Genomic DNA, 113,094 nt, shown 5'->3' with positions numbered 1-113,094 from the left:
TGGCGCGCCGATCTGGTCGCACTGGCTCATCAGGCCCGCGCGATGATGCACCGCCACACCTGGGTGCCCCGGCTGATGTCACCCGTGTACGGCTTCAGCCCGAACGCGCTGCGGTATCTGGAATTCACGCTCAGCCTTCTGGACGGCGTCGACGCGCGGTTCGGCGAGAAGATGGAACTCATCGCCATGGTCAACGGTGTGGTCACCACCTATGTGGCCAACGAGATCGCCACGGCGGAGCGCAGCCGGTCGCTGCCCTGGTCCGAGGAGCAGGAGCACGCCGCGCGCACGAACTATCTGATCAGCCAGATAGCCACCGGGAAGTATCCGCGGATGGCGGCGGGTTTCGCCGAGGACTCCGGGCCGATCGATCTGGAGGGGGTCTTCGACCGGGCGCTGTACCGGGTGCTGGACTCCTTCGACCGGTAACGCGCGGGCCTCGGGTGCCCCGTCACAACAGCGCGAACTGCCCGTCCGGACCCTCCTCCTGATGGTCGAGAACCGAGGCCGGCCGCCGGGCCGCGGCCGGGATGGGCAGGACACGCGCCGCGCGGAGGTCGTCGGCCGTGATCCGCGGGCCGTCCGCCACGACCTCCTGCCGGGGTCGGAGCTCGGCCAGCAGGGCGAGCACGGTGATCAGTTCCAGCAGCTCCGAGGTCCACTCCTGGGGCCAGGCGCGTGGCCGCACCGCTTCCAGGCCGTCCACGTCCTGTGCCCCGGACGCCGCCGTACGGCGGCGGAACCAGAGCTCCAGCATTCGGACGCCGCCCACCCGGAACTCCCAAGCCCCGGCCGGCACGGGCGAGATGCGGCCCGTGCCGAGCAGGAGCGCCTCGTCGGCCGGGTCGTACTCCAGCGTGGCCGGCACGGGCGGAACCGAGGCCCGCACATAGGGGCGTCGCCCGCCGGGCAGCCGCGGGCGCTCCCCGCCCCGGGCGCCGCGCAACTGCACCCGCAGCAACTCCTGCCCCAGCTCCACGCCCGCCGACCAGCGCGCCGTGTCGGCCGGCAGCGGGACCACGCACCCGGCGGCGGAGTGACGGGCCGCCGCGAGTGTCCACGCCAGCACGGTCCGGTCCGTGACCGCATCCCCGTGGCGGGCCCGGAGCAGTGCGAGGAGACCCGGGGCCAGGTTGGGTTCGAGACCTCCGGGGCGCCGGTACAGCGGCCGGATCCGGCCCGGTCGGCCGGCGGGGGAGTGGCCGTCGGGCAGGAGCGCCGTCACGGACAGGGCGGGGCCGGTGTCCTGGGGCACGTACCCGTGCTCGACGGCGAAGAGCTGGTGCCCGTCGGCGACCCGCCACAGCTCGGGGCGGGCCACGTCGATCAGCCGGTGGTCGGGGAGCAGCCACTGTTCGTCGAACGGGCCGTGCAGGATCCGTACCGGCTCGGGGCACGGTCCGGTCTCGCGGGCGAACCGTCCGGTGCCGGTGGCCTGTCCCGGAAGCGCCGCCACCGGCGTCTGCGGAGTACGGAGACGGGTGTGCCGGAACAGCCGTTCGCGCTCGGCGGCCTCCGCCCGGACCAGCCGCTCCCAACGGGCCTTGAGCGAACCGGCGTCCGGGGCGGTCACCCAGGGGCGCCCGGTCCGCAGAGGTCGTACGGACCATGGCATGAGGTCGTCGAGCAGCGGGCTGTCGTCGTCCCCGCCGGCTCCGGTCGCTGCCCGTGCTGCCACCGTGTCGTCCTCCCCGTCGCCACCGCCTCCGGCATCGTAACGGCGCCGGAGGGCGGGCCGTCAGCGCGCTTCCACGGTCACCGAGAAGGAGAACCGGTCGCCCCGGTAGCGGATCTGTGCCACATCCACCACCCGGCCGCTCTCGTCGTACGTCACCCCCGTGTAGAACAGGATCGGGCTCAGCAGCGGGACCTGGAGGAGTTCGGCGGTCGCCGGGTCCGCGAGGCGCGCCTCGACCGTGTCGGTGATGCGCGCGATCCGGACGCCCACCCGGTCGCGCAGCACCTTGGTCATCGGCCAGCGTTCGAGATCGGCGACATCGAGCCGGGCCGCCACCTCGGGACGCACCGCGTTCTCCGCCCAGTTGGTGGGCTCGTCGCTCTCGCCGTCGCGGCGCAGCCTGCGGTAGCTGACCACCTCGGCGCAGTCGGGGAAGTACTCGGTGAGATCGCCCGGCACGGCGACCGGACCGTGGCCGAGGACCGCGGCCCGCTCGCCCGACTGCTGGGCCACGATCGCGTCGATCGAGCCCAGCAACCGGACCGGTGACACCCGGCGGGCGCGCGGCTCGATGAAGGTGCCGCGGCGCCGGTGCCTGCTGATCAGCCCTTCCGTCTCCAGCTCCTTGAGCGCCTGGCGCATCGTCAGAACGCTGACGCCGTAGTGCGCGGCGAGCTGCTCCTCGGTCGGCAGCCGTGCCGAGGCGTCCTTGGCGCGGCCCAGTATCGAGGCGCGCAACGACTGCGAGACCTGGTACCACAAGGGCAGTTTGCGGTTCAGGACCAGAGAATCGGGGGCGAAGGCGTTTCCCTGGGACAGCTTGGGCATCTGAGGCACCTGGGTCACCTGGTCTCTCCGTACTGCGACACAGCGGACGCGACGACGCGGGGCCGATACGTGGCGTCGTTGCCTACGGCCTGAAGTTGCGGCTCAGACCCTGCCACACGTCGTCGTAGCCGCGTTGCAGATGGTCGGCGGCGGCCGCCTGCCCGGTCGCCGTCACGGGCCAGCGGGTCTCGAACATGAAGGCCAGGCCGTCGTCGATCTTCTGCGGCTTCAGCTCCGCCTCGCTCGCCCGGTCGAAGGTCTCCCGGTCGGGGCCGTGCGCCGACATCATGTTGTGGAGCGAGCCGCCGCCCGGTACGAAGCCGCCCTTGCCCGCCGTCTTCGCGTCGTACGCGCCCTCGATCAGGCCCATGTACTCGCTCATCACGTTGCGGTGGAAGTACGGCGGCCGGAAGGTGTCCTCGCCGACCAGCCAGCGCGGTGCGAAGACGACGAAGTCGACCCCGGCCAGCCCGGGGGTGTCGGACGGCGAGGTCAGCACCGTGAAGATCGACGGGTCCGGGTGGTCGTAGCTGATCGAGCCGATGACATTGAAGCGGTGCAGGTCGTAGACGTACGGGGTGTGGTTGCCGTGCCAGGCGACCACGTCCAGCGGCGAGTGGTCATAGGTCGCTGACCAGAGGTTCCCGCAGAACTTGTTGACCACCTCCGCCGGGCGTTCGTCGTCCTCGTAGGCGGCGACGGGGGCGAGGAAGTCCCGGGCGTTCGCCAGGCCGTTGGCGCCGATCGGACCGAGGTCGGGGAGGGTGAAAGGCTGACCGTAGTTCTCGCAGACGTAGCCGCGGGCGGTGGCGTCCAGCAGCTCCACCCGGAAACGGACGCCGCGCGGGATCAGCGCGACGTGCCCCGGTTCGGCGCGCAGCAGGCCCAGTTCGGTACGGAGCAGCAGGCCGCCCCGCTCCGGGACGATCAGCAGCTCGCCGTCCGCATCGCTGAACACCCGGTCGGTCATGGATGCGTCGGCGTGGTAGAGGTGCACGGCCATGCCGGTGCGCTGCGTCGCGTCGCCGTTGCCGCCGAGGGTCCACAGGCCGGCCACGAAGTCCGTCCCGGCCGCGGGCTCGGGGAGCGGGTCCCAGCGCAGCCGGTTGGGATCGGGCACGGATTCGGTGAACGGGGCGGTCCGGATCGCCCCGTTGCCGATACGGATGAACGGGGGATGAGCGGCCGACGGGCGGATCCGGTAGAGCCAGGAACGGCGGTTGTGTGCCCGCGGTTCGGTGAAGGCCGAGCCGCTCAGCTGCTCCGCGTAGAGCCCGAGGGGCGCGCGCTGAGGCGAGTTACGGCCGTGCGGCAGCGCCCCCGGCACCGCCTCCGAGCTGTGCTCATTGCCGAAACCGGCGGAGTACTCAAGCCCTTCCGCCGTCTTCCTCGCCTGCTCGATGCCGCTCATGTGCGCTCCCGGTGCCGAAGGAATCCTATGGACAACCGTAGGAATCGGATCGGGGCACGTCAACGGCATTCGTGGTGCATAGGGGGTTTCAAAAGCTGAACAATGCTCTACTCTCCCGGACATGTCGTGGACACGAAGACTTCTGGTGGTCCTGGCGGCGCTCGCCGTCGCCCTCCTCGCGGCTCCGGCCGCCCAGGCGCACGAGGAACGTCCGGTCACCCTGCCCGACGGAACCGGCAGCGTCCCCGTGTACCGCACCGGCGAACCGGATCTGCTGGTCTGCAAGAGCGACCGGGCGGACTTCGAGCGCCGCATATCCGGCTTCCCGGAGGGGCTGCGAGTCCGGAACCTGAAGCTGTTCGACCGGTGCCTGAAGTCCGGCTACCGCCATCTGCAGCAGGCCGTCGACGCGGTCGGCAGGCCCGGCATGAACATCGCCATCCTGCCCGGCCTGTACGAGGAGGAGCCCTCACTGCCCAAGCCGGCGGGGGAGTGCGCCCGGCTGAAGGCGCCCAACTCCCAGCTCGGCTACCAGATCCTGTCCTACGCGCAGCAGGCGCGGTGCCCGCACAACCAGAACCTGGTGGCGATCCTCGGGAAGAAGAACCTCCAGATCGAGGGGACGGGCGCCGAGCGCACGGATGTCGTCATCGACGCCAAGTACCAGAAGCTCAACGCGATCCGCGCGGACGGCTCCGACGGCGTCTACTTCAAGAACTTCACCGCCCAGCGCACCACGTTCAACTCCCTGTACGTCCTCGCCCAGGACGGCTTCGTCATCGACTCCGTCCTCACCCGGTGGAACGACGAGTACGGGTTTCTGACCTTCGCGAGCGACCACGGGCTGTACAAGAACTGCGAGTCGTACGGCAACGGGGACTCGGGCATCTACCCAGGCAGCGCGTCGAACATCAACGACGCGTACGGCTACGACGTGCCGCGCTACTCGATCGAGATCACCGGCTGCCACAGCCACCACAACATGGTCGGCTACTCCGGCACCGCGGGCGACTCCGTCTATGTCCACGACAACGAGTTCGACCACAACATGGGCGGCGCCTCGATGGACAGCGCCTTCCCAGGCCACCCGGGACTGCCCCAGAACCATGCCCGCTTCGAACGCAACCTGATCCACGACAACAACGCCGACTACTACCCGTACGTCGCCGACGGGACCTGCGCCAAGCCGCCCGTGGACCGCGGCTACGAGGACGGCGTCGTCTGCCCGCAGATCTCCATGCCGCCGGGCTCGGGCATCATCACCGCGGGCGGCAACTGGAACCTCTACGAGAACAACTGGATCTACGGGCAGGAGCGCGCCGCCTTCTTCCTGACCGCGGTCCCCGCCTTCATCCGCGGCGAGAACGAGCTGTCCAAGCAGACCGACACCTCCCACCACAACCGGTACGCGGGCAACCACCTCGGCACGGACAAGGCGGGCAACTCCCGGCCCAACCGCGCCGACGTGTGGTGGGACGGTCAGGGCGACGGCAACTGCTGGCAGTCGGACGCCGGCCCGTCCTCCCCGCGCGCCCTGCCCACCTGCGGCTCCGAGCACGGCGCCGTGTCCGGACGTACCGACCGGCTCGTCGGCGAACCGGTCAAACTGGCCCAACTGCTGGTCTGCGCGGACTACAACGTGCAGGCGCGACGGCTGCCGGCCGGCTGCGACTGGTACGGAGCACGGGGCATCGAGCGCATCGAGGTGCAGCTGGCGCTTGCGGTCGCCGTGGTGCTCGCGCTGGTCGGCGGGGTGCTGTGGTGGCGCAGACTTCGCGGCAGCGGGTTCGCCACCGCCGTCACGGTGCTCGGCGTGATCGGTCTCGGGCTGGACGTGGCCGGATCGACGATGGGGCTGGCCTCCTCCTACGTGCCCGCGCTGGCCCTGCTGCTGACCGGGGTGTGGTGGACCGGGATCGGGCTGGTGCTGCGGGGCGAACGGCCGTGGCTGGGCTGGACCACGGTGGTCCTGGGTGCGCTCACGCTGCTCGACGCCGTCGACAAGGCCGTGTTCATGATCCCGTGGATTCCGCTCAGCCCGGCCTGGGTGCGTGGACTGCTCGGTGTGATCTGGGTGGTGTGGGCCGTCATGGCCGCCGCCCGGCACGGCGAACGGGCAGCGTCGGGCGAACGAGGGGCGCCGGCGGAGGGCCGGGCTCCGGACGCGGTCGCCACGCCGGCCCCTGCCCAGGCCCCCGCCCCGGAAGGAGACGTATCGTGAAGCGTTCCCTCAGGCGACCGCGGCCCACCCGGCCGGGCGTCGCAGCCGTCACCGTACTCACCGCGGGCGCCCTCCTGTTCGGAGCGAGCGCCTGCGGCGGCCGGGCCACCACCCACCACAAACCCGGCACCAGCCACGAGCAGGCCGGTGGCAGCGTCGGCCGACTCCTCACCGCCGACGACGGCTCCGGCCACCGGCTGCGTCAGGTCGACGCCAAGGGCGCCCCCGAAGTGACGGTCGCGGTCCGGCCGGACTCAGAGGACGGGTGGAACGTCCATCTCTCCGTACGGAACTTCCGGTTCACCCCGGACAGCGTGGGCGGCGCCGCTCTCCTCGGGCGCGGCCACGCCCGCCTCTTCCTCGACGGCCACCCCCTCGCCCGGGTCTACGGCTCCTGGTACCACCTCTCCGACTCCCTCGTCCGCGGCGCCGGTGGCGGCACCGGCCTCACCGCCCGGCTCTACGCCGACGACCACACCGCCTGGGCCGTGAACTCCGCCCCGATCCAGGCCACCACCTCACTCTCCACCGCCTCCGCACAGCCCACCGCGCCCGCGGCGCACCCACCGGAAACGCCCCGGCCGGACACGACCCTGGAGATCGTCGTCTCCCACGGCAAGGTCAGCCCCGCGCCCGGCCGCACCGAGATCAAGAAGGGCCGGATCATCGCCCTCCGGGTCCGCAGCGACCACGCCGACACCCTCCACGTCCACGGCTACGACAAGGAGGCCCGGCTGCCCGCCGGAAAGACCGTCACCCTCACGTTCACCGCCGACCGCACCGGGCTCTTCGAAGTCGAGACGCACGAGTCCGACCTGCTCCTGACCCAACTGGTCGTCAGATGACCGTCCTGGCCCATGGCATCGGCGCTCAGCACGATCTCCCGCTGTCCCCCTTCTACGCCTTCGCCGGTGCCTTCGCCGCGCTCTTCGTCTCCTTCCTCGCGCTCGGCCTGCTCTGGTCCGCCTCCCGATTCCGCGGCGACCGGGCCGGCCGCCCGCTCCCGGCCGCCGTCCAGCGCCTCGCCGACGCCCGCCCCACCCGTATCGCCGCGCGCGTACTCGGGCTGGCCGCCGCCCTGTTCGTCACGCTCCACCTCCTCCTCGGTCCGGACGACCCGGACCGCAACCCGGCCCCCGGTGCCGTCTACGTACTCCTCTGGGTCGGGCTCGTCCCCGCCTCACTCCTCCTCGGCCCCGTCTGGCGACTGCTCAACCCGCTCCGTACCGTCCACCTCCTCGGCTGCCGCGCGCTCGGCCGCGACCCGGCCGCGGGCCGCCCCCTTCCCACGCGCCTCGGGCTCTGGCCCGCCGCGGCCGGGCTCCTCGCCTTCACCTGGCTCGAACTCGTCGCACCCGACCCCGCGTCGACCACCGCTCTCCTCCTCTTCCTCGCCCTCTACACAGCCGTCCACCTCGCAGGCGCCGCCCGCCACGGCGCCGGATGGTTCGACCGGGCGGACGCCTTCGAGGTCTACTCGGGGCTGCTCGCCCGGCTCTCCCCGCTCGGCCGCCGCCCCGCCGACCGCCGCCTCGTACTCCGCTCCCCTTTCAACGGCCTCGATGCCACCCCGCAGACCCCCGGACTCGTCGCCACCGTCTGCGTCATGCTCGGCTCCACGGCCTACGACGGCTTCTCGGACGCCCCGTCCTGGATCACCACCGTCCAGACCTCACCTCTGGGCCGTACCACCGCGGCCACGCTGGGACTCCTGGGCGCGGTCGCCCTCGTCGCCACCCTCTATGCCCTCTGCACCGGCGCGACCCGGCTGATCTCCGGTCGACTCGGCCATCCCCTCACCGCCTTCGCGCACTCGCTCGTCCCGATCGCCCTCGGCTATCTCGTCGCCCACTACTTCACGCTCTTCGTCACCGAAGGGCCACGCACCGTCATGGTGGCATCCGGCACTGACAATCCCGCCCCGCCCGAACCGCCGCTGGGCCCGGGCGGTGTCGCCACGCTCCAGGTCGCCGCGATCGTCCTCGGCCACGTGCTCGGCGTCGTCGCAGCCCACGACAGGTCCGTACGCCTCTTCCCGTCCGGCCGCGCCGTCGCCGGGCAACTCCCGCTACTGGTCCTGATGATCACGTACACCATCGGAGGGCTGTCCCTGCTCATCGCGTGAGGCCGCGCCCGGACCGGCCCGCGACCCGCACCCGCGCCGGCCCGCCACCCGCAGAGGAGACCCACGGCATCATGGAGCCCGTGCCCCATGCGAATACGAACCTCCGCCGCGCCCCCGTGCAGCAGCGCAGCGCCGAACGCCTCACGCGGATACTCGATGCCTGCGCCGAACTCCTCGACGAGGCCGGCTACGAGCAGCTCTCCACCCGGGCCGTCGCCGTCCGCGCCGAGGTCCCCATCGGCTCCGTCTACCGGTTCTTCTCCAACAAGCGCGCGCTGACCGACGCGCTCGCCCGGCGCAATCTGGACAGCTACGCCGAACGCGTCACCGCCCGCCTCTCCGTCATCCCGGCCGGCGACTGGCACAGCGCCATCGATGCCGTCCTGGACGAGTACCTGGGGATGAAGCGCTCCGTGGCCGGCTTCGCCCTCGTCGACTTCGGCGCACCGGCTCCCGACGACGACCCGGCGGACGACGCCAACCAGCGGGTCGCCGGCCGGCTCACCGAACTCCTCTCCGGGCACCTCGGCCGGGCCCCCGACGAGGATCTGCTCCGAACGGTCCTGGTCTGCGTCGAGGCCGCCGACGCCCTCCTCCAACTGGCCTTCCGTACCGACCCGTCGGGCGACGCGGCCATCGTCGCCGAGACCCGCGTCCTGCTCCGGGCCTACCTCGCGCAGGTCCTGGACTGACCGCGCCGGCCCCGCGCCGAAAGCGCCGCAGGTTGTGCCGCCGGTTCATCGGCCTCGCCGTGCTCTCCGTCACCGACATTCCCACTGTTTGACACCGGCGATCGACGGTAGCCATTGACCTCAAGTCCACTGGAGGTCGTACGTTTCCTCCCATGAGTATGGAAGCCACCGCGTGGACACAGCTCCACAACGTCATGAACGCGCAAGCGGACCGACGTCCCTTCGACCGAGCCACCCTGCGGCGCATCGCCGCGTTCGCCCGTCCGCACCGGCGCCGCGTCGCCCTGTTCCTGCTCCTGAGCGTGGCGACGGCGCTGCTCGCGGTCGCCACGCCCGTCCTCGCCGGACGCGTCGTGAACGCGATCGTGGCCGGCGAGGACGGGGGCACCGTCACCCGGCTGTCCCTGCTCATCGCCGTGATCGCCGTCGCGGAGGCCGCGCTCGGGCTGGCCGGCCGCTGGCTCTCGGCGAACCTCGGCGAAGGGCTGATCCTCGACCTGCGCACCGCCGTCTTCGACCATGTGCAGCGCATGCCGATCGCGTTCTTCACCCGCACCCGCACCGGCGCGCTCGTCAGCCGCCTCAACAACGACGTCATCGGCGCCCAGCGCGCCTTCAGCAACACACTCTCCGGCGTCGTCAGCAATGTTGTGACGCTGCTCCTCACCCTGGGCGTCATGCTCTCCATCTCCTGGCAGATCACCCTGCTCGCCCTGGTGCTGCTGCCGGTGTTCGTGCTGCCCGCGCGCCGCATGGGTACGCGGATGGCGAGGCTCCAGCGGGAAGCGGCGGCCCACAACGCCGCGATGGGCACCCGGATGACCGAGCGCTTCTCCGCACCCGGCGCCACCCTGATCAAGCTCTTCGGCCGACCCGCCGACGAGTCCGCCGAGTTCGCCGCCAGAGCAGGCCGGGTGCGCGACATCGGGGTACGCACAGCCATGGCCCAGTCCGCGTTCATCACCGCCCTGACCCTGGTGTCCGCGCTGGCGCTCGCCCTGGTCTACGGGCTCGGCGGGTTCTACGCGCTGCGCGGGCAGTTGGACGCGGGCGCGGTCGTCGCCCTCGCCCTGCTGCTGACCCGGCTGTACGCGCCGCTCACCGCCCTCGCCGGGGCGCGCGTCGAGGTGATGAGCGCCCTCGTCAGCTTCGAGCGGGTCTTCGAGGTCCTCGACCTCAAGCCGCTCATCGACCAGAAGGCGGACGCAAGGGCGGTCCCGGAGGGCCCGGTGTCCGTGGAGTTCGACCGGGTACGGTTCGGCTACCCGTCCGCCGACAAGGTCTCCCTCGCCTCGCTCGAAGACGTCGCGACCCTTGACACCCGTGGCGGCGACGAAGTGCTGCGAGGGGTCTCCTTCCGCGCCGAGCCCGGCCAGACGGTGGCACTCGTCGGCTCGTCCGGAGCGGGCAAGTCGACCATCGCGCAACTGCTGCCGCGCCTGTACGACACGGACGAGGGTTCGGTGCGCATCGGTGACATCGACGTACGCGACCTGTCCGCCGAGACCCTGCGCGACACCCTCGGCATGGTCACCCAGGACGGCCACCTCTTCCACGAGTCGGTCCGCGCCAACCTCCTGCTCGCCCGTCCCGGAGCCACCGAGGAGGACCTCTGGGACGCGCTGCGCCGCTCACGCCTGGACGGTCTGGTCGCCTCGCTGCCCGACGGACTCGACACCGTCGTCGGCGAACGCGGCTACCGGCTCTCCGGCGGCGAACGCCAGCGGCTGACCATCGCCCGGCTGCTCCTGGCCCGCCAGCGCGTCGTCATCCTCGACGAGGCCACCGCGCACCTGGACAACACCTCCGAGGCGGCCGTCCAGGAGGCGCTCACCGAGGCTCTCGCCGGACGCACCGCGGTCGTGATCGCCCACCGGCTCTCCACCGTACGGGCCGCCGACCTCATCCTGGTCGTGGAGAACGGGCAGATCGTGGAGCGCGGCACCCACGAAGGACTCCTCGCGGCCGGCGGCCGGTACGAGGAGCTGTACCGCACCCAGTTCGAGACCCCCGGCGCGGAGCCCGCGGAACTCGGCTGACAACGGCCGCCCGGGAGTCGACGGCCGGCGGGGGACCCGGAACGGGCGGCGGGGTACCCGGCGAGTCCGGTCCGGGCGCCCGGGGAACCCGGTCCCGGCGGCGGTCCCTGGCGTCCAGAAACTAACAGCGCTAATTTGGGGCGCGGACGACTACGCCGTGACCACGGCACCCCGGGAGGAACGCGATGAAGGCCCACGACGGGATGTACATCGGCGGCGAGTGGCGCGCCGCCGCGGGCGGGGACACGATCGCGGTGGTCGATCCGGCGGACGAGCAGGTCATCGCCCATGTCCCGGCCGGCACCGCCGAGGACGTCGACGCCGCCGTGTCCGCCGCGCGCGGGGCCTTCCCCGCTTGGGCCGCGACCCCGCCCGCCGAGCGCGCCGCGCGGATCGCCGCCCTGCGCGACGTCCTCGTCGCCCGCAAGGACGAGATCGCCGCGACCGTCACCGCCGAACTCGGCGCGCCGCTGCCGTTCTCGCAGGCGGTGCACGCGGCCGTACCGATCGTGGTGGCCGGTTCGTACGCCGAGCTCGCCGCGTCGTACGCGTTCGAGGAGCAGGTCGGCAACTCCACGGTCTACGCCGAACCGGTCGGCGTCGTCGGCGCGATCACCCCGTGGAACTACCCGCTGCACCAGATCGTCGCGAAGGTCGCCCCCGCGCTCGCGGCCGGCTGCACGGTCGTCCTCAAGCCTGCCGAGGACACCCCGCTGACCGCCCAGCTCTTCGCGGAGGCCGTCCACGAAGCGGGCCTCCCCGCGGGCGTGTTCAACCTGGTCACCGGCCTCGGCCCGGTCGCGGGACAGGCGCTCGCCGAACACCCGGGCGTCGACCTGGTCTCCTTCACCGGCTCCACCGCCGTCGGCAAGCGGATCGGCGCCACGGCCGGCGCCGCCGTCAAGCGCGTAGCCCTCGAACTGGGCGGCAAGTCCGCCAACGTCATCCTGCCGAGCGCGGACCTCGCCAAGGCCGTCGGCGTCGGCGTCGCGAACGTCATGGGCAACTCCGGCCAGACGTGCAGCGCCTGGACCCGGATGCTCGTGCACACCTCCCAGTACGACGAGGCGGTAGCGCTGGCCGCGGAGGCCGCCGCCAAGTACGGCGACCGCATCGGCCCCCTCGTCAACGCCACGCAGCACGCACGGGTGCTCGGCTACATCGAGAAGGGCGTGGCGGAGGGCGCGCGCCTGGTCGCCGGCGGCCCCGAAGCCCCGCGCGAGCAGGGCTACTTCGTCAGCCCGACCGTGTTCGCCGACGTCACCCCGGAGATGACCATCGCCCAGGAGGAGATCTTCGGCCCGGTCGTGTCGATCATCCGTTACGAGGACGAGGACGACGCCCTGCGCATCGCCAACGGCACCGTGTACGGCCTCGCGGGCGCGGTCTGGGCGGGCGACGACGCCGAAGCGGTGGCGTTCGCCCGCCGGATGGACACCGGGCAGGTCGACATCAACGGCGGCCGGTTCAACCCGCTCGCCCCGTTCGGCGGTTACAAGCAGTCCGGCGTCGGCCGCGAGCTCGGTGCGCACGGACTGGCCGAGTACCTCCAGACCAAGTCCCTGCAGTTCTGACCGTCCACTCCCGCACCGATCCCCGCTGCCCACTGTCAAGGAGCCTGTTCGTGGTCCGCGCGGCCGTCTTCCTACGGCCGCTCGGCTCCTTGGCGCTCCGCGTCATGTCGGCGTCCCTCCACCGGCTGTGCCGGACCCTTCCGCGTCAGGCCGGTCTGCGTGCGCGCACGGGAGACCGCCACCCCGGCCAGACAGTGCAGACCCCCGCCCACGGTGAGCGGCGCGGGCACCTCGTCCAGCAGCAGCCAGGACATCAGCACCACCAGCGCGGGCACGGCATAGGTGGTGGCGCCCATCCGTCCCGCGGTGGTCCTGGCGAGTGCGTAGGCCCAGGTGGTGAAGGCCAGCGCGGTCGGGAAGAGGCCCAGGTAGACCATGTTGAGGGTGGCGGACAGCGGCGCGTCGGCGGCGTCGGAGATCAGCGCACCGGAGAACGGCAGACAGGCCGCCGTGCCGATCAGGCAGCCGAACGTGGTGATCTGCAGTGCGGAGCCGTGTCGCAGTGCGGGCTTCTGGCAGACCACCCCGGTCGCGTACGCCACCGCGGCCAGCAGACAGAGCAGCACGCCGAGCACCGACGCACTCCCCTCTCCCGACATCGACAGACCGACCACGGCGGCCCCCGCGAACGACACGGCCATGCCCGCCAGCAGCCTGCCCGGCAATCGCTCGCCGAGCACCCGCGCAGCGAGCAGTGCCATCAGGAGGGGGCCGATGTTCACCACCATCGCGGCCGTGCCCGCGTCCACCTGCTGTTCGCCCCAGTTGAGCACCACCGTGTAGAGAGCGAACCAGAGCAGCCCCGACGCTATGATCCCGGGCCAGGCGCCCCGCGACGGCAGCCCTTCGCGCCGCAGCAGCAGGAGTGTGCCGAGCGCCACGGAGCCCGTGAGCAGTCGGCCGAGCGCGAGTGCGCCGGGTGAGTAGGCCTCGCCGGCGCTGCGGATGGAGACAAAGGCGGAGGCCCACAGCAGCACGGTGGTGCAGGCCGCGGCGAGGGCCCGCCAGTCGCGATGTGCCGAGGGTGTCGCCGCCGGGGCGGGTGTCGTCGTCATGGCCCCGACCGTAGGGCCGCGACCGTTCGGCACCTACCGAATTGTCTCCCGCTCGATACCGAGGTGCTCGTACAGCGCCTGTTCCCCCTTCGCGGTCGCCTTCACCGCACGCCCGGACCCGATCCGTACGCACCATTGCGCATCCAGCGTGTACCGGCACAGTGCGGCGCCCGCGACCCCCGCCAGGTGTGGTCTGCGCTCCGTCCAGTCCAGACAGCTCCGTACGAGCGGACGCCGCGACCTCGACTCCAGACCGATGCCCAGCCCGTCGAACCAGCCGAGGCCGTCGTCGGTGAGCGCGAAGCCGGCGTCCTGCTTCAGCAGTCCCCGTACGGTCATGGCATCGGCGATCGCGATGCCGATCCGGCCCGCGAGATGGTCGTAACAGGTGCGGCCGCGGGCCAGCGCGCTCCCGGCGCTCGCCGCGCTCAGGGTGCGCGGCCGCCCGGGCACGGCGTCGGTGACGACCTGGGCGGCCAGATCCTCCACGAGGTGCGCCGCCCGTTCGCCGGCGAGCCGCAGATAGCGGTGGCGGCCCTGCCGCTCCTCGGTCAGCAGCCCGCCCGCGACGAGCTTGCCGAGGTGTTCGCTGGCGGTGGACGGCGCCACCGAGGCGTACCGGGCCAGCTCGCCCGCGGTCCAGGCGCGGCCGTCGAGCAGGGCCAGGCAGAAGGCGGCGCGGGTCTCGTCGGCGAGGAGCGCGGCCAGGGCGGCGAGCCGGGGCGCGGCCGGGTCGGGGTGTGCCATGCGTGCCATGTGTTCCAGGATGCGTCAGGAACGCTTCGGTGCCGACCGAATCGTCCCGGCGGGCGGCAACTGCCCGCACTCCAACTGCTCGTACTGGAGCGAGAGGCCGTCGACCAGCGCCCGCAGCCCGGTCCCGAACGCCCCCTCGTCGACCTTCCGGCGGCGGTCGGCCAGCAGATGGGCCTGGCCGAGGTGCGGATAGTCCGCGGGGTCGTACGCCGTCTCGTCGTCCACGAAGCCGCGGGCGAACGAGCCGAGGGCCGAGCCGGTGATGAAGTAGCGCATCAGGGCCCCGATGTATGTCGCCTGGGCGGGCGGCCAGCCGGCCCTGACCATCGCGCCGAAGACCGCGTCGGCGACCCGCAGACCGGCCGGGCGGCGGCCCGGTCCCCGGGCGAGCACCGGGACGATGTGCGGGTGCTCGGCGAGCGCCGCACGATAGGAGACGGCCCAGTCGTGCAGGGCGGCGCGCCAGTCACGGGTGTCCGACTCGTCGAACATCGACAGATCGACCTGGGCGGACACGGCGTCCGCGACCGCGTCCAGGATCTCGTCCTTGTTGCGGAAGTGGTTGTAGAGCGAGGGTCCGCTGACCCCGAGTTCGGCGGCGAGCCGGCGGGTGGAGACGGCGTCGAGGCCCTCGGAGTCCACGAGTGCGCTCGCCGTCGCGACGATGCGGTCTCTGCTCAGGAGGGGCTTGCGCGGTCGGGCCATGCGGCACATAGTAGGGCCTGCAGGCAGAAAACTAGCAGTGCTAATCAAAGTGGAGAGCCGAAGGACGAACCTGGAGCTCGACGAGGAGCAGGAAGCCGTCCGGCAGCTCGCCGAGGACTTCGTCACCCGGGAGGTCGCCCCCCCACGTCATGGCATGGGACCGGGCCGAGAACGTCGACAAGTCGATCGTGAAGAAGCCGGCGGGCGGCGCGGGACCGGCCACCGCCGCGGCCGCGGCCGCCTTCGCTCTGGCCGGCGCATCCAGAAGCTGATCACCGGTCGCGCGCTGACGGGGGTCTCCGCCTTCTGACCGGCTCGTCGCTGCTCGAACGGGAGTCTGAGTACCGGGCTGAGTACCGGGACGGATGTGGCCCACACCACGTCGGGCGATGCTGGGCGCCATGAGTGACACAGCACCGGTCAAACAGCAGAGCACCGCGGCCTTCTACGGCCAGGCCGTCGCGTCCTTCGGGGTGGCGATGGCCGCGGTGGCTCTCGGTATCTACTTCCTGGACGCCGACGCCTGGGTCCGCGGGTTCCTCGCGATCGGCGTCCTCTATCTCGTCACCTCCTGCTTCACCCTGGCCAAGGTCATCCGCGACCGGCAGGAGGCGGGGCAGATCGTCAGCCGGGTCGACCAGGCCCGGTTGGAGAAGATCCTTGCCGAGCACGACCCCTTTCAGAAGCTCTGACGATCCCGCCCGGACGGACGCCGGGGTCTTTCGTTCGGATCGGGCCGGACCCCGCGAGCCCGGCATGATCCGAACGAGAGGCCCTAAGCGCTTGCTCAGGTTCGGGGTATGGTGTTCGTCCTGCTGACGAGAGGGGCGAGTGACGATGAGCACGGCGGAGGAGACCGACGGCGACGGTGCGCCGTGGGCCGAGGTGACGCCCGAGGCGGCCAGGCGGCTGCTCGTCGCCGCCGTCGATGCCTTCGCCGAGCGCGGGTACCACGCCACCACCACCCGCGACATCGCGGGCCGGGCGGGGATGAGCCCCGCCGCGCTCTACATCCACTACAAGACGAAGGAAGAGCTGCTCCACCGGATCAGCCGGATCGGTCACGACCGCGCCCTGTTCGTCCTGGAGGCCGCGGCCGACGGCGGCGGTACGGCCGCCGAGCGGCTGGCCGAGGCCGTGCGGTCCTTCGTCCGCTGGCACGCCGAACGGCACACCACGGCCCGCGTCGTCCAGTACGAACTCGACGCCCTCGGCGAGGAGCACCGCGCCGAGATCGTCGAGCTGCGCCGCAGGAGCGACGCGGTGGTGCGCCGGATCATCGGCGAGGGCGTGCGGGCCGGGGAGTTCGACGTACCCGACATCCCGGGAACCACGCTCGCGGTGCTCTCGCTCTGCATCGATGTGGCGCGCTGGTTCAACGCGCAGGGCAGCCGGACGCCGGACGAGGTCGGCGAGCTGTACGCCGACCTCGTGCTGCGCATGGTCGCCGCCCAGCGTGAGAGGAGCTCAGTGCCGGGGCGCCGTCAGAAGTAGTAGCGCGACACCGACTCGGCCACGCACACCGGCTTGTCGCCGCCCTCGCGCTCGACGGTGACGGCGGCGGTGACCTGCACGCCGCCCCCGGCCTCCTCGACGCTCTTCAGGACGGCCGTGGCGCGCAGCCGGGAACCCACGGGCACGGTGGACGGGAAGCGGACCTTGTTCGTCCCGTAGTTGATGCCCATCTTCATGCCCTCGACGCGCATGATCTGCGGGACGAGCGCCGGCAGCAGCGAGAGCGTGAGGTAGCCGTGCGCGATCGTCGTGCCGAACGGACCGGTCGCGGCCCGCTCCGGGTCCACATGGATCCACTGGTGGTCGCCGGTGGCCTCGGCGAAGAGATCGATCCGCTTCTGGTCGACCTCCAGCCACTCGCTGTGCCCCAGCTGCTCGCCCACCCCGTCGCGCAGCTCCTGTGCGGACGTGAAGATCCTCGGCTCTGCCATGTCCCTGGTCCCTGCCCTTCCCGCTGTCGGCCATCCGGCGTCACAATGCCTGTCTAAGGGGAGCTCACAAAATGGGAGTCCGATCAGCGAGCGTGCGTGCCAGGCGTCGCGAGCCGGGCGCCCATTTTGTGAGCTCCTCTAAGCGCTTGCTCAGCATGGTTGGCAGTGCGGTTCCTGTCAACGACGGACCGGCCCGGGGCGGCCAAGTAGGGTTGGAGGGGTGCCCCAGATCCCACAGACGCTCCAGGAACTCACGGTCGGCCAGCTCTCCGCGCGCAGCGGCGCCGCTGTCTCGGCCCTGCACTTCTACGAGGCCAAGGGCCTGATCAGCAGCCGTCGCACCAGCGGCAACCAGCGTCGCTACAGCCGGGACGCGCTGCGCAGGGTCGCGTTCGTCCGCGCGGCGCAGCGGGTCGGAATCCCGCTCGCCACCATCCGTGACGCCCTTGCCGCACTCCCGGAGGAGCGCACCCCCAACCGCGATGACTGGGCGCGGCTCTCTGCCGCATGGCGCTCCGAACTGGACGAGCGCATCGAGCAGTTGGGGCGGCTGCGGGACCATCTCACCGACTGCATCGGCTGCGGCTGCCTGTCGCTGGAGACCTGCGTGCTCTCCAACCCGAACGACGTCTCCGGTCAGCGGATCAGCGGCTCGCGGCTGATGCCGGAGCGCCCGTCGGCCGACTGCCGGTAGACGCGGGGCCCGCCGGTTGCCGTTCGGCCGCCGAGTGGGCGCGCGGGGCGCTGCCGCCCGCGAGGAGCTCCCGCCGGGCGCGAACGCCGGACACTCTCGACGGTCGCGCCCGCCAGGTTCGAGCGCGGATCGCCCCCGCCCCTCACGCCGCCGACGCCAGATCCCGGCGCCGTTCGCTCCGGGCCTTCGCCAGCGCCCCCGGCGTGAGCACCGGCTGCGGCACCAGAATTCCGCACCCCGTGCAGGCCGGCCCCGACCACGGCTCGCACCCGAGCTCCGACGCCCAGACGATCTCCGTGCCCGTGCACACGGGGCAGGCCGTGCCCGGCTCCGACTCCAGGGCGGCGATCAGCCGGCCGAGGACCTCGGCGAGCGACGCCGAGGGGTGCACCTCCGGGTCCGCGCAGCGGGCGACCCCGTACCCGCCCCAGGTGCGCCGGTGCCAGTCGTCGAACGCGCCGGGCCTGCGCAGCCCGTCGTGCTTCTCCCGCCTGCGGCGCTCGGCGAACCCCGCCTCGTATCCGAGCCAGACGGCCCGTGCCGCCTCCAGCTCGTCCAGCGCGCGCATCAGCCGCACCGGATCGGGGGACCGGTCCTCGGGCCCGATCCCGTGCCGGGTGCACAGGTGATCCCAGGTCGCCCGATGCCCGTAAGGGGCGAACCGCTCCAGGCACTTGCGCAGCGAATACCGCCGCAGCGCCAGGTCGCCCCGAGGGTCGCGGGCCTGTCTCGCAAGACTCCGAAATCCGGCCACCGCACTGCCACCTCCGTCGCTCGTACTTCGGCGTCGAGGAATGGACGTACGAGCGCCCGATCCGGATCCATCCACCCGGGATGACGTCCAGCATGCGAGATGACCGACCGTCATCGGGTCGCGGGCGGGGGCATGTGATGATTCAGAAAAGGTGACTGTTGTTCACCTTACCGGCGAGTCATACCGCCGGTAACCTCCGGCGCATCGGCCTCTCGGAGGAGCACGCATGCCCCCACGCACCGTCAAGTTCAGAGCTGCCACCATCGCGGCGGTTCTCGCCCTCGGCACCACCCTGCTCGCGGCCTCGCCCCAGTCCGGCGCCGCCGCAGCGGAACCCGCAACCGTCACCGACTACTGCCAGGGGCAGTGCGACGACATCCTGCCACCCGGCGAGAACGGCAACGCCACACTCGTCGACATCCTCGGCAACAAGGCGTTCGGCACGCACCCCGCCCACAGCGACGATCAACTCGACCGCTACAACGGCCTGGTGGCCGGACACACCGCTCTCACCGACCGGAAACTCACCGACTTCTTCAACGACGCCTCGTTCGGCGTCCCGAAGGACCAGGTCGAGTCCGTCACCTCGCCCCGCGACGACGTCACCATCACCCGTGACAAGACGTCCGGCGTCCCGCACATCAAGGGCACCACCCGGTACGGCACCGAGTTCGGCGCCGGATTCGCCGCCGGGCAGGACCGGCTCTGGCTGATGGACCTCTTCCGGCACATCGGACGCGGCGAACTGACCTCGTTCGCCGGTGGCGCACTGGCCAACCAGGGCCTGGAGCAGCAGTTCTGGCCGCAGGCCCCGTACACCGAGGCCGATCTCGAAGCCCAGGTCGCCTACATCAGGACCCATGAGGGCGCCCGCGGCGAACAGGCCATGGCGGACGCCCAGGCGTACGTCGACGGCATCAACGCCTACCGTGAGAAGTCCAAGAAGGGCCGCTACTTCCCCGGCGAGTACGTCCTCACCGGCAAGATCGACGCCATCACGAACATCGGGGAGATCCAGCCGTTCAAGCTGACCGACCTGATCTCGATCGCCTCCGTGGTCGGCGGCCAGTTCGGCGGCGGTGGCGGCGGCGAGGTACAGGCGGCGCTCTCGCTGCTCTCCGCCCAGCAGAAGTACGGCGTCGCCGAAGGCACCAAGGTCTGGGAGTCGTTCCGGCAGCGCGAGGACCCCGAGGCCGTGCTCACGGTTCATGACGGCACGTCGTTCCCGTACGCGGGCAAGCCCGCCACGGCGCGCGGCATCGCGCTGCCCGACAGCGGGTCCGTCACGGCCGAGCCCCTGATCCACGACCGCACCGGCTCCGCGGGCACCGACGAGAAGGCCCCCGTCAAGGCCCCGGCCACGCTCAAGAAGGCCCAGGGCATCTACGACGACGGCGTCATCCCCGCGGGCTCGCTGCCGGGCTCCGGCTCCGGCGCCCAGAAGCGTGGCATGTCCAACGCCCTGCTGGTCTCCGGCAAGCACACCGCGAGCGGAAACCCGATCGCCGTCTTCGGACCGCAGACCGGCTACTTCGCCCCGCAGCTGATGATGCTCCAGGAGCTCCAGGGCCCGGGCATCAGCGCCCGGGGCGTCTCGTTCGCCGGTGTCGGCATGTACATCCAGATGGGCCGCGGCCAGGACTACGCCTGGAGCGCCACCTCGGCCGGCCAGGACATCACCGACACGTACGCCGTCGAACTGTGCGAGCCCGACGGCGCCAAGCCCACCAAGGACTCCACGCACTACCTCTACCGCGGCACCTGCACCGCCATGGAGACGCTGGAGCGCACCAACTCCTGGAAGCCGACCGTCGCCGACTCCACGGCGAAGGGCTCCTACCGGATGCAGGTCCGGCGCACGAACTACGGCATCGTCACCCACCGTGCCACCGTGGGCGGCAAGCCCGTCGCGTACACCTCGCTGCGCACCACCTACCGCCACGAGGCCGATTCGATCATCGGCTTCCAGATGCTCAACGACCCGGCGTACGTCAAGGACGCCGCCTCGTTCCAGCGGGCGGCGAGCAACATCGACTACGCGTTCAACTGGTTCTACGCGGACTCCCGCACCGCCGCGTACTACAACAGCGGCATGAACCCGGTGCGCGCGGCGGGCGTCGACCCGGCGCTGCCGGTGAAGGCCGAGCGGACCTACGAGTGGAAGGGGTACGACCCGGCCGCCAACACCGCCGCGTACACCCCGTTCGCAGAGCACCCGCACTCCAGCGGCCAGGACTACTACGTCTCCTGGAACAACAAGCAGGCCAAGGGGTACGCCGCTGCGGGCTTCGGGCTCAGCGCGGTGCACCGGGCCGATCTGCTGGACGACCGGGTGGCGAAGCTGGTCGAGGAGGGCGGCGTCACCCGGGCGTCCCTCACCCGGGCCATGGCCCAGGCCGCCGTCACCGACCTGCGCGGCGAGCAGTTGCTGCCCGAACTGCTGAAGGTGATCCGTTCCCGGCCGGTCACGGACCACGAACTGAACGGCGCGGTCCAGCAGTTGGAGTCCTGGCGGGCGGCGGGGTCGCAGCGCAGGGAGAGCGGCCCCGGATCGCACGCGTACACCCACGCCGACGCGGTGCGGATCATGGACGCGTGGTGGCCGAAGCTGGTCGAGGCCGAGTTCAGGCCGGGGCTCGGCGACGGGCTGTACGGGGCGCTGGCCGCCAACCTCGCCACCGACGAGTCCCCGGCGGCCAGCCACGGGCCGAGCGGGGCGCACAGCGGTTCGGCGTTCCAGTACGGCTGGTGGGGCTTCGTGGACAAGGACCTGCGCCGGGTTCTGGGGCAGCCGGTCAAGGGCCCGCTGGCCAGGACGTACTGCGGGAACGGTGACCTGGACAGCTGCCGGGACGCACTGCTGACGTCCCTGAAGCGGGCCGCGGCGGAGCCTGTCGCGGAGGTGTACCCGGGGGACGACAACTGCAAGGCGGGCGAGCAGTGGTGCTCGGACTCGATCGTGCACCGGCCGCTGGGCGGGATTGCGCAGAAGTCCATCCACTGGCAGAACCGCCCGACGTACCAGCAGGTGGTGGAGTTCCCCGCCCACCGGTAGGGACCTTCCGGTTCCGTCCTTCCTCCGAGGGCGGAACCGGTTCGCCGGGCGGGCCCGGAACCCCGGGCCCGCCCGGGGTTCCTCACCGGTACTGGAGGTACTTCTTCCGGACAAACCGGAACGCGGCGAGGTCGTCCGCCCACGCCCCCACCACCTCGTCCGTGTCCGCCCCCGCGTCGATCATCGTGCGGACCCGCGTGTTGCCGGTGAGCTTGTCGATCCAGTTGTCCGAGCGCCAGGCGAACCCGCTCCACGTCTGCTTCGCCGTGACCAGCAGCGCGATCCCCGTGCGTACCGGATCAAAGGCCTCGCGGTCGTGCACATGCAGCTGCACCCCGCCGACCGTCTTCCCCTGGAACTTGGAGAACGTCGGCGCGAAGTACGCCTCGCGGAACGAGACTCCCGGCAGATCGAGCGCGTTCGCGGCCGCCGCCCACCGGTGGTCGATGCCTTCCGCGCCGAGCAGTTCGAACGGCCGGGTCGTGCCGCGCCCCTCGGACAGGTTCGTGCCCTCGAACAGGCAGGTCCCCGAGTAGACCAGCGCCGTGTCCGGAGTCGGCATGTTGGGGCTCGGCGGCACCCACGGCAGCCCGGTCGCGTCGAAGAAGTCCGCGCGCTTCCACCCCGACATCTTCACGATGCGCAGGTCCACCGGCCGGGCCAGGAACTCCTTGTTGAACAGCAGCGCCAGCTCGGTGACCGTCATGCCGTGTGCCTGGGCGATCTCCCGGCGGCCCACGAACGTGGCGAACGCCGGGTCCAGCACCGGCCCGAGCGCCGCCCGCCCGGTCACCGGGTTCGGCCGGTCCAGGACCACGAACCGCTTGCCCGCGAGAGCCGCCGCCTCCATGCAGTCGTACAGCGTCCAGATGTACGTGTAGAAGCGGGCGCCCGCGTCCTGGATGTCGAAGACGACCGTGTCCACACCGGACGCGGTGAAGACATCGGCGAGCGGCTGCCCGCTCTTCAAGTACGTGTCGTAGACGGGGAGTCCGGTCGCCGGATCGTCGTACCGCCCTTCCGAGCCGCCCGCCTGCGCGGTGCCGCGGAATCCGTGCTCGGGCCCGAAGACGGCGATCAGGTCGACCCGCTCGTCCGGATGCATCACGTCGACGATGTGACGCACGTCGGACGTGATACCGGTCGGGTTGGTGACGACCCCGACCTTCTGGCCCTTCAGCAGCGCGTAGCCGTCCGCCGCCAGCAGGTCGAAGCCGGTACGGACCCGGCCGTGCCCATTGCCCCGCCCGTTGCCGGTAGCGGGGGCGGCGGTCGCGGCCCCGGTACCCGCGGCCGTCGCCGCGAGGGCTCCCATCGCACCGCCGGCGGCCAGCAATCCACGTCTGGACAGGCTCATTCAGCTACCTCCATGATCGCGACCTCTGTCATGGTCACGCACGCTAGCGCGCGTTCAGGCCGTACGGAATGAGCCGGACGCGACGGGTGTGACAGGAGTGTCGCCCGAGCCGGGCCGGACCTCTTCCGCTACGACATACCGACTGGTTAGTCTGCTGGGGCGGTCGACGGAGAGAGGCGGGATCCGATGAGTACGGTGCAGGGCGCGGGCGTGGTGGTCACGGGGGCCGGAGGCGGCATCGGAGCCGCTCTGGCCCGCCGATTCGCCGCAGAAGGCGCACGGGTCGTGGTCAATGACCTCGACGAGGCCGGGATCGAGCCGCTGGCCGAGGAGATCGGCGCCGTCGCCGTCGCCGGTGACGCCTCGCGGATCGTGGACGCCGCCCGCGACGCGCTGGACGGCACCGTCGACATCTACTGCGCCAACGCGGGCCTCGCCTCGCCCGGCGACGTCTTCGCCGACGAGGAGGTCTGGGCCGCCGCCTGGGACGTCAATGTGATGGCCCATGTCCGCGCAGCCAGGGCGCTGTTGCCCCACTGGCTGGAGCGCGGCAGCGGCCGGTTCGTCTCGACCGCCTCCGCCGCCGGACTGCTGACGATGATCGGCGCAGCCCCTTACAGCGTCACCAAGCACGGCGTCGTCGCCTTCGCCGAATGGCTCTCCCTCACCTACCGCCACCGCGGCGTCAAGGTCCACGCGATCTGCCCGCAGGGCGTGCGTACGGACATGCTCACGGCCGCCGGATCGGCCGGAGAGCTCGTCCTCGCACCCAGCGCCATCGAGCCCGAGGCGGTCGCCGACGCGCTCTTCGACGCCATGGCGGAGGACCGCTTCCTCGTTCTGCCGCACCCCGAGGTCGCCGGGTACTACCGGGCCCGCACCAAGGACACCGACCACTGGCTCGGCAGTATGAACCACCTCCAGCAGAAGTGGGAGGAGACCGGCGCATGAGACGTCCGCGCCTACGTCGCCCGCGGCCGGGCGCCACCGTCGCCCCCGGGGAACCGGGTACCGCAAGGACCGGCTCGGCGCGTACGAGTACCCGCGCGAGGTCGAGATCCTGACCGAACTCCCGAAGACGGCGAGTGGGAAGATCCTCAGGCGGGAACTGCGTTCCCCCGGATAGACCGCTCCGCGCACAGCAGAGCGTTTCACGCACAGCACGGATTCACGCACGGTACGGAAGGAAGGTGGCGACAATGGCCAAGGCGACGGACGGGGACACACTCCCCGTCCCCCAGCGGCTGCTGGCCGCCGCCACCCGGCTCTTCGCCGAGCAGGGCTACGACCGCACCTCCGTCCAGGAGATCGTCGAGGCGGCGGGCGTCACCAAGGGCGCCCTCTACCACTACTTCGGCTCCAAGGAGGACCTCCTCCAAGAGGTCTACGCCCGGGTGCTCCGGCTCCAGCAGGAGCGGCTCGACGCCTTCGCCGACGCCGACGCCCCGGTCGAGCAGCGGCTGCGCGACGCCGCCGCCGACGTGGTCGTCACGACCATCGAGAACCTCGACGACGCCTCGATCTTCTTCCGGTCCATGCACCACCTGAGCCCGGAGAAGAACAAGCAGGTAAGGGCGGAGCGGCGCCGCTACCACGAGCGCTTCCGGGCCCTGATCGAGGAAGGTCAGCGGAGCGGGGTGTTCTCCACAGCCACCCCGGCGGACCTGGTCGTCGACTACCACTTCGGCTCGGTCCACCACCTGTCCACCTGGTACCGGCCGGACGGCCCGCTCAGCCAGCAGGAGGTCGCCGACCACCTCGCCGACCTGCTGCTGCGCGCCCTGCGTCCGTAGCGTCCTGCCGGACCTGGCGGCCGCCAGACGGGGGAGCACCGCCGGTCAGCCGGTCCAGGAGCGCCTCCGCCGCCGGGTTGCGGGGGTGGGGTGCCCGCCCCGCGAGGACCACCGTCCGGCCGGGCTCCGGCTGCCGGATGCTCACGCACGGCAGCCCCGCGTCCGTCCCGATCCGCCGCGGCACGATCGCCACGCCGATCCCGGCCCGTACGAGATCGACGAGCAGCCGGATCTGGGTGACGTCACAGGTGATCCGGCGCTCCAGCCCGCAGTGTGCGGCCAGCCTCCGCACCGCGGTCTCCAGGCCGGTGCCCGCGCGGAAGTCCACGAACGGCTCATCGGCGAGATCCTTGATCAGGGTGCGTCCGGCCGTCGCCAGCCGATGGCCCGGCGCGGTGATCAGCACCAGGTCCTCGTGCCAGGTCGCGAACCCGACGATGCCGTCGGGGAGCTCGGCGGCGTCCGGCGCGAGAAAGGCGAGATCCAGCTCACCCGTCCGTACCCCCGCGACCAGTTCCGGTGTCGTCGCCTCGCGCAGCGAGATCTGCACCCCGGGCCACAGCCGGTGGTACGAGGCCAACTCGGCCGCCAGATCCACGCAGGTCAGCGTCTGGATGGTGCCGATCCGCACCCGGCCGGTCACCAGCCCCGACACGGCGGCCACCGCGTCCCGCGCCGCCTCGGCCCCGGCGAGCACCGACCGGGCCGACGGCAGCAGCGCCCGGCCCGCCTCGGTGAGGATCACCCGTCGGCCCGTCCGGTCGAACAGCTCGGCACCCAGCTCCCGTTCCAGGTTGCGTACGGAGGTGCTCAGCGCGGACTGCACGATCAGCTCGGCACGGGCGGCGGCCGTGAAACTGCCGTGCGTGACCACCGCCATGAAGTGGCGGAGTTGGCGCATCTCCATCCATCAACAGTATCGATGGCAGCCAGCTGAACCATCTGTTGGACCGACCGCCGGTACGGGCCGAAGCTGGATGTATGACTCACATCCAGCCATCCGCGCACGTCCCCGCGCTCTGGGCCGTGGCGTACGGCCCGCGGCATACCGCGGCCGTCCGCTTCGCCGCCCGGTGCCTGCTGCGTGTGAGGGCTTTCGTCCGCGAACTGGCGCTGGCGGACCATGTGCCGTTCGGAGGCTATTGACGGGGTCGAATCCCGTTGGTGGAGCCGGGAGCGCCCGGTTGGCATCCGACGGTGAAGATGCCGGCCGACGGACAACTCCACGACGCCGTACGCCGGGCCGACGCCGGACGGGGGCCCGGCTCCTGGACGCGCGCGACTGCTCACCGGCCGTGCGCGGACGCCTGATCCGGCACGAGGACCCGGTCCGGCGCGGAAATTCAAGCCCGCCCGGCGAATGAGGGCAACGCGGCAACCGGGCGAGCCCCCGCACCCACCCCCACCCAGGCCACCGCCTACACGTACCGCCTGATCTCCCGCCGCGCCAACGACCGCTGATGCACTTCGTCCGGCCCGTCCGCCAGCCGCAACGTCCGTGCAGCCGCCCACAGTTCGGCCAGCGGGAAATCCTGGCTGACGCCACCCGCACCGTGCAACTGCACCGCCTGGTCCAGGATGTCGACCACGGCGCGCGGGGTGGCGATCTTGATGGACTGGATCTCCGTGTGCGCGCCCCGGTTGCCCACCGTGTCCATCAGCCACGCCGTCTTCAGCACCAGCAGCCGCAGTTGCTCCACCGTGACCCGCGCGTCCGCGATCCAGTTCTGTACGACGCCCTGCTGGGCGAGCGGCTTGCCGAAGGCCGTACGGGACACCGCCCGCCTGCACATCAGCTCGATGGCCCGCTCGGCCATGCCGATCAGGCGCATGCAGTGGTGGATGCGGCCCGGTCCCAACCGGGCCTGGGCGATGGCGAATCCGCTGCCCTCCTCGCCGATCAGGTTCGCGGCGGGCACCCGTACGTCGGCGAAGACGACCTCGGCGTGACCACCGTGGTAGTGGTCCTCGTAGCCGTACACCTGCATGGCGCGCCGCACTTCGAGACCGGGGGTGTCGCGCGGGACCAGGATCATCGACTGCCGGCGGCGAATGTCGGCGCCCTCAGGGCCATCGGCAGTCGCCGTCCTGCCCATCACGATGAAGATCCGGCAGTCCGGGTTCATCGCGCCGGAGATGTACCACTTGCGGCCGTTGATGACGTAGTCATCGCCGTCGCGCACGATGCGGGTCTCGATGTTCGTCGCGTCCGACGAGGCCACTTCCGGTTCCGTCATCGCGAACGCCGAGCGGATCTCCCCGGCGAGCAGCGGCTCCAGCCACTGCTTCTTCTGCTCGTCCGTGGCGAACTGGAAGAGCACCTCCATGTTTCCGGTGTCCGGGGCCGCGCAGTTGAGCGCGGTCGGCGCCAACTGCGGGGAACGGCCGGTGATTTCGGCGAGCGGCGCGTACTGGAGATTGGTCAGCCCGGCACCGTACTCGGCGTCGGGGAGGAAGAGGTTCCACAGCCCCTGCCGTCGCGCCTCGGCCTTGAGGTCCTCGACGACCTGCGGGGTCTGCCACGGGGACGCGAGCAGCGCGCGCTGTTCGTCCGCGGTCCGCTCGGCCGGATAGACGTGCTCGTCCATGAAGGTGAGCAGCTTGGTGCGCAGCTCTTCCGTAAGGGCGTCGAATGCGAAATCCATGGGGTTGATCAGCCTTCCTGGAGGGTGGTGAGGCCGTGCTCGATGAAGACGGGGACGAGATCGCCGATGCGGTCGAAGCCGGCGCCGACGGTCTGGCCCAGCGTGTAGCGGTAGTGGATGCCCTCCAGGATCACGGCGAGCTTGAACCAGGCGAACGCCGTGTACCAGGAGATGGCGGAGGTGTCGCGGCCGGAGCGTGCGGCATAGCGCTCGATCAGTTCGGCGGGGGTGGGGTGGCCGGCCGCGCCGCTGGTGGTGGAGACCGGGGAGTTCGCCAGGTCGAGGTCCGAGCTGTACATCACGAGCAGGCCGAGGTCGGTCAGCGGGTCGCCGAGCGTGGACATCTCCCAGTCGAGGACGGCCTTGATTCGGTCGTCGGAGCCGATCAGGACGTTGTCCAGGCGGTAGTCGCCGTGTACGACGGTGGGCGTGGGGGAGGCGGGCAGCTCACGGCCGAGCGTGGCGTGCAGTTCGTCGATGCCGGGCAGTTCGCGGTTGCGGGAGGCGTCCAGCTGCTTGCCCCAGCGACGCAGCTGCCGGTCGAGGAAGCCCTCGGGGCGCCCGAAGTCTCCCAGCCCGACGGACTCCGGGTCCACGGCGTGCAGTTCGACGAGCGTGTCGACGAGACCGAGGACGGCCGCCCGGGTGCGCTCGGCGCCCAGCGGGGCGAGCTGTTCGGCCGTGCGGTACGGGGTGCCCTCGACGTACTCCATGACGTAGAAGGGAGACCCGAGCACCGAGTCGTCCTCGCAGAGCAGCACGGGTTCGGGTACCGGAACGGCCGTCGGGTGCAGGGCGCTGATCACCCGGTGTTCGCGCTTCATGTCGTGCGCGGTGGCCAGCACATGGCCCAGCGGGGGCCTGCGGACGACCCAGCGCCCCGTGCCGTCCGTGACGATGTACGTCAGGTTCGACCGGCCGCCCTCGATGAGCCGGGCTTCGAGCGGTCCGTTCACCAGACCCGGCCGCTCGTGGTCGAGATGGCCGCACAGCCGGTCGAGGTCGAGACCTGGCGGATGGACTGGGCTCATCGTGCGCACCTCCGGGGTGAGAGACGGTCGGTGTTCATGATGCCGACCAGTCGGTATGTCGTCCAGTGGGCTCCCGGAATCCGACGCCTGCACTCCGCACCGACATGGTTCGGGAGTCTGGCAATCAGACGTATGTCTGAATAAGGTTCACGTAGGAAACCAGGCTGCATGGTCGTCCCCGGCACCGTCCTGGTGAAGGTTCGGGCCGCGGCGGTCAGCCCGGTCGACTGAAAGGCCCGTGAGGGCTACCTCGACGCCGGTCTGGAGGCCGTGTTCCCGGTGATCTCCCGCTGGGACGTGTCCGGAGTCGTCGTGCAGCCCGGTGTCGCTGAGGGGCCCGGCGCCCCGGCCTCAGAACAGCATGGCCGTGGCGAACACCGCGAGCGCGACCGTGCACGCCGCCGCCGTCAGCGCGCCGCGCGCCGAGAGCGGCTCCGGACGCGCGGTCCCCATCCCGAGCACCCGCCGGTGCGCCACGAGCAGGAAACCCAGCCAGGCCAGCCCGCTCAGCGACACGGCGACGACCGCGGCCGGGCTCGCCCCGCCGTGCAGCGCCTGCTTGACCGCCAGCAGCGCCACCACCGTGCAGGACAGCGTCGTACGCCGCCACGCCAGCCTGGTCCGCTCGGGCTGCAGCCCGGGATCGCGCCCGTCCGCCGTCACCGGCCCTCCCAGCCGAAGAGGACCACCACCACCATCGCCACGGCGACGAACGCGACGGCGAGACCGAGCAGCGTCGGGAACCGCGAGACCGGAAGATCCTCCCCGCGCCGCATCGCCTGCTCGCACCGCACCCAGTGGTTGATCGCCCGCAGCGCGCACAGCACACCGGCCGCCAGCAACGCCAGCGCCAGCCCCGCGCGCATGCCCCACGAAAGCTCCGGGAGGAACTGGTCGACTGCGAAACCACCGCCGATCAACGCGAGAGCCGTCCGGATCCAGGCGAGGAAGGTGCGCTCATTGGCGAGCGAGAACCGGTAGTCGGGGGTGTCGCCCTCTTCGCGGATTCGCTGCGGCGCGAACCACAGCCGCAGGCTCTGTACGAATTCGATCACGCGTGAACCTTAGACCGACCGAGAATTGGGGTGCGGCGTCGCGGGGCCGGGCACGCACATCCGCCGCGTTGTCGTCAATCACCATGGCTCCGCCATGTCTCAATCCTCCGCCTCGCAGCTGCACGCACCCGGCCCCGCTCCTTCTCCCGCACCCCAATTCCCGGTCGGTCCCGGACCGACCGACAATTGGGGGCCGGCGTCGCGGGGCCGGGCACGCGCCGGTCGGTGGCAGATCGGCGGCAGTCGCAGCCCGGCTCAGGAGACCGCCCCGCCCGCCCGGAATGCGCGCAGCCGGCGGTACGTCTCCAGGCCGTCCGGCACCCACTCCCAGTCGCCGAGCCGCTGCTCCAGCTCCGCATCGGTGAGGAAGGTGTGCCAGGCGACCTCCTCCACCTGCGGGTGCACCGGCAGCTCGCACCGCACCTGGTAGACGTGGGACCACCAGGAGTGCTCCGCGCTCTGGTAGAGGAACTTGAAGAGCGGCTCGGGACGGGGGAGCCCCGTGACCCCCAGCTCCTCCTCGGCCTCCCGCAGCGCCGCCTCGTCGTACGATTCGCCGGCCCCGACCACTCCGCCGACGAACATGTCGTAATGGGACGGGAAGACCAGCTTCGTGGACGTCCTGCGGTGCACGAAGAGCCGGCCTGCGGCATCCCGGGCCTCGATGAAGACGCAGCGATGGCGCAGGCCCCGCGCGGTTGCCTCACCACGCGGGGCCTGCCCCACGACCACGTCGTTCTCGTCGACGATGTCCAGGATCTCGTCAGAGGGAGTCATTGGAGTCATGCCCCTCATCCAACATCGGACCACTGACAGTGATCACTGCCCCATGACGTGCTTGACGGTCGGGCCCGTGGTCCAGCCGCCGCCCACGGCCGGTTCGGCGCCGGTGACGTACGAGGCGGCGTCCGACCGTGCCTGCAGGGCTCGCGCCGCCGCTCAGCTCGGCAGCAGGCTCTTCTCCCGGCGCCCGCCCACGGGTCCCTCCGGCATCGCCGGATGCAGTCCCAGCAGCACGATCCCGACGACGATCGCCGCGAGACCGGCCGCCTGCCAGGCCAGCGCGCCGGGGTCGGTGCGCAACTGGTCACCGAGGAAACCGACCCCGCAGGCGATCCCGGCCAGCGGCTGCGCGGCGGTCAGCGGGGGCAGTGAGACCCGCAGCGGGCCCGTCTCGAACGCGCTCTGCACCAGGAGCAGGCCCGTCACCCCCAGCGCCACCACCGCGTACGGCTGCCATGCCGTCGCGAGCGTCGCAAAGCCGTCCACCGACAGCCTCTGGCCGGTGACCCGGGTGAGGGCGTCCTGAAGTCCGTACAGCAGTCCGGCCGCCACCGCGAGCAGCGCCGGGGCGACCCCGGACTGATAGCGCTTGGCGAAGGCGGTGAGCAGCAGTGCCACGCCCACGACCACGCCGATCACCAGCCAGTGCCGCAGCGGATCGGTCACCGCCTCACCGCCCCGCGGCTGGCCCCCCAGAAGAAACGCGGCGACTCCGCCGGCCAGCATCCAGAGCCCGGCCCAGCCCTGCCCGCCGAGCCGCTGTCCGGTGCGATGGCGCGACAGAGCCATCGCGAAGAGCAGATTGGTGGCGAGCAGTGGTTCGACGATGGACAGCTCGCCCTTGCCCAGGGCCAGGGCACCCAGCACCATGCCGCAGACCATCAGCCCGATACCGGCCAGCCAGCTCGGCACCCGCATCAGGTCCAGCAGCAGCCGGAAGGAGAGATAGTCGCTCCTCGGCGCGTGGGAAGCGGCGTCCTGCTGGAGGACGAAGCCGAACCCCAGACAGCAGGCGGCACTCACGGCGAGTACGAGAACCAGCACCGACACGCTTCTACCTCAAGTCAGGCCAGAAGTGGGTGATTCGTATCGACGATAGCGCCTGCGCCCCATGGGTGCGGCCGGGGAGCCGCCGACCGGGCGGTTGACGCTGGAGCGGCCGGTGCAGAGGATCTGACGCACGAGTAACCTCCGGCGTCCGTGCCGGATTCTCACCATGGCCGTGACCGGATCGCTCCGACCTCCGACCCCCGACAAGGATGGAACCCATGGCGTACGACGCTGATGTGATCGTTATCGGGGCAGGGCTCGCGGGTCTGGTGGCCACCGCCGAGCTGGTCGACGCGGGCCGCTCGGTGATCCTGCTCGACCAGGAACCCGAACAGTCCATCGGTGGCCAGGCGCACTGGTCCTTCGGCGGTCTCTTCCTCGTCGACTCGCCCGAGCAGCGCAGGATGCGGATCAAGGACAGTCACGAGCTGGCCCTCCAGGACTGGCTCGGCACGGCGGGCTTCGACCGCGAGGAGGACCACTGGCCCCGGAAGTGGGCCGAGGCGTACGTCGACTTCGCGGCCGGTGAGAAGCGCTCCTGGCTGCACGCCCAGGGGCTGCGGCTCTTCCCCGTCGTCGGCTGGGCGGAGCGCGGCGGCTACGACGCGAACGGCCACGGCAACTCCGTACCCCGCTTCCACATCACCTGGGGTACCGGTCCCGGGGTCGTCGCCCCCTTTGAGCGCCGGGTCCGCGCGGGCGTCGCCAAGGGCCTGGTCCAGCCGAAGTTCCGCCACCGGGTCACCGGCCTGGGCCGCACCACGGGCACCGTCGACACGGTGACCGGCGAGATACTGGAGCCGAGCGTGGCCGCCCGCGGCACCGCGAGCAGCCGGGTGACGGTCGGCACCTTCGAGCTGAGGGCCCAGGCGGTGATCGTCACCTCCGGTGGGATCGGCGGCAACCACGACCTCGTACGCAAGCAGTGGCCCCGGCGGCTCGGCACCCCGCCCGCGAAGATGCTCTCCGGTGTGCCCGCCCATGTCGACGGACTCATGCTCGGCATCACCGAGGAGGCGGGCGCCCACCACATCAACCGCGACCGGATGTGGCACTACACCGAGGGCATCGAGAACTGGAACCCGATCTGGGCCAGGCACGGCATCCGCATCCTGCCGGGACCGTCCTCGCTCTGGCTGGACGCCCGAGGCAAGCGGCTGCCGGTTCCGCTCTTCCCCGGCTTCGACACGCTCGGCACCCTCGAACACATCATGAGGTCGGGATACGACTACACCTGGTTCGTCCTCGACCGGAAGATCATCGGCAAGGAATTCGCGCTCTCCGGCTCCGAGCAGAACCCCGACCTGACCGGAAAGTCGATCCGCGACGTGCTCGGCCGGGCCCGCGCGGACGTACCGGCGCCGGTGAAGGCGTTCATGGACAACGGGGCGGACTTCGTCGTCGAGCAGGACCTCGCCGCACTGGTCCGCGGCATGAACGCGCTCACCGACGAGCCGCTGATCGACGAGGCCGAACTGCGCCACGAGATCACCGCACGCGACCGCGAGATCGCCAACCCCTTCACCAAGGACCTCCAGATCACCGCGATCCGCGGCGCCCGCACATATCTGGGGGACAAGCTGATCCGTACGGCGTCACCGCACCGCATCCTCGATCCCAAGGCCGGTCCGCTGATCGCCGTGCGGCTCAACATCCTGACCCGCAAGTCGCTCGGCGGGCTGGAGACGGACCTGTCCTCCCGGGTGCTCACCGAGGACGGCACACCGCTGTCCGGTGTGTACGCGGCGGGGGAGGCGGCCGGTTTCGGCGGCGGCGGGGTGCACGGCTACCGCTCGCTGGAAGGAACCTTCCTCGGCGGCTGCATCTTCTCAGGCCGGGCGGCGGGCCGGGCGGCGGCGAAGGCTGTCGGCTAGCCGGGTCCTGTCCTGCTGATCGGACTCCCATTTTGTGAGCTCCTCCCAGGACACCGGCTGCCCGGCCCCGCCTACCGTTCCGCCGCGCCCACGACGGGATCCAGCAGCTCGACGACCCGGAACCGTTCGGCGACGACCATGGTGTCGTCGTCGACCGTGAACTCCGGGTCGCCGAGCGCCTCCCGCATCTCCTTGCCGTGCCAGAACTTCTCGTGCTGCGCACGCCACTCGGCCACCGATGTGTCTCCCTCGCCCTCGTCGATCGCGTGCTGGAGATCTACGTCGCCGAGGCGCAGCACCCGTACCTCCGTCACCTCCAGCACCGCGATCTCCCGGCCGTCCGAGTCGATCAGCGCGGACCGCTCGCCCACCGGAGGCAGCTCCTCCTTCTCCGCCTCGTACTCCGCGAGCAGCCCGGTCGTCGACACCTTCACACCGGCGAGCACCGCCGCCACCAGGCGATCACGCAGCGGTCCGGGAAAGGCGAGCAGAAAGGGCTTGAGAGGTTCACGGTTCGCCATGGCGCCAAGTCTGACATGCGTCGCCGGACGCCGCGCCGGTCCGGGCACCTGACCGGAGGCCGGTCGGATGCTGGTCGGAGGCCGTCAACTTAGCTGGACTATGAACGGAGTTGGCAGTGGGCCCGGGCGGGGTGTCTGCCGCACATGGCAATGGCGCCCGCCGATCCGGAGGCATGCCGTGGCATGCGCACCGGGTCGGCCGGGCGCCATCGGGCACGGCCCCGGCTTGCGCCGCGGGGGAGGGCCGTGCGGGAGGGGCCGCTCGCTAAAGGACCAGCGAGAGCAGCAGGATGAAGGCCAGCGAGACCACGGAAATGATGGTCTCCATCACCGACCAGGTCTTGATCGTCTGACCGACGTCCATGCCGAAGTACTCCTTCACCAGCCAGAACCCGGCGTCATTGACGTGGCTGAAGAAGAGCGAACCCGCGCCGACGGCGAGGACCAGCAGCGCGGCGTGGGACGCCGACATGTCGGCGGCCAGCGGGGCGACCAGACCGGCCGCCGAAATGGTGGCCACGGTCGCCGAGCCGGTCGCGAGCCGGATCGCGACGGCGATCAGCCAGCCCAGCAGCAGCGCCGGTATCGACCAGTCCTTGGAGAAGTCCAGGATCATCTGGCCCACACCGGCGTCGATGAGGGTCTGCTTGAAACCGCCGCCCGCACCCACGATCAGCAGCACACCCGCGATCGGGGCCAGGGACTTCTCGACGGTGGTGGAGAGCCGGCCCTTGGTGAAACCGGCCGCCCGGCCCAGCGTGAACATGCCGACTATGACGGCCGCGAGGAGCGCGATCAGCGGCGAGCCGATCACATCGGTGACCTTCTGGACGCTCTGCTCCGGGTTGTCCACGACGATGTCGACCAGGGCCTTGACGAGCATCAGCACGACGGGCAGCAGGATCGTCGCCAGGGTGGCGCCGAAGCTGGGACGCCGTTCCAGCTCCTCCGAGGGGCGCTGCGGAACCATCTTCTCCGGAGCCTGGATGTCCACCCAGCGCGCGGCGTAGCGGGAGAAGACCGGCCCGGCGATGATCACGGTCGGGATCGCGACCAGAACACCCAGCGCGAGCGTGATGCCGAGATTGGCGCCGAGGGCGTCGATCGCCACCAGCGGGCCGGGGTGCGGCGGAATCAGCCCGTGCATCACGGAGAGGCCGGCCAGCGCCGGGATACCGATCCGCATCAGGGAGTAGTTGCCGCGCTTGGCTACGAGCAGCACCACCGGGATCAGCAGCACGATCCCGACCTCGAAGAACAGCGGCAGACCGATGATCGAGGCGATCAGGACCATCGCCCACGGCATGGCCCGCCCGCTCGCCTTCGCCAGGATCGTGTCGACGATCTGGTCCGCGCCGCCGGAGTCGGCGAGCAGCTTGCCCAGAATGGCGCCGAGCGCGATGAGGACACCGACACCCGCGACGGTCGAGCCGAGGCCGGCGGTGAAGCTGGCGATCGTCTTCGCCGGTGCGGCACCGGCGAACGAGCCGAGCGCCAGCGAGCCGATGGTCAGCGCGAGGAACGCATGCAACTTGAACTTGGTGATGAGCAGAACGATGACGGCGATGCCCGCCAGTACGGCGATGCCCAACTGCGCGTTGCCTGCCGAAGTGATCGGTTCGACGGCGTCCGCTGCCAGCGTCTCGACGCTGAGACTGGTCACGGTGGTGATCCTTAGTTTTCGAGCCGGCGCAACGCGGCGGCGGCACGCTGGGTGATTTCTTCGGGGGTGCCGGACACATCGACCGAGACGCCGGCCTCGTCCTCCTGCAACGGCTGCAGGGTGGCGAACTGAGAGTCGAGCAGTGCGGTGGGCATGAAGTGGCCCTTGCGTTCCGCCATGCGCTTCTCGATCAGGGGCCGGTCGCCCGTCAGATGGAGGAAGACCGCGCCGGGGGCCTCGGCGCGCAGCCGGTCCCGGTAGACCCGCTTGAGCGCCGAGCTGCTCACCACCCCGCCGAGCCCCGCCCGGCCGTGCGCCCACTGGCCGATCGCATCGAGCCAGGGCCACCGGTCGGAGTCGTCCAGCGGGGTACCGGCCGACATCTTGGCGATGTTCGCCGCGGGATGGAAGTCGTCGCCCTCGGCGTACGGAACGCCGAGTTCGGCGGCGAGCAGGGGGCCGACCGTGGTCTTGCCGGTCCCTGCGACGCCCATCACCACGACGACGTGGGGGGTGCTCATTGGTGGTGCCTCGCTGTCTACTTCGATGTCTTCCTCGACATCGGTCCGTCGCGCTACTGAAACCCATACGTACGACTTATTCAAGATGTTGTGACGTAAACGTCGTATTTTTTGTTCCTGAAGGGCGCCCCGTAGGCTGTGCCCATGACCACACAGGGCCCTGGGCTGCATACACATGTGCTGGACACCCTGGGTCTGGAGATCGCCGCGGGGGAGCACCGCCCCGGCCAGGTACTGCGTACCGACGAGCTGGCCCAGCGCTTCGACGTATCGCGCACGGTCGTACGCGAAGTGATCCGCGTCCTCGAATCCATGCACCTCGTCGAGTCCCGCCGCCGCGTCGGCGTGACCGTACAGCCGACCGAGGCATGGAACGTTTACGATCCGCAGGTCATCCGGTGGCGGCTGGCCGGCGCCGACCGCCCGCGCCAGCTGCGCTCCCTGACCGTGCTGCGCTCCGCGATCGAACCGGTCGCGGCCGGCCTCGCCGCCCGCAACGCCACCCCGGAGCAGTGCTCGGCCCTCACCGAGTGTGCGCTCGGCATGGTCGCCACCTCGCGCGGCCAGCAGCTGGAGGGCTATCTGGAGCACGACATCGCGTTCCACCGGATCGTGCTGAACGCCTCCGGCAACGAGATGTTCGCTCGGCTCGGCGATGTCGTCGCCGAGGTCCTGGCGGGCCGTACGCATCACCAGGTCATGTTCGAGGACCCGGACCCGGCCGCGGTCACCCTCCACGTCCGGCTCGCCGAAGCGGTGCGCGAGGGCGACGCGGTGGCGGCGGAACGGCTGACGAAGGAGATCGCGGTGGGCGCCCTGCACGAACTGGACGTGCTCGCGCCCTGAGAGCCTGTCGGGTGACCTCTGATCGGGCGGCCGCGGCGTGGCACGCACGCTTCCGGCGTTGCCGAAATGCCCTAGTAGCTCCGCTACGAGGCCACCCCGGCGCCTTGGAATCGCACGCACCACGCCGCGTCCGCTTTCCGACCGAAGGTCACCCGACAGGCTCTGAGGCACGTACCGCGGACGTACGCGGAGGGCAGGCGGGTCCACGAGGCCTGAGACGGACGGCGGCCCCCGCGGAACGATCCCGCGAGGGCCGCCGGCAGAAGCCGGTTCAGCCGCTGTGCCCGTGGTGGCCGCCGTGCCCGGCGCCGTGGTCGAACTTCATCGCCTCGGGCGGCATCACGACGAACGGCCGCATCATGCCCATGTCCTCGTGCTCCAGCAGATGGCAGTGGTACATGAACCGCCCGTATGCCCCGTCGAACTTTCCGAGCACCTTCACCAACTGCCCCTGAGGCACCCGGAAGACGTCCTTCCAGCCCTGCTCGTTCGGTGCCGTGGGGATCTTGGTGGTGTGGTCGAACGCCACGGGCGAGCGGGTTCCGCCGAGCGCCGGATCGAAGCCGTCCAGCGTGTACGCCTCCCGGCCCATCACCTGGAAGTCCGTCAGGTGAATGTGCATCGGATGCGTCGGGGCGCCCAGATTGAGGAACGACCACTGCTCGTACGTGTTCTGACCGACCGTGAACCCGAGCCCGTCGTTGAAGGTCCGGGCGATCCTGCGGTACGTGCGCACCGTGCCGTCCTCGCCCTGCACCTGGATGACACCGTCCGATGGCACCTCGACGCCGGCGTCCTCGACCTCCGCCATCTCCCAGATCTCCGGGTGGCCGCCGCCCCCGACCGTGCCCGGTGCCGTCAGCACGACGAGCCGGTGCCCGTGCTCCACCTGGCCGTGCTCGTACCGCCGGAAGGAACCGGACAGCACCTCGGGCAGCTCGAAACCGTCCCGTCGCCCCGTCTCCCGTACCCGGAACTCCATCACCTGCGGGAACGGCACGCTCGCCGCCGGGTCCGGCACCCCCGCCGCGAGCCCGCCCCGGTTGACCAGGCGGACCCGGCGGCCGGCCAGCGCCGAGAAGTCGATCAGCAGATCCATCCGCTCGGCCGGGGTGATCGTGAGCTTCGGCAGTACCTCGTCGAAGTCGACCGGTACGGGACGCGGCAACAGCCCGCCGTCGCTGCCGATCTGCCGGATCACGCCCGGGACCGGGTTGTTCTCGTCGTCGACCAGCACCAGATCGTAGATCCGGGCATTGGAGGCGTTGACGAGCCGGAAGCGGTACCAGGCGTCGTCCACGTCGAGGTGCGGCCAGATGCGGCCGTTGACGGTCGTGTACGGGCCGAGGAACGGGATGGACACCGGCTTCCCGGTCTCCGGGTCCGCCTCGACGACCACCGTTGTCTTGTGCAGCAGCCGCCCGTTGAGCCGGCCGTCCTCGTCGGTGTCCAGGTTCCGGTCGGCGAGGATCAGCGGCACCTCCCGCTCGCCGGACGGCAGACCGAGCGCGTCCTCCTCGTCGTCCCTGATCAGATACGTGCCGACGAGCCCCGCGTACACATTCCACCGGGTGATGTTCATGGCGTGGTCGTGGTACCACCACTGGGCGGCCTGGTGCTCGTTCGGGTACTCCGACAACTGCGCGTCGCCGAAGCCGACGGCGTTGTCCGCCCAGCCGTCGTTCCCGCCGCCGGTCTGCGCACCGTGCAGGTGCGTCACCGTCCAGGCGGGCAGCGCGGCGACATCCGCGTTCGGTTCGGCACCGTCGCGTCCCGGCCGGTTGTGCGGGGCCGGCTCGCCCTGCTTCACCGGGCCGACCTCCACGGCGGTGACCGGGTACTCGCTTCCCCTGGGGACGCGGTTCGTCCAGGCGATCCTGATCCGCTCCCCGCGCCGCACCTCGATGGTCGGCCCGGGCACCGTGCCGTTGTATCCCCACATCAGGGTCGGCGGCAGTTGCGCGTGCAGCCGCACCCAGGTGGGCGACACGGTGATCTCGGTCTCGCGCAGCACATCGCCGCTCTGCGGGCGCAGCACCGGCGGTACGGGCAACGCGTCGGTGTACGGCACGAGTCCGCCGACCGGCGCCCCGAGCGCCACCGCTCCGGGAACCGGTCCCGGCCCGTCGGCCTGTCGGCTGATCTTCTCCGTGGTCTCGGCAATCTCGGTCAAGGTACTTCCCCCATGATCCGTAATTCCTCTGCCGGTGGACCGTGGAACCCCTGCCCCCGCAGGTATCGGTTCCGTGGCCCCTCTGTATCAAAGGACACCTTGGAACCCGGTGCAGTTCAGCAGTTCGCCCCATCTGACCGGATCCGGTACATCCCACCGGGTGGACGGCAGCCGTTTCCCGCCAAGGCGGCGCGCCGCCGTGACACCCTCGTGGGGCGTACGGTTGTTCGTGTTCGATCTTCACCACATGACGAAAAAAAGGGAGACCAGGGTATGTCGCAGCAGGTGCAAGGGGTCATCGCACCGGGGAAGAACGAGCCGGTACGGGTCGAGACGATCGTCGTCCCGGACCCGGGCCCCGGCGAGGCCGTGGTGAAGATCCAGGCGTGCGGCGTCTGCCACACCGATCTGCACTACAAGCAGGGCGGCATCAACGACGAGTTCCCGTTCCTGCTCGGCCATGAGGCCTCGGGCGTGGTGGAGTCCGTCGGCGAGGGCGTCACGGACGTCGCGCCCGGTGACTTCGTCATCCTCAACTGGCGTGCCGTGTGCGGGCAGTGCCGTGCGTGTCTGCGCGGCCGCCCCTGGTACTGCTTCAACACCCATAACGCGAAGCAGAAGATGACACTGCTCGACGGTACGGAGCTGTCGCCGGCGCTGGGCATCGGCGCGTTCGCCGAGAAGACCCTGGTCGCCGCAGGCCAGTGCACCAAGGTCGACCCCGAGGTCTCGCCGGCGGTCGCGGGGCTCCTCGGCTGCGGCGTGATGGCGGGCATCGGCGCCGCCATCAACACCGGGCAGGTCGGCCGCGGCGACTCGGTCGCCGTGATCGGCTGCGGCGGCGTCGGTGACGCGGCGATCGCCGGTGCCCGGCTGGCCGGCGCGGCGAAGATCATCGCCGTGGACATCGACGACCGCAAGCTGGAGACGGCGAAGACGATGGGCGCCACGCACACCGTCAACTCCCGTTCCGCCGACCCGGTCGAGGCGATCCGCTCCCTGACCGAGGGCAACGGCGCGGATGTCGTCATCGAGGCGGTCGGCCGTCCCGAGACGTACAAGCAGGCCTTCTACGCCCGCGACCTGGCCGGCACCGTCGTCCTCGTCGGCGTCCCCACCCCCGAGATGCAGCTCGAACTCCCGCTGCTCGACGTGTTCGGCCGCGGCGGCTCGCTCAAGTCCTCCTGGTACGGCGACTGCCTGCCCTCGCGCGACTTCCCGATGCTCATCGATCTGCACCAGCAGGGCCGGATCGACCTCGGCGCGTTCGTCACCGAGACCATCGGACTCGGCGACATCGAGCAGGCCTTCGCCCGGATGCACGAGGGTGACGTGCTGCGCTCGGTGGTGGTCCTCTGATGGCCGCCCGTATCGACCACCTCGTCACCTCCGGCACCTTCGCCCTCGACGGCGGCGAGTGGGACGTCGACAACAACGTCTGGATCGTCGGCGACGACACCGAGGCGATCGTCATCGACGCCGCCCATGACGCGGCCGCCATCGAGGCCGCGCTGAACGGCCGTACGCTGCGCGCCATCGTCTGCACGCACGCGCACAACGATCACATCGATGCGGCCCCGGCCCTCGCCGCCGCCACCGGTGCGCCGATCCTGCTCCACCCCGACGACCTGCCGCTGTGGAAGCAGACCCACCCGGACCGCGCCCCGGACGGCGAACTGGCCGACGGCCAGGAGCTGGAGATCGCCGGGACGACGCTCCAGGTCCTGCACACCCCCGGCCATGCCCCCGGCGCCGTCTGTCTGTACGCCCCCGAGCTGTCCACCGTCTTCACGGGCGACACGCTCTTCCACGGTGGACCGGGCGCCACCGGACGGTCCTTCTCCCACTTCCCGACGATCGTCGCGTCGATCAGGGACCGACTGCTCGCCCTTGCGCCGGAGACCACCGTCCGCACCGGACACGGCGACTCCACGACCATCGGCGCGGAGGCCCCTCACCTGGACGAATGGATCGCCCGCGGTCACTGACGACCGCGGCCGCTCACCGGTCCGGCCACGCGGAGAGCCGCAGCCCGCTCTCGAAGCGGCGCGGCCGGCCCGTGACCGGATCGGTGAACTCCAGTACCCGGGCGAGGAGTTGGAGGGGCTGCGACCAGTCGTCGGCGGCACCCTCCGGCCGGACCACCGGGTAGACGGGGTCGTGGACGAGCGGCACCCCCAGGCTGTTCATGTGGACGCGCAGCTGATGGGTGCGCCCAGTGGCGGGCAGCAGCCGGTAGCGGCCGAGCCCCGCCCGGTGTTCCAGCAGCTCGATCCGGCTCTCACTGTTCGGCTCGCCCGGCTCCTCGCGGGCGGCGATGACCCCGCGCTCCTTCACGATGTGGCTGCGCACGGTCCGCGGAAAGGCCAGGCCGGGGTCGTGCGGTGCCACCGCCTCGTACTCCTTGCGCACCAGACGGTCCCGGAACAGCGTCTGGTACGCGCCCCGCTCCTCGGGCCGTACGACGAACAGGACGAGGCCCGCGGTCAGCCGGTCCAGCCGGTGCGCGGGCTGCAGTCCGGGCAGGTCCAGCTCGCGGCGCAGCCGGGCCACCGCGGTCTCGGTGACGTGCCCGCCGCGCGGTGTCGTCGCGAGGAAGTGCGGTTTGTCGGCGACGACCAGGTGCTCGTCGCGATGGACGACACCGACCGGGAACGGCACCGGTTCCTCCGGCGCGAAATCCCGGTGGAACCAGATGTACCGGCCCGCCGCGTACGGCTCGTCGGCGAAGACCCGGCCCGCTACGGAGACGAACCGGCCCTCGGCGAACATGGCGTCCACCCGCGCCACCCCGATCGCCCCCGCGAACCGTGCCAGCAGATGATCGCGGACCGTCGCCCACCGCCCGTCCGGATCCTCCGGGAGCCTCAGCCGCACCGGATCGATCCCGTCCCGCTGGGGCAGCGGCGCCGATGGGGGTTTCGCGCGTCCCCTCATCGGGGCGCGCCGACCGGTACGACGGTGAACATGGTGCGGGCTCCTCCTGTCGTCTCCCGGGGTATCCGCACAGTATCGCCCGTTCCGCCCGCCCGCCGGGGCTCGCCCCCCAACGCGAAATGCCGACCAGGATCGCTCCTGACCGGCATTTCGATCTGTGTCCGAGGGGGGACTTGAACCCCCACGCCCGATAAAGGGCACTAGCACCTCAAGCTAGCGCGTCTGCCATTCCGCCACCCGGACAAGGTGTCTGTCTCGCGGGCCCGGCCCGTTCCGACGTGGAAAACAATAGCAAACATCCGGGGGTGCTCGATCACGCCGGGGGAGGCGTCAGGCCCTGTGGGCGCATGACGAGAGGTGGGGGGCCTTGGGCGCGCGGGCCCGGCGCGGGAGGATGAGGGGGAGCACCACAGCGACAGTGGAAGGAAGCAGTGTGAGCGAGACGAACACGGCCCGGACCGTCTCGGGCGAGGACGAGGTCGTGGACCTCTGTCGTGAGCTGATCCGGATCGACACCAGCAACTACGGGGACCACTCGGGGCCTGGGGAGCGGCGCGCCGCCGAGTACGTCGCGGAGAAGCTCGCCGAGGTCGGGCTGGAGCCGCAGATCTTCGAGTCGCACAAGGGCCGGGCCTCGACCGTTGCGCGGATCGAGGGCGAGGACCCGTCCAGGCCCGCCCTGCTGATCCACGGCCACACCGATGTGGTTCCGGCCAATGCCCACGACTGGACGCACCACCCGTTCTCGGGCGAGGTCGCGGACGGCTGTGTGTGGGGCCGTGGTGCGGTCGACATGAAGGACATGGACGCGATGACCCTCGCGGTCGTCCGCGACCGGATGCGCAGCGGCCGCAAGCCTCCGCGCGACATCGTGCTGGCCTTCCTCGCCGACGAGGAGGCGGGCGGTACGTACGGCGCGCGGTATCTCGTGGACGAGCACCCCGGCCTCTTCGAGGGCGTCACCGAGGCGATCGGCGAGGTCGGCGGCTTCTCCTTCACGGTGAACGAGAAGCTGCGGCTCTACCTCGTCGAGACGGCCGAGAAGGGCATGCACTGGATGCGGCTCACCGTCGACGGCACGGCGGGCCACGGCTCGATGACCAACGACGACAACGCGATCACCGAGCTCTGCGAGGCGGTCGGACGGCTGGGCCGGCACAAGTGGCCGGTCCGGGTGACCAAGACCGTACGGTCCTTCCTCGACGAGCTGTCCGACGCGCTCGGCACCCCGCTCGACCCGGAGGACATGGACGCCACGCTCGCCAAGCTGGGCGGCATCGCCAAGATGATCGGCGCCACGCTCCGCAACTCCGCCGCTCCCACCATGCTCGGCGCCGGCTACAAGGTGAACGTGATCCCCGGCCAGGCCACCGCCCATGTCGACGGCCGTTTCCTGCCCGGTTTCGAGGACGAGTTCCTGGCCGACCTGGACCGGATCCTCGGCCCGCGGGTGAAGCGCGAGGACGTGCACGGGGACAAGGCGCTGGAGACCAGTTTCGACGGCTCGCTCGTCGACGCGATGCAGATCGCCCTGAAGGCGGAGGACCCGATCGCGCGTGCGGTCCCCTACATGCTCTCCGGCGGTACCGACGCCAAGTCCTTCGACGATCTCGGCATCCGCTGCTTCGGGTTCGCCCCGCTGAAGCTGCCGCCGGAGCTCGACTTCGCAGGCATGTTCCACGGTGTGGACGAGCGTGTGCCGGTGGACGGGCTGCAGTTCGGCGTGCGCGTGCTCGACCGTTTCATCGACAACTGCTGAGTCTGCGCAGCGCTCCCGTCCGGACTCCGCTGATTTTCCGCCGATTCTCCGCGCCAACAATCGCCAGCATGTGCGTACGTGACCGGAACGAGTGAAAGGAACCATACGCTCGTAGCCCGATTCCCCCTTCTTCGTTACAAGTGATGCGGTCCGCGGCTGGGACCGCATTGCCAACTAGGAGGAATAGTGATCAAGAAGATCGTCGCTGCTGCGGCTGTCACTGGTGGTCTGGTGCTCGCCGGTGCGGGCATGGCCGTCGCGGACTCCGGTGCCCAGGGCGCCGCTGTCGGCAACCCCGGCGTGGTCTCGGGCAACACCGTTCAGGCCCCGATTCACGTGCCGGTGAACGTGTGTGGTAACGCGATCTCCGCGATCGGGCTGCTGAACCCCAACTTCGGCCACACCTGCGGCAACGCCTGATGTTGTGCGTCAACCCGTAAGGGTTTGAATCCGGTCGGCCCCGGGGTGCACGCCATGCACTCCGGGGCCGCTGGGTAGTCCGCCCCCGCTCAAGTCCGGGGGTATCCCGGAAGGTAGAAGGCAGGAAACAATCTATGCGACAGGTCACGCGTAAAGGCCTGATCACCATGGCGGCCGCAGGCGGAGTCCTCGCGCTGAGCGGCGGTTATGCGCACGCCGACGCAGGAGCGACCGGCGGCACATCGAATTCCCCGGGGGTGCTTTCAGGGAATTCGGTCCAGGTCCCGGTCCATGTACCGGTCAACGTCTGCGGCAACTCCGTGAGTGTCGTGGGACTGCTCGACACGGCGGCGGGAAACGCCTGTGGAAACGGTTCGCACAGCGCCGCTTCGGGCAGGCACGCCTCGGGCAGCCAGGTGTCCGGCGACCTGACCCAGGCGACCCGGACGGGGACCGGCAAGCACCGGGCCGTCACGAGCGACACCGGGAGCGGGGCGACAGCTGAGGGGGTCGCGCAGGGCTCGCCCGGTCTGCTTTCGGGCAACAACATCGCGGTGCCCATCGACATCCCCGTGAACGCCTGCGGGAACAGCGTCACCATCGGTGGACTGCTCAACCCCGCCTCGGGCAACGAGTGCGGAAACGGTACGGACGTCGTCACGCCTCCGGTCGGCACGCCGGTCACCCCGGTCACCGAGGACAAGCCCCCGGCACCCGGAGTGCGAACCGTGCACAACGCACTCGAGACACAGGGCGTCGCCGAACTCGCACACACCGGAGCGGGCGGGCTCGGCCTCCTGGTCCCGGCGAGCGCGGGCCTGCTGCTGGCGGGTGCGGGCACGGTGCTCTACCGCCGCGCCCGGACGTCCGCATAGCGGATCGAGGAGCCGACGCAGGCACGGCAAAAGGAGCGGGTCCCGCGACGGCGGGGCCCGTTCCGTTTCACCGGATGACCCGCGGTCTCACCAGGTGGCCCGTAGCTGGCGGATGATCCGTCGGCGCAGCCGCACTCTGCGGCTGCCGTCACGGCGCAGCGTCAGCCGGTCCAACTCCCAGTGCCCGTACTCGGCATGGTCGGTCAGCAGGCGGGCCGTCTCCTTCCGGGACACCCCGCGCGGCACGTACACATCGACAAATTCGTATTCCGGCATCGCATCTATTGTGCGGGCAGAGCCCGTCTACGGATAGCGTCTGCACCATGTCTGATGCTGCGCAGCCCACCGCTGCCGAGGTACGCGCCGCCGCCGAAGCGATCAAAGCCGCGCTCGACCATCACCTCGAGGCGGTCGAACGCCGATCGGGGGACGACGATCCGGCCGTCTATGAAGCGTTCAACGCACTGGCCGCCGCTGCCGAGTTCTACGACGAACTGCTCTACGACCGCTACGACGAGGTCACCCCCTTCGAGATTCCCGGTGCGGATGACTCCCTGCCGCCGTACGCCGGCCCCGAGGAGCCGAACGCGCTCAGCGTCCTCATCCGGCGTGACTACGCGGTGGTGGAGCCGCCGAGGCTGCTCGCACAGGCCCAGCGGATCGCCGACCTCGATCCGGACGACCACGGCGGCGGGAGCGTCGGGGGCGTCGGGGGCGTCGGCTCCAGCGTCCACGCGGCGCTCGGAGTGCTCTTCGGCGAGTACGAACCGGACGAGATCGCTTCCCGTCACATGGAGTTCGGGCTGGAGGAGGGCGACTCCACGCTCTGGGTCACGGCGGCCGAGGAGCTTCCCGAGGCGGGGGAGTGGCTCGGCGCACCGTTCGACGACGCGGATCCGCAACTGGTGGTCTGCCGCTTCGACGTCAGCGCGGTCTTCGACGAGGACGGAACGGACGAGCAGCCGGCCGGCCTGGTGGTGGACAGCTCCTGACCCGTCCGTCGGACGGGCTCTGAGCCGAGCCCGTCCGACTGCGGGGCCCGGTCATCGGGCCGATGCCTCCAGCAGGGTGCGCAGTCGCGTCGTGCGGTCCTGCGCCGGCGACTGGGCGACCGCGCGCTGGAGCGCCTGATCCACCCCGTGCACGACGGACAGATGCCGCTCGGCGCGGCTGAAGGCGGTGTACACCCATGGGCGGCTCAGCGCCTGCGCGGCGTCACCGGGCAGCACGACGACCACGGCGGGCCATCGCATACCGGCGGCCTGATGGGCGCTGAGGGCCCAGCCGTGCCGTACGGACGACTCCACCCGCTCCTGAGGTACGACGAGCTTCGTGCCCCCGCAGTCCAGGTGCAGCCCCTCGGCGTCGGCCGAGACGACCACCGCGGGCAGCGTCCTGCCGGGGGCCGGGACATGGACGACGCGGTCGCCGGGGTCGAAGCCGCCGAACCGCCCGGGACCGGGGTTGATCCGCTCCTTGAGCGCCGCGTTCAGAGCCCGGGTGCCCGCCGAGCCGCCGTGGCCGACGGTGATCACCTGGGTGTCGGCCGACGGTACGCCGATGGCGCGCGGCACCGAGTCGGCGACCAGCTGCACGGCCCGGTGCACCGCCTCGCCGGCATCGCGCACGGGCACGATCACCACTTCCTTGCCGGGCGCGGTGACCTGATTCAGCTCTCCGATGCCGATGCCGGAGACCAGTTCGCCGATCGGTCCCGGATCGGGGGTACGGGAAACGATCTGCGGGCAGGCGCGGGCCGCCAGCACATCCGCGAACACCCGTCCCGCGCCGGCCGAGCCCAGCACGCCGGGATCGCCGCTGAGCACCAGCCGGGTGCCGTCACTCAGGGACTCCACGAGGATCGCGGCGGTCTCGACGTCCAGCTGCGGGGCGTCCAGCACGACGAGCAGGTCGACGGCGATCGCCCCCTCCTCGTCCCGCCCCGGGCCCTGCGCGCCGGAGAGCAGACCGGCGAGGGTGGCGGCCGCCGACGGATCGCCGGTCGCCTCGGCCAGCCGGTGCCTGCCGTCCAGGCTGTGCACGGCGCCCAGGGCGCGCAGTCCGAGGCCGCGGGCAGCGCTGATCAGCGCCGCGGGTTCGGCCCTGGCCGCCTCGCCGCCGGTGTGCGCCACCAGTCCGTGGGCCGCGACCGCATGGATCAGCTCGGCCGCCGACGGGGAGCCCGCGGCCGTGGCCGCCGCCGTCCAGTCGGCGTCCTTCTCGCAGGCGTCGACCAGCCGGGCCAGCCCGTCGGCGAGGCTTTCCTCGGCGAGCGCGTACCGGTCGAGACCCAGCAGCACCGGTACGGGTTCCTGCCCGGACCGTTCCTCCGCGCTCTCCCCGGCCTCCGCGGGTGCTCCGGGCTCCTGGTCTCCCTCGTCCTCCTGGCCGTCCTGGCCGTCCTGGAAGACCAGGACGACGCCCTCGGCGACGGCGTGCTCGACGGCCGCCGCGGGGTCGCTCACCGCGCGCTCGGCGAGCGCCGCACGGACCGCCGTCACGTCCAGTGCCGTATGGCCCTGGAGCGCGGCCCGCTCCAGCAGCCAGCCGACCAGGGCCGCCGTCCGGCGCTGGTCGTCCGGACCGCACTCGGCGCCCAGCAGGGCCCGTGCGAAACCGTCGGCCTGCTCCGGTCCGACTCCCGGCACGGCCAGCAACTGCCAGGGGTCCTCGTGCAGGGTGCCGGCCGCCTGCGCACCGAGGGTCTGCGCCGCCGGGGCCGCCAGCGCTCCGGGAGCCCCGCCCTCTGCCAGTACGGCGGCCACCGCTGCCACCGCCTCCGGCGAGGGGCCCTGTGCAACCGGGGCCGGCCCGGGCGCCCGGGTTCGGGCCGGCGCGGGCGCGGGAGCGGTTCGGCGGGGGGCGGCGGGTCCGGGCGATTCGAAGAACGCGGCGGAGGGCTTCTCGCCGCTCTCCACGGCACGTACGGCCGCCAGCAGATCGGCCGCCTTGCCACTCAGCTTCGCACCGGCGGCGATGGGGCCCGCCTTTTCCGCCTTGCGCTTCTCGATCCGTTCCCGGAGCTCACGCTGGGCGGCCAGTTCGGCCTCCGCCTCGGAGAGCGGGGCGCCGTCGGTGACCGCCTCGTCCACGGCGCCGTCGGCCCCGGCTGTCGCGTCGGTGGTGCCGTCGGGCTCGGCGTCGGCATCGGCATCGGCTGTTCCGTCGGTTTCGGTGGCCCGGTGGTCGTCACCGTCCGTCTCCGCGGCATCGACGGCGTCATCGGCCGTCGGCGATCCCTCGTCCGCCTCGTGCCCCTCGTCCGGTGCGGACGGGGCGGGCACGGCCGCCGAGGGGTCCGCGACGACGCAGGTGTCGTCGGCGGCCGGGGAGCCGGGGGTTTCCCCCCGGGGAAGCGCAGTCACAGCGTGCTCCAGTCCTGGTCGGGATAGCGGTGCACGGGCGCCGACACATCGTCGAGCGCCTGGCAGATCTCGTCAGGAAGACTAAGCGCCTCCACCGACAATGCCTCCGTGAGCTGCTGAGCGTTGCGCGCACCGACGATCGGGGCCACCACCCCGGGCCGGTCCCGTACCCAGGCGAGGGCCACCTGGAGCGCCGTCGTGGCCAGGCCGTCGGCCGCGGTGGAGACCGCGTCCACGATCCGGCTCGCCGGGTCGTCGAGATACGGCTCGACGAACGGGGCCAGCAGCTCCGAGGCGCCGCGCGAGTCCGCCGGGGTGCCCGTCCGGTACTTGCCGGTCAGGACACCCCTGCCCAGCGGGGAGGAGGGCAGCAGCCCCACGCCCAGATCGCGTGCGGCCGGCAGCACCTCGCGTTCCACGCCCCGCTGCAACAGGGAGTACTCCATCTGGGTGCTCGCCAGCCGGGTGCGCACCCCGGGCGAGGCGAGCTGCCAGGTCGCCGCCTTGGCCAGCTGCCAGCCGCAGAAGTTCGACACCCCCGCGTACCGGACGCGGCCGGTGGAGACCGCCAGGTCCACCGCCTGAAGGGTCTCCTCCAGCGGGGTCACCGGGTCGAAGGCGTGGATCTGCCACAGGTCCACGTAGTCCGTGCCGAGCCGTTCCAGGGAGGCGTCCAGCGCGGCCAGCAGATGGCCGCGCGAGCCGTTGAACCGGCGGTACGGGTCGGCCACGCTGCCGGCCTTCGTGGCGATGACCAGATCCTGCCGCGGCACCAGGCCCTCGGTCAGCCGCCCGAGCAGATATTCGGCCTCCCCACCGCCGTACACATCGGCCGTGTCGACCAGCGTGCCGCCCGCTTCCCAGAAGGCTTTCAGCTGTTCGGCAGCGTCGTGCTCGTCGGTGTCCCGGCCCCAGGTGAGGGTGCCGAGCCCGATCCGGGACACTCGAAGGCCGGTGCGGCCGAGATGCCTCTGCTCCATGTGCGCTGAGATTACTGGCCAGAGCCCCACCGGGCGGAAGCCTGTGGATAACCCGGTACCAAGTCGCCCCTGCCGGAACCCGTTGCCGCGCGCTAGAGTCCGGAGCTCAGGGACGTTACTGATCAGTAAGGGGAGCGGCTATGCGGCTCGGCATCAATCTCGGTTACTGGGGTGCGGGAATGGACGGCGACAACCTCGCCGTCGCGCAGGAGGCCGACCGGCTCGGATACGACGTCTGCTGGGCGGCGGAGGCGTACGGCTCCGACGCGCCGACCGTGCTCGCCTGGGTCGCCGCCCGGACCGAGTCCATCGACGTCGGCTCCGCGATCATGCAGATCCCGGCCCGCCAGCCCGCGATGACGGCGATGACCGCCGCCACCCTCGACTCGCTCTCCGGCGGCCGGTTCCGGCTCGGCCTCGGCGTGTCGGGGCCGCAGGTCTCCGAAGGCTGGTACGGCGTCAAGTTCGACAAGCCGCTGGCCCGCACCCGGGAGTACGTCGAGATCGTCCGCAAGGCGATGTCCCGTGAGCGGCTGTCGTACGAGGGGCAGCACTGGACGCTCCCGCTGCCGGACGGTCCGGGCAAGCCCATCAAGCTCACCGTCCACCCGCAGCGCGAGCACATTCCGCTCTACATCGCCGCGATCGGCCCGAAGAACCTGGAACAGACCGGCGAGATCGCCGACGGCGCGCTGCTCATCTTCCCCTCGGCGGAACACCTCGAGGACACCGCCCTGAGGTATCTGCGGGCGGGCCGCGAGAAGGCCGGGAAGACCATGGAGGGCTTCGACGTCTGCCCGACCCTTCCGCTCGCCGTCGGTGACGACGTCAACGGCCTCGCGGACATGTTCCGTCCGTACACCGCGCTGTACGTGGGCGGCATGGGCAGCCGCAAGCAGAACTTCTACAACCAACTCGCACAGCGCATGGGCTACGAGAAGGAAGCCGCCGAGATCCAGGACAAGTACCTGTCCGGCGACAAGAGCGGCGCCGCCGCCGCCGTCCCGCACCAGCTGATCGACCAGACCACGCTGCTCGGTCCGGTGGAGCGGATCGCCGAACGGATGCAGGCGTATGCCGCGGCGGGGGTCACGACGCTGACCCTGGCTCCGGCCGGGTTCACGCTCGACGAGCGGATCACGGCTCTGCGGGCCGGCACGGAGGCGCTGGAGCGGTCCGGGCTCGCGTAGCGCGGACTCCGGGGGCTCCGGCAGAGCGCTACGGCCGTGGTGGGGGCTCGGGGGCTCCCCGCCACGGCCGTTACGTGTGACAACGCTTTCGGGGGCGCGGGGTTACGCCGATCGGCGTGCGGTCCGGCGCGGGGTCACCGGGGTCGCGGTCCGTCCTCGGCCGCCGGACGGGCCGGGAACGTCGCGGTCCGTCCGGCGTGGCCGGGGGCGTTCCTGTTGCCCGGGTGGGAGTGTCGCATTTGACTGTCGATGGGGCGGATGCCGGTACGGAGGTGGCAAGTGATGCTCTCGGCAAAGAACCTGTTCCAGGAGATTCTCGACGAGGACGAGTCGTTCCGGCTGTTCTGTTCCATCGCGGCGAGCGGGGAGTCCCAGGGGGGCTGGGAGAACGGCCGGATCGCGGCCCTCGTGCCCGAGAGCCAGCGTGCCCTGGCGCCCAAGATCACGCGACACGGCGCAGACGAGGACAAGCACGGCCGGATCTTCCACGGGCTGCTGAAGAAGCGCGGGCTGCAGCCGGTCGAGGTTCCGCACGAGACCGACTACACGATGCTGCTGGAGAGGCACGGCATCGGCCTCGCCCATGAGCGGCTGGGGCGCCAGGAGCCCCTCTCCGAACACGACATCATCACCTACCTCGCTCACAGCAGGGTCACCGAACAGCGCGCCTCCGAGCAGATGACACTGCTGCGCAAGCACTTCGCCGACCATCCCGACCTCGGCCGCGCGGTGAGGATGATCTCGAACGACGAGGACAACCACCTGGCGTACTGCCACGAGGAGTTGCTCCGGCTCGCCCGCGTCGGACACGGCCGTACGATCCAGCGCATCCTGCGCGAGTGCGCGCTCGCCGAGATCCGGGTGTACCGCGACGTCAGCCTCGCCGTGATGGACCACATGGGCCGGATCCTGGGCTGGTCCCGGGCCAAGGCGGCGGCGCTGGCCGCGGGGATCCACGGGATCTACGTGTACGAACGACTTGTGGGATGGCGGCGCATGGTGAGCCTGCAGCCGCCCGAGCGGCGCGACGCACTGGGCGGTCCCGCGGCGCAGGCGGCCGAGTTCGCCTGATCCGGGCGTCGCGGAGCGGCCGTCAGAGCCAGCCGCGCCGCTTGAACTGCCGGTACAGGCCGAACACCACGGAGCCCATGAGCACGATCACCACCGGATAGGCCCACACCCAGCCGAGTTCCGGCATGTGCTTGAAGTTCATGCCGTAGATCCCCGCGACCATCGTCGGCACGGCGGCCATCGCCGCCCAGGCCGAGATCTTGCGCATGTCGTCGTTCTGCCGCACGCCCACCTGGGCCAGATGCGCCGAGAGGATGTCGGAGAGCAGCCGGTCGAGCCCGTCCACATACTCGTTGGCACGCGTCAGGTGGTCGCTCACGTCGCGGAAGAACGGCTGCGAGTGCTCGTGAACGAACGGTACTTCCGCGCTCGCCAGACGGGCCATGGGGGCGCTCAGCGGCCCCGCGGCCCGGCGGAACTCCAGGAGCTGCCGCTTGAACGTGTAGATGCGGGACGCGGTGTTCTTGGTGTCCACGGTGCCGGTCGGCGCGAACACCTCGGTCTCCAGCTCCTCCAGGTCGGCCTGGAGCTCGCCCGCCACCTCGATGTAGTGGTCGACGACGGCGTCGCTGATCGCGTACAGCACCGCGGTCGGTCCGTGCTTGAGGACCTCCGGCTCCGCCTCCAGCCGGCGGCGTACCGCGGCGAGCGGCGCGCCCTCCCCGTGCCGGACCGTCACGACGAAGGAATCGCCGATGAAGGCCATCAGCTCGTCGGTGGTGACCGTGTCGCTCAGGTGCTCGTACACCACCGGCTTGATGACCGCGAAGAGCGAGTCGTCGTACACCTCCAGCTTGGGCCGCTGGTGTGCGCTCAACGCGTCCTCCACGGCCAGCGGATGGAGTCCGAACTCGCTGCTGACGCGGTCGATCTCCTGCTCCGTCGGCTCGTACAGGCCGATCCAGAGAAACGCGTCCCCGGTCGCCCGTGCCTCCGCGAGGGCATCGGAGAGATCGGCGGGGCCTTCGGTACGACGCCCGCCCCGGTAGATCGCACAGTCCACAATCACGGCGCGCATTCTTCCCTGCCCCGCTCCTCGGCGCACCTCACCGCCGGCAGCGGCCTACGCTGGCCCGTATGCCCACCCTGATCCTCGTACGACATGGACGCTCCACCGCCAACACGGCCGGAGTGCTCGCGGGCCGGACCCCCGGTGTCGCGCTCGACGAGCGCGGCGCCGCACAGGCCGCGGCGCTGCCCGGACGGCTGGCCGCGCTGCCGCTGGCCGCCGCCGTCAGCAGCCCACTGCAGCGCTGCCGGGAGACCCTGCGGCCCCTGCTCGACGCGCGGCCGGAGCTGGTGCTGCACACCGAGGAGCGGATCAACGAGTGCGACTACGGCGACTGGTCGGGACGCAAGCTCGCCGAACTCACCGACGAGCCGCTGATGAGCGTCGTGCAACAGCATCCGTCGGCCGCGGCGTTCCCCGGCGGTGAGTCCATGCGCGCCATGCAGGGGCGCGCCGTCGACGCCGTGCGGGACTGGAACGCGCGGATCGAGGCCGAGTACGGTGACGACGCCGCCTACGTGATGTGCTCCCACGGCGACATCATCAAGGCCCTCGTCGCCGACGCGCTCGGCCTCCACCTCGACCTCTTCCAGCGGATCCAGGCCGACCCCTGTTCGGTCACCGCGATCCGCTACACCAGGCTGCGGCCCTTTCTGCTGCGGCTCGGCGACACCGGGGACCTGGCCTCGCTGGCGCCGCGGGAGCACACTGCCGGAACGGACCCGGGCCGGCGCCCGACGGCGGAGACCGATGCGGACGCGGCGGTCGGTGGCGGCGCTGGGGCACCGTGATCGCTCCGCGCAGTAGGGTGGACGCGCCGTAGGCGCCCTTCCCGGGGTGACCCCCCAGGACCGCCGCCACCCCTCATCTGCCGTCAATTTTCAAGGGAGACAGGACGTGTCCCGTCAGGTGTTCCTCTACGACCCCCCGGACCGCTTCGTGGCCGGTACGGTCGGGTTGCCTGGACGTCGTACGTTCTTCCTGCAGGCATCCTCAGGCGGACGCGTCACCAGCGTGGCCCTGGAGAAGACTCAGGTCGCCGCGCTCGCCGAGCGCATCGACGAATTGCTCGACGAGGTGGTGCGGCGGACCGGCGGAAACTCTCCGGTACCCGCCGTGGCGCCCATGGACGTCACCGACACCGCGCCCCTCGACGTGCCCGTCGAGGAGGAGTTCCGGGTCGGCACGATGGCGCTCGCCTGGGACGGCGAGGAACAGCGCATGATCGTCGAGGCGCAGGCGCTCGTCGAGCTGGACGTGGAATCCGACGAGGATCTCGCGGAGGCCGAGGAGCGGCTGCTCCAGGACGAGGAGAACGGCCCGCCGATGCTCCGCGTCCGCCTCAGCGGGGCGCAGGCCCGGGCCTTCGCCAAGCGCGCCCTGGACGTCGTGAACGCCGGGCGCCCGCCGTGCCCGCTGTGCAGCCTGCCGCTCGACCCGGAAGGACACGTATGCCCGCGCCAGAACGGATACCGTCGCGGAGTCTGAGCGGCGCCGAGCTGGTCACCGTGCTCACTGTGCTCAGGGAGGGGCGGCTCACCGTGCGTGGTCAGGTCGGCGGGGCGTCCAACGCGGTGCTCTACTGCACGGTTGCCCACGAGGGCGACGAGGTGACGTGCGTCTACAAGCCCGTGGCCGGGGAACGGCCCCTGTGGGACTTCCCCGACGGCACGCTCGCCCGGCGCGAGGTGGCCGCGTACGAGATCTCCGAGGCGACCGGTTGGGGGCTCATACCGCCCACCGTGCTGCGGGACGGCCCGTACGGCGAGGGCATGTGCCAGCTGTGGATCGAGGCGGCGCCCCAGGGCGACGAGTCCTCCCCGGACGGCCTGCCGCCGCTCCTTGCGCTCGTCGAGGACGAGGAGCCGGGGGAGGGCTGGAAGGCCGTCGCCCTCGCCGAGGTGGGGGAGGGGAAGACGGCCCTGCTGGTGCACGCGGACGATCCGCGGCTGCGGCGGCTGGCGGTCCTCGACGCCGTGATCAACAACGGTGACCGCAAGGGCGGCCATCTGCTGCCCGCACCCGGCGGCCGGCTCTACGGCATCGACCACGGCGTGACCTTCAACGCGGAGGACAAGCTGCGCACGCTGCTGTGGGGATGGGCGGGGGAGCCGTTGACGGCCGAGGCCGTCGAGGTCGTGGACCGGCTGGATGCGGAGCTGACGCCGGGGACTTCGCTCGTCACCCGGCTGGCCGAGCTGATCACCGCGGCCGAGATCGAGGCGTTGCGGGGGCGCGTGGCGGGGCTGAAGGCCTCGGGCCGGCACCCGGAGCCGAGCGGCGAGTGGCCGTCGATCCCCTGGCCACCCGTGTGACGAAATCGAGCCACTCCGGCGACCGAGGGGCGGGGTACAGGGGGATTGCCCGTAGCGGAGCTGATGGACCCACGCCGCGCAAGACCGCCTCTTCGGCCAGGATCCAGGATCCGGTTCGTATCCGGAACATGCATCCGGTTACGCTCGTGACATGCATGCCTGGCCCGCTTCTGAGGTCCCCGCCCTGCCTGGCAAGGGCCGCGACCTTCGGATCCACGACACCGCGACCGGCGGACGGATCACCCTTGACCCCGGTCCCGTCGCCCGCATCTACGTCTGCGGCATCACGCCGTACGACGCGACCCACATGGGTCATGCGGCGACCTACAACGCGTTCGACCTCGTTCAGCGCGTGTGGCTCGACACCAAGCGGCAGGTCCACTATGTCCAGAACGTGACCGACGTGGACGATCCGCTGCTGGAGAGGGCCGTGCGCGACGGTCAGGACTGGACCGAACTCGCCGAGCGCGAGACGGCTCTGTTCCGCGAGGACATGACTGCCCTGCGCATGCTCCCGCCGAAGCACTACATCGGCGCCGTGGAGGCGATACCCGGCATCGTTCCGCTCGTCGAACGGCTCCGGGACGCGGGCGCCGCCTACGAGCTCGACGGGGACGTCTACTTCTCCGTCGAGACCGACCCGCACTTCGGCGGGGTCTCCAACCTCGACGCCGAGGCGATGCGGCTGCTCTCCGCCGAGCGCGGCGGCGACCCGGAGCGCCCCGGCAAGAAGAACCCGCTCGACCCGATGCTCTGGATGGCCGCCCGTGCGGGCGAGCCGAGCTGGGACGGGGCCACCCTCGGCCCCGGCCGCCCGGGCTGGCACATCGAGTGCGTCGCCATCGCCCTGGACCACCTCGGCATGGGCTTCGACGTCCAGGGAGGCGGGTCCGACCTCGCCTTCCCGCACCACGAGATGGGCGCCTCGCACGCCCAGGTGCTGACCGGCGAGCACCCGTTCGCGCAGGCGTACGTACACGCCGGGATGGTCGCCCTGGACGGCGAGAAGATGTCCAAGTCCAAGGGCAACCTGGTCTTCGTGTCGAAGCTCCGCCACGACGGCGTGGACCCGGCGGCGATCCGCCTCGCCCTGCTGTCGCACCACTACCGGTCCGACTGGGAGTGGACCGACCAGGTGCTCGCCGACGCCGTCGAGCGGCTCGGACGCTGGCGTTCCGCCGTCTCCCGGCCCGACGGACTGCCTGCCGAGGCCCTGGTCGACGAGGTCCGCGAGGCCCTTGCCGACGACCTGGACGCACCGGCCGCGCTGGCGGCCGTGGACCGCTGGGCCGAGCGCCAGAACGCCGAGGGCGGTACGGACGAGGGCGCGCCCGGCCTCGTCTCGCGCACCGTCGACGCGCTGCTGGGTGTCGCTCTGTAGCGTCGCCCGCAACCGCCGCGCGCGGTGACAACGCGCTGATCGCCATTCCATGAGCCGGCCTTGGACTTCTCGACGAAGTTCAGGGCCGGTTCCGTTTTGTCCATGGTCAAGTGCTCGATGTTGCGCTAAAAGCGCTCTATGCAATCATCAACGCGCATCAGAGCGGCGGCAGTTGCAGCCTTGTTCGGGCTGATCGCCGTCTTCGCGGGGCCCGGTGCCGGTCAGGCCGGCGCCGCCGAACCGGACACCACGACAGTCGGCGACCTCACCGGATTCTCCGCCGACGGACCCGTCTACCAGCTGCGGGCAGGCACCGCCGAGGCCCGTGTCAGCTTCGTCTCCGCCGAGACCTTCCGTATCGAACTCGCCCCGGACGGCACGTTCTCCGACCCGGCCGGTGACGACATGGTGCTGCCACAGGGCACACCGCCGCACACGCGGTGGAAGGAGCGGGCCGACCGCTACGAACTCTCCACCGGCAGCATCACCCTGCGCGCCTACAAGTCGCCCCTGCGCTTCGCGCTGTACCGGGCCGACGGCACCAGGGTCTGGTCCGAGGCCAAGGGCCTGAGCTGGGACGGGAAGCAGACCACCCAGACCCTGGCCCGCGGCGCCGACGAGCAGTTCTACGGCGCCGGCATGCAGAACGGCCGCGGCAACACCTCGCACCGGGACAAGACCGTCGAGGTCGGCGTCGACTACAACTGGAACGACGGCGGTCACCCCAACTCCGTGCCGTTCTACCTCTCCTCCGCCGGGTACGGCGTCTTCCGCAACACCTACGCGCCCAACACCTACGCCTTCACCGACCCGGTGACCACCAGCGCGAAGGAGAAGCGCTTCGACGCCTACTACTTCGCGGGCGACAGCGCCAAGAACGTCATCGGGCAGTACACGAAGCTCACCGGCAAGCCGTTCCTGCCGCCCGTGTACGGAATGGAGATCGGCGACGCCGACTGCTATCTCCACAACGCCAACCGCGGTGAGCGGCGCACCCTGGACGCCCTGAAGGTCGCCGACGGGTACGTCGAGCACGACATGCCGAACGGCTGGATGCTCGTCAACGACGGCTACGGCTGCGGCTACGAGGACCTTGCCGAGACCGCGAAGGGCCTCCAGGACCGCGACATGCAGCTCGGCCTGTGGACCCAGGACGGCCTCGCCAAGATCGCCGACCAGGTCAAGGCGGGCCAGCGGGTCGCCAAGCTGGACGTCGCCTGGATCGGCGCGGGTTACAAGTTCGCCCTGGACGGCTGCAAGGACGCGTACCGGGGCATCGAGGACAACAGCGACGCCCGCGGCTTCACGTACGCCCCGGAGAGCTGGGCGGGCGCGCAGCGCTGCGGCGTCCAGTGGTCCGGTGACCAGTCCGGCACCTGGGACTACATCCGCTGGCAGATTCCGACCTACGCGGGCGCCACGATGTCCGGTCTCGCGTACACCACCGGCGACGTCGACGGCATCTTCGGCGGCAGCGCCAAGACGTACACCCGTGACCTCCAGTGGAAGATGTTCCTGGGGACCACGATGACCATGGACGGCTGGGCGGCCAGTGACAAGCAGCCCTACCGGTACGGGGAGCCGTACACCTCCATCAACCGCGACTACCTCAAGCTCAAGGAGTCGCTGCTGCCCTATCAGTACTCCTACGCGCACGAGGCGACGAAGACCGGCGTCGGCATGGTCCGGCCCCTGACCCTCGAATTCCCGGACGACCCGAAGGCGGCGACGGACGCGGCGAAGTACGAGTTCATGTCCGGCGAGGACTTCCTCGTCGCACCCGTCTACCAGGACACCACCGAGCGCAACGGCATCTATCTGCCGAAGGGCACCTGGACCGACTACTGGAGCGGCCGCACATACGAGGGCCCGACCACCGTCGACCACTACAGCGCCCCGCTCGACACCCTGCCGCTGTTCGTCAAGGGGGGTGCCAGCGTGCCGATGTGGCCGGGCATCCGCTCGTACAAGGACCGCACCGCCGGCTCCCCGCTTGCCTGGGACATCTATCCGCAGGGCTCCTCGTCGTTCACGCTGTACGAGGACGACGGCGTCACCCGGCAGCACCGCGACGGCAAGTACGCCACCCAGACCGCCGACGTGGACGCACCGGTCCGGGGCGCGGGCGACGTCACCGTGCGGATCGGTGCGAGCAAGGGGGAGTTCACCGGTAAGCAGAGCACCCGCCCGTACGAGTTCAGCGTGCACACCGGCTCCGCACCGAGCGCGGTCGAGCTCGACGGCAAGCTGCCCCGGCTGGCTTCCGCGGCAGCGTACAAGACCGCGAAGCAGGGCTGGTGGTACGACAAGGACGACCGCGGTGGTGTCGTGAAGATCAAGACCGCGCCGCTCTCCACCGACGAGAAGTTCTCCGTGAAGCTGAAGGGGACGAGCGCGGTCGGCGGCAGGGACGCCGCCGCGACGGCCGTGGTCTCCGCGCCCGCCGGGCAGGAGCTCGGTGCCGGAGCCGAAGGCACCGTCGCCGTCGATGTCACGGCGGGCAGCGCCGATGTGACGGACGCCTCGGTCGCCCTGGACGTGCCCGACGGCTGGCGGGTCGCGCCGGCCGCGACCGTGGACCGGATCCCGGCGGGCACCACCCGGCGGGTCGAGGTGTCGGTCACCCCGGCGAAGGACGCCGCGGCGGGCGAGGCGAGGATCACCGCGCTCGCGCGCTACCGGTCGGCCGGTGAATCCCGGACCACCGTCCAGCGGCTCGCCGCCGGGGTGATGCCACCGCCGCCCACCGGCGAGGCCTGGGCGAGCGATCTGGTGTGGCTGAAGTCGGTGAACGGTTACGGGCCCGCCGAACGGGACCGCAGCAACGGCGAGTCGGGCGCCGCCGACGGACACCCCCTCACGCTGGCGGGGAAGGTGTACGAGAAGGGGATCGGCACCCATGCCGACTCCGACATCGAGGTATATCTCGGCGGACGCTGCTCGAGATTCACCGCCGACGTCGGGATCGACGACGAGATCAACGGCTACGGCGAAGTGGCGTTCGCCGTCGAGGCGGACGGCAAGGTGCTGTGGACCTCGCCGAAGGTGACGGGGGCGTCCGCGACCGTACCGGTCGATGTGCAGCTCGACGGGGCGCGCCATGTGCACCTGAAGGTCACGGACACCAATGGTTCCAAGACCGGTGACCACGGGGACTGGGCCGCAGCGCGATTCACCTGCTCCTGACAGAACCGAACAGCACAGGAGCGCCGGGCGGGTACGCACGTCCCGCCCGGCGCTCCACCGGCCGCATCAGTCCTCGGAGGAGTCCTCCGATGAACCCTGCGGGCCGTCGTCTCCGTCGTGGCCGCCGTCGCCGTCCTCGTTCTCCTGGCCGGCCGGAGACCGCCGACCGGGTCCCGTCTCGCCGCCGGGCTCCGGCCGGAGCGGCTTCGGCGGACGGGTGCGGCCGCTGGAGGTGTCGCGCAGATACGAGGCGTCGCCGCTCTCCGTCGCATGCCCGCCGGACCCCTGGCCCGGACCGACGTCCCTGCGGCGCAGATAGCGCTCGAACTCCCGGGCGATGGCCTCGCCGCTCGCCTCGGGGAGCTCCGCGGTGTCCCGGGCCTCCTCCAGCGTCTGCACGTACTCCGCCACTTCGCTGTCCTCGGCGGCCAGTTGGTCCACCCCGAGCTGCCAGGCGCGGGCGTCCTCGGGCAGTTCGCCCAGCGGGATGCGCAGACCGATGAGGTCCTCCAGGCGGTTGAGCAGCGCGAGAGTGGCCTTCGGATTGGGCGGCTGCGACACGTAGTGCGGCACCGCCGCCCACAGACTCACCGCGGGCACGCCCGCGTGCGTGCAGGCCTCCTGGAGGATGCCGACGATGCCCGTCGGACCCTCGTATCTGGTCTCCTCCAGGTCCATGGTCCGCGCCAGATCCGGGTCGGAGGTGACTCCGCTGACCGGCACCGGGCGGGTGTGCGGGGTGTCGCCGAGCAGCGCGCCCAGGATCACCACCATCTCCACGCCCAGTTCATGGGCGAAGGCCAGGATCTCGTTGCAGAACGAGCGCCAGCGCATGGACGGTTCGATACCGCGGACCAGGACGAGGTCACGGGGCTTCTCCCCGCCGACGCGGACCACGGAGAGCCGGGTGGTCGGCCAGGTGATCTTGCGTACCCCGCCGTCCAGCCAGACCGTCGGCCGGTTGACCTGGAAGTCGTAGTAGTCCTCGGCGTCCAGCGCCGCGAACACCTCGCCCTTCCACTCCCGGTCCAGATGTGCGACCGCCGTGGAGGCGGCGTCACCTGCGTCGTTCCATCCCTCGAACGCGGCCACCATGACCGGGTCGATCAGCTCGGGAACCCCCTCGAGCTCGATCACCCAGGCCTCCTTCCGAAGTTCCCTTGCGTACGCACCAACCTTACGGCTTCCGGCCACTCCCACCGCAGCCCCTGTGCACAGCCGGGTGAACCTGTGCCACGGGGTGCATCATCGGTCGAATCAGGGCATCAGTCTCTGAATACATCCGAGCTGTGCCCGTAAATTTCGCTCCAACCCTGGACGTCGGGGCCTCCATGACGCTATACATCGGATGACCAGAACAGAGGTCCGATGTTATTCCCCTGGGGGCGCACATGAGTCAGACCGTCACGGATTTCGAGGTCCATGACATCCGATTTCCGACCTCGGAACAACTGGACGGCTCGGACGCCATGAACCCCGACCCCGACTACTCGGCCGCCTACGTCGTCCTGCGTACCGAACCCCTCGACGAGGGACATGGCTTCTGTTTCACCATCGGGCGCGGCAACGAGGTGATGGCCGCCGCCATCGAGGCGCTGCGCCCTTACGTTGTGGGGCGCCCGGCACCCCGTACCGCGGCCGACCTCGCCGCACTGCACCGCGAGCTCACCCATGACTCCCAACTGCGTTGGCTCGGCCCCGAGAAGGGCGTGATGCACATGGCGGCCGGCGCGGTCGTCAACGCTGCCTGGGACCTGGCGGCGAAGCAGGCCGGCAGGCCCGTCTGGCAGTTCCTCGCCGAGATGACGCCCGAGGAGCTCGTCTCCCTCGTCGACTTCCGCTATCTCACCGACGCGCTGACTCCCGACGAGGCCCTCGCGATCCTGCGGGCCGCCGAACCGGGGCGGGCCGAGCGCGCCGAACGGCTGCGCGCCGAGGGCTACCCCGCGTACACCACCTCGCCGGGCTGGCTGGGATACACCGACGACAAGCTGGTCCGGCTGGCGAAGGAGGCCGTCGCCGACGGCTTCACCCAGATCAAGCTGAAGGTCGGCGGCGACCTCCGCGACGACGTCCGCAGACTCGCCCTGGCCCGCGAGGCCGTCGGGCCGGACGTCCGGATCGCCGTCGACGCCAACCAGCGCTGGGACGTCGCCGACGCGGTGGAGTGGATGACCGCGCTCGCGCCGTACGACCCGCACTGGATCGAGGAGCCGACCAGCCCCGACGACATCCTCGGCCACGCGGCCGTCCGCGCCGGGCAGCCCGTCAAGGTCGCCACCGGTGAACACGTGGCCAACCGGGTCGTGTTCAAGCAACTGCTGCAGGCCGGAGCCGTCGACTTCGTCCAGATCGACGCGGCCCGGGTCGCGGGCGTCAACGAGAACCTGGCGATTCTGCTGCTCGCCGCCAAGTACGGCGTACCCGTCTGCCCGCACGCGGGCGGAGTCGGGCTGTGCGAGCTGGTGCAACACCTCTCGATGTTCGACTATGTGGCGGTCTCCGGCAGCTGGGAGAACCGCGTGATCGAGTACGTCGACCATCTCCACGAACACTTCGCCGACCCCACCGTGATCGAGAACGGCCGTTACGCCGCGCCGGGTTCCCCGGGCTTCTCCGCCCGGATGCTCCCCGAGTCGATCGCCGCACACCGCTACCCGGAGGGCCCCGTATGGCAGGCTCGCCGCACCGCCGAGGAGGCCGACCGATGACCGGTACACGCGACTTCGAGGGGATGAAGGCCCTGGTGACGGGCGGCGCCTCAGGCATCGGCGCCGCCGTCGCGACCCTGCTGCTCGCGCGCGGTGCACAGGTGGCCGTGCTCGACCGGGAGACCGCGGGCGCCCCCGCGGGCGTCCTGGCCGTCAAGGCGGACGTCACCGACGACGACGCCGTGCGCGAAGCGGTCGACCGGGCCGCCGGCGAACTGGGCGGCCTGCACACCGTCGTGTCCAACGCGGGCATCGGTTCCATCGGCACCGTCGAGGACAATGCCGACGAGGAGTGGACCCGGGTCCTGGACATCAACGTCCTCGGCATGGTCCGCACCGCCCGGCACGCCCTGCCCCATCTGCGGCGCGCGGCGGCCGAACGCCCCGGTGCCGTCTCGATCACCCAGACCTGCTCGATCGCCGCGACCGCCGGACTGCCGCAGCGCGCCCTGTACAGCGCGAGCAAGGGCGCGGTCCTCTCCCTGACCCTCGCGATGGCCGCGGACCACGTCCGCGAGGGCATCCGGGTCAACTGCGTCAACCCGGGCACCGCGGACACCCCGTGGATCGGCCGGCTCCTCGGGCAGGCCGACGACCCGGCCGCCGAACGGGCCGCGCTCAACGCCCGCCAGCCGCTGGGGCGGCTGGTCTCGGCCGATGAGGTGGCCGCCGCGATCGTCTACCTGGCGAGCCCCGCCGCCGCCTCCGTCACCGGCACGGCACTCGCCGTCGACGGCGGAATGCAGGGCCTGCGCCTGCGCCCCGCCGAAAGCTGATCAGGGACGCGCGGGCCCCGGGCCTGTCCGGCCCTGATCCGCCGGACAGGCCCGCCCCGCACCACCGGGCCGCGCCCCCGCGCACCACGCACCGCCGCTCTGCCCACAGAGCTCCGACCGGTACTCCATCAAGGATTGGGACACCAATGAGAGTGCGTACGACGAGTGCGGCAGCCTGCGCCGTACTGCTGGCCGTCACTGCCCTCGCGGGCTGCAACCGCGAGTCCACCGCTGACGGCGCGCGCGGCGGGAAGGTCGGAATCGACCTGCCGCGCAGCGACAGCGACTTCTGGAACTCGTACCAGAACTATGTGCAGAAGGGGGTCAAGACGGGCGAGGTCAAGGCCCTGCCGCTGACCAACTCGCAGAACGACATCGGCAAGCTGGTCGCCAACGTCCAGACCTTCACCGACCAGGGCGCCAAGGCCGTCGTGATGGCACCTCAGGACACGGGTGCGATAGCCGAGTCGCTCAACACGCTGAACGAGAAGAAGATCCCCGTCATCAGCGTCGACACCCGACCCGACAAGGGCAACATCTACATGGTGGTGCGGGCCGACAACAAGGCGTACGGGACCAACGCCTGCAAGTACCTCGGTGAGCAACTGAAGGGCAAGGGCAAGGTCGTCGAGTTCCAGGGCGACCTCGCCTCGATCAACGGCCGTGACCGGTCGGAGGCGTTCAAGGCCTGCATGGACAAGGACTTCCCCGGCATCAAGGTCTTCGAGCTGGCCACCGACTGGAAGGGCGATGTCGCCTCCGCCAAGCTCCAGGCCACCCTGGCAGCCAACCCCGACATCAACGGCATCTACATGCAGGCGGGCGGTGTCTTCCTGCAGCCCACCCTCGCGCTCCTGGAGCAGAAGAAGCTGCTGAAGCCGGCCGGTACGCCGGGCCACATCACGATCATCTCCAACGACGGCATCCCGGAGGAGTTCGACGCCATCAAGGCGGGGAAGATCGACGCGACGATCTCCCAGCCCGCCGACCTGTACGCGAAGTACGCGCTGTACTACGCGAAGGCGGCCCTGGACGGCAAGACCTTCAAGGAAGGCCCGACCGACCACGACTCGAACATCATCAAGATCCCGAACGGCTTCGAGGACCAGCTCCCCGCGCCGCTGGTGACCAAGGACAACGTCGACGACCCGAAGCTGTGGGCCAATCAGCTGGAAAAGAAGAGCTAGCCATGGACCAGGCACCACCACCTGCCGTAGAGGCGACGGGCATCGTCAAACGCTTCGGGCCGACCGTCGCGCTCGACGGGGTGAAGCTCACCGTGCGGCCCGGTGAGTCCCACGCCCTCGTCGGTCGCAACGGCGCGGGCAAGTCGACGCTGGTCAGTGTCCTGACCGGGCTCCACAAGGCGGACGCGGGCACGGTCGCCTTCGGTGGGGAGCCCGCGCCCGCCTTCGGGGACACCACGGCCTGGCAGTCGAAGGTCGCCTGCGTCTACCAGAAGTCGATGGTCGTCCCCGATCTGACCGTCGCCGAGAACCTCTTCCTCAACCGCTTCGACGACAACGCCCGCTGGATCAGCTGGGGGAAGCTCCGCAAGCGGGCCGAGGGGCTCCTCGCCGAGTACGGCGTCCAGGTCGACCCCGGCACCCGGGCGCGCGATCTCGCCGTCGAGCAGCGGCAGTTCGTCGAGATCGCCCGGGCGCTGTCCTTCGGCGCCCGGCTGATCATCCTGGACGAGCCGACCGCCCAGCTCGACGCCCGTGGCATCGGGCGGCTCTTCGACAAGCTCCGGGAACTGCAGGGCCAGGGAGTGGCGTTCCTCTTCATCTCCCACCATCTGCAGGAGGTGTACGAGCTGTGTACGGCGGTCACCGTCTACCGCGACGCCCGCCATGTGCTCACCGCCCCGGTCGCCGACATCGCCAAGGTGGAACTGGTGGCGGCGATGACCGGTGAACAGTCCGCCGGCGCCACCGGCTGGCACGCGAGCGGTGACGCCGCGGCGGCACGGGACGAGTCGGCCGCACCTGTCCTGCGTACCGAACGCCTCACCCTTCAGGGCCAGTTCGAACCTCTGGACCTGGAGGTCCGCCCCGGCGAGGTGCTCGGCCTCGCCGGCTCCGCGGCCAGCGGCAACACGGCCCTGGGTGAGACCCTGGCCGGAATGCGCAAGGCGGGCGGCGGCACGGTCTTTGTCCACGGCAGGACCGTGCGCTCCGGCAGCGTGCCGCACGCACTGGACGCCGGGATCGGCTACATCCCCGAGGACCGGCACGACCAGGGCCTCGTCCTGGAACGCAGCGTCGCAGAGAACGCCACCCTCACCGTCACCGACCAGCTCGGCCCGTGGGGGACCGTACTGCCCTCCCGCACAAGGGAGTTCGCACGGTCCGTGATCGCCTCGCTGGACATCAAGACACAGGGGCCCGAGCAGCCCGTCTCCGGGCTCTCCGGCGGCAACCAGCAGAAGGTGGTGGTCGCCCGCGCGCTGGCCCGCAAGCCCAGCGTGCTGGTGGCGGTCCGCCCCACCGCCGGTGTGGACATCAAGTCCAAGGACTCGCTGCTCGGAGTCGTACGGCGGGTCGCCGACGAGGGGAACGCCGCGGTGATCATCTCGGACGAACTGGACGATCTGCGGGTCTGCGACCGGGTGCTCGCCCTGTTCCACGGGCGCGTGGTCGCGACATTCGCCAGCGGGTGGACCGACGGGGAACTCGTCGCCGCCATGGAAGGTGTGGGGGAAAGGGAATGACCGGCACGGTACGGCCCGCGGCGGCCGACGACATCGACGGCGGGCCGAAGGGCTCCCCGACGGGCGAGCGCCCGCTGGACCGGCTGAAGCTGATCCGGTGGAGCGACTTCTCCCTGGTACCGGTGATCCTGGTGCTGATGGTGATCGGGTTCATCGTCTCGCCGGTGTTCCTGACCTCCGAGAACCTGATCAGCGTCGTACAGCAGTCCTCCGAGCTGAGCCTGCTGGTCCTGGGCCAGGCGCTGATCCTGATCTGCGGACGGATGGACCTGTCACTGGAGTCGACGATCGGCATCGCGCCGGTCGTCGCGATGTGGCTGGTCCTGCCTGCCGAGGGCGGCCGCTTCGCGGGCCTGGGCCTGCTGCCCACCTGGTCGGCGATCCCGCTCTGTCTGCTCGTGGGCCTCGCCATCGGTGCCGTCAACGGCTTCCTGATGCTGAAGCTGCGGGTCAACGGCTTCATCGCCACGCTCGGCATGCTCACCATGCTGCGCGGCCTCCACATCGGCATCACCGAGGGCAAGTCCATCACCGACGTGCCGGAGTCCTTCCGCTACCTCGGCAAGAGCGAGTGGTTCGGCGCACCGGCCGCCGTCTGGATCTGCCTGGCGCTGTTCGCTGTCGGCGGCGCCGCGCTGGCCTGGCTGCGCCACGGGCGTTCGCTGTACGCGATCGGAGGCAACCCGGAGGCCGCGCGCGCCGCGGGCATCCGGGTGGACCGGGTCACCTGGATCGTCCTCGCCATCGGCGGCCTGCTGGCGGCCTTCGCGGGCATCCTCTACACCGGCCACTACGGATCGGTCGCGGCGACCCAGGGCAACGGCTGGATTTTCCAGGTGTTCGCCGCCGCGGTCATCGGCGGCATCAGCCTCAAGGGCGGACGCGGCACCCTGTTCGGTGCGCTGACCGGTGTACTGACGCTCCAACTGGTGGTCAATGTGATGACCCTCGGCGGCGTCCCCGCGCTGTGGAACCAGTTCCTCAACGGCGCGATCATCATCGTCGCCCTGGTCATCTCCCGCTTCGCGAGCGGCGAGAAGCAGGACTGATCTCTTTTCCCGCGACGCCGGCGGTGCTGATCATTCTCAGCCCCGCCGGCGTTCGAGCGCGGGTTCCGGGGCGGAGCCCCGGCCACCCGCCCGCCGCGCTACAGCGTCGACCGCAACCACTGCTCCACGCTCGCCACGTGCACCGTCGCCCACGCCCGCGCGGCCTCCGCGTCCCGGTCCCGCAGCGCCGACACGATCGCCCGGTGCTCATGGAGCGTGCGGCTCACCGCGTCCTCCTGCGTCAGACCGCGCCAGACCCGCGCCCGGGTCGTCGGCCCCGACAGCCCGTCCAGCAGCGAGCAGAGCACCGAGTTCCCGGAGGACTGCACGATCCCGCGGTGGAACTCCAGATCGCAGGCGACCAGCTCCTCCACCGAGGGCTGTGCGCCCAGGGCGTCCAACTGTGAGCTCAGCACGTCCAGTTGGGCCTCGCTGATCCGGGTGGCCGCCATCGCCGTCGCCGCCGGTTCGAGGATCCGGCGGACCGCCAGGAACTCGAGCACCGTGTCGTCGCGGTGGAAGTCCACGACGAAGCTCAGCGCCTCCAGCAGCAACTGCGGATCAAGGCTGGTCACATACGTGCCGTCGCCCTGCCGCACATCGAGAATGCGGATCAGCGACAGGGCGCGCACCGCCTCCCGGAGGGAGTTGCGGGAGAGCCCCAGCTCGGCCGCGAGTTCGCTCTCCTTGGGGAGCCGGTCGCCGGGCCGTAGCGCACCCGAGACGATCATTTCCTTGATCTTCTCGATCGCCTCGTCGGTGACAGCCATGACGGTCCTCCTGGATCCGGACTGGAATCAGACATCCGATGTCTCCCCTCATTATGCGGGTCGGAAGAGGCTGATGAACCAGGTCTGCCGCAGGTCGCCCCGGGGGCGCGCCCCGGCGGACGGCCGCCGGGACGTCGCACGCGCACAGCGGCCGTACGGCGGGGCGAGGCCTTCCCGGGCAGGCGGACATACGGAAGGGGCGGCCCCCTCCGGGAACCGCCCCGTCCGATGCGTACGACCCCGTCAGCTCCGGTCGCCGAGCATGGTCTCGACGCCGGCCCGGATCTCGTCCGTCGCCAGGCCCCGGATCGTCAGCGTCGTCCGGCGGCGCAGCACGTCGTCCGCCGTCTCGGCCCACTCGTGATCACGCGCGTAGGCGACCTGCGCCCAGATCTCCGGGGCGTCCGGGTGGACGCGCTCGGCCAGCGCCGGATTCTCGTTCGCCAGCCGTGCGATGTCGAAGGCGAGCGAGCCGTAGTGGGTGGCGAGGTGGCGGGCCGTGTCGGCGGCCATCCGGGGGCCGGGCGTACCGCCGTCGATCAGCAGCCGGTGCGCCACCGCGTTCGGGTTGGCGATGCCGGGCAGCGGGAGCTTCTTGGGCAACCGCGAGATCGGCTCCATGTCGTCCGCCAGGGGGTGGCCGGGGAGCGCGGCCAGCTTGTTCATCACCGTACGGCCGATGTGGCGGAACGTCGTCCACTTGCCGCCCGCGACCGACAGCATCCCGCCGCGGCCCTCCGTCACGACCGTCTCGCGCTTGGCCTTGGACGTGTCGCCGGGACCGCCGGGCAGCACCCGGAGACCTGCGAAGGAGTACGTGATCAGATCGCGCGACAACTGCTGGTCCTTGATGGAGAACGCGGCCTCGTCCAGGATCTGCGCGGTGTCCTTCTCGTTGACCGCGACGTCCGCCGGATCGCCCTCGTACTCCTCGTCCGTCGTGCCGAGCAGCAGCATGTCCTCCCACGGCAGGGCGAACGTGATCCGGTACTTGTCGATCGGGGTCGCCAGCGCGGCCTTCCACGGCCGCGTCCGCTTCAGCACCAGGTGCGCGCCCTTGGAAAGACGTATCGAAGGAGCCGCGCCGGCGTCCTCCATCTTCCGCAGGTGATCGACCCACGGGCCGGTGGCGTTCAGCACGAGACGGGCGTTGACGCCGAACTCCGTACCGTCCGTACGGTCCTCCAGGTCGGCGCCCGTCACCCGGCCCCGGGTGAACCGCAGTCCGGTCACCGCCGCGTGGTTGAGGACGACCGCACCCGCGTCGACGGCCGCGCGGACCGTCATCAGTGCCATCCGGGCGTCGTTCATCTGGTCGTCGCCGTAGACCGCGACGGCCTTCAGGTTGTCGGTACGCAGTTCCGGCACATCGCGCTGCGCCCTGGCCGGACCGATCACATGCCCGACCCCGTCACCGAACGCGGAGAGCGCCGAGTAAGCGAACACACCCGCGCCGAGCTTGGCCGCGCCGTGCGGGCCGCCCTTGTACACCGGCAGGTAGAAGGTGAGCGGATTGGCCAGGTGGGGGGCCACCTGACGGGACACCGCACGGCGCTCGAAGTGGTTCTCCGCGACCAGCTTCACCGCACCGGTCTGCAGGTAGCGCAGACCGCCGTGGAGCAGCTTGGAGGAGGCTGAGGAGGTGGCGCCGGCGAAGTCGCCGGCGTCCACCAGGGCCACCCGCAGCCCGGACTGCGCGGCGTGCCAGGCGGTGGAGATGCCCAGGATGCCGCCACCGATCACCAGGAGGTCGTACGCAGCCTTGGACAGCTGCTCCCGAGTCTCGGCGCGGCTCGGGAGGGAGCCGGAGGCCGGGTGTGTCCCGAGTGCCGGGACGCTCTGCAGGGTGGTCATGGTGATTACTCCTCGTCTTCGAGCCAGCCCATGGTCCGTTCCACGGCCTTGAGCCAGCTCTTGTACTCGCGGTCGCGGATGTCCGCGTCCATGCGGGGTGTCCACTCGGCGGCCCGGCGCCAATTGGCGCGCAGCGCGTCGGTGTCCGGCCAGAAGCCGACGGCGAGGCCGGCGGCGTAGGCGGCGCCGAGGCAGGTCGTCTCGGCGACCATGGGCCGCACCACGGGTGCGTCCAGGAAGTCGGCGAGCGTCTGCATCAGCAAGTTGTTGGAGGTCATGCCGCCGTCGACCTTCAGGGCGGTGAGCTCGACACCGGAGTCCTTCGTCATGGCGTCGGTGATCTCCCTGGTCTGCCAGGCGGTGGCCTCCAGGACGGCACGGGCGATGTGGGCCTTGGTGACGTACCGGGTCAGACCGGCGATGACGCCGCGGGCGTCGGAGCGCCAGTACGGGGCGAACAGACCGGAGAAGGCGGGCACGAAGTACGCGCCGCCGTTGTCCTCGACCGACGAGGCCAGCGTCTCGATCTCGGCCGCGGAGTTGATCAGGCCCATCTGGTCGCGCATCCACTGCACCAGCGCGCCGGTGACGGCGATGGAACCTTCCAGGGCGTAGACCGGCTTCTGGTCTCCGATCCGGTACCCGACGGTCGTCAGTAGTCCGTTGTACGAGTTGACGGGCGTCTCACCGGTGTTCATCAGCATGAAGGTGCCGGTGCCGTACGTGGACTTGGCCTCGCCCTCGGAGAAACAGGTCTGGCCGAAGAGGGCCGCCTGCTGGTCGCCGAGCGCGGAGGCGACCGGGACGCCGTCCAGGACGCCGCCCTTCGCGGTGCCGTACACCTCGGCGGAGGAGCGGATCTCGGGCAGCACGGCCGGCGGGATCTCCATGGACGCGAGGATCTTGGGGTCCCACGTCATGGTGTGCAGGTTCATCAGGAGGGTGCGCGAGGCGTTGGTGACGTCGGTGACGTGGACGCCGCCGTTCGTGCCGCCGGTCAGGTTCCAGATGACCCAGGAGTCCATGGTGCCGAAGAGGATGTCGCCGCGCTCGGCGCGCTCGCGCAGCCCTTCGACGTTGTCGAGCAGCCAGCGGACCTTGGGGCCGGAGAAATACGAGGCGAGCGGCAGACCGGTCTCGCGGCGGAAGCGGTCCTGGCCCACGTTGCGGCCGAGCTCCTTGCAGAGCGCGTCGGTGCGGGTGTCCTGCCACACGAGGGCGTTGTGGACGGGCTCACCGGTGTTCTTGTCCCAGAGCAGCGTGGTCTCTCGCTGGTTGGTGATGCCGATGGCCTTCACGTCGGCGGCGGTGATGCCCGCCTTGACGACGGCGCCCGCCACGACCTCCTGGACGTTCTCCCAGATCTCGGTCGCGTCGTGCTCGACCCGGCCCGGCTTCGGGAAGATCTGCTCGTGCTCCTTCTGGTCGACGGAGACGATCCGGCCGTCCTTGTCGAAGACGATGCAGCGGCTGGAGGTGGTGCCCTGGTCGATGGCCGCGATGAACGGGCCGGTGGTGTGTGCGTCGGTCACGGTGTGCTCCCGGAAGTCTGTGTGGTCGTGAGGATTACGGCTCTGTACGTCACAGCTCTGTACGTCACGGCTCAGGCGAAGGCGACGTTGTAGAGCCCGCCCGCGATCGCGCCGCCGACGAGCGGTCCGACGACCGGGATCCATGCGTAGCCCCAGTCGGAACCGCCCTTGTTCGGCAGCGGAAGCAGCGCGTGCACGATACGCGGACCGAGGTCGCGAACCGGGTTGATCGCGTAACCCGTCGGCCCGCCGAGCGAGAGACCGATACCGACGACGACCAGCGCGGTGACCATCGCGCCGAGCGTGCCGAGGCCGTTGCCGTCGTTGTTGAGGCCCTGGGTGAGGATCGCCAGGACGAGCACGACGGTGGCGATGATCTCGGTGGCGAGGTTCTGCACCGCGTGCCGGATCTCGGGGCCGGTGGAGAAGACTCCCAGCACCGGGCCCGCCTTCGGGGCGGAGGCCTGGTCGACCATGGCCTCTTCACCCGGCTGGGCGCCCACGATCTCCGGATCTGTGAGATGCGCCCGGAACTGCCCGTAGTACGCCACCCAGACCAGCACCGCGCCGATCACCGCGCCGAACATCTGGGAGCCGAGGTACAGCGGTACGTCGCTCCACTTGGTGCCGCCCTCGATCGCGAGACCGATCGTGACCGCCGGATTGAGATGCGCGCCGGACACGCCGCCGGCCAGATATGCGCCGGTCAGCACCGCGAAGCCCCACCCGAAGGTGATGGCGAGCCAGCCGGCGTTCCGCGCCTTGGAGCGCTTGAGAGTCACCGCCGCGCAGACGCCGCCGCCGAGCAGGATGAGTACGGCGGTACCTATGGTCTCGCCGATGAAGATGTCGGAGCTGGACACCCGCGACTCCTTTGTCCTTCGTCCAGGGAAGCCGAACCCCGGGTCCCTCCGGTGGTCCGCGCCCTCACGTGAGGGCGTTTTCCGGTCCTTGGCGCTGTCACACCTTAACGCGAAATTCCGTTAGCTGTTCGACAATGCCGACCGGTGAACGGCAATGCTTCCCCCAGGTGAAACATGCGTCAAGGGTTGTGTGGCCTATAACTCGATCGTTACCGACGGCCCGCGGTGGCGGGCCGCCGCCGGTGATCACCGCCGCGGTCAGAAGGGCCGGGCGCCCAGATCCCTGGAGACTGCGCGGGCGCAGTCCCGCACCGCGGCGATCAGCTCGGGGCGCAGCTCCCCGTCCGCGCAGACCCGCTCCACCGCGCCGGTCACGGCCACCGCACCGACCGGCATCCGCCGCCGGTCGTGGATCGGGGCGGCCACCGCGGCCACGCCCTTCCAGGTCTCCTCCACGTCGGCCGCCCAGCCGCGGGCCCGGATCAGGTCGAGCATCGTCTCGAACTCCGCCGCGTCGGTGACGGTGTGCGGGGTGAAGGACCTCCGCTCGGCCTCCATCGCCTCGGTGTGCGCCACCGGGTCGTACGCCGAGAGCACCTTGCCCAGGGCCGTGGAGTGCAGCGGCTGCATGGCCCCGACCTCCAGGACCTGCCGGCTGTCGTCGGGCCGGAACACGTGGTGGACGATGAGGACGCCCTGCTGGTGCAGGACCCCCAGATGGGCGCTCTCGCCACTGGAGCGGGCCAGGTCGTCCGTCCAGACGAGGGCGCGGGCCCGCAGCTCGTGGACGTCCAGATAGCTGTTGCCCAGACGCAGCAGCTCCGCGCCCAGCTGATAGCGGCCGGACGCCGCGTCCTGCTCGACGAAGCCCTCGTGCTGGAGCGTGCGCAGGATGCCGTGTGCGGTGCCCTTGGCCAGGCCCAGTGAGGAGGCGATGTCGGACAGTCCCAGCCGACGCTCGCCGCCTGCCAGCAGGCGCAGCATCGCCGCCGCCCGCTCCAGCGACTGGATGTTCTTGGCCATCGCGCCGTACTCCTCCACCTTGGTTCGACAATGCTGAACACTATCGGTCGATGCCGACCCATGCGCGAGCGCGCAGGAAAACCGCTGCACCACTCCGATCCGGACATCCCCAGCGCACAGCATGCCGTCCGTTCCGTGGGACGGAGTGACGGCCCCGGGCGCCGCCCGGCTACGCTGGCCTGGTGCGCCTTCCGCCGAAGACGCAAAGCCGACAGCCGTCGCATCCCAGGGAGTACATCCATGGCCTCGTCGCCGACCCCTTCCGCCGACAGCCGGAACCGAGCCGAAGCCCTCCGTGAGGCACTCGCCACCCGGGTGGTGGTGGCCGACGGTGCCATGGGCACCATGCTCCAGGCACAGGACCCGACCCTCGAGGACTTCCAGAACCTCGAAGGCTGCAACGAGATCCTGAACGTCACGCGCCCCGACATCGTGCGCTCCGTGCACCAGGAGTACTTCGCCGTCGGCGTGGACTGCGTCGAGACGAACACCTTCGGGGCCAACGCCTCCGCCCTGGGCGAGTACGACATCGCCGAGCGGATCCACGAGCTCTCCGAGTCCGGCGCGCGCATCGCCCGCGAGGTCGCCGACGAATTCACCGCCTCCACCGGACAGCAGCGCTGGGTGCTCGGCTCCATGGGCCCGGGTACGAAGCTTCCCACGCTGGGGCACGCTCCCTACACCGTGCTGCGGGACGGCTTCCAGCAGAACGCCGAGGGACTGATCGCCGGCGGCGCGGACGCGCTCATCATCGAGACGACGCAGGACCTGCTGCAGACCAAGGCCGCCGTGCTGGGCGCGCGGCGCGCCCTGGAGGCGATGGGCAGCGACCTCCTGGTGCTGTGTTCGCTGGCGTTCGAGACCACCGGAACCATGCTGCTCGGCTCCGAGATCGGGGCCGCGCTGACCGCGCTGGAACCGCTCGGCGTCGACATGATCGGTCTGAACTGCTCGACCGGCCCCGCCGAGATGAGCGAGCACCTGCGCTACCTCACGCGCCACTCCCGTATCCCGCTGCTCTGCATGCCGAATGCCGGACTGCCGGTGCTCACCAAGGACGGGGCGCACTTCCCGCTCGGTCCCGAGGGGCTCGCCGACGCCCAGGAGACGTTCGTCCAGGAGTACGGCCTCTCGCTGGTCGGCGGCTGCTGCGGTACGACCCCCGAGCACCTGCGACAGCTCGTCGAGCGTGTCCGCGGCTCCGCGCTCACCTCCCGCGCGCCCCGTCCCGAGCCGGGCGCCGCCTCCCTGTACCAGACCGTCCCGTTCCGCCAGGACACCTCCTACCTGGCGATCGGCGAGCGCACGAACGCCAACGGATCGAAGAAGTTCCGCGAGGCGATGCTGGCGGCCCGCTGGGACGACTGCGTGGAGATGGCGCGCGACCAGATCCGCGAGGGAGCGCACATGCTCGACCTCTGCGTGGACTACGTCGGCCGAGACGGCGTCGCCGACATGGAGGAGCTGGCCGGACGTTTCGCCACCGCCTCCACCCTCCCGATCGTGCTGGACTCCACCGAGGTGCCGGTCCTCCGCGCCGGCCTGGAGAAGCTCGGCGGCCGGGCCGTCCTCAACTCCGTCAACTACGAGGACGGGGACGGCCCCGATTCGCGGTTCGCCAAGGTCACCGCGCTGGCCGTCGAGCACGGTGCCGCGCTGATCGCCCTGACCATCGACGAGGAGGGCCAGGCCCGTACCGTCGAGCACAAGGTCGCCGTCGCCGAGCGGCTGATCGCGGACCTGACCGGCAACTGGGGCATCCAGGAGTCGGACATTCTCATCGACACCCTGACCTTCACGATCTGCACCGGCCAGGAGGAGTCCCGGGGCGACGGCATCGCCACCATCGGGGCCATCCGCGAGCTGAAGAAGCGCCACCCCGACGTCCAGACCACGCTCGGCCTGTCCAACATCTCCTTCGGCCTCAACCCGGCCGCCCGGGTCGTCCTGAACTCCGTCTTCCTCGACGAGTGCGTCAAGGCCGGTCTCGACTCCGCGATCGTGCACGCCTCCAAGATCCTGCCGATCGCGCGCCTCGACGAGGAGCAGGTGAAGGTCGCGCTCGACCTCGTCTACGACCGCCGCGCCGAGGGCTACGACCCCCTCCAGAAGCTCATGGAGCTGTTCGAGGGCGTCAGCACGAAGTCGATGAAGGCGGGCAAGGCCGAGGAACTCCTCGCCCTGCCGCTCGACGAACGCCTCCAGCGCCGCATCATCGACGGCGAGAAGAACGGCCTGGAATCCGACCTCGACGAGGCCCTCCGAACCCGCCCGGCCCTCGACATCGTCAACGACACCCTCCTGGAGGGCATGAAGGTCGTCGGCGAGCTTTTCGGCTCCGGCCAGATGCAGCTGCCGTTCGTGCTCCAGTCCGCCGAAGTCATGAAGACCGCGGTGGCCTACCTGGAGCCGCACATGGAGAAGTCCGACGCCGAGGGCAAGGGCACCATCGTCCTGGCCACGGTCCGTGGTGACGTCCACGACATCGGTAAGAACCTCGTCGACATCATCCTGTCCAACAACGGCTTCAACGTGGTCAATCTCGGCATCAAGCAGCCCGTCTCCGCGATCCTGGACGCCGCCCAGGAGCACCGCGCCGACGTCATCGGCATGTCCGGTCTCCTGGTGAAGTCCACCGTGATCATGAAGGAGAACCTGGAGGAGCTGAACCAGCGCAAGCTGGCCGCCGAATACCCGGTGATCCTCGGCGGTGCCGCGCTCACCCGTGCCTACGTCGAACAGGACCTCCACGAGATCTACGAGGGCGAGGTCCGCTACGCCCGCGACGCGTTCGAGGGACTGCGCCTGATGGACGCCCTGGTCGCGGTCAAGCGCGGTGTCCCGGGCGCCACCCTGCCCGAACTCAAGCAGCGCCGCGTACCCAGGCGCGACACGGCGGTGCTGGAGGTCGAAGAGCCCGAGGAGGGTGTCCGCTCCGACGTCGCCGTCGACAACCCGGTCCCCGAGCCCCCCTTCTGGGGGACCCGGGTCGTCAAGGGCATCCAGCTCAAGGAGTACGCGTCCTGGCTGGACGAGGGCGCGCTCTTCAAGGGCCAGTGGGGGCTCAAGCAGGCCCGCGCCGGGGACGGACCGACGTACGAGGAACTGGTCGAGGCGGAGGGCCGCCCGCACCTGCGCGGCTGGCTCGACAAGCTCCACACCGAGAACCTGCTGGAAGCCGCCGTCGTCTACGGCTACTTCCCCTGTGTCTCCAAGGGCGACGACCTGATCCTGCTCCACGAGGACGGCTCCGAGCGCACCCGCTTCACCTTCCCGCGCCAGCGCCGCGGCCGCCGCCTGTGCCTCGCCGACTTCTTCCGCCCCGAGGAGTCCGGCGAGACGGATGTGATCGGCCTCCAGGTCGTCACCGTCGGTTCGAAGATCGGCGGCGAGACCGCCAAGCTCTTCGAGGCCAACTCCTACCGCGACTACCTGGAGCTGCACGGCCTGTCCGTACAGCTGGCCGAGGCCCTCGCCGAGTACTGGCACGCCCGCGTCCGCTCCGAGCTCGGCTTCGGCAGCGAGGACCCGGCCGATGTCGAGGACATGTTCGCGCTGAAGTACCGCGGCGCGCGCTTCTCCCTCGGCTACGGCGCGTGTCCCGACCTGGAGGACCGGGCGAAGATCGCCGAGCTGCTCCAGCCCGAGCGGATCGGTGTGCAGCTCTCGGAGGAGTTCCAGCTGCACCCGGAGCAGTCCACCGACGCGATCGTCATCCACCACCCGGAGGCGAAGTACTTCAACGCGCGGTAAGACGCCGTTCAGCGCGCGGCAGCAGGACAAGTCGTAGACTGGTCGGTCCAGTGCAGGCCGGTCGCCCTTCCCACGGGAAAAGGCGGCCGGCCTTCTCGTCCCTTACGGAAGGTGTGCCGGATGACCAGCACGGTTCCCGCGTCCATGACCCGCACGGCCGAAGGCGCCGCCCTGCAGGCCGTCCTGCTCGACATGGACGGCACCCTCGTCGACACCGAGGGCTTCTGGTGGGACGCAGAGGTGGAGGTCTTCGCCGATCTCGGGCACCAGCTCGACGAGGCATGGCGGGACGTGGTGGTCGGCGGGCCGATGACCCGCAGCGCCGGCTACCTCATGGATGTGACCGGCGCGGACATCACCCTCGCCGAACTCACCGTGCTGCTCAACGACCGCTTCGAGGAGCGCATCGGTCGCGGTGTGCCGCTGATGCCGGGCGCGGCACGGTTGCTGGCCGAACTGGCCAGGCACGAGATTCCCACCGCCCTGGTCTCCGCCTCGCACCGTCGGATCATCGACCGGGTGCTGGACTCGGTGGGTCACCACCACTTCTCCCTGACCGTCGCGGGCGACGAGGTCACCCGTACGAAGCCGCACCCGGAGCCCTATCTCACCGCCGCGTCCGGCTTCGGGGCCGAGCCCGAGCTGTGTGCGGTCATCGAGGACACCGCGACCGGAGTCGCGGCCGCGGAGGCCGCGGGCTGCCGGGTGGTCGCCGTACCGTCCGTCGCGCCGATCGCCCCGGCGTCCGGCCGTGTGATCGTACGTTCGCTCGAAGAGGTCGACCTCGCATTTCTCCGGGGCCTGGTCACGGGAATGCGGTGATCCGAACACCGAGAGTGTTTCTGTGAATAATCCGAAAAACTCTCGGCATCGGATGGTGCATTTTCTGTCGTGCGTACGTGTGTGTAAGCCGGGCGCACGGCAAAAGAAAGAAAGGGGCCCGGGCGTGACCTTTGTCACCCGAATTACGGGAGGAAAGCCATTCAAGATCGCCTGAGGTGTCCGATTCGTGGTGCCGAAATGTACCGATTGACGGCTTCTCGTACGAAACCCTCCGGGCCGGGAAAAACGGCTCGCCGGTAATTCCGGTCACCGTCTGATTACGCGCCGGGCATCTCCGGTCCGGCATTGGCCACGCCGCCCACTAATGTCGTTTTCTCCATGCCGGGATGAGGGAGAGCGTCCACAATGAACCGCAAGACTCTGGTGCTGCCGGCCGTCCTCGGTCTGCTCGCACCCGCACTCGCCGCCTGCGGCGCGTCGGGTGACGGGAGCGATGGCAGGGCCGCCATCGTTGTCGGCACCACGGACCAGTTCGTGACCTCCAAGGGGAACCCCGCACCGCTCGACCCCGCCATCGGCTACGAAGCGGGCGTGTGGAACGTGCTCCGGCAGACCGTGCAGACCCTGACGCATGTGCCGCGGGGCGGCGGCGAGCCGGTCCCCGAAGCGGCCGAGAGCTGCACGTTCACGGACACCCAGAACGAGAGCTACCGCTGCAAGCTGCGCGTCGGCCTGAAGTTCGCCGACGGCAAGCCGATCACCGCCGATGACGTGAAGTACTCCATCGACCGCGTCATCCGCATCAACGCGGCCAACGGGCCCGTAGCCCTGCTCGCCAACATCGACACCGTCGAGACGCAGGGCGAGCGGGAGGTCATCTTCCACCTCCGCACGCCGGACGCCACGTTCCCGTACAAGCTCGCCACCCCGGTCGCCGGGATCGTGCCGCGGAGCAAGTACGCCGCGAAGTCCGCACGCACCGGATTCCAGGTGGACGGCTCCGGTCCGTACACCATGAAGCCGCAAGTCGAGCACCATCGGGTCGTCAAGGTCCTCTTCACGAGGAACCCGTACTACAAGGGTGATCTGAAGGTACGGAACGACGAGGTCGAACTGGATCTCTTCCCCGACGCCAAGGCGATGGGGAAAGCCCTCGACAGCAAGAAGATCGACATGATGACCCGCACCATGTCGCCCGAGCAGTCCCGGCGGCTGCTCGAAAACCCCGAAAACGGCATCAAGCTCACCGAGATACCCGGTCTCGCCGTCAGCTTCCTCGGGTTCGACACCAAGGACCCGGCCGTGAAGAAGCCCGTACGCCAGGCCATGGCCCAGGTCATCGACCGGGGTGAGATCGCGAGCAAGGTGTACGGCACCACGGCCGAGCCGCTGTACTCGCTGATCCCGTCCGGCATCACCACGCACACCAACTCGTTCTACAACAGGTACGGCGAGCCCAGCACCACGAAGGCCGCGGCGATCCTGCGCACCGCGGGCATCGACACGCCGGTGAAGCTCACCCTGCACTACACGACGGACCACTTCGGTGCCGGGACGGCCACCGAATTCGAAGCCCTGAAGAAGCAGTTCAACGACACCGGGCTGTTCGACGTCACCGTCCAGGGCGCCGCTTGGGAGAAGTACCGCCCCGCGCAGGTGCGCGGCGACTACGCCGTCTACGGAATGGGCTGGTTCCCCGACTTCCCGGATCCCGACAACTTCACGGCGCCGTTCCTCGACAGGAACAACTTCCTCAACTCGCCCTACACGTCGGAGCTGGCCCAGAAGACGCTCATCCCGCAGTCCCGCCGGGAGTCCGACCGCAGCGCCTCGGACAAGACCTTCCAGCGGCTCCAGGACATCGTCGCCCAGGACGTCCCTGTACTGCCGATCTGGCAGGGCAAGCAGTACGTCGCCTCCCGCGAAGGTCTCACGGGCGTCGAATGGGCGGTCAACTCATCCGCCGACCTCCAGCTCTGGGAGCTCGCCGACGGCAACGCCTGAGCACGGACGACGCCCCGGCCCTTCCGGCCGGGGCGAAGGCCGGTTGCTCTCCGGCCAGCCGGCCGGCCCGTTCGTCCGTTCACTGGGCGCCGGGGCGCACCAGGCCGCTCTCGTACGCGTACACGGCCGCCTGCACCCGGTCCCGCAGGCCGAGCTTGGTCAGCACATGGCCGACATGCGTCTTGACCGTCGTCTCGCTGACGAACAGATCCGCGGCGATCTCCGCATTCGACAGACCGCGCGCCACCAGCTTCAGCACCTCGACCTCACGGTCTGTCAGCGTGTGCAGGGTGTCGGGCACCGGCTCCTCGCCGGACGGCAGATGGTCCGCGTACTTGTCGAGCAGCCTGCGGGTGATGCTCGGAGCGAGCATCGCCTCGCCTGCCGCGACCACACGGATCGCCTGCACCAGCTCATTGGCCGGAGCGTCTTTCAACAGGAAGCCGCTGGCACCGGCGCGCAACGCTTCCACCACGTACTCGTCGAGATCGAACGTGGTCAGCACCAGCACCTTCGCCGGACCGTCCCGGCCAGGCCCGGTGATCTGACGCGTCGCCTCGACGCCGTCCATCCGCGGCATGCGGATGTCCATCAGCACCACATCGGGCTGCAGCGCCCGCACCTGGTCGAGAGCCTGGAGACCGTCACCGGCCTCGCCCACCACCGCGAGATCCCCCTCCGCCTCCAGAATCATCCGGAAGCCGGTGCGCAGCAGCGGTTGGTCGTCGACCAGTAGGACGCGGATAGCCACAGGGTCTCCTCAGGGTCCTTCCAGGGCCACAGGCCGGGCGGCCTCGGCACGGACCGGATCCATTCTGCCCTGGACATCCTGCTCCGATTCCGCCGGGCGTACGGACAACGGATAAACCGGGGGAGTGCCGCCGAATTCAGGACAGGCCGACTGGTGATCGCACCAGCCGCAGAGCTTCGTCGGCCGGGGCCGCCACTCGCCCGTCTCCGTCGCCAGCCGGATCGCGTCCCAGAGCGCCAGCAGCTTCCGCTCGACCCGCTCCAGATCCGCCACCACCGGGTCGTACGTCAAGATGTCGCCGCTGCCGAGATAGACGAGCTGGAGCCGCCGCGGCACCACACCCTTCACCCGCCAGATCACCAGGGCGTAGAACTTCATCTGGAAGAGCGCACCCTCCGCGTACTCCGGGCGCGGCGCCTTCCCCGTCTTGTAGTCGACGATCCGGACCTCGCCCGTGGGCGCCACATCGATCCGGTCGATCACCCCGCGCAGCCGCAGTCCCGACTCCAGCTCCGTCTCGACGAACAGCTCCCGCTCGGCGGGCTCCAGGCGCGTCGGATCCTCCAGCGAGAACCACCGCTCCACCAGGCTCTCCGCCTCCGCGAGCCAGCGCGACAGCCGCTCGCCCCCGGCATCCTCCGCGAACAGCTCCGACAGCTCCGGCTTCGACTCCAGCAGCCGGTCCCACTGGGCGGGGATCAGCGAAGTGGCCCGGCCGGCCGTGCGCTCCGCGGCCGGATTGTCGAAGAGCCGCTCCAGCACCGCGTGCACCAGCGTGCCCCGGGTGGCCGCTTCGCTGGGCTTCTCCGGCAGTTTGTCGATGACCCGGAAGCGGTACAGCAGAGGACACTGCATGAAATCGCTCGCCCGCGACGGCGACAGGGACGAAGGCGGCTGAGCGGGCCGCGGCAGGGACGTCATGTCGAAGACCCTACGGCCCGCCACTGACAGCCGGCGGCATACCATCGACCACACACCCTCGAACACTGCAAGATCGTGCCGACCGGCACCGACCGAAGGGACCTCGTGGACGAGAGCGGCGACAACGGGCGGCCGCAGCCCGGTACGGGGGGAACAGCCCCCGGCACCGGCCCCGACAAGGGCGAGCCGCAGCGCCCCGAAGAGCCCGGAGGTGGCCTTCTCATGGGCCGTCCGTTCGGCGTGCCCGTGTACGTCGCACCCAGTTGGTTCGTCGTGGCCGCACTGATCACCTGGGTCTTCGGCGGCCAGCTCGAACGGGTGCTGCCCGAGCTCGGCGCCGCGCGTTATCTGGTCTCCCTGTTCTTCGCGATCGCCTTCTACGCCTCCGTACTCGTCCACGAACTCGCGCACACGGTCGTCGCGCTGCGCTACAAGCTGCCGGTGCGCCGCATCCAGCTCCAGTTCTTCGGCGGCGTCTCCGAGATCGAGAAGGAGTCCGAGACCCCCGGCCGCGAATTCCTGCTCGCCTTCGTCGGCCCCCTGCTCTCCCTGGTACTCGCCGGCCTCTTCTACGTCGGGATGAAGTTCGTCGCACCCGGCACCGTGCCCGGTGTCCTCCTCGCCGGACTGATGGTCTCCAACCTCCTGGTGGCCGCCTTCAACCTCCTGCCCGGCCTCCCGCTCGACGGCGGACGGATGCTCCGCGCCGTCGTCTGGAAGATCACCGGCCGGCCGATGAGCGGCACCGTCGCCGCCGCCTGGGTCGGCCGCGCCCTCGCCGTCGTCACCCTCATCGGCCTCCCGCTGCTCACCCACACCGGCTCCTTCGGGAACAACCCCCGGGACCTCAGCGGCATGGACACCGTCACCGACGCGCTGCTCGCCGCCATCCTCGCCGCCATCATCTGGACCGGAGCGGGCAACAGCCTGCGCATGGCCCGGCTGCGCGAACACCTCCCCGAACTGCGTGCCCGCACCCTCACCCGGCGCGCCGTCCCCGTGGAGGCGGACACCCCGCTCTCCGAGGCCCTGCGCCGCGCCAACGAGGCGGGCGCCCGCGCCCTCGTCGTCGTCGACGGACACGGCGAACCCACGGGCGTCGTCCGCGAAACGGCCATCGTCTCCATTCCCGAACACCGCCGCCCCTGGGTCGCCGTCAGCGGCCTCGCCCAGGACCTCACGGAGGGCATGAGGATCTCCGCCGAGCTGGCCGGCGAAGCACTCCTGGACCGTCTCAAGGCCAATCCCGCCACCGAGTACCTCGTCCTGGAGGAGACCGGGGAGATCTACGGGGTGCTGTCCACCGCCGACGTCGAACGGGCCTTCGTCGCCGCCCTGGCCAGGCCCGCCGCCTGACCGCCCGGCGTCCGCCCCGCCTCGCGGTCGGAGCCCCGGGAATCACCGGTACGCTGGTCACATGTCTGAACCGACCGGTGCCGCCCGCCGACGCGGGCCCTTCAAGGTCGGGGACCAGGTCCAGCTCACCGATCCCAAGGGACGCCACTACACCTTCACGCTCGAAGCCGGAAAGAACTTCCACACCCACAAGGGTTCTTTCCCGCACGACGAGCTGATCGGTGCCCCCGAGGGCAGCGTTGTCCGAACCACGGGAAACGTCGCCTACCTCGCGCTGCGCCCCCTGCTCCCCGACTACGTCCTGTCCATGCCCCGCGGCGCCGCCGTGGTCTACCCCAAGGACGCAGGGCAGATCCTGGCCTTCGCCGACATCTTCCCCGGCGCCCGCGTCGTGGAAGCCGGCGTCGGGTCCGGCTCGCTCTCCACCTTCCTGCTGCGCGCCATCGGCGACCAGGGCATGCTGCACTCCTACGAGCGCCGCGAGGACTTCGCCGAGATCGCCCAGCAGAACGTGGAACGCTACTTCGGCGAACCGCACCCCGCCTGGCAGCTCACCGTCGGCGACCTCCAGGACAACCTCTCGGACACCGACGTCGACCGTGTCATCCTCGACATGCTCGCCCCCTGGGAATGCCTGGAGGCCGTTTCCAAGGCGCTCGTGCCCGGTGGCATCCTCTGCGCGTACGTCGCGACCACCACACAGCTCGCGCGGACCGTCGAGTCGATCCGTGAGATCGGCTGCTTCGCCGAACCGCAGCCCTGGGAATCGATGATCCGCAACTGGCACGTCGAGGGCCTGGCCGTCCGCCCGGACCACCGCATGATCGGCCACACCGGCTTCCTCGTCACCGCCCGCCGCCTGGCCGACGGTGTGGAGGCCCCGCTGCGCCGCCGCCGTCCCGCCAAGGGTGCCTACGGCGAGGACTACGACGGCCCCGGCAGCCAGAGCGGCTCCTCCCGCGGCTGAGCCGCACAACGTACCGGCGCCACCGACGAGTTCCCGGACCGACCCGGGAACTCGGCGGCGGCGCCTCCTCGTTGCCGGTACGGACACGCATCCGTGGCCGACCCCACCGTTCCCCTGTTCTGTGAGGTGTGGCACGATGCTGGCCACCCCAGGCATCCTCGATCCACAGGAACCACAGGAGACATCCCGCGTGCAGACCTCCGAGCTCCCGGACCTCGCGCACACCGACACCAAGCCGCTCCACTGGCTCGCCACCGCGACAGCGATGGCCGCCGTCATCGCGGCAGCCGGCATGCTCCAGCCGGACCCCACCGCCTCCGCCTCGACCCCCCACCGGACCGCCGCGCAGCACGGCACCGCGCCCGTCGCCGCACCCGATCCGGAGCGGGCGGCCTACCCCCTGGAATGCGGCGGGATGGCGAACACCGTGGCCCAACAGGCGCCCGGCGACCTGGACGGCGACGGCCGCCCCGAGACCGTCGCCGTGGTCCACTGCGCGGCCGGATCCGGCACCCCGCCCAGCGGCGTCTACGTCCTCACAAAAGGAAACGGGGCCACGCCCCGGATCGTGGCGACCCTGGTGGACCCCGCCCAGCAGATGAGCATCGGAGATTTCGCGGTGCGTGACGGAGCCGTCTTCGCCACCCTGCTCGGCTACTCCTCGGCCGATGTACCCCGCTGCTGTCCCGACCAGCAGGAAAAGGTCACCTGGCGGTGGCAGGGCGGCGCCTTCGTCCGCACCACCCAGGCCGGGCCCGGCAGTGCCTGAGCGGTCACCGCGCGTGCCCGCCCGCCCGGAACCGCTGGATCAGGCGGCCTCGGGACCGTACACCTCGACCCTGTCCGAAACGCGACGTACATGGATGCAGTCGCCCGGGCACTCCTTGGCCGAATCGACGACATCCTGAAGCAGTGGAAGCGGCACGGGCGTGGTCGCGCCCTTGTCCTGCAGCAGCTCGTCGTCGCCGCTCTTCACATACGCCAGGCCGTCGATGTCCAGCTCGAACACCTCGGGTGCGTACTGCACGCAGATACCGTCCCCCGTGCACAGGTCCTGGTCGATCCAGACCTCCAGGTCCTGAGCGTCGCTGCCGGTGGGAGCGTCCTGCTGCACGGTCATTTCTCCTGCCGTTCCCTGCGTATCCGAACCAAAAGAAGCCAAGCCCTGACGGGTGTTGAACGGTTCGACGATACAACCGGCCGCTTTCCGATGTTGAAGGGTGGGTATTCCCCTCTCACGAGGGGGAACGCAAGGGTGACGATCGGACACGCCCCGCAGTCTTTGTGATCTAGGGGTTTCAATCATCACCCACCCAGGTAGGGTCAGGAAGCGTCCAGCTCCCCTTGGAGGAGGTGAGGACCGTGGCAGCCCACGACGACGACATCAACCGCGGCATCCGGCCCGGGCGGGGGTCCGAAGACCCAGCCGGCCAGGTCGCCTATCTCGAGCAGGAAATCGCCGTCCTGCGACGTAAGCTCGCCGACTCTCCGCGCCATACGAGGATTCTCGAAGAGCGGATCGTCGAGTTGCAGACCAACCTGGCAGGCGTTTCCGCGCAGAACGAGCGGCTCGCCAACACGCTCCGCGAGGCCCGCGACCAGATCGTGGCCCTCAAGGAAGAAGTCGACCGGCTCGCACAGCCGCCGGCCGGTTTCGGCGTGTTCCTGCAGGGCAATGAGGACGGCACCTGCGACATCTTCACCGGAGGCCGGAAGCTCCGGGTGAATGTCAGCCCCAGCGTCGAGATCGACGACCTCCGGCGCGGCCAGGAAGTCATGCTCAACGAAGCGCTCAACGTGGTCGACGCCATGGAATACGAGCGGGCCGGGGACATCGTCACCCTCAAGGAAATCCTTGAGGACGGCGAGCGCGCCCTGGTCATCGGGCACACCGACGAGGAACGGGTGGTACGGCTCGCGGAGCCGCTGCTGGACGCCACCATCCGCCCCGGCGACGCCCTGCTGCTCGAACCCAGGTCCGGCTACGTCTACGAAGTGGTCCCCAAGAGCGAGGTCGAAGAGCTCGTCCTCGAAGAGGTACCGGACATCGACTACAGCAAGATCGGCGGCCTGGGCGACCAGATCGAGCTGATCCGGGACGCGGTCGAGCTCCCGTACCTCCACCCCGACCTCTTCAAGGAGCACGAACTGCGGCCGCCGAAAGGCATCCTGCTCTACGGGCCGCCCGGCTGCGGCAAGACCCTCATCGCCAAGGCAGTGGCCAACTCCCTTGCCAAGAAGGTCGCCGAAGTCACCGGTCAGCCCGCGGGCAAGAGCTACTTCCTCAACATCAAGGGCCCGGAACTCCTCAACAAGTACGTCGGCGAGACCGAGCGGCATATCCGCCTCGTCTTCCAGCGCGCCCGCGAGAAGGCGAGCGAGGGCACCCCCGTCATCGTCTTCTTCGACGAGATGGAGTCCCTGTTCCGCACCCGGGGATCCGGTGTCAGCTCGGACGTGGAGAACACCATCGTCCCCCAGCTGCTCGCCGAGATCGACGGCGTCGAGGGCCTGGAGAACGTCATCGTCATCGGCGCCTCCAACCGCGAGGACATGATCGACCCCGCGATCCTGCGCCCCGGCCGCCTCGATGTGAAGATCAAGATCGAGCGCCCCGACGCGGAGGCCGCGAAGGACATCTTCGCGAAGTACCTCACGCCTTCGCTGCCCCTGCACGCGGACGACCTCGCGGAGCACACCGGCTCCAAGGAAGCTGCCTCGCACGCGATGATCCAGTCCGTCGTCGAGCGGATGTACACCGAGTCCGAGGAGAACCGCTTCCTCGAAGTCACGTACGCCAACGGCGACAAGGAAGTCCTCTACTTCAAGGACTTCAATTCCGGCGCGATGATCCAGAACATCGTCGACCGGGCCAAGAAGATGGCCATCAAGGACTTCCTCGACCAGGGCCAGAAGGGCCTTCGCGTCTCCCATCTCCTCCAGGCATGTGTGGACGAGTTCAAGGAGAACGAGGACCTGCCGAACACCACGAACCCGGACGACTGGGCCCGCATCTCCGGCAAGAAGGGCGAACGGATCGTCTTCATCCGCACGCTCGTCACCGGAAAGCAGGGCGCGGACACCGGCCGCTCCATCGACACGGTGGCGAATACCGGGCAGTACCTGTAGAACGCGGACCGGCTGCGGATGCCCGGCCGGGCATCCGCAGCCGGTCGCTTTCCGGACAGCTCGCACGACACCGCAGCAATGACGTAATTGATCTCCCCACCAGCACAGAGGCGCTCTAGGCTCTTGCGTACCGCCCGGTCGCGCAGTGCGTGGACGGGCAGCGCACGCGCACCGACAAGCAGCGGTACTTGAGCGCCGCCCCTCAAGGGAGCGCCGCCGGGCAAGGAGGGCCGCATGACCGTACGGCGAGTAATGGGCATCGAGACGGAGTATGGGATCTCCGTCCCCGGCCACCCCAACGCCAATGCCATGCTCACCTCGTCCCAGATCGTCAACGCCTACGCGGCGGCGATGCACCGGGCGCGCCGCGCCCGCTGGGACTTCGAGGAGGAGAACCCGCTGCGGGACGCGCGAGGTTTTGACCTCGCCCGCGAGACCGCGGACTCCAGCCAGCTCACCGACGAGGACATCGGCCTCGCCAACGTCATCCTCACCAACGGGGCCCGCCTCTACGTCGACCACGCGCACCCCGAATACAGCTCCCCGGAGGTCACCAATCCGCGGGACGCGGTCCTCTGGGACAAGGCCGGCGAGCGCATCATGGCCGAAGCGGCCGAGCGCGCGGCCCAGCTGCCCGGCGCCCAGCCGATCCACCTCTACAAGAACAACACCGACAACAAGGGCGCCTCGTACGGCACACACGAGAACTACCTGATGAAGCGGGAAACCCCCTTCTCCGACATCGTGCGCCATCTGACCCCGTTCTTCGTCTCCCGCCAGGTCGTCACCGGCGCGGGACGCGTGGGAATCGGCCAGGACGGCCACGAGCACGGCTTCCAGATCAGTCAGCGCGCCGACTACTTCGAGGTCGAGGTCGGTCTGGAGACCACCCTCAAGCGCCCCATCATCAACACCCGCGACGAACCGCACTCCGACGCGGAGAAGTACCGCCGGCTCCATGTGATCATCGGCGACGCGAACCTCTCGGAGATCTCCACCTACCTCAAGCTCGGCACCACCGCCCTGGTCCTCTCCATGATCGAGGACGGCTTCATCAACGTCGACCTCGCGGTCGACCAGCCGGTGCGCACGCTGCACCACGTCTCCCACGACCCGACGCTGAAGCACCTGATCACGCTGCGCAGCGGGCGTACGCTCACCGCGGTACAGCTTCAGATGGAGTACTTCGAGCTGGGCCGCAAGTACGTCGAGGAGCGGTACGGGGCGGACGCCGACGAGCAGACCAAGGACGTCCTGGTCCGCTGGGAGGACACCCTCAACCGGCTGGAGAACGATCCGATGAGCCTGTCCGGCGAGCTCGACTGGATCGCCAAGCGGGAACTCATGGAGGGCTACCGCCGCCGTGACAGTCTGGACTGGGACGCGGCGCGGCTGCACCTGGTGGATCTCCAGTACGCCGACGTGAGGACCGAGAAAGGCCTGTACAACCGTCTGGCGGCCCGCGGCAAGATGAAGCGCCTGCTGGACGACGGTGACGTCGAGAAGGCCCGTACGGGGCCTCCGGAGGACACCAGGGCCTACTTCCGCGGCCGCTGCCTGGAGCAGTACGCCGACGACGTGGCCGCGGCCTCCTGGGACTCGGTCATCTTCGATCTGCCGGGCCATGACTCGCTGCAGCGGGTGCCCACCCTGGAACCGCTCCGGGGCACCCGTAACCACGTCAAGGAGCTCCTGGACCGCTGCCGCACGGCGGAAGAGCTGGTCCAGGTGCTGTCGGGCGGCTGAAAGGGCCCCGATCGGGGAAACATCGAGATGACCCCCGGACGTTGAGACAACTACCGGGCCAATGTCGGACCCCGTGGGTAGGGTCTGATCAAGTGCTTCGAACCGAGCGGGGTGAGCTATATGGCGACCAAGGACACCGGCGGCGGACAGCAGAAGGCGACACGCTCCACCGAGGAGGTCGAGGAGCAGGCGCAGGACGCGCAGGCTGCCGACGACCTCAAGGAGCGACAGGAGAAGCTGAGCGACGATGTCGACTCGGTTCTGGACGAGATCGATGACGTACTCGAGGAGAACGCAGAGGACTTCGTGCGGTCCTTCGTTCAAAAGGGTGGAGAGTAGTTCACACATGTGAACTCGGGGGAGCGAAGAGGTACGCGCGGTACGGGCCGATCCGGCCCGTACCGCGCGAGTGCAAGCGAAACCAGGCTGTGCAGCTGCCCCCTCGGTTCGTGTGGATCGCTGCCGCGGGACGGGTAGGGTCCGTGGCGTAAACGCATCAACTGCAACTCGGCCATCGGGGCGTCGGGAGACGATCCTGACGCCTGGCGCAGGGCCGTCGCATACCTGGAGGGAAACGCGTGGAAGCCAACACTCGTAGCACCGGGCGTCTACCAGCTGCCTTCCTGACGCCGGGATCCTCTTCGTTCATGGATTTCCTGTCCGACCATTCTCCCCAGCTGCTCCCGGGCAACCGGAACCTGCCGCCCCTGCAGGGGGCCATCGAGGCGCCGCACGGGACGACCATCGTCGCGGCGACGTTCCCCGGCGGTGTGGTCCTGGCCGGCGACCGGCGCGCGACCATGGGCAACATGATCGCGCAGCGCGACATCGAGAAGGTCTTCCCGGCCGACGAGTATTCGGCGGTGGGCATTGCCGGTACGGCCGGGCTGGCCGTGGAGATGGTCAAGCTCTTCCAGTTGGAGCTGGAGCACTTCGAGAAGGTCGAGGGCACCCAGCTCTCCCTGGAGGGCAAGGCGAACCGGCTCTCCACGATGATCCGCAGCAATCTGGCGATGGCCATGCAGGGCCTCGCCGTCGTGCCGCTCTTCGCCGGCTTCGATATCGACCGCGAGAAGGGCCGGATCTTCTCGTACGACGTCACCGGCGGCCGTTCCGAGGAGGTCGGCTACGCGGCCACCGGCTCCGGGTCGATCTTCGCCCGTGGGTCGATGAAGAAGCTCTACCGCGAGGATCTGACGGAGCAGCAGGCCCTTACCCTGGTCGTCCAGGCGCTGTACGACGCCGCGGACGACGATTCGGCGACCGGCGGTCCCGATGTGGCCCGGCGGATCTATCCGATCGTCACCGTCATCACCGACGAGGGCTTCCGGAAGCTGGCCGAGGCGGAATCCTCCGAGATCGCCCGCTCGATTCTGGAACGCCGGTTGGAACAGCCCGACGGCCCGCGCGCCGCGCTGCTCTGACCGTCGCTCCGCTGCTTCTTCGACGCTCTTGTCACTGACAGAAAGGGACGGATAACCGGTGTCGACGCCGTTCTATGTCTCACCTCAGCAGGCCATGGCCGACCGGGCGGAATACGCCCGGAAGGGCATCGCCCGTGGTCGCAGCCTGGTTGTGCTGCAGTACGCCGACGGCATTGTGTTCGTCGGCGAGAATCCGTCCCGTGCGCTGCACAAGTTCAGCGAGATCTATGACCGGATCGGTTTCGCCGCCGCCGGCAAGTACAACGAGTACGAGAATCTCCGCATCGGCGGTGTGCGCTACGCCGATCTGCGCGGATACACCTACGACCGTGACGATGTGACGGCCCGTGGGCTGGCCAACGTCTATGCGCAGACACTGGGCACCATCTTCTCCAGTGCGGCCGAGAAGCCGTACGAGGTGGAGTTGGTGGTCGCCGAGGTGGGCGTCGAGCCGGAGGGCGACCAGATCTACCGGCTGCCGCACGACGGCTCGATCGTCGACGAGCACGGCTCGGTCGCCGTCGGCGGGAACGCCGAGCAGATCAGCACCTTCCTGGACCAGCGGCACCGTGACGGGATGACGCTCGCCGAGGCACTCAAGCTGGCCGTGCAGGCGCTGTCCCGCGATCCCAACGGCAGCGAGCGGGAGATCCCCGCGGAGCGGCTGGAGGTCGCGGTCCTGGACCGTACGAGGCCTCAGCAGCGGAAGTTCAAGCGGATCGTCGGCCGGCAGCTGGCGCGGCTGTTGGAGGCGGACGGCGGCGCCGCTCCGACGGACGCCCCCTCCGACATCGAGGACGGCGAGGAACCCGAGTCCCCCACGAAGCCGACGGACGTCACCAAGTCCACCGATTCCACTGATTCCGGTGGGGACGTGGAGTAGTCCTCCGGTGCCCCGGTCCGCCGCTCCCGGCGGGCCGGGGCACCGTCATGCGTGCCCGCCGTCCGCGGGCGGGGGCGCCGAGGATCCGCGTGCCACCAGCCGCACGGGCAGGCTGCCGGGCTCGGCCGGGCGGCCGTCCAGGACCGCCAGCAGGGCGGCCATGCCGCGTTCGCCGACCTGCTCGGCGGGCAGCTGCACGGTGGTGAGCTCCGGTTCGACGGCCGTGGCCAGGGCCAGATCGTCGAAGCCGGTGACGGAGAGGTCGTCGGGGACACGGAGCCCGAGTCTGCGGGCGGCCTTGCAGGCGCCCGCGGCGAGGATGTCGTCGTCGCAGACGAGGGCGGTGGGCCGGGGACCGGGGGCGGCCAGCGCCCGCTCCGTGGCCTCGCGGCCCGCGGGGACGTCGAGCGATGCCGCGACGGTCCGTACAGAGGTGCCGGGTACCGCCTTCAGCGCGTCGTGGAGGGCGCGGGCGCGGGCGACGAACGTCCAGGAGTCGACCGCCGACGCGAGGTGGACGAAGCGGCGGTGGCCGAGCGCGAGCAGATGGTCCGCGATCTGCCGCATCCCGTCGGCGATGTCGAGGTTGACCCGGGCCGCGACACCGGTGTCGGCCGGGTCGCTGTCGAGCATGATCAGCGGCAGACCGGCGCCGCGCAGCGCGTCGAGGGCTCCGGCGGCCATGGACGAGGCGATCACCCCGTCGAGCGAGGCGCGCGCCGAGGCGAACGGGTCCCTGGCCGGGCCGGTGCCTTCGGGCGACGGGTAGAGGACGACCCCGAAGTCGTGCTCGGCGGCGACCACGGCGGCGCCGGTGTAGACGCGCGCGAAGAACTCGCTGGTGAGCGCGGGGACGACGAGCAGCGCGGTCCTGGTGCGGCCGAGGCGGAGGCTGCGGGCGGCGAGGTTGGGCCGGTAGCCGAGGCCGCGGGCGGCGTCCCTTACGCGTTCGGCGGTGGCCTCGGAGACCCGGCCGCGCCATTTGTCGCCGAGCACGAGAGAGACGGTGGCCTGCGAGACCCCGGCGGCCCGCGCGACATCGCGACTGGTGGGCCGGGGCGGGGCGGGACGCGACTGCGATGCGCTGGTCACTCGGGGCCTCCGGGCCGGACGGGGGCAGGCGCCGTGCGGTGGACCTGCGGACTGGGCACATGGTACGTATGAACCTCGACGTTATACGTAAAACTTCAGGTGCCCGAGAGTGCCCGGAGGAGAGGGGCGGGACATGGCCGCGGGATATCTGGACATCCTCCGGGCGCGGCATGCCGCCCGCTTGCTGACGGGGACCCTGGTGGGGCGGCTGCCGAGCGGCACCGCCCACATCGCGATCGTGCTGTTCACCCGGGCCGAGGGCGGCAGCTACACCCTCGCCGGCGCGCTCGCGGCCGTGTACGGGCTGTCCACCGCGGTCGGACAGCCGCTGCTGGGCCGTGCCGTGGATCTGTACGGCCAGCCACGCGTCCAGCTCCCGGCCGCCGTGGTGTCGGCGCTGGGCATGGCCCTGCTGGCCCTGGCGGGTCTGGGGTCGCTGCCGCTGGCCTACGGGGCGGTGGTGGTGGCCGGTGTCTTCACCCCGCCGCTGGAGGGCGGTCTGCGGGCCCTGTGGCCGAGCGTCCTGGGCGGCGAGGACCGGGTGCACCGGGCGTACGCGATGGACGCCGTCGCCCAGGAGGTCATGTTCACCCTGGGTCCGCTGCTGGTGACGCTGCTCGTCTCCCTCTGGTCACCCGCCGCCGCTCTGCTCGTCATCAACGCGATAGGCGTCCTGGGGGCGCTCTCCGTCGTCCTCTCGGAGCCGTCCCGCGCCTGGCGTTCGGCGCCACGGGAGGCGCACTGGCTGGGCGCGCTGCGTTCGCCGGGGCTGTTGGCGCTGCTCGGTTCGTTCTTCTTCGTCGGGCTCGCGCTCGGTTCCATCACGGTGGCAGGGGTGGCGTACGCCGACGACCACGGCCGGGAGTCGGTGTACGGCTGGCTGATGGCCGCTCTCGGGCTGGGTGCGCTGGTCGGCGGTGCGGTGTACGGGGCGCGGCAGTGGGCCGGGGCTCCGGAGCGTCGGCTGCGGGTCATCGTCGCACTGCTGGCGTTCGGCTATCTGCCGTTGATGCTGACCCCGGGAGTGGTCGCCATGACGGCTCTGGCGGCAGTGGCCGGAGTCTTTCTGGCGCCCGCGATCGCCTGCTCGTTCATCGTGGTCGACCGGCACGCTCCGCGGGGCACGGTGACGGAGGCGTTCTCCTGGCTCGTGACGACGTTCGGGGTGGGCGCGGCGGCGGGAACGGCCGTGGCGGGCCCGGCCGTCGAACTGGGCGGCACGACGTGGAGCTTCGCCGTCGCGGGGGCCGGTGGGGTGGCGGCGCTGCTGGTCCTGTTGGCCACAGGAAGGGTCCTCGCAGTTCCCGGGCGTGAGGCAGTTGCTCTACGGGGATCGGAAAATGATCGAAACGGTGCTGTCGAACCCGGTTTCAGCTCAGGCCATCAGGCGTAATGTTCAGTCATGGACCGCCGCATTTTCGGGCTGGAGAACGAGTACGGCGTCACGTGCACGTTCAGGGGACAGCGCCGACTGTCTCCTGATGAAGTGGCGCGCTACCTCTTCCGCCGTGTTGTGTCATGGGGCCGCAGCAGCAACGTCTTTCTGCGGAACGGCGCCCGCCTCTACCTCGACGTGGGATCGCATCCGGAATATGCAACCCCCGAATGCGACAACCTGACCGAGCTGGTCACCCACGACAAGGCCGGCGAGCGCATTCTCGAAGGTCTGCTCGTCGACGCCGAACGCCGCCTGCACGAGGAGGGAATCGCGGGCGACGTCTATCTCTTCAAGAACAACACCGACTCGGCGGGAAACTCCTACGGGTGCCATGAGAACTATCTCGTGGCGCGGCACGGAGAATTCTCCCGGCTCGCGGACATCCTCATTCCCTTTCTCGTCACGAGGCAGCTGATCTGCGGTGCGGGCAAGGTGCTGCAGACCCCGCGGGGCGCCGTCTACTGCGTCAGCCAGCGTGCCGAGCACATCTGGGAGGGCGTCAGCTCCGCGACGACCCGCTCCCGCCCGATCATCAACACGCGTGACGAACCGCACGCGGACGCGGAGCGGTACCGCCGCCTCCACGTCATCGTCGGTGACTCCAACATGTCCGAGACGACGATGCTGCTCAAGGTCGGCGCCACCGATCTGGTGCTCCGCATGATCGAGGCGGGCACCGTGATGCGGGACCTGACGCTGGAGAACCCGATCCGGGCGATCCGTGAGGTCAGTCACGACACCACGGGGCAGCGCAAGGTGCGCCTGGCCAGCGGCCGTGAGGCATCCGCCATCGAGGTGCAGCGCGAGTACTACGAGAAGGCTGTCGACTTCGTCGACCGCCGCGGCATCCGCACCGGAACGGTCGCCCAGGTCCTGGAGCTGTGGGGCCGTACGCTCGAGGCGATCGAGGCCGAGGACCTCGACCGGATCGAGACCGAGATCGACTGGGTGATGAAGTACAAGCTCATCGAGCGGTACCGCGCCAAGCACAACATGACGATGTCGCATCCGCGGGTCGCCCAGATAGACCTCGCGTACCACGACATCCACCGCCGTCGCGGCCTGTACTACCTGCTGGAGCGCAAGGGGCAGGCCGCCCGTGTCTGCAACGACCTGAAGATCTTCGAGGGCAAGTCCGTGCCCCCGCAGACGACCAGGGCGCGGCTGCGCGGAGATTTCATCCGCAGGGCCCAGGAGCAGCGGCGGGACTTCACCGTCGACTGGGTCCATCTCAAGCTCAACGACCAGGCGCAGCGCACGGTGTTGTGCAAGGACCCGTTCCGTTCGGTGGACGACCGAGTGGAGAAGCTGATCGCGGGTATGTGAGCCGGCGACAGGAATTCCCGGACTCCGACGCGACGCGGGCCCCGTACGTTCCTCGTACGGGGCCCTGCGTACGTCCTAGAGTGTCGGGGACTCAACCAACTGTGCCGTCTGAGATCTGAGGAACCAGTGCGCCGACTTGCCGGCCTTCTTGTCGTCCCCCTGTTGCTGCTGACAGCAGCCTGCGGTAACGAAAAGGGCTCCGCTTCCGCTTCCGTTTCCCCTTCCGCCGCGTCCAAGGACGGGTTCCCCGCGATCACCGCGGGCGCGAAGTTCGGCGAGAAGCCCACCCTGTCCAAGGGCACGGGCAACCCGCCCAAGGAGCTGAAGACCAGGGTCGTCAGCCAGGGCGACGGCGCCACGCTCAAGAACGGCGACGCGATCCAGGTCAACTACCTCGGGCAGGCCTGGGACTCCGACAAGCCTTTCGACAACAGTTTCGACCGCAAACAGCCGTTCGATCTGACCCTCGGCGCCGGCATGGTGATCCAGGGCTGGGACAAGGGCCTCGTCGGCCAGAAGGTCGGCAGCCGGGTCCAGCTGGTCATTCCGCCGGATCTCGGGTACGGGGCGCAGGGCCAGGGCGACATCAAGCCGAACGCCACGCTCGTCTTCGTCGTCGACATTCTCAAGGCGACGCAGATCCCGGCGTCCGCCAAGGGCGCCGTGGTCGCCCAGGACAACATCGACCTGCCGAAGGTCGGCACCAACACCGACGGCAAGGCCCCCAAGGTCACCATCCCCACCAAGACCGACCCGCCGACGAAGCTCGTCTCCAACTACATCCTGGAGTCCAAGGGCGACGTCGTGAAGGACACCGACAGCGTCGTCGTGAACTACGTGGGTCTGCTGTGGAAGGACGGCAAGACGTTCGACAGCACCTACAGCGCGGGCAAGACGCAGACCTTCCCCCTCGCCCAGGTCACCCTGAAGGGGCTCAAGAACGGTCTGGTCGGCAAGAAGATCGGCAGCCGCGTGCTCCTCGTCATCCCGCCGGACCAGGGGTTCGGCGACAAGGCGCAGCAGACGATTCCGGCGAAGTCCACGCTGGTGTTCGCCGTGGACATCCTGGCGAAGATGTAAGACTGTCCCGGTTGCCCAGTTCATCAGTAAGAGGAGCAAGTCAGTGAGCATCGAGAAGCCCGAGATCGACTTCCCGGGCGGCGAGCCGCCGGCCGACCTGGAGATCAAGGACATCTGGGAAGGCGACGGCGCGGTGGCCGAGGCGGGCGCCACCGTCTCCGTCCACTACGTGGGCGTGGCCTTCTCCACCGGCGAGGAGTTCGACGCCTCCTGGAACCGCGGCACCCCGCTGCAGTTCCAGCTCGGTGCCGGCCAGGTCATCTCCGGCTGGGACCGGGGCGTGCAGGGCATGAAGGTCGGCGGCCGTCGCCAGCTGACCATCCCCGCACACCTCGCGTACGGCGACCGCGGCGCCGGTGGCGGCCGTATCGCCCCCGGCGAGACACTGATCTTCGTCTGCGACCTGGTCGCCGTCTGATCCGCGCCCGTGCGCTACGAGGGCCCGTGCCGCAAGGCACGGGCCCTCGCTTTTGTCCGGACACCGCGGAGCGGTACGGTCGACGGTCGTAGAGCAAAACAGAAAGGGCGTCGATGGCGATTGCCAAGGCCGAGCGGCTGATGAACCTGGCTCTGTGTCTGCTGGGAACCCGGCGCCCGCTGAGCAAGCGCGAGCTGCGCGGTTCCATCGAGGCCTATCTGGAAGCCGGTTCCGACGAGGCTTTCAACCGGATGTTCGAGCGCGACAAGGACGATCTGCGCGAGCTCGGCCTGGTCATCGAGACCGTGGAGAACCTGGACGGCGACACGGGATATCTCGCCCGCCGCGACAGCAACCGGCTGCCCCCGATCACGCTGGACGCCGAGGAGGCCGCCGCGCTCGGGCTGGCCGCCAAGGTCTGGCAGCAGGCACGGCTGGCCGGTGCCGCCAGCGGCGCGCTGCAGAAGCTGCGGGCCGCCGGTATGCCGGAGGCCGAGGACGCGTACGAGGTGCACAGCGCCCTCGAACCCCGCATCCCCGTTCACGAGGCCGCGTTCGAGCCGTTGATGCTGGCCTGCCGGGACCGCCGTCCGGTGACCTTCGACTACCGCAAGGCCAACGCCGCCCGGCCCGAGCAGCGCCAGGTCGAGCCGTGGACGCTGGAATGCTGGCGCGGCCACTGGTATCTGGCGGGCTGGGACCGGGGCCGCGGCGCCGAGCGGGTGTTCCGGCTTTCCCGGATCACCGGCCGGGTCCGCTCCCGGGCCGGGGCGTTCACCGCCGAGGTGCCCGATGTCGTGACCGTCCGCGAGACCGTCGAGAGCTGGGCGGGGGAGACGGCGACCCGCACCGCGCGGATCAGGCTGCGGGCCGGTGCCGGATACCCGCTGCGCTCGCGCGCCACATCGGTGCAGGAACTCGGGGACGGGTGGGACGAGTTGGAGATCCCGTACGGACACGGTCTGGATGCCTGGCTCGTCGAGTTCGGTCCGGACGTCGTCGTGGAGGAGCCCGCCGATCTGCGGGCCGATGTGGTGGACCGGCTGCGCGCCGTGGCCAAGGACTGAAGGGGAGCACATTCATGGCCGCGAACGCGATCGATCAGACCCGCCGGATGCTCTCCCTCGTGACGTATCTGCGAGAGCGCCCCGGCGCCCATGTCCAGGACGTCGCCCGCGCCTTCGGGATCACCGAGGACGAGCTGATCTCGGACCTCGACGTACTGCCCATGTGCGGCACGAGCTTCCGCGGCGGGGATCTGCTGGACATCGACACCGACGGCGACCGGATCTGGTGGCACAACCCGGACGATGTCGCCGAGCCGCTGCGGCTCGCGGCCGACGAGGCGACGGCGCTCCTGGTGGCCGCCCGCGCCGTGGCCACGCTGCCGGGGCTGCGCGAGAGCGACCGGCAGGCGCTGCTGCGCGCCACCGCGAAGCTGGAGACGGCGGCCGGTGAGGTGGGAGCGGCGAGCTCGCGGCTCTCGGTCACCTTCGAGTCCGAGGGCGGTGTCTTCGCCGATGTGGACCGGGCGATCTCCGAGCGGCGCCGGCTCTGGCTGCGCTACTACTCGCCCGCGCGCGACGAACTGACCGAGCGCGAGGTGGACCCGATCCGGTTGTTCGCCGTGGGGCACACGTACATGGAGGCCTGGTGCAGATCCACTGAGGACCGGCGTACGTTCCGGCTCGACCGGGTCGCCGAGATCCGGCTGCTCGACGAGCCGGCCGCGCCACCCGAGCTGGAACTTCGGGATCTGTCCGAAGGGCTCGTCCAGCCGGCGGCCGAGGACCCGGAGGTCGTGGTCGAGGTGGGGCCCGGCGGCCGGTGGGTCGCCGAGTACTACCCGCACGACAGCGCCGAGGAGCTGCCCGACGGCGGGCTGCGGATCACCCTGCGCACCCCCGACCCGGCCTCGCTGCGCAGGCTTGCGCTGCGGCTCGGAGGGGAAGGCCGCATCGTCTCCCCGCCGGAACTGGCGCACAGCGCACAGCAGGCGGCCCGTGCGGCGCTCGCCGCCTACGACGGCCCGGCCTGAGCGGAGACCTGAGAGATATGAGCAATATGTCTGTGGTGTCGGGTGTTTCGACCGTGGTGGTGCCCGAGTCCGTACGGTTCAAGGCCGCCTGTCCGGACTGCCGCGAGCGGTTCGAGCTGGCAGCGGGCGCCATCCGGCTCGCCGTGGGCGCCAGCCGCCGGACGACGTTCTACTCCTTCACCTGCCCCGAGTGCGGCGCGGCCGTCCGTAAACCTGCCGGGGAACGGATAGTTGAGCTCCTCACCGGTGGCGGGGTGCGGACGCTGCGCCTGCACACCAGTCTTTAGAACTCCGGACACCTAGACACATCGAGGCTCTGCGCATGTTCTGGCCCATGCTCGCCATCGCCCTGGGGTTCCTCGGGATCGCCGTCCTGGGGGTGCTGGCCGTCAAGGTCTTCTTCGAGGCCCAGCGCCTGGGGCGTCAGGTGACGCGGACCACTCAGCGCATCAACCGGGCGGCCGAGGACCTCGAACGCGCCGCGACGGATCTCGCCGCCACCGGTGAAGCGCTGCGTTAGGGCCCGCGCCGCCACGCGCCTGTGAGCAGGGACGATCGAACGGGACCGGCGCGCCCTCCAGTTTCCCGGGTTCGGGGGGTACGCTGCTCAAGCGGCTCTGAGAGCGAGGCATGGGCCGTAATCGCAAGGATGCATGGGTATTGCCCTGCGTTTACTCCTGCGGGATACGATCGCTGACAGTACGACGATCGGACGTCCGTCCGACGTTCGATCCGCCCCACCCCTGCTGCCTCGGTGAGAAGGTACACGCATATGTTCGGAAGGCTCGGCGCTCCCGAGATCATCCTGATCCTCGTCGTCATTGTTCTGCTGTTCGGCGCGAAGAAGCTTCCTGACATGGCTCGCTCGCTCGGTAAGTCGGCCCGCATCCTCAAGAGCGAGGCCAAGGCCATGAAGTCCGAGGGCAGCCCGTCGGCCACCCCGGCCGAACCGGCGAACGACACCGCCGCCCAGGACCAGGCCGTCCCGCGCACCATCAAGGCCGCGCCCGGTGACGTGACCAGTTCGCGGCCGGTCGCCGAGCCGACCGACTCGACCAAGCGCTGACAAGAACCGGGCCGACGCAGGCGCCGTGACCGGTGGGGCCTGCTGCACGAGATGAGGACGTGGGTTGCTCAAGTCTGCCCGCAAGCAGGAGACGGACCCAGAGGGCCGCATGCCCTTGGTGGAGCACCTGCGTGAGCTGCGTAACCGGCTGGCGAAAGGCCTGCTCGGGATCGTCGTCGTCACGATCGTGGCCGCGTTCTTCTACAAGGGGATCATCGAGCTCTTCACCGACCCGGTACTGAAGTCGGTCGGTTGCGAGTCCAGCTTCGCCGAGCTCGCCAAGAAGGACGACGGTACGTGCGCGCGTATCGTCCTGAACGGCCTCCTCACCCCGTTCACCCTGGCACTCAAGGTCTCCTTGATGGCAGGCATCGTCCTCGCCTCGCCGGTCTGGCTCTACCAGCTGTGGGCCTTCGTCGCGCCGGGACTGCACAAGCACGAGAAGAAGTACTCGCTCGCTTTCGTCGGCGCGGGCTTCCCGCTCTTCCTCGCCGGCGGATTCTTCGCGTACAAGACCCTGCCCACGATGGCGCGGGTGCTCCTGGACTTCTCGCCGGGCGGCGTCGACAACCAGTTGCCGCTGGATGAACTGCTCGATCTGATCACGCGCATGGTGGTGGTCTTCGGGCTCTCCTTCGAGCTGCCGCTGCTGCTCGTCATGCTGAACTTCGGCGGGATCATCACCGGCAAGCGGATGCTCGGCTGGTGGCGGGGCATGATCATGGGCATCACGGTCTTCGCCGCGGTGGCCACCCCCAGCACCGACCCGATGACCATGCTGATGCTCGCCGGACCGATCTGGTTGCTCTACTTCGTGGCCACGGCGATCTCGCTGCTCAACGACCGACGCAAGGCAGAGCGCGCGGCGGCGGGGCCGGCGGACGACGAGGCGTCGGAGCTGGACCTCACCCCCGAGGCCATCGATGAGATCGAACCGGTCTCCTCCGGCCGGTCGTTGCCCACCCAGGCAAGCTCGGACCATGACCGGGTCAACGGTTACGACGACATCACCTGACCTTGTAAGGTCCCCCGGGTGACCAGCGAGATCACCCTTTTCGTCAATCCCACCGCGGGACGCGGCCGGGGCGCGCGTGCCGCGCAGCCGGCCGCTTCCGCGTTGCGGGACGCCGGATTCTCCGTGCGCACGGTTCTCGGCGAGGACGCCGACGACGCACTGCGGCGGGCGCGGGAGGCCGTCGCGGGCGGCACCGGTGCACTGATAGCCGTGGGCGGGGACGGCATGATGTCCCTCGCCCTGCAGGCCGTCGCCGGCACGACGACCCCGCTCGGCGTCGTCGCCGTGGGTACCGGGAACGACTTCGCCCGCGCCCTCGGGATGCCGATACGCGATCCGGCGGCCGCCGGACGGCTCGCCGCCCGGGCGCTCAAGGGCGGGGCCGTCCGCGAGATCGACCTCGGCCGGGTCGGCGAGCGGTGGTTCGGGTCCGTGCTTGCCTCCGGCTTCGATTCCCGGGTCAACGACCGCGGCAACCGGATGCGCTGGGTCGGCGGACGGTTCAAGTACGACCTCGCGATTCTCGCCGAACTCGCCGCGTTCAAACCGATCCCGTACCGCATCAGGGTGGATGGCGGACCGGTCCGGGAGATCGAGGCGACGCTCATCGCCGTCGGCAACGGATCGACGTACGGCGGAGGCATGCGGATCTGCGCGGACGCCGCCATGGACGACGGGCTCTTCGACGTGACCGTCGTCGGGGACTGCAGCCGCACCACACTCCTCAAGGTCTTTCCCCGCGTCTACAAGGGAACGCACCTCGGCCACCCCGACGTCACCTCGTACCGGGTCTCCTCGATCGAACTGGCCGCGGTCGGTGTCACCGCGTACGCGGACGGTGAACAACTCGGGGCGCTGCCGCTCACCGCGACCTGCGTACCGGGTGCCGTGAGGGTGCTCGCACCGGGTTCTCCCACCGTGATTTAAAGATCGCGTCGCTGTCAGAGGTGGCGGGTAGGCTCGTAAGCAAGATGACAGAGGACCTCTCACCAGCTGAGCGATACCAGGCTTCTCGGATCCGCGCCGCCGAGCTGGCCACCGCACTTGCGCCCTTCCGCGAGTTGTACGAGTTCGATCTGGACCCCTACCAGATCGAGGCGTGTGAGGCGCTGGAGGCCGGCAAGGGGGTGCTGGTCGCCGCTCCGACCGGCTCGGGCAAGACGATCGTCGGCGAATTCGCGGTGCACCTCGCGCTCGCACAGGGCCGCAAGTGCTTCTACACCACCCCCATCAAGGCCCTGTCCAACCAGAAGTACGCCGATCTGGTCAAGCGCTACGGACCGGACAAGGTCGGCCTGCTGACCGGCGACAACAGCGTCAACGGCGACGCCCCGGTGGTCGTCATGACCACCGAAGTGCTGCGGAACATGCTGTACGCGGGCTCGCAGACGCTGCGCGGCCTGGGCTACGTGGTGATGGACGAGGTGCATTACCTGTCCGACCGCTTCCGGGGCGCCGTCTGGGAGGAAGTGATCATTCATCTCCCGGACTCCGTGACCCTGGTGTCACTGTCGGCGACCGTATCCAACGCCGAGGAGTTCGGTGACTGGCTGGACACCGTCCGCGGTGACACCCAGGTCATCGTCTCCGAACACCGCTCCGTGCCGCTCTGGCAGCACGTGCTGGCGGGCCGCCGGATATACGACCTCTTCGAGGAGGAGAGCGACCACGGCGGCCGCGGCACCGGACGCCGCGAGGTCAACCCCGACCTGGTCCGGCTCGCCCGGATGGAGAACCAGCGGGGATACAACCCGCGTGAACGCCGCCGCGGAAAGATGGTCCGCGAGGCGGACCGCGAGCGCGAGCGCCGCGAGCGCAGCCGGATCTGGACCCCGGCCAGGCCCGAGGTCATCGACCGGCTGGACGCCGAAGGGCTGCTCCCCGCCATCACGTTCATCTTCAGCCGGGCCGCCTGCGAAGCCGCCGTACAGCAGTGTCTGCATGCCGGACTCCGGCTCAACGACGAGGCCAAGCGACGGCTGGTCCGCGAGATCGTCGAGGAGCGGACCGCGTCCATCCCCGGCGAAGACCTCCATGTACTCGGCTACTACGAGTGGCTCGAAGGACTGGAGCGTGGCATTGCCGCGCACCACGCCGGCATGCTGCCCACGTTCAAGGAAGTCGTGGAGGAGCTCTTCGTGCGAGGGCTCGTCAAGGCCGTCTTCGCGACGGAGACGCTCGCCCTGGGCATCAACATGCCGGCACGCTCGGTCGTGCTGGAGAAACTCGTCAAGTGGAACGGCGAACAGCACGCCGACATCACCCCCGGCGAGTACACCCAGTTGACCGGGCGGGCCGGGCGGCGTGGGATCGACGTCGAAGGCCATGCAGTGGTGCTGTGGCAGCGCGGCATGGATCCGGGCGCGCTGGCAGGACTCGCGGGTACGCGGACGTATCCGCTGCGGTCCAGCTTCCGGCCCTCGTACAACATGGCCGTCAACCTGGTGCATCAGTTCGGGCGGCATCGTTCGCGCGAGCTGCTGGAGACCTCCTTCGCACAGTTCCAGGCCGACCGGTCGGTGGTCGGGATCTCCCGGCAGGTCCAGCGGAACGAGGAGGGGCTGGCGGGCTACCGGGAGGGCATGACGTGCCACCTCGGTGACTTCGAGGAGTACGCGCGACTGCGCCGCGACCTCAAGGAGCGGGAGACCGATCTCGCCAAGCAGGGCGCGTCGCAGCGGCGGGCCGCCGCGGCGGCGTCCCTGGAGAAGCTCAAGCCCGGCGATGTCATCCACGTGCCCACCGGCAAGTTCGCGGGACTGGCGCTGGTCCTCGACCCGGGGCTGCCGGGCGGACGGACCAATGGGCACGGGCACCGCGGGCTCGAATACCACGACGGGCCACGGCCGTTGGTGCTGACCGCCGAGCGGCAGGTCAAGAGGCTCGCCTCGATCGACTTCCCCGTTCCGGTGGAGGCGCTGGAGCGGATGCGGGTGCCGAAGTCGTTCAACCCGCGCTCGCCGCAGTCGCGCCGCGATCTGGCCTCCGCGCTGCGGACGAAGGCCGGGCACATAGCGCCGGAGCGGCACCGCAAGGAGCGGTCCCCCGCGGCCGACGACCGGGAAATCGCCCGTTACCGGGCGGCGTTGCGCGCACACCCGTGCCATGGGTGCGACGAGCGTGAGGACCATGCGCGATGGGCCGAGCGGTACCACCGGCTGCAGCGCGACACCAAGCAGCTGGAGCGGCGGATCGAGGGGCGGACGAACACGATCGCCCGCACCTTCGACCGGATCGTCGCGCTGCTCACCGAGCTCGACTACCTGCGCGGCAATGAGGTCACCGAGCACGGGAGGCGCCTCGCACGGCTCTACGGCGAGCTGGATCTGCTGGCGAGCGAATGCCTGCGGGACGGGGTGTGGGAGGGCTTGAACCCGGCCGAACTCGCTGCGTGCGTCTCGGCGTTGGTGTACGAGGCGCGGCAGGCCGATGACGCGGTGGCGCCGAAGCTGCCGTCCGGGCCCGTGAAGGCCGCGATGGGCGAGATGGTCCGGATCTGGGGCCGGCTCGATGCCCTGGAGGAGGACTTCAAGATCAACCAGGCGGAGGGGGTCGGCCAGCGCGAACCCGATCTGGGGTTTGCCTGGGCGGTCTACATGTGGGCGTCCGGGCGGTCGCTGGACGAGGTGCTGGGCGAGGTGGAGATGCCGGCCGGGGACTTTGTGCGGTGGTGCAAGCAGGTGATCGACGTGCTGGGGCAGATCGCGGCTGCGGCTCCCCGGGAGGGGAGTTCGGTGGCGCGCAGTGCGCGTAAGGCGGTGGACGCGGTGTTGCGGGGGGTTGTGGCTTACAGCTCGGTGGGGTGACGGGTCCGTACGGTGCGGGATGCCGGGTACGGGGTGCCGGCGCGGCCGGTACCCCATAGGTACCGGAGCGTGGATCCGGGGCACCGGGCCCGTCCGTCGTCGGCCGGTCCGCTTCGTGCGGGCCCGCCCGACGACGCCCTTTTTCAGGTTGTGCGCTTGCCGCTCTTCATCGACACACCCACGCAGACCAGCCCCAGCAGCAGGGTCAGTCCGCCGATGATGACGTTGTTCAGGATGACGCCGAGGCCCGGGCTGCTGCCGACGACCCACGTGGAGGCGATCATCCAGGCGCCCATGGCGCAGATGGCCCAGCTCAGGCCGTACATCCGCTCCGGCATGACCGTGAAGCCGAGACCCAGCGCCGCGATGGCGATACCCATGATCACGTTGTGTACCACGAGGGTGGGCTGGCTCGTCGGGAAGCCGAGCACCCAGGGCGAGATGGCGCAGTAGAGACCGACGAGGAACACCGGTGCGTCCACGAGGGCCACGTCACGGCCACCGAGCACTCGGGCGTAGCGATCGCGCATTTCGGAAACATCGGGGTGACTGGTGATGTCACGGCCGGTGTGCGAGAGGTTTGACATGGGTTCGTCTCCTTCGCTCCTGCAGACCTGGCCGTCGTTTTGTGTGAAAAGCGGCCTGCTATGCCATTCTGCGCTTATCCATCCCTTATGTGCAGGTCCGGGGTGTGTGAATATCGGGGGGAATCGTGACGTGTGAGGCACGGTCCGGCTGCCCGGCCAGGTCCACCAGGTCAGGTGTCCGCAGCAGCCGGTCCTGCCGCTCCATCACGCCGCGATGTTTCATCCGGGTGTATAAGAGCGTCCGGCAATTGAGGGGCGGCGTCGCGGGGCTGGGGCACGCACCTCGCGGCGTTGTCGTCAATCACCATGGCTCCTTCCCCAAGCTCTCAGCTGCGTTCGAGCAGGGGAGACCCCATCTGACTCAATCCTCCGCCTTGCGATGCACGCACCCCGGCCCCGCTCCTTCTTCCACCCCTCAATTGCCGGACGCTCCAAGAGGAGCTCACCCTCCCGGGTGCCCCGCTCAGGACACGTCGACCGTCACCGAGTGCCAGCCCGTCGCGCCGTTGGGCACGGTGCCGACGCGGTCGCCGGTCTGGGTGGCGCCCGTTCCGTCCGTGGCGCGGACCTCGAGGGTGTGATTGCCGGATGTGGCGGGCCACTCCCATACCCACTGGCGCCAGGTGTCCCGGTTGTCCGCGGCGGCCAGCCGGGCCGTACGCCACTCCCCGCCGTCCACCCGGACCTCGACCCGCGAGATACCGCGGTGCTGGGCCCAGGCCACCCCGGCCACCGGCACCGTGCCGGCCTTCGGGGAGGAGAACGGGCGGGGGGTGTCGATCCGTGACTCGGTCTTGATCGGCGCCTGCTGGGACCAGGACTGCGTGACCCAGTAGGCGTCGTACGCGGCGAACGTGGTGAGTTCGATGTCCTTGATCCACTTGCAGGCCGACACGTACCCGTACAGGCCGGGAACGACCATCCGTACCGGGAAGCCGTGCTCGAAGGGCAGCGGCTCGCCGTTCATACCGAAGGCGAGCAGCGCGTCGCGTCCGTCCATGGCTGTTTCGACCGGTGTGCCGATCGTCATGCCGTCGACGGAACGTGCGACGATCTGGTCGGCGGGACCGCCCTTCGACGGCGGCCGCACCCCGGCCTCGCGCAGCAGATCGGCCAGCCGTACGCCGATCCATCTGGCGTTGCCGACGTAGGGGCCGCCGACCTCGTTGGACACGCAGGCCAGGGTGATGTCGCGCTCGATGATCTCTCGGCTCAACAGGTCGTGGAAGTCGACGGTGACGGGCCGCGCCACTCCCTTGCCATGGATCTTCAGCTGCCAGGTGCCGGCATCGACGCGTGGCACGACCAGGGCCGTGTCCACCCGGTAGAAGTCCTTGTTCGGGGTGATGAAGGAACTCAGCCCCGGGATTCTCAGATCGGCGCCCGCAGGGATGGCCGGTGCGGCGGAATCCGGTACGGGGAGGACCAGGTTGTGACGTGAGGCGGTGGCCCCGGCCTGGACGGAGGAAGTGAGCCGCCGTCCCAGAACTCCCGCGCCCGCCGAGGCCGCCGCCGCCGCGGTCGCCGCGACAACGAAGCCGCGGCGGTCGAAGGTGTCGTATGCCGCTGCCTCCCTCTCCCCAGCCGCGCGAGAGGGAACCAGTGCGAGCCGTCCGACCAGGAGATACAGCACCCCCGCAGCCACCACGGCACCCACCACGGAAGGCAGCGCGTCGGCCGGTGCGCCTTCCGGACGCCCTGCCGCCGCCACGGCCCCGACCAGACCGAAGACCAGGACGGCAGCGGAACCGAGCCGCCGGTGCCGCAGTGCCAGCACGCCGACCACCACGGCGAAGAGCGCCAGGAGAACCAGGATCCCGAACTGGAGCACCAGTTTGTCGGCGGTGCCGAAACTCTGTACGGCGAACTCCTTCACGGCCGGGGGAGTGCGGTCGATCACCGCACTCCCCACTGCCGTAACCGGGCCTGCCTCGGGACGTACGACAGCCGCGACCAGTTCGGCGACGGCCAGGGCGCAGAATCCGGCGATCAGACCGCTGAGCGCGGCGAGGGTGGTGCGTGCCCAGTGGGACCGCCGGGGCCGTGCCGCTCCGGCCTGCTGCGAATCGTCTCGGTCTTCAGTCACAACCAGGATTCGTCGCCGGGCGCCGGGCGGATTGGTCCGGCACCCGATGGGATGTGAGTTTCTTTTCGGTGACGGACAGTTGTGGCGGGTCCCGACCGTTCGCCGCGCACCTCCCGCGAACGATGCACGAGTTGACGTGGTTCGAGGCGGAGGACCAGCTCGGCGGGCTTGCGCACACCCATGAATTCGCCGTGTCCGCAGGCAAGGGCTCGGGCAGCACGCCCGCCGGCAGCCGTACCGCGGGTCAGGCCGCTGGGATGGGCAGCAGGGCCAATGGGGCGGACGTCGGACGAGCGGACCCGCCGGCCGGTTCGACGGTGATGCCTATGCCGGAGGCGCGGTCGACGGGGCCGTCCAGCAGCATCGCGTGCTGCGGTGTCGAGGTATTCGGAGCCTTCATGAGGCCCGCGGAACGCGTCGTGCCGTCATCGTCGAACCAGACGTCCCTCGGCCACCGGCCGGCCCGGTTCGCACCGCCCCGGGCGGTGCGCGACTGCCGGGCGTCCGACGGAGATTCCTGCCGCACGGTCGTGATCTCCCGCAGCACACGGTCGCGCAGCCCGCGCGGTGGTGTGCGGGTCACCGCGAGCCCGAGCCGGGTGGCGGTCTCCGACAGCTCGCGCACCTCCACGGCGCAGGCCTCGCAGTCGCCGAGATGCCGTTCGAAGTCCCGCCGCTCGGCCTTCGGCAGGGCCTGCAGGGCGTACGCCCCGGTCAGTGTGTGCAGTTCGGCGTTGCTCATGCGCTCACCCCCAGGCAGTCGCGCAGCCGGATCAGTCCGTCGCGCAGTCGCGTCTTGATCGTCCCGAGCGGTACGGCGAGCAGCTCCGACACCTCGCGATACGTCAGCCCCCGGTAGTAGGCGAGGTCCACGGACTGCCGTTGCACTTCGGAGAGCGTCCGCATGCAGCGGCGCACCTGTTCGCGCTCCAGTCGGCTCTCGACCTGCTCGGTGACCTCGTCGAAGGCGGGCGTCCGGTCCAGCAGCGCGGCCCGGTGCTCGCGGGCCGCCGACGCCTCGGCCGAGCGCACCCGGTCCACGGCCCGGCGATGGGCCAGTGTCAGCACCCAGCTCATGGCGCTGCCGCGGGCGGCCCGGAACCGAGGGGCGGTGCGCCACACCTCGACCAGCACCTCCTGTGCGACCTCCTCCGACTGGGCGGGATCGCGCAGCACGCTCCTTACGAGCCCGAGGACCGGCCCGCTGACCGCGTCGTACACCTTGGCGAACGCGTCCTGATCGCCTCGGGCGGCCATCCCCAGGAGCTCCTGGAGATCGGGCCCGGCCGAGGGCGCTGCGCTGATGTACACGGCTTCTTTCACGCGGGCTTCCTCTCTGATTGCGCATCGGCTCTCTCCAGGCGTCCCGGAGCCGAGGCAGCGCGGATTGGTCAGTGCGCGAAATCCTTCCACGGGTGCCGAAATTCGCGATACATCGTGGTTGACGCGTTCGGGTGAACGCGATACATTCGGCCACGAGTATTCGACGACGAGGTGACGGGTGGTGGGGTCGGTGGCCAGGCGGCGCAAGCTCGGTAATCCACTGGCGCTGACGGTCATGGTGCTGCTCGCCGAGCGTTCCATGCATCCGTACGAGATCGCCCAGACGCTTCGCCGGCGCGGCAAGGAACACAGCGTCAAGATCAATTTCGGCTCCCTGTACACCGTCGTCCAGAACCTGGAGAAGCACGGTTACGTCGAGGTCGCGGGCGTCCAGCGACAGGGCAACCGCCCCGAGCGCACGCTCTACGGCATCACCGAGGCCGGGCGGGTGGAGATGCTCGACTGGCTCTCCGATCTGCTCGCCGTGCCGGCCGTCGAGTACCCGGTCTTCGAGACGGCTCTGTCGCTTCTGCCGGTGCTGCCGCCGGAGGAGGTGGCGGAGCTGATGGAGACCCGGGAGGCGGCTCTGGAGGTTCAGGCCGGGGCGATCCGGGGGGTCCTCGGCCAACTGGGAGGCAAGCTGCCCCGCATCTTCGTCGTCGAGACCGAATATCAGCTCCACATGATCGACGCGCAGCGGGAGTGGATCAAGAACTTCCGCCAGGAACTCACCGACGCCACGATCAGCGGCATCGAGGAGTGGAAGTCCTTTCATGAATCCGGTGAAGTCCCGCAGGACTGGCAGGACCTGGACGAGCAGGAGATCGTCCTGGAGCCGGAGCGGAAGGCGTAGCGCAGAACCGAAGAGACCGCAGGACCGAAACAGAGAGAAAGACCCCGGTGGGCGCTGTTGGAGCAGCGACCGCCGGGGTCTCGAACCCCGGACCGGCCATGCCGTGAAGGCGAGCCAGGCGATCGAGGTGCGGCACACCCAGGATAGCCCGGCGCTCTTCGCGCGGATCGGCTCGGCATGCCCGAGTGCTCGGTGTAACCGAGCACCCCGCTGACCACAGGAGAGCTCTGCCATGAGCACCCGTGCGCCCGCAGTAGCGGCGCGACAACTGATCAAGACCTATCCCGGCGGCGTCACCGCGCTGCGCGGCATGGACCTCGAGGTCGACGCCGGCACGGTCTTCGGACTCCTCGGCCCCAACGGCGCCGGAAAGTCCACCACCGTCAAGATCCTCACGACCCTGGCCCGCCCCGACTCGGGCACCGTGAGCGTCGCCGGACACGATGTCCTGCGCCACCCCGACCGCGTCCGCCGCGCGATCGGAGTCGTCGCCCAGAAGTCCGGCGCCGACCTGGTCGCCACCGGCCGCGAGAACCTCCTGCTCCAGGGCAGGCTGTACGGGATGCGGGGCGCCGCCGTCCAGCGCCGCGCCGATGAACTGCTGGACCGCTTCGATCTCGCCGACGCCGGAAAGCGCCAGGTCAAGGGGTACTCCGGCGGAATGCAGCGCCGCCTCGACGTCGCGCTCGGCCTCGTCCACCGCCCCGAGGTGCTCTTCCTCGACGAACCCACCACCGGACTCGACCCCGAGGCGCGCACGGCCATGTGGGACGAGATCTCCCGGCTGGCCGGCGACGAGGGGCTGACCATCGTCCTCACGACGCACTATCTGGAGGAGGCCGACCGGCTGGCCGAGCGCATCGCGATCGTCGACCGCGGCCGGATCGTCGTCGAGGGCGCCCCCGACGAACTCAAGGGCGAACTCCGCGGCGACGCCGTCCACATGGAACTGCGCGCAGACGGCGACACGAGGGCGGTCGACGCCGCGCTCACCGGACTGCCCGGGGTGCACGAGGTACTGGTCGACGGCCGCCGGGTGAGCGTGCGCGCCGAGGACGGCGCGGCTGCCGTTCCCGTCCTGCTCGCCGCGCTGGAGCGGGCCGGGGCGGTGGTCTCCGCCGCCACCGTGGCCCGTCCCTCCCTCGACGACGTCTATCTGCGCTACGCCGGACGCCGCTTCTCCGAGGCCGAGGTCGAGGCAGACGCCGCCGACGCCCGACAGATCCCCGCCCCGACCTCCGTCGGAGGCGCCCGACGAGCAGCCAAGTCCTGGCCCAGACCTGGTACATGACCCAACGTCATCTCATGGCGGTCGTCCGTCAGCCGATTTTCCTGGCGATCTCCCTCGTCCAGCCGGTGATCTGGTTGTTCCTCTTCGGCAACCTCTTCAGGAAGGTCGTCGAACTCGGCGGCTTCGGTACCACGTCCTATCTGGACTACCTGATCCCCGGCATCGTGGTGATGAGCGCTCTCGGATCGAGCATGTGGGCCGGCATGGGCACCCTGGAGGAGATCGAACGCGGCACGCTCAACCGCTTCCTGACGACGCCCGTCAGCCGCAACGCGCTGATGAACGCCAACGTCGTGCAGAACGGCATCAGCACCGCGGTGCAGTCCGTCGTCATCGTGCTGCTCGGCCGGGTGGCGGGGGCCTCCTACCCGGGCGGCGCGGGCGGCCTGCTGATCCTGGTCGTCGCGTCGATCCTGCTCGGTACGGTCTTCGGAGCGCTCTCCAACGCCTTGGGCATGCTGGTCCGCGAGCGTGAATCGATCATCGGCATCAACACCTTTCTGCTGCTGCCGCTGACCTTCCTCTCCTCCTCCTTCATGGCCCCGAGCCAGATGCCGTCCTGGATGCGGCACATCGCCGACTTCAACCCGGTCAACTGGGCGATGGTGGCGGGTCGTTCGGCGCTGACCTCCGACCCCGAATGGGGTCTGGTGCTCGGCCGTGGGGGAGCCCTGCTGGTCCTCGCGGGAGTGGCCCTCCGGCTGTCCACCCGCACGTTCCGCTCGTACCAGAAGTCCGTCTGACCCAAGCCCTGTTGCCGCGACGCGTGGCCGACCCGGTCCGGGATTCCGTTCCCGGGCCGGGCCTTCGGTTTCAGTACCGCGCGCAGCGGCCGCCAGGAAGAACGAGATCTCGAAGAGTGCACCGGTCACGTCGCACACTCCTTCGCAGCGGAATCGGAGCCGGCGACCACGTCGGCTTCGGGACCGGGCTTCTGCGGTACGGGAGTCGACCTCAGTGCCGCATAGCCGCAGACCGCACTCGCCGCCCCGATCAGGGCCGCGGCGACGAGCGTCGCGCCGTCCGGGTGGATCAGCGGCCGGCCGCGCAGAGCCTGCCAGGCGACCAGGGCGAAAACTGCCGCGTACGCGCCGGAGGCGACCAGTATCAGCCGCAGCCGGACCCGCGGGTCGCGCAGCCGCGGGAAGCGCGGAGCCAGCGCGAGCAGCGCGAGCAGGAAGAGCGGCAGCAGTTGGAGTGCGTGCATGCCGACGAAGTGCGGTATTCGCAGATCGCCGCCGGTCGTCGACCAGCCGGTGAGCGGCATCGACGGGCCGCCGTCCGGCACGCCGACGGAATGCGCGCCGATCACCTCGGCGGTGTCCAGGTTCCCCGCCGCCCGCTGCCCGGGCGTGGGCTGCGTCATCAGGAAGCCGAATCCGGCGCCCACCAGGGCGAGCAGGACACCCGAGCGGATCGCCCAGGCGGCGGCGCGGTCGGCGATCCGGGCTCGCAGCAGCAGGATGGCTATGACCAGTGTGCCGGTCCAGAGCACGGCGACGGTGATGCCCATCAGGTTGAACAGCGTCTCGTCGAACGGCGTGGCGTGGTTGAAATGGCTGCGCCTGCCGCGGATCACCTGGCCGGTGATGATCACCATCTCGCCCAGGCTCGACAGCGCTACCACGGTCCCGGCCCACCAGCCGACGCGCCGGCCACGGGTGACCAGCGTCAGCATCCAGGCGAGCGCGAGTGCGTAGACGACGAACGAGACCGCGAACTTGAACGGCTTGAACCAGATTGCCGCGCCTGCCAGGACCCGGTCGTCGACCATCAGCCCCACCGCCGATACGACCGTCATGACGACCATCGCCGCCGCGAAGAGGACTAACGGCCGGTGCCATGAACGCCATGAAGCCCGTGAAGCCCATGAAGACATGAGGGTCCCCTTTAAATTATGGATAGCAGCACTTCCTGCTATCCGATAGTGGAACTATCTATGATGGGTCGGGGGTTGGCAAGAGCGGAAGGAAGAACACACGGTGCGCATCGGTGAGTTGAGTCGCAGGTCCGGGGTTCCGGTACCGACGATCAAGTTCTATGTACGTGAAGGGCTGTTGCCCGCCGGGCAGTTGACCAGCCCGAACCAGGCGAGTTACGACTCGGGCCACGAGCGCAGGCTGCGGCTGATCCGCGCCCTGCTGGATGTCGGTGGGCTCTCGCTCGCGGCCATCGGGGATGTGCTCCGGGCGGTCGAGGACCCGGAGCAGCCGGTGCACCAGGTGCTGGGCGTCGCGGCGAAGCGCCTGACTCCGCTTCAGGGGGGCGAGCCGGGGCCCGAACTGGACGACGCCCGCGAAGAGGTGGCGGAGCTGTTGGCGCGGCGCGGCTGGCGGGCCGGGGCGCAGAGCCCGGCCGGTGAGTGCCTGGCCGGGGTGATCGTCGCGCTGCGGCGGGCCGGGCACGGCGGATTCGTCGAGCTGCTCGACGACTACGCGGCCGCCGCCGAAGCCGTCGCGCGGGCCGATCTCGAGTATGTGGGGCGGCGGGTGGCGCGCGAGGACCTGGTGGAGAGCGTGGTCGTCGGCACGGTGCTGGGGGAGGCGATGTCCAGCGCGCTCCGACGGCTCGCGCACGTGGACGCGTCCGCACGCGCGTACGAGACGGCGGGCGACGGAGAGGCGCGTGCCGAAGGCAACCGTGACGGTGACGGCGGGGCGGTGGTGTCTGCCGCCGGTTGAGCGAGGCGGCGCTCGGGGAGCGCGTACGCCCCGGTCGGGGACCGGGGCGTATGAGAGACCCTAGGCCCAATGCCGTTCGGTTAGCCGTCTGGTGGGCTTGGCAAGGGGTTGTGCTCGATCTGGATGGTGGTCCTGTGGGTTCGGTGGTCGATGTCGCGGCCGACGGCGCGGTACTTGGAGCTGATCGCTCGCTTCTTCACGCGGGGCCGGGTCCGGTCCCGGCGGGCGGGCAGGAGGTCGTCGAGTATCGCGGCGCCGATCCGGCCGACGAGGTCGACGCGGGTGTGGGAGATGATGCCGGCGGCGCGGATGATCTGGTCACGTGCCGTGTTCAGCGCGATGGTGAATGCGGCACGGTCGGGGTCTATGTCGGGCCGGTGCAGGACAGCGTCACTCATCGCGGTGCGTAGTACCTGGTAGGCGACCAGGAGTGCCCAGGTCTCCTGCGCGACGGCTGCCGGGTGGCGTCCGCGCAGGACTCTCCCGCCGAGGATGGTCGATTTCAGCTCGCAGTAGCTGGTCTCGATCTCCCAGCGCTCGTGGTAAAGCCTGACCAGACCGGTCGCGGATGCCTCATCGGGGTCGAGCAGGCTGGTGACGAGCCGGTAGGTGCCCTGGGTGACTGGGCGCTCATCGGCGCCGTCAGCAGGGGC

The 113,094-nt window shown here is 70.1% G+C and carries 102 protein-coding genes, 1 tRNA gene and 4 pseudogenes (1 of these 107 only partly in view); 65 read left to right on the top strand and 42 right to left on the bottom strand.

Annotated features, from left to right (window positions below; translation table 11 throughout):
* Positions 1-429, top strand: partial view of a TetR/AcrR family transcriptional regulator gene (locus tag ACZ7L9_RS22810; protein ID WP_471417505.1) — the 3' portion only. Its footprint begins 279 nt before the window's first position; 429 of the gene's 708 nt are visible here — the last part of the coding sequence; its start codon lies off the left edge, out of view; the stop codon is at positions 427-429.
* Between the two features lie 22 nt (positions 430-451).
* On the opposite strand, the gene ACZ7L9_RS22805 is transcribed toward ACZ7L9_RS22810, so the two are convergent.
* From ACZ7L9_RS22805 to hmgA, 3 genes are all read right to left on the bottom strand, one after another.
* Positions 452-1,678 carry a type ISP restriction/modification enzyme gene (locus tag ACZ7L9_RS22805; protein ID WP_471417503.1) on the bottom strand — a complete coding sequence of 409 codons (1,227 nt, stop codon included), beginning with the start codon at positions 1,676-1,678 and terminating at the stop codon, positions 452-454.
* A 60-nt stretch (positions 1,679-1,738) separates the two neighbouring features.
* Positions 1,739-2,506, bottom strand: a complete 768-nt coding sequence (locus tag ACZ7L9_RS22800; RefSeq protein WP_471417677.1) for a GntR family transcriptional regulator — start codon at positions 2,504-2,506, stop codon at positions 1,739-1,741.
* Positions 2,507-2,588: 82 nt separating this feature from the next.
* Positions 2,589-3,917: a homogentisate 1,2-dioxygenase gene (gene hmgA / locus ACZ7L9_RS22795; RefSeq protein ID WP_471417501.1), complete on the bottom strand. Its 1,329-nt coding sequence runs from the start codon at positions 3,915-3,917 to the stop codon at positions 2,589-2,591.
* A 121-nt stretch (positions 3,918-4,038) separates the two neighbouring features.
* Here hmgA and ACZ7L9_RS22790 point away from each other — a divergent pair, with 121 nt between their 5' ends.
* The 6 genes from ACZ7L9_RS22790 to ACZ7L9_RS22765 all read left to right on the top strand — a co-directional run bounded on the left by ACZ7L9_RS22790 (position 4,039) and on the right by ACZ7L9_RS22765 (position 12,568).
* The gene (locus ACZ7L9_RS22790; RefSeq protein ID WP_471417499.1) at positions 4,039-6,138 is read left to right on the top strand and encodes a right-handed parallel beta-helix repeat-containing protein; all 2,100 of its coding nucleotides are present in this window, start codon (positions 4,039-4,041) and stop codon (positions 6,136-6,138) included.
* The gene (locus ACZ7L9_RS22785) at positions 6,135-6,983 is read left to right on the top strand and encodes a cupredoxin domain-containing protein (RefSeq protein ID WP_471417497.1); all 849 of its coding nucleotides are present in this window, start codon (positions 6,135-6,137) and stop codon (positions 6,981-6,983) included. Before ACZ7L9_RS22790 ends, ACZ7L9_RS22785 begins: the two co-directional genes overlap by 4 nt.
* Positions 6,980-8,263: a hypothetical protein gene (locus ACZ7L9_RS22780; protein WP_471417495.1), complete on the top strand. Its 1,284-nt coding sequence runs from the start codon at positions 6,980-6,982 to the stop codon at positions 8,261-8,263. Before ACZ7L9_RS22785 ends, ACZ7L9_RS22780 begins: the two co-directional genes overlap by 4 nt.
* 71 nt (positions 8,264-8,334) lie before the next feature.
* Positions 8,335-8,955 (top strand): TetR/AcrR family transcriptional regulator, encoded by a 621-nt coding sequence (locus ACZ7L9_RS22775; protein WP_471417493.1) that lies wholly within the window; start codon positions 8,335-8,337, stop codon positions 8,953-8,955.
* A 152-nt stretch (positions 8,956-9,107) separates the two neighbouring features.
* Positions 9,108-10,994, top strand: a complete 1,887-nt coding sequence (locus tag ACZ7L9_RS22770; RefSeq protein ID WP_471417491.1) for an ABC transporter ATP-binding protein — start codon at positions 9,108-9,110, stop codon at positions 10,992-10,994.
* 185 nt (positions 10,995-11,179) lie between these two features.
* A complete protein-coding gene (locus tag ACZ7L9_RS22765; RefSeq protein WP_471417489.1) occupies positions 11,180-12,568 on the top strand; it encodes an aldehyde dehydrogenase family protein in 1,389 nt (462 codons plus the stop codon).
* Between the two features lie 71 nt (positions 12,569-12,639).
* Here ACZ7L9_RS22765 and ACZ7L9_RS22760 read toward each other — a convergent pair whose 3' ends face one another.
* The 3 genes from ACZ7L9_RS22760 to ACZ7L9_RS22750 are packed head-to-tail and all read right to left on the bottom strand — an operon-like array spanning position 12,640 to position 15,084.
* Entirely contained in the window at positions 12,640-13,623 is a 984-nt protein-coding gene (locus tag ACZ7L9_RS22760) for a DMT family transporter (protein WP_471417487.1), read from the bottom strand.
* A 33-nt stretch (positions 13,624-13,656) separates the two neighbouring features.
* The gene (locus tag ACZ7L9_RS22755; protein ID WP_471417485.1) at positions 13,657-14,379 is read right to left on the bottom strand and encodes an ArsR/SmtB family transcription factor; all 723 of its coding nucleotides are present in this window, start codon (positions 14,377-14,379) and stop codon (positions 13,657-13,659) included.
* A gap of 15 nt (positions 14,380-14,394) precedes the next feature.
* Positions 14,395-15,084, bottom strand: coding sequence for a TetR/AcrR family transcriptional regulator (locus ACZ7L9_RS22750; RefSeq protein ID WP_471417483.1), 690 nt, complete (start codon positions 15,082-15,084; stop codon positions 14,395-14,397).
* A gap of 49 nt (positions 15,085-15,133) precedes the next feature.
* Between ACZ7L9_RS22750 and ACZ7L9_RS22745 the strand changes: the two are divergent.
* The 3 genes and pseudogenes from ACZ7L9_RS22745 to ACZ7L9_RS22735 all read left to right on the top strand — a co-directional run.
* Positions 15,134-15,281, top strand: a pseudogene (locus ACZ7L9_RS22745) (acyl-CoA dehydrogenase family protein); the annotation flags it as partial.
* Positions 15,282-15,485: 204 nt separating this feature from the next.
* Positions 15,486-15,776: a YiaA/YiaB family inner membrane protein gene (locus ACZ7L9_RS22740; protein WP_471417481.1), complete on the top strand. Its 291-nt coding sequence runs from the start codon at positions 15,486-15,488 to the stop codon at positions 15,774-15,776.
* A gap of 145 nt (positions 15,777-15,921) precedes the next feature.
* On the top strand, positions 15,922-16,578 hold the full coding sequence (locus ACZ7L9_RS22735; RefSeq protein ID WP_471417479.1) for a TetR/AcrR family transcriptional regulator: 657 nt from the start codon (positions 15,922-15,924) through the stop codon (positions 16,576-16,578).
* Here ACZ7L9_RS22735 and ACZ7L9_RS22730 read toward each other — a convergent pair.
* Positions 16,569-17,030 (bottom strand): MaoC family dehydratase, encoded by a 462-nt coding sequence (locus tag ACZ7L9_RS22730; protein WP_471417477.1) that lies wholly within the window; start codon positions 17,028-17,030, stop codon positions 16,569-16,571. The genes ACZ7L9_RS22735 and ACZ7L9_RS22730 overlap by 10 nt on opposite strands.
* A 220-nt stretch (positions 17,031-17,250) precedes the next feature.
* Between ACZ7L9_RS22730 and soxR the strand changes: the two genes are divergently transcribed.
* Positions 17,251-17,724, top strand: coding sequence for a redox-sensitive transcriptional activator SoxR (soxR, locus tag ACZ7L9_RS22725; protein WP_471417475.1), 474 nt, complete (start codon positions 17,251-17,253; stop codon positions 17,722-17,724).
* A gap of 142 nt (positions 17,725-17,866) precedes the next feature.
* On the opposite strand, the gene ACZ7L9_RS22720 is transcribed toward soxR, so the two are convergent.
* Positions 17,867-18,478, bottom strand: coding sequence for a hypothetical protein (locus tag ACZ7L9_RS22720; RefSeq protein WP_471417473.1), 612 nt, complete (start codon positions 18,476-18,478; stop codon positions 17,867-17,869).
* Positions 18,479-18,704: 226 nt separating this feature from the next.
* Between ACZ7L9_RS22720 and ACZ7L9_RS22715 the strand changes: the two genes are divergently transcribed.
* Entirely contained in the window at positions 18,705-21,533 is a 2,829-nt protein-coding gene (locus tag ACZ7L9_RS22715; protein ID WP_471417471.1) for a penicillin acylase family protein, read from the top strand.
* An 82-nt stretch (positions 21,534-21,615) separates the two neighbouring features.
* Here ACZ7L9_RS22715 and ACZ7L9_RS22710 read toward each other — a convergent pair whose 3' ends face one another.
* Positions 21,616-22,890 (bottom strand): exo-beta-N-acetylmuramidase NamZ family protein, encoded by a 1,275-nt coding sequence (locus tag ACZ7L9_RS22710; protein ID WP_471417469.1) that lies wholly within the window; start codon positions 22,888-22,890, stop codon positions 21,616-21,618.
* A gap of 186 nt (positions 22,891-23,076) precedes the next feature.
* Here ACZ7L9_RS22710 and ACZ7L9_RS22705 point away from each other — a divergent pair, with 186 nt between their 5' ends.
* From ACZ7L9_RS22705 to ACZ7L9_RS22695, 3 genes and pseudogenes are all read left to right on the top strand, one after another.
* Complete coding sequence (locus ACZ7L9_RS22705) at positions 23,077-23,841, top strand: SDR family oxidoreductase (RefSeq protein WP_471417468.1); 765 nt, start codon at positions 23,077-23,079, stop codon at positions 23,839-23,841.
* Between the two features lie 3 nt (positions 23,842-23,844).
* Positions 23,845-24,016: pseudogene (locus tag ACZ7L9_RS22700) on the top strand (AMP-binding enzyme); the annotation flags it as partial.
* 73 nt (positions 24,017-24,089) lie between these two features.
* Positions 24,090-24,683: a TetR/AcrR family transcriptional regulator gene (locus tag ACZ7L9_RS22695; protein WP_471417466.1), complete on the top strand. Its 594-nt coding sequence runs from the start codon at positions 24,090-24,092 to the stop codon at positions 24,681-24,683.
* Here ACZ7L9_RS22695 and ACZ7L9_RS22690 read toward each other — a convergent pair.
* Positions 24,622-25,590, bottom strand: coding sequence for a LysR family transcriptional regulator (locus tag ACZ7L9_RS22690; RefSeq protein ID WP_471417465.1), 969 nt, complete (start codon positions 25,588-25,590; stop codon positions 24,622-24,624). The two genes, ACZ7L9_RS22695 and ACZ7L9_RS22690, sit on opposite strands and share 62 nt — an antisense overlap.
* A gap of 74 nt (positions 25,591-25,664) precedes the next feature.
* On the opposite strand from ACZ7L9_RS22690, the gene ACZ7L9_RS22685 reads away from it, so the two are divergent.
* Positions 25,665-25,829: a hypothetical protein gene (locus ACZ7L9_RS22685; protein ID WP_471417463.1), complete on the top strand. Its 165-nt coding sequence runs from the start codon at positions 25,665-25,667 to the stop codon at positions 25,827-25,829.
* 272 nt (positions 25,830-26,101) lie between these two features.
* Here ACZ7L9_RS22685 and ACZ7L9_RS22680 read toward each other — a convergent pair whose 3' ends face one another.
* A complete protein-coding gene (locus ACZ7L9_RS22680; RefSeq protein ID WP_471417461.1) occupies positions 26,102-27,328 on the bottom strand; it encodes an acyl-CoA dehydrogenase family protein in 1,227 nt (408 codons plus the stop codon).
* Between the two features lie 8 nt (positions 27,329-27,336).
* Complete coding sequence (locus ACZ7L9_RS22675; RefSeq protein ID WP_471417460.1) at positions 27,337-28,359, bottom strand: phosphotransferase family protein; 1,023 nt, start codon at positions 28,357-28,359, stop codon at positions 27,337-27,339.
* A gap of 156 nt (positions 28,360-28,515) precedes the next feature.
* On the opposite strand from ACZ7L9_RS22675, the pseudogene ACZ7L9_RS22670 reads away from it, so the two are divergent.
* A pseudogene (locus ACZ7L9_RS22670) lies at positions 28,516-28,725 on the top strand (alcohol dehydrogenase catalytic domain-containing protein); the annotation flags it as partial.
* On the opposite strand, the gene ACZ7L9_RS22665 reads toward ACZ7L9_RS22670, so the two are convergent.
* The 4 genes from ACZ7L9_RS22665 to ACZ7L9_RS22650 form a co-directional block, all read right to left on the bottom strand.
* On the bottom strand, positions 28,711-29,022 hold the full coding sequence (locus ACZ7L9_RS22665) for a DUF202 domain-containing protein (RefSeq protein ID WP_471417458.1): 312 nt from the start codon (positions 29,020-29,022) through the stop codon (positions 28,711-28,713). The pseudogene ACZ7L9_RS22670 and the gene ACZ7L9_RS22665 overlap by 15 nt on opposite strands.
* Entirely contained in the window at positions 29,019-29,414 is a 396-nt protein-coding gene (locus ACZ7L9_RS22660) for a YidH family protein (RefSeq protein WP_471417456.1), read from the bottom strand. The genes ACZ7L9_RS22665 and ACZ7L9_RS22660 overlap by 4 nt, the downstream gene beginning before the upstream one ends.
* Before the next feature lie 255 nt (positions 29,415-29,669).
* Entirely contained in the window at positions 29,670-30,191 is a 522-nt protein-coding gene (locus tag ACZ7L9_RS22655) for an NUDIX domain-containing protein (protein WP_471417454.1), read from the bottom strand.
* 162 nt (positions 30,192-30,353) lie between these two features.
* A complete protein-coding gene (locus tag ACZ7L9_RS22650) occupies positions 30,354-31,247 on the bottom strand; it encodes a DMT family transporter (protein WP_471417452.1) in 894 nt (297 codons plus the stop codon).
* 218 nt (positions 31,248-31,465) lie between these two features.
* Between ACZ7L9_RS22650 and ACZ7L9_RS22645 the strand changes: the two genes are divergently transcribed.
* A complete protein-coding gene (locus ACZ7L9_RS22645; RefSeq protein ID WP_471417450.1) occupies positions 31,466-33,121 on the top strand; it encodes an FAD-binding dehydrogenase in 1,656 nt (551 codons plus the stop codon).
* A 71-nt stretch (positions 33,122-33,192) separates the two neighbouring features.
* Here the strand turns inward: ACZ7L9_RS22645 and ACZ7L9_RS22640 are convergent, their stop codons facing one another.
* The 3 genes from ACZ7L9_RS22640 to ACZ7L9_RS22630 all read right to left on the bottom strand — a co-directional run bounded on the left by ACZ7L9_RS22640 (position 33,193) and on the right by ACZ7L9_RS22630 (position 35,826).
* The gene (locus ACZ7L9_RS22640; protein WP_471417448.1) at positions 33,193-33,642 is read right to left on the bottom strand and encodes an ASCH domain-containing protein; all 450 of its coding nucleotides are present in this window, start codon (positions 33,640-33,642) and stop codon (positions 33,193-33,195) included.
* Between the two features lie 265 nt (positions 33,643-33,907).
* Positions 33,908-35,305, bottom strand: a complete 1,398-nt coding sequence (locus tag ACZ7L9_RS22635) for a GntP family permease (protein ID WP_471417446.1) — start codon at positions 35,303-35,305, stop codon at positions 33,908-33,910.
* 11 nt (positions 35,306-35,316) lie between these two features.
* Positions 35,317-35,826, bottom strand: a complete 510-nt coding sequence (locus ACZ7L9_RS22630; protein WP_471417444.1) for a gluconokinase — start codon at positions 35,824-35,826, stop codon at positions 35,317-35,319.
* 144 nt (positions 35,827-35,970) lie between these two features.
* Between ACZ7L9_RS22630 and ACZ7L9_RS22625 the strand changes: the two genes are divergently transcribed.
* Positions 35,971-36,672, top strand: a complete 702-nt coding sequence (locus ACZ7L9_RS22625; RefSeq protein WP_471417442.1) for a FadR/GntR family transcriptional regulator — start codon at positions 35,971-35,973, stop codon at positions 36,670-36,672.
* Between the two features lie 271 nt (positions 36,673-36,943).
* Here the strand turns inward: ACZ7L9_RS22625 and phsA are convergent, their stop codons facing one another.
* Entirely contained in the window at positions 36,944-38,773 is a 1,830-nt protein-coding gene (gene phsA, locus ACZ7L9_RS22620; protein ID WP_471417675.1) for an O-aminophenol oxidase PhsA, read from the bottom strand.
* Between the two features lie 345 nt (positions 38,774-39,118).
* On the opposite strand from phsA, the gene ACZ7L9_RS22615 reads away from it, so the two are divergent.
* Both ACZ7L9_RS22615 and ACZ7L9_RS22610 read left to right on the top strand, forming a co-directional pair.
* Entirely contained in the window at positions 39,119-40,204 is a 1,086-nt protein-coding gene (locus ACZ7L9_RS22615; protein WP_471417440.1) for an S-(hydroxymethyl)mycothiol dehydrogenase, read from the top strand.
* The gene (locus ACZ7L9_RS22610) at positions 40,204-40,833 is read left to right on the top strand and encodes an MBL fold metallo-hydrolase (protein WP_471417438.1); all 630 of its coding nucleotides are present in this window, start codon (positions 40,204-40,206) and stop codon (positions 40,831-40,833) included. The genes ACZ7L9_RS22615 and ACZ7L9_RS22610 overlap by 1 nt, the downstream gene beginning before the upstream one ends.
* 13 nt (positions 40,834-40,846) lie before the next feature.
* Here the strand turns inward: ACZ7L9_RS22610 and ACZ7L9_RS22605 are convergent, their stop codons facing one another.
* Entirely contained in the window at positions 40,847-41,782 is a 936-nt protein-coding gene (locus ACZ7L9_RS22605) for a pseudouridine synthase (protein WP_471417436.1), read from the bottom strand.
* 158 nt (positions 41,783-41,940) lie between these two features.
* A tRNA-Leu gene (locus ACZ7L9_RS22600) sits at positions 41,941-42,025 on the bottom strand.
* 190 nt (positions 42,026-42,215) lie between these two features.
* On the opposite strand from ACZ7L9_RS22600, the gene ACZ7L9_RS22595 reads away from it, so the two are divergent.
* The 3 genes from ACZ7L9_RS22595 to ACZ7L9_RS22585 all read left to right on the top strand — a co-directional run bounded on the left by ACZ7L9_RS22595 (position 42,216) and on the right by ACZ7L9_RS22585 (position 44,836).
* Positions 42,216-43,541: a M20/M25/M40 family metallo-hydrolase gene (locus ACZ7L9_RS22595; protein ID WP_471417434.1), complete on the top strand. Its 1,326-nt coding sequence runs from the start codon at positions 42,216-42,218 to the stop codon at positions 43,539-43,541.
* A gap of 186 nt (positions 43,542-43,727) precedes the next feature.
* Complete coding sequence (locus tag ACZ7L9_RS22590; protein ID WP_471417432.1) at positions 43,728-43,961, top strand: chaplin; 234 nt, start codon at positions 43,728-43,730, stop codon at positions 43,959-43,961.
* Between the two features lie 134 nt (positions 43,962-44,095).
* Positions 44,096-44,836 carry a chaplin gene (locus tag ACZ7L9_RS22585; protein WP_471417429.1) on the top strand — a complete coding sequence of 247 codons (741 nt, stop codon included), beginning with the start codon at positions 44,096-44,098 and terminating at the stop codon, positions 44,834-44,836.
* 87 nt (positions 44,837-44,923) lie between these two features.
* Here the strand turns inward: ACZ7L9_RS22585 and ACZ7L9_RS22580 are convergent, their stop codons facing one another.
* Entirely contained in the window at positions 44,924-45,112 is a 189-nt protein-coding gene (locus ACZ7L9_RS22580) for a DUF5703 family protein (protein WP_030918345.1), read from the bottom strand.
* A gap of 47 nt (positions 45,113-45,159) precedes the next feature.
* On the opposite strand from ACZ7L9_RS22580, the gene ACZ7L9_RS22575 reads away from it, so the two are divergent.
* Positions 45,160-45,828 carry a hypothetical protein gene (locus ACZ7L9_RS22575; protein WP_471417427.1) on the top strand — a complete coding sequence of 223 codons (669 nt, stop codon included), beginning with the start codon at positions 45,160-45,162 and terminating at the stop codon, positions 45,826-45,828.
* Between the two features lie 51 nt (positions 45,829-45,879).
* On the opposite strand, the gene ACZ7L9_RS22570 is transcribed toward ACZ7L9_RS22575, so the two are convergent.
* Together ACZ7L9_RS22570 and ACZ7L9_RS22565 are read right to left on the bottom strand one after the other, a co-directional pair.
* Complete coding sequence (locus tag ACZ7L9_RS22570; protein ID WP_471417426.1) at positions 45,880-48,201, bottom strand: helix-hairpin-helix domain-containing protein; 2,322 nt, start codon at positions 48,199-48,201, stop codon at positions 45,880-45,882.
* Positions 48,198-49,181 (bottom strand): aldo/keto reductase, encoded by a 984-nt coding sequence (locus ACZ7L9_RS22565; protein WP_471417424.1) that lies wholly within the window; start codon positions 49,179-49,181, stop codon positions 48,198-48,200. Before ACZ7L9_RS22565 ends, ACZ7L9_RS22570 begins: the two co-directional genes overlap by 4 nt.
* A gap of 140 nt (positions 49,182-49,321) precedes the next feature.
* Between ACZ7L9_RS22565 and ACZ7L9_RS22560 the strand changes: the two genes are divergently transcribed.
* Positions 49,322-50,371 carry an LLM class F420-dependent oxidoreductase gene (locus ACZ7L9_RS22560; protein WP_471417422.1) on the top strand — a complete coding sequence of 350 codons (1,050 nt, stop codon included), beginning with the start codon at positions 49,322-49,324 and terminating at the stop codon, positions 50,369-50,371.
* A gap of 282 nt (positions 50,372-50,653) precedes the next feature.
* Positions 50,654-51,442, top strand: coding sequence for a ferritin-like domain-containing protein (locus ACZ7L9_RS22555; protein WP_471417421.1), 789 nt, complete (start codon positions 50,654-50,656; stop codon positions 51,440-51,442).
* 22 nt (positions 51,443-51,464) lie between these two features.
* On the opposite strand, the gene corA is transcribed toward ACZ7L9_RS22555, so the two are convergent.
* A complete protein-coding gene (gene corA, locus ACZ7L9_RS22550; protein ID WP_471417419.1) occupies positions 51,465-52,460 on the bottom strand; it encodes a magnesium/cobalt transporter CorA in 996 nt (331 codons plus the stop codon).
* Between the two features lie 59 nt (positions 52,461-52,519).
* Between corA and ACZ7L9_RS22545 the strand changes: the two genes are divergently transcribed.
* The 5 genes from ACZ7L9_RS22545 to ACZ7L9_RS22525 all read left to right on the top strand — a co-directional run bounded on the left by ACZ7L9_RS22545 (position 52,520) and on the right by ACZ7L9_RS22525 (position 59,333).
* Positions 52,520-53,242 (top strand): histidine phosphatase family protein, encoded by a 723-nt coding sequence (locus ACZ7L9_RS22545; RefSeq protein ID WP_471417416.1) that lies wholly within the window; start codon positions 52,520-52,522, stop codon positions 53,240-53,242.
* A gap of 106 nt (positions 53,243-53,348) precedes the next feature.
* On the top strand, positions 53,349-53,939 hold the full coding sequence (locus ACZ7L9_RS22540; protein ID WP_471417415.1) for a DUF3090 domain-containing protein: 591 nt from the start codon (positions 53,349-53,351) through the stop codon (positions 53,937-53,939).
* Complete coding sequence (locus ACZ7L9_RS22535) at positions 53,903-54,766, top strand: SCO1664 family protein (RefSeq protein WP_471417413.1); 864 nt, start codon at positions 53,903-53,905, stop codon at positions 54,764-54,766. Before ACZ7L9_RS22540 ends, ACZ7L9_RS22535 begins: the two co-directional genes overlap by 37 nt.
* 151 nt (positions 54,767-54,917) lie before the next feature.
* Positions 54,918-56,147, top strand: a complete 1,230-nt coding sequence (gene mshC, locus ACZ7L9_RS22530) for a cysteine--1-D-myo-inosityl 2-amino-2-deoxy-alpha-D-glucopyranoside ligase (RefSeq protein ID WP_471417411.1) — start codon at positions 54,918-54,920, stop codon at positions 56,145-56,147.
* A 138-nt stretch (positions 56,148-56,285) separates the two neighbouring features.
* On the top strand, positions 56,286-59,333 hold the full coding sequence (locus ACZ7L9_RS22525; RefSeq protein ID WP_471417409.1) for an NPCBM/NEW2 domain-containing protein: 3,048 nt from the start codon (positions 56,286-56,288) through the stop codon (positions 59,331-59,333).
* A 66-nt stretch (positions 59,334-59,399) separates the two neighbouring features.
* On the opposite strand, the gene ACZ7L9_RS22520 is transcribed toward ACZ7L9_RS22525, so the two are convergent.
* Complete coding sequence (locus ACZ7L9_RS22520; protein ID WP_471417407.1) at positions 59,400-60,470, bottom strand: PAC2 family protein; 1,071 nt, start codon at positions 60,468-60,470, stop codon at positions 59,400-59,402.
* 254 nt (positions 60,471-60,724) lie between these two features.
* Between ACZ7L9_RS22520 and ACZ7L9_RS22515 the strand changes: the two genes are divergently transcribed.
* The 5 genes from ACZ7L9_RS22515 to ACZ7L9_RS22495 all read left to right on the top strand — a co-directional run bounded on the left by ACZ7L9_RS22515 (position 60,725) and on the right by ACZ7L9_RS22495 (position 66,582).
* Positions 60,725-62,044, top strand: a complete 1,320-nt coding sequence (locus tag ACZ7L9_RS22515) for an L-fuconate dehydratase (RefSeq protein WP_471417405.1) — start codon at positions 60,725-60,727, stop codon at positions 62,042-62,044.
* Positions 62,041-62,820 carry an SDR family NAD(P)-dependent oxidoreductase gene (locus ACZ7L9_RS22510; protein ID WP_471417403.1) on the top strand — a complete coding sequence of 260 codons (780 nt, stop codon included), beginning with the start codon at positions 62,041-62,043 and terminating at the stop codon, positions 62,818-62,820. Before ACZ7L9_RS22515 ends, ACZ7L9_RS22510 begins: the two co-directional genes overlap by 4 nt.
* A 146-nt stretch (positions 62,821-62,966) precedes the next feature.
* Entirely contained in the window at positions 62,967-64,007 is a 1,041-nt protein-coding gene (locus ACZ7L9_RS22505; protein ID WP_471417400.1) for a sugar ABC transporter substrate-binding protein, read from the top strand.
* 2 nt (positions 64,008-64,009) lie between these two features.
* Positions 64,010-65,533 (top strand): sugar ABC transporter ATP-binding protein, encoded by a 1,524-nt coding sequence (locus ACZ7L9_RS22500; RefSeq protein WP_471417398.1) that lies wholly within the window; start codon positions 64,010-64,012, stop codon positions 65,531-65,533.
* Positions 65,530-66,582, top strand: a complete 1,053-nt coding sequence (locus ACZ7L9_RS22495) for an ABC transporter permease (RefSeq protein WP_471417396.1) — start codon at positions 65,530-65,532, stop codon at positions 66,580-66,582. Before ACZ7L9_RS22500 ends, ACZ7L9_RS22495 begins: the two co-directional genes overlap by 4 nt.
* Positions 66,583-66,680: 98 nt before the next feature.
* Here ACZ7L9_RS22495 and ACZ7L9_RS22490 read toward each other — a convergent pair whose 3' ends face one another.
* The 5 genes from ACZ7L9_RS22490 to ACZ7L9_RS22470 form a co-directional block, all read right to left on the bottom strand.
* The gene (locus tag ACZ7L9_RS22490; RefSeq protein ID WP_451816928.1) at positions 66,681-67,352 is read right to left on the bottom strand and encodes a FadR/GntR family transcriptional regulator; all 672 of its coding nucleotides are present in this window, start codon (positions 67,350-67,352) and stop codon (positions 66,681-66,683) included.
* A gap of 243 nt (positions 67,353-67,595) precedes the next feature.
* On the bottom strand, positions 67,596-69,206 hold the full coding sequence (locus tag ACZ7L9_RS22485; RefSeq protein ID WP_471417393.1) for a glycerol-3-phosphate dehydrogenase/oxidase: 1,611 nt from the start codon (positions 69,204-69,206) through the stop codon (positions 67,596-67,598).
* Positions 69,207-69,211: 5 nt separating this feature from the next.
* A complete protein-coding gene (glpK, locus tag ACZ7L9_RS22480) occupies positions 69,212-70,738 on the bottom strand; it encodes a glycerol kinase GlpK (RefSeq protein ID WP_471417391.1) in 1,527 nt (508 codons plus the stop codon).
* A 71-nt stretch (positions 70,739-70,809) separates the two neighbouring features.
* The gene (locus ACZ7L9_RS22475) at positions 70,810-71,601 is read right to left on the bottom strand and encodes an MIP/aquaporin family protein (RefSeq protein ID WP_471417389.1); all 792 of its coding nucleotides are present in this window, start codon (positions 71,599-71,601) and stop codon (positions 70,810-70,812) included.
* A gap of 258 nt (positions 71,602-71,859) precedes the next feature.
* Positions 71,860-72,624 (bottom strand): IclR family transcriptional regulator, encoded by a 765-nt coding sequence (locus ACZ7L9_RS22470; protein ID WP_471417387.1) that lies wholly within the window; start codon positions 72,622-72,624, stop codon positions 71,860-71,862.
* Positions 72,625-72,864: 240 nt separating this feature from the next.
* On the opposite strand from ACZ7L9_RS22470, the gene metH reads away from it, so the two are divergent.
* From metH to ACZ7L9_RS22455, 3 genes are all read left to right on the top strand, one after another.
* A complete protein-coding gene (gene metH, locus ACZ7L9_RS22465) occupies positions 72,865-76,377 on the top strand; it encodes a methionine synthase (RefSeq protein ID WP_471417384.1) in 3,513 nt (1,170 codons plus the stop codon).
* A gap of 120 nt (positions 76,378-76,497) precedes the next feature.
* On the top strand, positions 76,498-77,199 hold the full coding sequence (locus tag ACZ7L9_RS22460; protein ID WP_471417382.1) for an HAD family hydrolase: 702 nt from the start codon (positions 76,498-76,500) through the stop codon (positions 77,197-77,199).
* 366 nt (positions 77,200-77,565) lie between these two features.
* Positions 77,566-79,164, top strand: coding sequence for an ABC transporter substrate-binding protein (locus ACZ7L9_RS22455; RefSeq protein WP_471417381.1), 1,599 nt, complete (start codon positions 77,566-77,568; stop codon positions 79,162-79,164).
* 79 nt (positions 79,165-79,243) lie between these two features.
* Here the strand turns inward: ACZ7L9_RS22455 and ACZ7L9_RS22450 are convergent, their stop codons facing one another.
* Together ACZ7L9_RS22450 and ACZ7L9_RS22445 are read right to left on the bottom strand one after the other, a co-directional pair.
* Positions 79,244-79,915 (bottom strand): response regulator, encoded by a 672-nt coding sequence (locus ACZ7L9_RS22450; protein ID WP_093541287.1) that lies wholly within the window; start codon positions 79,913-79,915, stop codon positions 79,244-79,246.
* Positions 79,916-79,924: 9 nt separating this feature from the next.
* On the bottom strand, positions 79,925-80,770 hold the full coding sequence (locus tag ACZ7L9_RS22445; protein ID WP_471417673.1) for a RecB family exonuclease: 846 nt from the start codon (positions 80,768-80,770) through the stop codon (positions 79,925-79,927).
* Positions 80,771-80,941: 171 nt separating this feature from the next.
* Here ACZ7L9_RS22445 and ACZ7L9_RS22440 point away from each other — a divergent pair, with 171 nt between their 5' ends.
* From ACZ7L9_RS22440 to ACZ7L9_RS22430, 3 genes are all read left to right on the top strand, one after another.
* Positions 80,942-82,192, top strand: a complete 1,251-nt coding sequence (locus tag ACZ7L9_RS22440; RefSeq protein ID WP_471417671.1) for a site-2 protease family protein — start codon at positions 80,942-80,944, stop codon at positions 82,190-82,192.
* Positions 82,193-82,253: 61 nt separating this feature from the next.
* Positions 82,254-83,159: a tRNA (adenine-N1)-methyltransferase gene (locus ACZ7L9_RS22435; RefSeq protein WP_093541283.1), complete on the top strand. Its 906-nt coding sequence runs from the start codon at positions 82,254-82,256 to the stop codon at positions 83,157-83,159.
* Positions 83,160-83,349: 190 nt separating this feature from the next.
* Entirely contained in the window at positions 83,350-83,928 is a 579-nt protein-coding gene (locus ACZ7L9_RS22430) for a hypothetical protein (protein WP_471417669.1), read from the top strand.
* A 39-nt stretch (positions 83,929-83,967) separates the two neighbouring features.
* On the opposite strand, the gene ACZ7L9_RS22425 is transcribed toward ACZ7L9_RS22430, so the two are convergent.
* A complete protein-coding gene (locus tag ACZ7L9_RS22425; protein ID WP_471417377.1) occupies positions 83,968-84,279 on the bottom strand; it encodes a ferredoxin in 312 nt (103 codons plus the stop codon).
* Between the two features lie 242 nt (positions 84,280-84,521).
* On the opposite strand from ACZ7L9_RS22425, the gene arc reads away from it, so the two are divergent.
* The 6 genes and pseudogenes from arc to prcA all read left to right on the top strand — a co-directional run bounded on the left by arc (position 84,522) and on the right by prcA (position 90,341).
* Positions 84,522-86,288: a proteasome ATPase gene (gene arc / locus ACZ7L9_RS22420; protein WP_471417375.1), complete on the top strand. Its 1,767-nt coding sequence runs from the start codon at positions 84,522-84,524 to the stop codon at positions 86,286-86,288.
* A gap of 234 nt (positions 86,289-86,522) precedes the next feature.
* The gene (gene dop, locus ACZ7L9_RS22415; RefSeq protein WP_471417373.1) at positions 86,523-88,034 is read left to right on the top strand and encodes a depupylase/deamidase Dop; all 1,512 of its coding nucleotides are present in this window, start codon (positions 86,523-86,525) and stop codon (positions 88,032-88,034) included.
* 120 nt (positions 88,035-88,154) lie between these two features.
* Positions 88,155-88,373 (top strand): ubiquitin-like protein Pup, encoded by a 219-nt coding sequence (locus tag ACZ7L9_RS22410; protein ID WP_393300342.1) that lies wholly within the window; start codon positions 88,155-88,157, stop codon positions 88,371-88,373.
* An 88-nt stretch (positions 88,374-88,461) separates the two neighbouring features.
* Positions 88,462-88,661 (top strand): annotated as a pseudogene (locus tag ACZ7L9_RS22405) (endonuclease domain-containing protein); the annotation flags it as partial.
* Entirely contained in the window at positions 88,613-89,458 is an 846-nt protein-coding gene (prcB, locus tag ACZ7L9_RS22400; RefSeq protein ID WP_471417370.1) for a proteasome subunit beta, read from the top strand. The pseudogene ACZ7L9_RS22405 and the gene prcB, both read left to right, overlap by 49 nt.
* Positions 89,459-89,516: 58 nt before the next feature.
* Positions 89,517-90,341, top strand: a complete 825-nt coding sequence (prcA, locus tag ACZ7L9_RS22395) for a proteasome subunit alpha (RefSeq protein ID WP_471417368.1) — start codon at positions 89,517-89,519, stop codon at positions 90,339-90,341.
* A gap of 45 nt (positions 90,342-90,386) precedes the next feature.
* Here prcA and ACZ7L9_RS22390 read toward each other — a convergent pair whose 3' ends face one another.
* Entirely contained in the window at positions 90,387-91,433 is a 1,047-nt protein-coding gene (locus tag ACZ7L9_RS22390) for a LacI family DNA-binding transcriptional regulator (protein WP_471417366.1), read from the bottom strand.
* Positions 91,434-91,566: 133 nt separating this feature from the next.
* Between ACZ7L9_RS22390 and ACZ7L9_RS22385 the strand changes: the two genes are divergently transcribed.
* The 12 genes from ACZ7L9_RS22385 to ACZ7L9_RS22330 all read left to right on the top strand — a co-directional run bounded on the left by ACZ7L9_RS22385 (position 91,567) and on the right by ACZ7L9_RS22330 (position 103,620).
* Positions 91,567-92,826, top strand: a complete 1,260-nt coding sequence (locus ACZ7L9_RS22385) for an MFS transporter (protein WP_471417364.1) — start codon at positions 91,567-91,569, stop codon at positions 92,824-92,826.
* A 9-nt stretch (positions 92,827-92,835) separates the two neighbouring features.
* Positions 92,836-94,197 carry a Pup--protein ligase gene (gene pafA, locus ACZ7L9_RS22380; RefSeq protein ID WP_471417362.1) on the top strand — a complete coding sequence of 454 codons (1,362 nt, stop codon included), beginning with the start codon at positions 92,836-92,838 and terminating at the stop codon, positions 94,195-94,197.
* Positions 94,198-94,323: 126 nt separating this feature from the next.
* Positions 94,324-95,277 carry an FKBP-type peptidyl-prolyl cis-trans isomerase gene (locus tag ACZ7L9_RS22375; RefSeq protein ID WP_471417360.1) on the top strand — a complete coding sequence of 318 codons (954 nt, stop codon included), beginning with the start codon at positions 94,324-94,326 and terminating at the stop codon, positions 95,275-95,277.
* Positions 95,278-95,320: 43 nt separating this feature from the next.
* Positions 95,321-95,695 (top strand): FKBP-type peptidyl-prolyl cis-trans isomerase, encoded by a 375-nt coding sequence (locus tag ACZ7L9_RS22370; RefSeq protein WP_093894155.1) that lies wholly within the window; start codon positions 95,321-95,323, stop codon positions 95,693-95,695.
* Between the two features lie 113 nt (positions 95,696-95,808).
* Positions 95,809-96,762, top strand: a complete 954-nt coding sequence (locus ACZ7L9_RS22365) for a helix-turn-helix transcriptional regulator (protein WP_471417358.1) — start codon at positions 95,809-95,811, stop codon at positions 96,760-96,762.
* 14 nt (positions 96,763-96,776) lie between these two features.
* A complete protein-coding gene (locus ACZ7L9_RS22360) occupies positions 96,777-97,733 on the top strand; it encodes a helix-turn-helix transcriptional regulator (protein ID WP_471417356.1) in 957 nt (318 codons plus the stop codon).
* Between the two features lie 17 nt (positions 97,734-97,750).
* Positions 97,751-98,020, top strand: coding sequence for a hypothetical protein (locus ACZ7L9_RS22355; protein WP_471417354.1), 270 nt, complete (start codon positions 97,751-97,753; stop codon positions 98,018-98,020).
* A 35-nt stretch (positions 98,021-98,055) separates the two neighbouring features.
* Positions 98,056-98,253, top strand: a complete 198-nt coding sequence (locus ACZ7L9_RS22350; protein ID WP_471417352.1) for a hypothetical protein — start codon at positions 98,056-98,058, stop codon at positions 98,251-98,253.
* Positions 98,254-98,505: 252 nt separating this feature from the next.
* A complete protein-coding gene (gene tatA / locus ACZ7L9_RS22345) occupies positions 98,506-98,799 on the top strand; it encodes a Sec-independent protein translocase subunit TatA (RefSeq protein ID WP_392185684.1) in 294 nt (97 codons plus the stop codon).
* A 64-nt stretch (positions 98,800-98,863) separates the two neighbouring features.
* Positions 98,864-99,814, top strand: a complete 951-nt coding sequence (gene tatC, locus ACZ7L9_RS22340; protein ID WP_471417350.1) for a twin-arginine translocase subunit TatC — start codon at positions 98,864-98,866, stop codon at positions 99,812-99,814.
* 18 nt (positions 99,815-99,832) lie between these two features.
* A complete protein-coding gene (locus tag ACZ7L9_RS22335; RefSeq protein WP_471417348.1) occupies positions 99,833-100,741 on the top strand; it encodes a diacylglycerol kinase in 909 nt (302 codons plus the stop codon).
* 44 nt (positions 100,742-100,785) lie between these two features.
* A complete protein-coding gene (locus ACZ7L9_RS22330; RefSeq protein WP_471417346.1) occupies positions 100,786-103,620 on the top strand; it encodes a DEAD/DEAH box helicase in 2,835 nt (944 codons plus the stop codon).
* Positions 103,621-103,763: 143 nt separating this feature from the next.
* Here ACZ7L9_RS22330 and ACZ7L9_RS22325 read toward each other — a convergent pair whose 3' ends face one another.
* The 4 genes from ACZ7L9_RS22325 to ACZ7L9_RS22310 all read right to left on the bottom strand — a co-directional run bounded on the left by ACZ7L9_RS22325 (position 103,764) and on the right by ACZ7L9_RS22310 (position 107,616).
* Entirely contained in the window at positions 103,764-104,207 is a 444-nt protein-coding gene (locus tag ACZ7L9_RS22325) for an SPW repeat protein (protein ID WP_471417344.1), read from the bottom strand.
* Positions 104,208-104,670: 463 nt separating this feature from the next.
* Positions 104,671-106,293 carry a molybdopterin-dependent oxidoreductase gene (locus ACZ7L9_RS22320; protein WP_471417342.1) on the bottom strand — a complete coding sequence of 541 codons (1,623 nt, stop codon included), beginning with the start codon at positions 106,291-106,293 and terminating at the stop codon, positions 104,671-104,673.
* A 244-nt stretch (positions 106,294-106,537) separates the two neighbouring features.
* Positions 106,538-107,035 carry an anti-sigma factor domain-containing protein gene (locus ACZ7L9_RS22315; protein ID WP_471417340.1) on the bottom strand — a complete coding sequence of 166 codons (498 nt, stop codon included), beginning with the start codon at positions 107,033-107,035 and terminating at the stop codon, positions 106,538-106,540.
* Positions 107,032-107,616: a sigma-70 family RNA polymerase sigma factor gene (locus ACZ7L9_RS22310; RefSeq protein WP_471417338.1), complete on the bottom strand. Its 585-nt coding sequence runs from the start codon at positions 107,614-107,616 to the stop codon at positions 107,032-107,034. The genes ACZ7L9_RS22315 and ACZ7L9_RS22310 overlap by 4 nt, the downstream gene beginning before the upstream one ends.
* Before the next feature lie 190 nt (positions 107,617-107,806).
* On the opposite strand from ACZ7L9_RS22310, the gene ACZ7L9_RS22305 reads away from it, so the two are divergent.
* The 3 genes from ACZ7L9_RS22305 (at position 107,807) to ACZ7L9_RS22295 (ending at position 110,503) form a co-directional block, all read left to right on the top strand.
* Positions 107,807-108,469 carry a PadR family transcriptional regulator gene (locus ACZ7L9_RS22305; RefSeq protein WP_471417336.1) on the top strand — a complete coding sequence of 221 codons (663 nt, stop codon included), beginning with the start codon at positions 107,807-107,809 and terminating at the stop codon, positions 108,467-108,469.
* 232 nt (positions 108,470-108,701) lie between these two features.
* Positions 108,702-109,760, top strand: a complete 1,059-nt coding sequence (locus ACZ7L9_RS22300; protein WP_471417334.1) for an ATP-binding cassette domain-containing protein — start codon at positions 108,702-108,704, stop codon at positions 109,758-109,760.
* Positions 109,757-110,503: an ABC transporter permease gene (locus ACZ7L9_RS22295; protein WP_471417332.1), complete on the top strand. Its 747-nt coding sequence runs from the start codon at positions 109,757-109,759 to the stop codon at positions 110,501-110,503. Before ACZ7L9_RS22300 ends, ACZ7L9_RS22295 begins: the two co-directional genes overlap by 4 nt.
* A 125-nt stretch (positions 110,504-110,628) precedes the next feature.
* On the opposite strand, the gene ACZ7L9_RS22290 is transcribed toward ACZ7L9_RS22295, so the two are convergent.
* Complete coding sequence (locus ACZ7L9_RS22290) at positions 110,629-111,570, bottom strand: hypothetical protein (protein WP_471417667.1); 942 nt, start codon at positions 111,568-111,570, stop codon at positions 110,629-110,631.
* A 172-nt stretch (positions 111,571-111,742) separates the two neighbouring features.
* Between ACZ7L9_RS22290 and ACZ7L9_RS22285 the strand changes: the two genes are divergently transcribed.
* The gene (locus ACZ7L9_RS22285) at positions 111,743-112,441 is read left to right on the top strand and encodes a MerR family transcriptional regulator (RefSeq protein ID WP_471417330.1); all 699 of its coding nucleotides are present in this window, start codon (positions 111,743-111,745) and stop codon (positions 112,439-112,441) included.
* Positions 112,442-112,521: 80 nt separating this feature from the next.
* Here ACZ7L9_RS22285 and ACZ7L9_RS22280 read toward each other — a convergent pair.
* On the bottom strand, positions 112,522-113,094 hold a 573-nt coding region (locus ACZ7L9_RS22280), incomplete at its 5' end, for a transposase (RefSeq protein WP_471417328.1).

The organism is Streptomyces sp. NPDC111516 (genome assembly GCF_055635345.1).
Note: the sequence above shows the minus strand (reverse complement) of the source record. Positions and strands in the feature narration are given on the sequence as shown.

What these genes read in the sequence shown, in the direction of transcription:
- ACZ7L9_RS22800 (WP_471417677.1), bottom strand. Translation starts at nt 2,506, where the DNA reads ATGCCCAAGCTGTCCCAGGGAAACGCCTTCGCCCCCGATTCTCTGGTC.
- hmgA (WP_471417501.1), bottom strand. Translation starts at nt 3,917, where the DNA reads ATGAGCGGCATCGAGCAGGCGAGGAAGACGGCGGAAGGGCTTGAGTAC.
- ACZ7L9_RS22790 (WP_471417499.1), top strand. Translation starts at nt 4,039, where the DNA reads ATGTCGTGGACACGAAGACTTCTGGTGGTCCTGGCGGCGCTCGCCGTC.
- ACZ7L9_RS22780 (WP_471417495.1), top strand. Translation starts at nt 6,980, where the DNA reads ATGACCGTCCTGGCCCATGGCATCGGCGCTCAGCACGATCTCCCGCTG.
- ACZ7L9_RS22775 (WP_471417493.1), top strand. Translation starts at nt 8,335, where the DNA reads ATGGAGCCCGTGCCCCATGCGAATACGAACCTCCGCCGCGCCCCCGTG.
- ACZ7L9_RS22770 (WP_471417491.1), top strand. Translation starts at nt 9,108, where the DNA reads ATGAGTATGGAAGCCACCGCGTGGACACAGCTCCACAACGTCATGAAC.
- ACZ7L9_RS22765 (WP_471417489.1), top strand. Translation starts at nt 11,180, where the DNA reads ATGAAGGCCCACGACGGGATGTACATCGGCGGCGAGTGGCGCGCCGCC.
- ACZ7L9_RS22760 (WP_471417487.1), bottom strand. Translation starts at nt 13,623, where the DNA reads ATGACGACGACACCCGCCCCGGCGGCGACACCCTCGGCACATCGCGAC.
- ACZ7L9_RS22755 (WP_471417485.1), bottom strand. Translation starts at nt 14,379, where the DNA reads ATGGCACGCATGGCACACCCCGACCCGGCCGCGCCCCGGCTCGCCGCC.
- ACZ7L9_RS22750 (WP_471417483.1), bottom strand. Translation starts at nt 15,084, where the DNA reads ATGGCCCGACCGCGCAAGCCCCTCCTGAGCAGAGACCGCATCGTCGCG.
- ACZ7L9_RS22740 (WP_471417481.1), top strand. Translation starts at nt 15,486, where the DNA reads ATGAGTGACACAGCACCGGTCAAACAGCAGAGCACCGCGGCCTTCTAC.
- ACZ7L9_RS22735 (WP_471417479.1), top strand. Translation starts at nt 15,922, where the DNA reads ATGAGCACGGCGGAGGAGACCGACGGCGACGGTGCGCCGTGGGCCGAG.
- ACZ7L9_RS22730 (WP_471417477.1), bottom strand. Translation starts at nt 17,030, where the DNA reads ATGGCAGAGCCGAGGATCTTCACGTCCGCACAGGAGCTGCGCGACGGG.
- ACZ7L9_RS22715 (WP_471417471.1), top strand. Translation starts at nt 18,705, where the DNA reads ATGCCCCCACGCACCGTCAAGTTCAGAGCTGCCACCATCGCGGCGGTT.
- ACZ7L9_RS22710 (WP_471417469.1), bottom strand. Translation starts at nt 22,890, where the DNA reads ATGAGCCTGTCCAGACGTGGATTGCTGGCCGCCGGCGGTGCGATGGGA.
- ACZ7L9_RS22705 (WP_471417468.1), top strand. Translation starts at nt 23,077, where the DNA reads ATGAGTACGGTGCAGGGCGCGGGCGTGGTGGTCACGGGGGCCGGAGGC.
- ACZ7L9_RS22695 (WP_471417466.1), top strand. Translation starts at nt 24,090, where the DNA reads ATGGCCAAGGCGACGGACGGGGACACACTCCCCGTCCCCCAGCGGCTG.
- ACZ7L9_RS22690 (WP_471417465.1), bottom strand. Translation starts at nt 25,590, where the DNA reads ATGGAGATGCGCCAACTCCGCCACTTCATGGCGGTGGTCACGCACGGC.
- ACZ7L9_RS22685 (WP_471417463.1), top strand. Translation starts at nt 25,665, where the DNA reads ATGACTCACATCCAGCCATCCGCGCACGTCCCCGCGCTCTGGGCCGTG.
- ACZ7L9_RS22680 (WP_471417461.1), bottom strand. Translation starts at nt 27,328, where the DNA reads ATGGATTTCGCATTCGACGCCCTTACGGAAGAGCTGCGCACCAAGCTG.
- ACZ7L9_RS22675 (WP_471417460.1), bottom strand. Translation starts at nt 28,359, where the DNA reads ATGAGCCCAGTCCATCCGCCAGGTCTCGACCTCGACCGGCTGTGCGGC.
- ACZ7L9_RS22655 (WP_471417454.1), bottom strand. Translation starts at nt 30,191, where the DNA reads ATGACTCCCTCTGACGAGATCCTGGACATCGTCGACGAGAACGACGTG.
- ACZ7L9_RS22645 (WP_471417450.1), top strand. Translation starts at nt 31,466, where the DNA reads ATGGCGTACGACGCTGATGTGATCGTTATCGGGGCAGGGCTCGCGGGT.
- ACZ7L9_RS22640 (WP_471417448.1), bottom strand. Translation starts at nt 33,642, where the DNA reads ATGGCGAACCGTGAACCTCTCAAGCCCTTTCTGCTCGCCTTTCCCGGA.
- ACZ7L9_RS22630 (WP_471417444.1), bottom strand. Translation starts at nt 35,826, where the DNA reads ATGAGCACCCCCCACGTCGTCGTGGTGATGGGCGTCGCAGGGACCGGC.
- ACZ7L9_RS22625 (WP_471417442.1), top strand. Translation starts at nt 35,971, where the DNA reads ATGACCACACAGGGCCCTGGGCTGCATACACATGTGCTGGACACCCTG.
- ACZ7L9_RS22615 (WP_471417440.1), top strand. Translation starts at nt 39,119, where the DNA reads ATGTCGCAGCAGGTGCAAGGGGTCATCGCACCGGGGAAGAACGAGCCG.
- ACZ7L9_RS22610 (WP_471417438.1), top strand. Translation starts at nt 40,204, where the DNA reads ATGGCCGCCCGTATCGACCACCTCGTCACCTCCGGCACCTTCGCCCTC.
- ACZ7L9_RS22605 (WP_471417436.1), bottom strand. Translation starts at nt 41,782, where the DNA reads ATGAGGGGACGCGCGAAACCCCCATCGGCGCCGCTGCCCCAGCGGGAC.
- ACZ7L9_RS22585 (WP_471417429.1), top strand. Translation starts at nt 44,096, where the DNA reads ATGCGACAGGTCACGCGTAAAGGCCTGATCACCATGGCGGCCGCAGGC.
- ACZ7L9_RS22580 (WP_030918345.1), bottom strand. Translation starts at nt 45,112, where the DNA reads ATGCCGGAATACGAATTTGTCGATGTGTACGTGCCGCGCGGGGTGTCC.
- ACZ7L9_RS22575 (WP_471417427.1), top strand. Translation starts at nt 45,160, where the DNA reads ATGTCTGATGCTGCGCAGCCCACCGCTGCCGAGGTACGCGCCGCCGCC.
- ACZ7L9_RS22565 (WP_471417424.1), bottom strand. Translation starts at nt 49,181, where the DNA reads ATGGAGCAGAGGCATCTCGGCCGCACCGGCCTTCGAGTGTCCCGGATC.
- ACZ7L9_RS22560 (WP_471417422.1), top strand. Translation starts at nt 49,322, where the DNA reads ATGCGGCTCGGCATCAATCTCGGTTACTGGGGTGCGGGAATGGACGGC.
- ACZ7L9_RS22555 (WP_471417421.1), top strand. Translation starts at nt 50,654, where the DNA reads ATGCTCTCGGCAAAGAACCTGTTCCAGGAGATTCTCGACGAGGACGAG.
- corA (WP_471417419.1), bottom strand. Translation starts at nt 52,460, where the DNA reads ATGCGCGCCGTGATTGTGGACTGTGCGATCTACCGGGGCGGGCGTCGT.
- ACZ7L9_RS22545 (WP_471417416.1), top strand. Translation starts at nt 52,520, where the DNA reads ATGCCCACCCTGATCCTCGTACGACATGGACGCTCCACCGCCAACACG.
- ACZ7L9_RS22535 (WP_471417413.1), top strand. Translation starts at nt 53,903, where the DNA reads ATGCCCGCGCCAGAACGGATACCGTCGCGGAGTCTGAGCGGCGCCGAG.
- mshC (WP_471417411.1), top strand. Translation starts at nt 54,918, where the DNA reads ATGCATGCCTGGCCCGCTTCTGAGGTCCCCGCCCTGCCTGGCAAGGGC.
- ACZ7L9_RS22525 (WP_471417409.1), top strand. Translation starts at nt 56,286, where the DNA reads ATGCAATCATCAACGCGCATCAGAGCGGCGGCAGTTGCAGCCTTGTTC.
- ACZ7L9_RS22515 (WP_471417405.1), top strand. Translation starts at nt 60,725, where the DNA reads ATGAGTCAGACCGTCACGGATTTCGAGGTCCATGACATCCGATTTCCG.
- ACZ7L9_RS22510 (WP_471417403.1), top strand. Translation starts at nt 62,041, where the DNA reads ATGACCGGTACACGCGACTTCGAGGGGATGAAGGCCCTGGTGACGGGC.
- ACZ7L9_RS22505 (WP_471417400.1), top strand. Translation starts at nt 62,967, where the DNA reads ATGAGAGTGCGTACGACGAGTGCGGCAGCCTGCGCCGTACTGCTGGCC.
- ACZ7L9_RS22500 (WP_471417398.1), top strand. Translation starts at nt 64,010, where the DNA reads ATGGACCAGGCACCACCACCTGCCGTAGAGGCGACGGGCATCGTCAAA.
- ACZ7L9_RS22495 (WP_471417396.1), top strand. Translation starts at nt 65,530, where the DNA reads ATGACCGGCACGGTACGGCCCGCGGCGGCCGACGACATCGACGGCGGG.
- ACZ7L9_RS22490 (WP_451816928.1), bottom strand. Translation starts at nt 67,352, where the DNA reads ATGGCTGTCACCGACGAGGCGATCGAGAAGATCAAGGAAATGATCGTC.
- ACZ7L9_RS22485 (WP_471417393.1), bottom strand. Translation starts at nt 69,206, where the DNA reads ATGACCACCCTGCAGAGCGTCCCGGCACTCGGGACACACCCGGCCTCC.
- ACZ7L9_RS22470 (WP_471417387.1), bottom strand. Translation starts at nt 72,624, where the DNA reads ATGGCCAAGAACATCCAGTCGCTGGAGCGGGCGGCGGCGATGCTGCGC.
- metH (WP_471417384.1), top strand. Translation starts at nt 72,865, where the DNA reads ATGGCCTCGTCGCCGACCCCTTCCGCCGACAGCCGGAACCGAGCCGAA.
- ACZ7L9_RS22460 (WP_471417382.1), top strand. Translation starts at nt 76,498, where the DNA reads ATGACCAGCACGGTTCCCGCGTCCATGACCCGCACGGCCGAAGGCGCC.
- ACZ7L9_RS22455 (WP_471417381.1), top strand. Translation starts at nt 77,566, where the DNA reads ATGAACCGCAAGACTCTGGTGCTGCCGGCCGTCCTCGGTCTGCTCGCA.
- ACZ7L9_RS22445 (WP_471417673.1), bottom strand. Translation starts at nt 80,770, where the DNA reads ATGCAGTGTCCTCTGCTGTACCGCTTCCGGGTCATCGACAAACTGCCG.
- ACZ7L9_RS22435 (WP_093541283.1), top strand. Translation starts at nt 82,254, where the DNA reads ATGTCTGAACCGACCGGTGCCGCCCGCCGACGCGGGCCCTTCAAGGTC.
- ACZ7L9_RS22425 (WP_471417377.1), bottom strand. Translation starts at nt 84,279, where the DNA reads ATGACCGTGCAGCAGGACGCTCCCACCGGCAGCGACGCTCAGGACCTG.
- dop (WP_471417373.1), top strand. Translation starts at nt 86,523, where the DNA reads ATGACCGTACGGCGAGTAATGGGCATCGAGACGGAGTATGGGATCTCC.
- ACZ7L9_RS22410 (WP_393300342.1), top strand. Translation starts at nt 88,155, where the DNA reads ATGGCGACCAAGGACACCGGCGGCGGACAGCAGAAGGCGACACGCTCC.
- ACZ7L9_RS22385 (WP_471417364.1), top strand. Translation starts at nt 91,567, where the DNA reads ATGGCCGCGGGATATCTGGACATCCTCCGGGCGCGGCATGCCGCCCGC.
- pafA (WP_471417362.1), top strand. Translation starts at nt 92,836, where the DNA reads ATGGACCGCCGCATTTTCGGGCTGGAGAACGAGTACGGCGTCACGTGC.
- ACZ7L9_RS22365 (WP_471417358.1), top strand. Translation starts at nt 95,809, where the DNA reads ATGGCGATTGCCAAGGCCGAGCGGCTGATGAACCTGGCTCTGTGTCTG.
- ACZ7L9_RS22360 (WP_471417356.1), top strand. Translation starts at nt 96,777, where the DNA reads ATGGCCGCGAACGCGATCGATCAGACCCGCCGGATGCTCTCCCTCGTG.
- ACZ7L9_RS22355 (WP_471417354.1), top strand. Translation starts at nt 97,751, where the DNA reads ATGAGCAATATGTCTGTGGTGTCGGGTGTTTCGACCGTGGTGGTGCCC.
- ACZ7L9_RS22350 (WP_471417352.1), top strand. Translation starts at nt 98,056, where the DNA reads ATGTTCTGGCCCATGCTCGCCATCGCCCTGGGGTTCCTCGGGATCGCC.
- tatA (WP_392185684.1), top strand. Translation starts at nt 98,506, where the DNA reads ATGTTCGGAAGGCTCGGCGCTCCCGAGATCATCCTGATCCTCGTCGTC.
- ACZ7L9_RS22330 (WP_471417346.1), top strand. Translation starts at nt 100,786, where the DNA reads ATGACAGAGGACCTCTCACCAGCTGAGCGATACCAGGCTTCTCGGATC.
- ACZ7L9_RS22325 (WP_471417344.1), bottom strand. Translation starts at nt 104,207, where the DNA reads ATGTCAAACCTCTCGCACACCGGCCGTGACATCACCAGTCACCCCGAT.
- ACZ7L9_RS22315 (WP_471417340.1), bottom strand. Translation starts at nt 107,035, where the DNA reads ATGAGCAACGCCGAACTGCACACACTGACCGGGGCGTACGCCCTGCAG.
- ACZ7L9_RS22300 (WP_471417334.1), top strand. Translation starts at nt 108,702, where the DNA reads ATGAGCACCCGTGCGCCCGCAGTAGCGGCGCGACAACTGATCAAGACC.
- ACZ7L9_RS22295 (WP_471417332.1), top strand. Translation starts at nt 109,757, where the DNA reads ATGACCCAACGTCATCTCATGGCGGTCGTCCGTCAGCCGATTTTCCTG.
- ACZ7L9_RS22290 (WP_471417667.1), bottom strand. Translation starts at nt 111,570, where the DNA reads ATGGTCGTCATGACGGTCGTATCGGCGGTGGGGCTGATGGTCGACGAC.